A 115,343-nucleotide genomic window follows, 5' to 3' on the forward strand; every position below is an offset into this window, starting at 1 on the left:
ACCGATTCTATAATCTCAGTTTCGTTACCAATGGTTTCAATAAAGGCATTGATTTTATCTGCGTTACCCGTTAATTGAATCGTGTAAATTTGCTTACCTATATCAATAATTGAGCCTCTAAAAATATCAGTAATACGCTTAACTTCAGTGCGTGACTTATCATTCATGGCAAGCACTTTAATTAACACTAATTCACGTTCAACATGTTGACGATCGGTGAGATCAGTTACTTTTATTACATCAATAAGTTTATTTACTTGCTTAAGAATTTGCTCAAGAACTCTATCGTCGCCACGTGTTGCTATTGTGATACGCGATAGGGTGTTATCTTCAGTAGGCGCAACCGTTAAGCTTTCAATGTTAAAGGCACGTTGTGAAAATAGACCAACAATTCGTGATAATGAACCTGGTTCGTTTTCTAATAATATTGCTAGGATACGACGCATTATGCTTTAACTCCTTTTTTCAGCCACATGTCATCAACGGCACCGGTTTTAATTTGCATTGGGTAAACATGCTCATGTTCATCAACCAATACGTCTACAAATACTAATCTGTTTTTAATGGCGAAAGCTTCTTCAAGTTTTGAATCAAGTTCACTTAACTCGTTAATTTCGATACCCACGTGTCCGTAAGCTTCAGCTATTTTAATAAAGTCAGGTAACGACTCCATGTAAGATGAAGAATGTCGTCCACCATAAATCATATCTTGCCATTGTCTTACCATGCCTAAAGAGCGGTTATTTAGCGTAACGATAACTACAGGTAAGTTGTATTGCAGACAAGTTGAAAGCTCTTGAATGTTCATTTGAATAGAACCATCGCCGGTAATACAAATAACGTGTTTGTCTGGAAAAGCTAATTTAACGCCCATAGCTGCAGGTAAGCCAAAGCCCATGGTGCCTAAGCCGCCAGAGTTGATCCATTGGCGAGGTTTAGCAAATGGGTAATATTGTGCAGCAAACATTTGATGCTGGCCTACATCAGAACATACATAAGCTTCACCATTAGTAATTTTGTACATAGATTCAACCACGTGTTGTGGTTTAATTTTAGCACCAGCTTCTTCTAGTACGTAACTAAAGCTTTTTTCTGCACGCCATGCGTTTATTTGTGCCCACCAAGCTTTTAACGCTTCTTTGTTAGGTTTGTAATTGGTTTCTTTTAATTCATCAAGAAGTTGCTGAATAACAATATCAACTAAACCAACAATAGGAACATGAGCGTTTATTGTTTTAGAGATCGAAGTCGGGTCAATATCAACATGAATGATTTTTGCGTTAGGGCAGAATTTTTTAACATTGTTGGTCACGCGATCATCAAAGCGTGCACCTAACGCTAAAATAACATCAGCATTAGCCATAGCTTTGTTGGCTTCTAAACTGCCATGCATACCTAACATACCAATAAAGTTGTCGTGTGTGCCTGATAAGCCACCTAAGCCCATTAAGGTATTAGTGGTTGGGGCATCTAAGGTTTCAACTAGTTCAGTCAGCAGTTCTGAGGCGTTGGCAATTACAATACCACCACCTGAGTAAACCACTAATCTTTTTGCTTCAGAAATGAGTTTAGCGGCTTTTTTAATTTGTTTAGGATGGCCTGTAACTGTTGGATTGTAAGAGCGCATTTCAACGTTAATATTGATTGCAAACTTGCCTTTCTTTTCTGGTATTAATAAATCTTTTGGTAATTCAACAACAACTGGGCCAGGGCGTCCAGAGTTAGCGATATAAAAGGCTTTAGCAATAATATTTGGAATATCTTCTAATTTTCGGCAACTAAAACTGTGTTTAACAATAGGGCGAGAACAGCCAATAATATCAGTTTCTTGAAACGCATCATCACCAATTAGCGTTGTAGCAACTTGGCCTGCTAGAACCACCATTGGAATTGAGTCCATATAAGCAGTAGCAATACCTGTAACACAGTTTGTTGCGCCAGGCCCTGAAGTTGCTAATACTACGCCTACTTCACCTGTTGCTCGTGTGTAACCGTCTGCCATATGTGTTGCGGCTTGTTCGTGGCGTACTAAAATATGTTCGAAGTCGTCTTGCTGAAAGATAGCATCGTAAATATCTAATACTGAACCGCCGGGATAACCAAATACATATTTAACATCAAGTGCAGATAGTGCTTTAACTACCATTTCAGCACCCGTATATAGCTCTGTTGTCATATTGTTGCCCTTTGTGTGAATAGTGAATATTTAAATAATAAAAAACCCTCGGTCTGAGTAAGAGCGAGGGTTAATAATAGCGTTGTTTATTCTTTTATTTTTTACACTAAAAATCCTCGCGATGGTTTGACAACCATAACGACGTTGAGGACTGCATTGTGTAAATTAGTTAATAACATAAGATTAATTTTTCATTTTGGCGTTTATTATTTTAAACGCTGATGTTTTGAATAAACTGAGACTGTATTTTTAAAGGGTTTGTACTAAAGTGTCAATAGTTAATTAAGAATTTAAGTCATTCTTCCTTAATTTTATCGGTATACCGATTATATTTTATGAGTAAAGCCACTCAATAGAGGAAATAAATTGAATATTAGACTTATATTATCGGGTGTTGTGTCGTTTATATTTTATTTTAGTTGGGCATATTGGGCTAATAGCGGGGATGCGATCCCTAAAGCAACTACGCTTCAAACAGCTTTGGTACAAGGTTTATACAGCGGTTTTGTGACTTTATTCTTTACTTTTATATTAGAAAAGGTTGTTAATAAGTACCGAGCTAATTGCATCTCGCTGGCATTTGTAACACCTATTTTATGTTTGTTTCATTCTAAGTCTCCTCAGAATATAGCTATACGTGAAAGTTTTAATAATGCAATTGAGTTGTCAGCTTCATATTTTAAAGAGAAAAAGATTGCAGCTGCTTTATTTGCTCCTATTATTCCGATTGCTGTGCAATCAACTTTAGTTATTATGGTTAATGTTATTAATGAAACCCCCAACTTATTTTTAACGGTAGCACCGAGTATTTTATTTACCGCACTTTACGCTTATCTTTATATGTTTTCTCTTTTGAAAAAATAGATGGGTAATAAGCGTTTCTTAAACAAAGACGCTCACGTAAAAGGAGGGAGCTAAGGCATTATTTATTTTGAGTAGATAATTTGTCAACGGTCGCTGAGCAGGCTTGTAAGAACATATCCATAAAGTATTTAACTTCTGGCATATTTTGTTGTAGCTCTTCTATTTTTTTACCTAAACGTTCTTCTACGTGATCAAATTCATGGTTTTGATGGTTTAATTCATCAAGTGCTTTTATATAAGCTACTAGAATGTCTGCCGCTTTTACTATGCTTTTGTATTCTGCTTCAACGTTGTCTTGCACAATAAGATCGGAGAAAATATCTTGAAACTCTTCAGGTAAAGACGCTAAGCATTCCTGCTCAGCAAGGTATTCTATTTTTTTAAATTCACGTGCAATTTCAGGGTTAGCATACTTTGTTGGACTAACAATATCGCCGTAACGCGTTTCGCTTGCTTCGTGATATAGCGCAACCGTTGCAACTCTGTCTTCATTGACCTTGCCGTTAAATTTTTTGTTCTTAATAACGGCAAGTAAATGAGCCACAATAGCAACTTGGTGAGAGTGTTCAGCTACGTTTTCAGGTTTAACACAAAACATGAGTGCCCACCTTTTAATCAGGGGCATTCTAAACATCCACGCTAAAAACGTACTTTGCATATTTATTTCTTCTTTATAATTGATAGTAAGTACTAAAAAAGTTTTTTAGTTTTTCCATTGCTGGAATAAGTTCATCACTATTTGGGAGAAAAACTAATCTGAAGTAATTTTTTTCAGGAATATTAAAAGCACTACCATGTACTAAAAGAATTTTTTCTTGTTTAAGTAAGTCTAAGACCATTTTTTCATCATTTGTAATGTTGAACTTTTCAGCATCTACTTTAACAAATAAATATAAAGCACCCATTGCAGGGTTACACGACAAGCCATCAATATCATTAATAAGTTTGTGAGCTAAATTACGTTGTTTGATCAAGCGACCATCACCCGTTATTAATTCATTAATACTTTGATAGCCACCTAATGCTGTTTGAATAGCATGTTGGCAAGGAACGTTGGCGCAAAGTCTCATTGAAGATAAAATATTTAAACCTTCTAAATAATCTTCAGCGTGTAGTTTAGGTCCTGTAATTACCATCCAGCCAGCTCTAAATCCTGCAATACGATAATTTTTAGATAAGCCACCCATTGTTATAATGAGTACGTCTTGCGTTAAACTTGCGGTAGGAATATGTACTGCTTCGTCGTATAAAATTTTGTCGTAAATTTCATCACTAAATACAATTAGGCTATATTTTTTAGCTAAGGCTAAAATGTCTAACAGTACTTCTTTTGAATACACAGCACCCGTTGGGTTATTTGGGTTAATTAATACAATAGCTTTGGTATTCTTATTAATTTTACTTTCCATATCCGCAATATCTGGAAACCATTGGTTTTCTTCATCGCATTTATAATGGATAGGTTCACCACCAGAGAGTGCTACAGCAGCAGTCCATAAAGGGTAATCAGGTGCAGGAATAAGCACTTCATCACCATTGTTTAATAAGCCCTGCATTGACATAACAATAAGTTCACTGACACCATTGCCAATATAAATATCTTCAATGTTTACGTCTTTAATATTGTTTTGTTGAAAATACTGCATAACAGCAACACGTGCTGAATATATACCTTTTGAATCACTATAGCCTTGGGCTGTAGGTAGGTTACGAATTACATCTTTCAATATATCATCAGGGGCTTCAAAACCAAATGGGGCGGGATTTCCTATGTTCAATTTTAGGATCTTATGCCCTTCGTCTTCTAAACGACGGGCTTCTGCCGCTATTTGTCCACGTATTTCGTAACAAACATTTTTTAGCTTTGATGATTTATTGATTTTTTTCATTAATACGATTCTTCTCGATATTTGATGTTATAGGTAAGTGAAATACATAAGTCTTCTACTTCAACTACTAGGGTTAAATTATAGAACTTTGAACACGTCTATTAAGTGTCTAAATACAGGTTTTGTTATATTAAACGCTTATATTAGATAATCTTATTATTCAAGCCGTTTGTACAGTAAAATTTGGAATAGTTTAATAAAGAAGGGAACAGCACGTAAATTTTGTTTTACGGCTGAAAATTATAAAGAAAATGATAGGTAAAGCTAAATTATTTTATTGCTAAGGGCGCAGGCTTCAATTGCTTTGATGAGTTTTTCTTTATCATGATAATGCTTAACTTCGTTACTTTCTAAATCATGATAATAAACAGATACTTTATCTGAAGTAATACCTTTGTCTTGACAGATAACACTGTCAATGGGTAAACAGCCTAGATTTTCTACAATCCAATCAAGTTTTTCATCAAGGGTTAACTGAGCAGACGGACTTTTTTCGGCAACAATGTTTTCTATAAATACACAATGACCTTTACGGTCTCTTAATGCGTTTGATATATCTCTAACGAGTAGAGGAGGGATGATACTTGTTAAGAAGCTACCCGGCCCTAAAATTATCAGATCTGCATTTTTTATTGCTTCTATACATGCAGGTAAAGACTTTACTAATGGTGCCAACATAAGGTTTTTTGGCATCATAGGCATTTTATCAACTGATAACTCACCTACACGGCATCTGCCTTCGGGATAAAAAGCGATTAAATCTGTGGGGGTTTCAGACATAGGTAAAACAGGTGTTTTTACGCGAAGTAAACGTCTTACTAACTTTATTGAGTCAACTGGGCGTGACTGAATTTGCCCTAAACCATATAAAATTAAATTACCAAGGTTATGACCACCTAATTCATCTTCACCACTAAATCTAAAATCAAATAATTGGCTACCAATAGAATCTTCTTCTACTAATTGTGTTAAACAGTTGCGCAGGTCCCCCCATGCTATTGAGCTACTACGCTTCCTTAAACGTCCAGTAGAACCGCCATTGTCTGTTGTGGCTACTATCCCTGTTAGTTGATTACCTAAAAAAGAAAGTGTTGAAAGTACTCGACCTAAGCCGTGTCCTCCACCAATAGCGACAACATTCAGTTTATTTAGCGACATAGAATATTTCTATAAATAAGGTTACAAAAATGTTACCTGTTAATAGCTTAAAAAGAAAGTACAAATGAGTTTAGGGGAGGGGAATTAAAGATAAGTAGTATATATGTATCAAATAAAGGGCAATTACAATTAATATACCCAACTATACCCGTTACCACTCAGGATGCGTATTTCAGAGTGCTTGAGCGATATCAATTCAAGGCAATGCTTTGTAATAATGGTCGTTCCCTTATAAAAAGCATTGTTGATGAAGTGATTTTGCTCAAGCGCTTCTTCGATGGGTCTAAAAACAATTTATGTTTCGTTATTAACTCTAGTCAGGTTCCTACATGGATGTAGGGCATTAGGGTAACGCAGGAGCAGTTACCGAGAATAACCATGACGTAAACTTAATGCCTTGCATACATGGATGTATGTACTTAGATTTCGTCTGGAACATGAAACCTGTGCCTAAATTGTTTTTAGTTCCCACTGAAACCTGCATCTTGAATGATAACGGGTATATATTCAAAATTTAAGCAAGTTGTTGGTTAAGTAAACACTTAAGCCAAATACTCATTAAAAACCGCTTTTTTACTAAAAAAAGGGTTGACACTATCGGGGCTGCTGCTTAGAATGCGCCTCGCTTTCAACAAGTAACTAACGTTCTTGTTTGATAGGTAAAGTTATAAGGTATTAGGCCACTTTTTAATTTTACAGAAGCGGGGCTATAGCTCAGCTGGGAGAGCGCTTCGCTGGCAGCGAAGAGGTCTGCGGTTCGATCCCGCATAGCTCCACCAAGAATTAGTTGTTTAGTTAATTAATGATTTTTAACTAAATGACAAAATAAAAAAGTTAGTGTCTTATGAGTTTACTCATAGCACTGAAATAATAAAGTAAAGTTATTTACTTTATTACCAAGTTTTAGTGTCCCTATCGTCTAGAGGCCTAGGACACCGCCCTTTCACGGCGGTAACAGGGGTTCGAATCCCCTTAGGGATGCCAACTTTTTTAAAGAAATGAGTATGTGTTTTTGACACTCACTTTAAATGTGTAAGTATGTTTTGCAACTCACTAGGCTAGAGTTTCTTTACAAATGTATTTACGTTAAGCGTTTTTAGTTACTGTGTCCCTATCGTCTAGAGGCCTAGGACACCGCCCTTTCACGGCGGTAACAGGGGTTCGAATCCCCTTAGGGATGCCACTCATTTTTATAGTTACAATACAAGTTTAATGGTTATTTTAGACACAAGTATTTAAGAACTAATGTTGTTGTTTAGCTCACTAGGCTAGAGCTAATGTAAATAATAATATTGTTAAGTTGTTTTATATGTTTTTATTGTGTCCCTATCGTCTAGAGGCCTAGGACACCGCCCTTTCACGGCGGTAACAGGGGTTCGAATCCCCTTAGGGATGCCACCATTAAATTGATACAGGTTTTCTTGTATTTGTAGAGTAATAGATAGTAACTGCTTGCTTTAATTAGTATTAGTTAACAAGTTTTAGTGTCCCTATCGTCTAGAGGCCTAGGACACCGCCCTTTCACGGCGGTAACAGGGGTTCGAATCCCCTTAGGGATGCCACTTATTCTGCTTTGCATGTAAGTGTTAAAAGTGAAATAAACAAACCGACTTATGTCGGTTTTTTTATGCCTGAAATTTAAGAAACTAATTTATACCATTCCATCTTAAGTTTTTCCCACCTTAATCCAATCTCTACTACACATTTTCATGACCCGCTTTGCATCACTTACAAATGAGTTCCATGCATCAGAGCAAGCATCGAGGATGTCATCATAGCCTTGAAAGCACCTATTCGCTAAATGATGTTGGCGCAACCAACTCCAAACTTGCTCTATTGGATTCAACTCGGGTGAATACGGTGGTAACTTAATGATCGTTAAGTTGTTAAATTTATCAGCAAGGTAAACTTGGTGCCATGCAGCACCATCGACAACGATCACTGCATGTCGTCCTTCTTGAGTTTTTTGAGAAATTAAAGCCAAATGTTGTTCCATTACATCCATGTTCATTACTGGAGAAATCAGTGCCTCAGTTGCGCCTGTTGATGGGCAAACAGCACCAAAAAGGTAAGCGTATTCAAACTGTTATTGCCTAACGGCTCTCGGTCTTGTTCCTTTCTCTGCCCAGAGCCTTGTCGTTGTATTTTGCTGTCCAAAACGTGCTTCGTCTTGGAACCACACATCTATCTCTTTAAGCCTCACATTCCATGGGAGCGTGCGGATCATTTCACTTTCGAATTTTTTTAAAATCTTCTTGTACTTCATCAGACTGTTTTGGGTGTCGTGAGCGACTTGTTATCCAGCTAAATCCCATTGATTTTAATAACTTATAAATGGCGTTGGGATGATAATCAACATCAAAATTAGCGTTGATATATAGTCGGATACACTCACCCGTTAGTCGTCCACCCATATCGGATTGGCATTGAGCCTTTATATATTGACTCAATATTTCTTTATCTTGCTCTGTAAGATAGCTAGGTCGCCCCGTAGGTTTTTTACTCTCAAGACCAAGTAAACCTTCGCTGATGTAGTTCGCAACCCAATCATTAACAATTCTTCTACTTATATTAAGTGTTCTAGCAACTTCTGATCTATTCTTACCCGATTTAAAGTGTGAAACGGCTAGCAAGCGCAGCCTCATTCGATGATCTTTTACTTTGTTGGAGAGTATTTTTAATTCTTGTGAGCTATGAGTGTTCAATGTCATTTATTATGAGTAAATAAATGACATTAGATCATATAATTAGACTAATTGGTATAATAGCATGAAAGATATAAATATTTGAAAGAGAAGGGCATAAATCATAGTGTTATACCCGTTACCACTCAAGATGCAGGTTTCAGTGGGAACTAAAAACAATTTAGGCAAGGCATTAAATTTCAGTAATGGTTATTTCCTTACTAAAGTTAATAAGCCCCATAAATTGTTTTTAGACCCATCGAAGAAGCGCTTGAGCAAAATCACTTCTTCGTTAATGCTTTTTATAAGGGAACAACCATTATTACAAAGCACTGCCTTGAACTGATATCGCTCAAGTGCTCTGAAATAGCCTCTTGAGTGGTAACGGGTATATACCCTCGTTAACTCATTAATTGGATTGAAATAACTTTTTTAAATCTTCTTTTACGAGTTCTGCAATAAGTGGTTGGGCTTTGGCATTTGGATGAATACCATCATCTTGCATTAACCCCGGTTTTGTTATTACAGCTTCAACAAAGAAAGGAATTAGCTTAATTTCTTTTTCTTTAGCTACATTTTTAAATACATCTTCAAACATTTTTGTGTATCTAGGGCCATAATTGGGGGGGATTTTAATTGAAAAGAGCGATACAGGAATGTTTTTACTTTGAGCTATATCGATCATTTGTAACAAATTATTTTTTATAAGTTTAGGGGGAAAGCCTCTTAAACCATCATTTCCTCCAAGTTCTATGAGCAAATGGTCAACTTTATTTTTATTTAATATGCTCTCTAGACGAGATAGACCACCAGTTGTGGTTTCTCCACTAATGCTGGCATTGATTATTTTATAAGGCGCATTTTGTTGCTCTAATTGGGTATTTAGTAAATGTACCCAGCCTTCATTTTGTTGCATTCCATAACTTGCACTAACACTATCACCTAAAAGTAAAATAGAATCTTTAGCATATGTTTTTGTAACAGTTAGTAGGTAACATAAAAATACTAACGTAAAAATTGGATGTTTTTTCATGAAGATAAATTCCGAATCTATATTAAAAGTCAGTGGTTTAACTAAGTCAGTTCAGTTAGAAGGTAAAACATTGTCATTATTACAACCCGTTGATCTGCAAGTTAATGCAGGAGAAACCCTAGCAATTGTTGGATCTTCTGGATCAGGTAAAACGACTTTGTTATCCATTCTAGCAGGACTAGATTTACCTACCACGGGTGAAGTCTATATTAAAAACCAACCATTACACCAATTTAATGAAGAACAACGTAGCCAAGTACGAGCTGATCATGTTGGTTTTATTTTTCAGCAATTTTTATTAATTAACAGTTTAACAGCACTTGAAAATGTTATGTTACCTGCAGAACTTGCTAATATTGATAAAGCCAAAGAGAAAGGTGTTGAATTACTTGGGCAGGTTGGTTTGTCTGATCGATTAGATCATTTTCCATCTCAGCTTTCAGGTGGCGAACAGCAACGTGTAGCCATTGCCAGAGCCTTTATCTCTCAACCCGATATTTTATTTGCTGATGAACCTACAGGAAATTTAGATACACAAACAGGCAAGTATATTGCAGATTTACTTTTTGATTTAAATACTCGGCTGGGTACGACTTTAGTTCTTGTTACGCATGATCCAAAACTTGCTGCTCGATGTAACCGCCAAGTAAAAATGGATAGTGGTGTACTCAGTGAAGTTAACAAAACAACTGAAAATCCAATAAGCAGCGAAAGTGAAAATAATAAAACTAAGTCAGCAGAGGTTGAGTTAGGCGAGGGACAAGTATGTCCAAATTAACAAAAGCGACTTGGTTTAAACAATCTATAAGACTATTACATCACGAGTTACGTAAAGGTGAGCTAACTATTGTCTTTTTAGCCATAGTATTAGCTGTGGCTACGGTATTTTCTCTAACGGGCTTTTCTGATCAAGTTAAGCAAGCATTAACCACAAATAGCGTAAACACTTTAGCGGCTGACCGTGTATTAAAAACAAGTACCGTTATTACTGATGAGATTTTAGCTGAAACTAAACGTTATGGTTTTAATTTTGCTAAAAAAGTACAGTTGAAGTCTATGGTGTTTTCAACAGACAACATGTTGTTAACAGACCTAGATATTGTGACTAGTGATTATCCCTTAAGAGGGGATTTACTCGTATCAAAAACAAGTGATTTAAAAAACGCTATAGCGGTTAAATCTCCTGATGTTGGAGAAGTATGGGTAGATCAAGGTGTTTTAGGCCGAATGGAAATAGGCGTAGGTGATCAAGTTGATATAGGCGTTGCTTCATTTACCATCGCTGGCGTTATTGTCAATATACCAGATAGGTCGTTCGCCAGTGTATTTTCTAATCCCACCATCATAATGAATATTGATGATTTAGATAAAACTGAATTAATCCAACCGGGTAGTCGGGTATCTTATCGGTATTTATTTGCAGGTGATAATGACGATTTAATAGCGTTTGGTGAATGGATTAAACCTAAATTAAATGAAGCGCAAGATTGGATTGATGTTAAATCAAGCCAAAGTCGAATAGGGCGTACCTTAGACACCGCTGAGAAGTTTTTATCGTTAGCGAGTATGTTAGGTATTGTTTTAGCTGCAATTGCTGTAGCTGTTGCAAGTAGACGATACGGACAACGCCATAAACCTACTGTTGCCGTGTTTAAGGCACTAGGAGCAACAAATAAGCACATCCAAAAGGTTTACGTACTACATTGGTCACTATTAAGTGTTATCAGTATTTTAACGGGTTTAGTTGTAGGCTACGGTTTATTGCAATTAGGCGCTTATGGCATTGATAAATATTTATCGTTATCATCAAGTACGTTAACATTACGTCCTTTTACTATCGCTGTAGTTACGGGCTTAATTTGTGCCGTTGCTTTTGCTATTCACCCCATCTCTAAATTAATAGCAACATCACCTATTGCTGTTATTAAAGGCTTTGAAGAAAAATCATCAAGTAAACTTAATATTTATCAAGCGATTCCCTTAGTAGCCTTATTTTTATTACTTTATATTTTTAGTCGTGATTTAGTTATGAGTGCCTCTTTACTCTTTGGTGGCCTTGTAGTTTCTGTTGTTTTATTGTTTGTTGGTAAATTTTTAATGGGGCTAGGCAGAAAGGCTGGTACAAAAGCGGGTAAGTCACTTCATCTTGCTTTTGCTAATCTAAAAAGAAGAGCTAATGAAAACAGTGTTCAGTTAGTCAGTTTTACTTTAGCGATTAAATTATTGTTACTTATTACGGTAATGAAAAGCTCTATTTTCTCTGAATGGCAACAACAAATGCCTGAAGGTACGCCAAATCATTACTTAATTAATATAACTAATGACGAAGTTCCAAAAATAGCTAAGTTTGCTGAAGAAAATGACATTGTCACTGAAGGTTTTTTCCAAGTGTTTAGAGGCCGTTTATCAGCCATTAATGGTGAAGCTACCGTTAAAGTAGATGAAAAGTCTGATAACGACGATGAACAAGAAACTCAAGGTCGTAGAGGTATAGGTAGAGAATTAAGCTTAACTTGGCAAGAAGAACTGGCACCACTAACTGAAGTTGTTCAAGGGAAATGGTGGGACGTAGGTGACACGACACAGCAAGTTTCTGTTGAAGCAGATATAGCAGAAAGGTTAGATATTAAACTTGGCGATCAGCTTACCTTTACTATTGGTTCTGACGAATTTACCGTGCCTGTAACCAGCATACGTGATGTTAACTGGCAAAGTAGGCAACTTAATTTTTATATGATATTTAATAAGTCGACTTTTAGTGAAATAGACAGCACGTCGATTTCGGCTTGGCGAGTGGCTGAAGAAATTAAACCGTTAATGTTCGACTTTTTGTCTCAGTACCCTAGTATTTCAATTATTGATATTGATGCCATTATGAAGCAATTAACCAACATGATTGATCAAATGTCGATAGCGATAGAGCTTATTTTAGTACTTGTTGTACTTGCTGGTAGTTTAGTGCTTGTTGCTCAGGTACAGGCTAGCATGGAAGAGCGAGAACGTGAACTTGCTATATTAAGAACATTAGGTGCTAAAGGCTCGTTATTACGCAACAGTGTTTTATTTGAATTTGTTGCTTTAGGCGCTATTGCGGGTTTAATGGCGAGTATTGCCATGGAAATAGCCGTATTCTTTTTACAAACTCAAGTATTTGATATGGATTTCAACCTTCATTTAGAGTTTTGGCTTATTGGTATTACTGCTGGTGCTGCTTTTGTTGGCGTTATTGGTATGCTAAGTTGTTGGCGCTTATTAAGTTTATCGAGTGTTACCTTAATACGCCGTACAATGTAATCGTTATTTATAGCAATATATACAAGGTTCTTTATGAGTTTATTGGAAAAAACAGAAAAGTTGCAATCGTCAGGAGTGGTAAAAGCCTTACTTGTTACTGCTGCACTATTCGTAGTACTTGCAGGGCTAAAAATAGCAACTAATATTGTTGTACCTTTTTTACTATCCGTTTTTATTGCGATTATTTGTAACCCACTGATAGTCAAAGCTTCTAAATATAAAATACCTAAACCAATCGCGATTATTGCCATTATTGCGATTATTTTGTTGTTGGTTTTATTGCTTGGTGGTCTTGTTGGGCAATCGGCACGTGATCTGTCTGACTTATTACCCCAATATAAAGCTCAACTTAACGAGCAGTTTGTTTGGTTAACGGCAAAGTTAGCCGAATACAATATTCAAATATCATCTGATTTATTGGTGGAATATTTTGATCCAAGCGCTGCTATGGGGTTAGCGGCTAGTATGTTAAGTGGTCTTGGCGGTGTAATGGCTAATCTATTATTGATCATTATTACTGTGATTTTTATGCTATTTGAAGCGCCATCGTTACCTCGTAAAATTCATCATGCATTAGATGATCCTGACATGAAGATGAATCAAATAGACCGATTTTTAGAATCAGTTAATAATTATCTTGCCATTAAAACATTAGTAAGTATTGCTACTGGTATTTGTGTTTCACTCATGCTTTGGTTATTTGGGCTAGAGTTTTATTTATTGTGGGGCGTATTGGCCTTTTTACTTAACTATATTCCTAATATTGGTTCAATGATTGCTGCTGTTCCAGCGGTTTCTTTAGCTATTTTACAATTAGGTATAGGTTCTGCTGGAGCTATTGGTTTAGGTTACATTACAATTAATATGATCATGGGCAATGTTATTGAGCCAAGATATTTAGGTAAGGGATTAGGCTTATCAACATTAGTTGTATTTTTATCGTTGATTTTTTGGGGATGGCTTTTTGGTACGGTAGGTATGCTGTTGTCTGTTCCTTTAACTATGATCATTAAAATAGCTCTAGAAGAGTCTAAAGAAGGGCGCTGGTTTTCCGTTTTACTTTCAAGCGATGAGTAAGTTAATAAAATTGATAGAAATTACACTTTTTAACAATTATCAACATTTTACCCACTGAAATTATAGTATTGTAAGCCGATAATACGCTCACTTGTTTAACTTGTGAGCTTGTTATTATGCCTCTACAATCTAAATCTTCTAAAAATAAACCTTTCTCTGCTGGACGTGCTTCTTTCCCCTCAATAGAGTTTCGTATAATTTTTATTATCTGTTTCTTTATATTTATTTTTATCAGCCATAGCGCACAAGCAAAGAAGGAAGCTCGTCAGTCAATATATATAATGAATGAACAAAATGGACATGATTATATTAGAGGATTTGGTGTTTCTGCTTTACATAAATATAGATCCAGTGATATTGGTTTTGAAGTGGATATGTCGTTATCAAAAGCCGAAATTGATACAGGAAAGTATTCAAGTCAAGAATATATAGCATGGGAATTAGGCGGAAAAATCGGATATTTTTCAGATATATTTTTTTATGGTGAGTTTGGTTTTGATTTTGGTGAATTAGCTTTTCAAGATAGAGATGAAGAAGTGTACGATGTTCATTATTGTGATAACGAAGCGCTATTTTGCAATAATTTTAATTCTAGCTACCGTCGCGATCGTTATGACGATTCTAATGATATCGATGTTTACTTAGGTTTAGGGGGTGGGATAGACTTTGGTCCAATTCAGTTAACTGCCTATTCACGTTATAGGCAGGTTGATGGAGAATATTGGACTTCACAAGGGCGTTTATTCTCTGGTGTTAAGTTAGCACTGTCTTTTTAAAGAAGACATATCGTTAGGCACTTTTAACAATTAGGCCTTTAGCTTTTTGAAAGAATGTAGAGATAATGCTTTTACTAGGTTTTGCCTCCATATACTCGTAAGGTGTATTTAACAAGGTTAAACGTAGTGATAAGGTAGAGCCATGACCCCATGGCCATAAAAGCGCAACAACAGATTTTTCATTATTTTGGGGCGAACAAGTAAAAATGCGTTGATCTTTAATTAATTTAGCGTAATTACCAAGCTCATTTTTAATTGAGCTAGGCGCTTTTTTAATTGATTTTCTGTCCCACTCATGTGGATATTGTTTGAGTAAGATGTCTACAACTTGATCTGTTTTACCACTGGCAAATTCGGCTAATAAAACGTTTTTTTCTTCCTCCCATCGCCAAGTGAGTAACTCACCAAATGATTCAACTAAATCATCTGAAGCTGTTCTAATTTCTTGTTCTGTGTATGTCATCTTTTTCACTTTTCTAACGTTTTTAGTTATTAAATCGGTCAATACACCATTGTTTAACTTCATCTGAAGATAAAAAGCTCCAAGCTATAAAACGACTTGTTTTTTGACCTTGTTCCATTTTTATTATTTTTACATTGAAGCATTTTACTTTTTTTAATGCTAATTGTAGTGGTCGGATGTTCTCTTTTTTAGAAACTAAACAGGTAAACCATAAAACTTGCGATGAAAACAATAGGCTTTCTTTTATCATTTTTTTTATAAAAGCTATTTCGCCGCCTTCGCACCATAGCTCATTACTGGTGCCACCAAAATTTAACAGGTTATTATGAGTAGGTTCACCATTTTTATTTTTGTTCAGATTATTCCATTTGCGCAGTGAACCCTTGCAGGCTTCTTCTTCAGATGAATGAAAAGGAGGATTACATAGCGTTAAATCGTACTTTTCATGCTCTTTTATTATGCCTGTAAAAATTAAATGCGGGGAGAGCTGCTTTCTTATTTCTACTTTGTTGATAAGAGAGTTATTTTGCTGAACAATTTTTTTTGCTGATATAATTGAGGCATCATTAACATCGGTACCCACAAACTCCCACTGATACTGGCAAGTCCCAATAATAGGGTAAATACAATTTGCTCCAGTACCAATATCTAAAACATTTATTACTTCTTTATGAGGGATTTTATTTTGGTTAGTTTCTTTTAATAAATCTGCTAAGTAGTGAATGTAATCAGCTCTGCCTGGAATAGGGGGACATAAACTCCCCTCGGGAATATCCCAAAATGAAATATTATAATTGGTGATTAATAAGCTTTTGTTGAGGAGGAAAACAGCTTCACTATTCGAAAAATCAATCGTTTCATTATTATGAATATTAGTAAAAACGAATGGTTTTAATTCAGGTGTTAGGGAGCATAACAGGTTAAAATCATAGTTACTCTTATGTTTGTTTCTCGGGTGCAGCTTATTTTTAGTTTTAGAGGCTGTTGGTTTAGTAGAGTTATCTATTAAGTTATTGATACAATTCTATCCTTTTGAACCAATTTTAAAGGTGCCATTTGACAAAAATTGCACTGTTTCTTTTCTTTTCTTACCGATTAAAATTGTACCGTCATCCATAAATAAAAAATTTTTCCAACAACGTTTAAAAGTAGCCCATGTGGTTTCTATTATATTATTTCTTGTGCTGCAAAAATAAACTACGGTGTTGTTGTCCCAAGTAATATGGTTTTGTATTAATTCGGGTAACTCTGCTTTGTCACTGTCCCAATCACGTTCCCAGTTTGCGGAATCGATCCAACTTTCCGGATTAAATGCCCAATCGCCTTTTTTAAAAAAGTCGGGATGGTCTACTTGCTTACTAATAAACGTATCCCAAAGTGTATTCGCTCGAGTCGCTTGCATCGGTTTAATTTTATTTAAGTCATTAAGGCTAATTGGCAAGCTTTTATGTTTAAAGATCCAAGCATTTTTTAATTCTTCAAGGGGAATGTAGTTCATAAAATTTTATATTTAGGTAAATTCAACGTAATTATACAGAGAATAGCCAAGTCTGTTAATGATTATCAGGATCGATTTTTTATTAAAAATTAATCCTTTGAAGGAAAAGCCTAATTAACCTGAGTTCGGTTTAAGATATAGTTAACTCATTGAAAAATAGTCACTAAAAATTCGGTTCGCTTCTAGTTTGATAGTTTTACTTAATTCAAGGTAAATTTACGCGTCACTAGCTGGGCTATTGCAAGTGAATTTAACGCAGAAGTGAGAAAATAACTGTTAGAAGAACATTTATTAAGCCGAACTCAGGTTAATTAATAATTTTTTAATGATAATGAGTCAATTACTAAATTGTAGAGAGTGATAATTAACAGCGTTTGGGGTTATTATTATCCGATATGATTATATTGTCAGCTTTTTTTACAGTTTAATAATTGAACGATTTTAACGTTGTCTTAACATTATGTAACTTAGTCCTTTTTTATATTTGGTACATCTTATGCTTTGATCTTGGTAGTTATTGGAGTTGTATTGTTGATATGGATATTGTTAGAAAACTTACTAATCACATAGGATAGGACACTATTATGAATAAACTATTATTAGCTTCACTAATTACAGGTACGTCATTTGCTGCTACTGCTGATGTAGTTACCTTTAATGACTCATCTTTTAACGGAACACCAGGTTCTGAGGTAATATTTGATTTTATCGATTATGATCCTGATATCGCAACAGTCACACAAACAGATACTGATTTGAGTGGTGATATTACCGGTATAGATGCATTTTCTGAATTTGGAACAACAGACATTGTCAATTTTAAACTAGGTACAACCAATTTAGCTGTGGATCCTGCATATGAAGTTTTCTTTGATTATTCTTTTGACGGAATGGCTGCTACTGTTGTTGGCGATGAAATAGTTGTAACTTTTTCTTCTGTAGGCGCATCGACAGGACTTTATGTAGACACTACTGTTAATGGAACATATGATGGTGGAACACAAATCGCATCATTTGGTTTGAATGCGGGTGGTTGTTCAATTGTTATAGCACCTGGTCCATTACTAAATAAAGGTTTTTGTTCGCTTGATTTAAGCCTAAATTTTATGGCAGGGTATTTCTTTAATTCATCTGGTGACGATTTATCTACCACCCCTGGTAGTAAATCTGCGGAGCTTATTGTAACAGTACAAGATATTATTGGGCTGCTTCCTTTATATCCAGGCGGGGCTGGAAGTTCGCAAACATTTGAAATTCAACATGATGGTAATATGACAATGACAGTGCCAGAACCAGCTACTGTAGCCATTTTAGGTTTAAGTTTACTTGGTTTTGCAGGTATGAGACGTCGTAAATTATAATTATTACTATTTATAAAAATATCGAAGATCAAAAAAGCCGAATTCTTATTCGGCTTTTTATTTTATATACCGAATATAAAATTAAACGTTAAATCTAAAGTGAACTACGTCACCATCTTTAACTTTGTATTCTTTACCTTCTAAGCGCCATTTACCCGCTTCTTTAGCACCTGATTCGCCATTAAATTCAATAAAATCGTCATAAGCAATAACTTCTGCACGAATAAAACCTTTTTCAAAATCTGTGTGTATAACACCTGCTGCCTGTGGCGCTGTTGCATTTTGTTTAACAGTCCAAGCTCTTACTTCTTTAACACCGGCAGTAAAGTAGGTTTGTAGGTGTAATAAACCATAGCCTGAGTTAATTACTCGGTTAAGCCCTGGTTCTTCTAAGCCCATTTCAGCCATAAATTCAACGCGATCTTCATCATCCATTTCAGATAATTCGCCTTCAATTTCAGCACATACTGCAACAACTACAGCATTTTCTTTATCTGCGATTGCTTGTACAACATCTAAGTAAGGGTTGTTTTCAAAACCGTCATCGTTAACGTTTGCAATGTACATGGTTGGTTTTATAGTTAAAAAGTTTAAGTAAGCTACTGCGGCTTTTTCTTCTTTAGATAAATCTAAAGAGCGGATCATGTTCCCATCTTCTACATGTTTTAATATTTTTTCTAAAACAGGGATTTCAAATTTAGCATCTGCGTCGCCACCTTTGGCACGCTTAGCTTGACGTTGAATAGCTCGCTCTGCAGTATCCATATCTGATAATGCGAGCTCAGTGTTAATAACATCAATATCGTCAGCCGGATCAATTTTATTCGCAACATGAATTATGTTGTCGTTATCAAAACAACGAACCACATGGCCAATAGCATCTGTTTCACGAATGTTAGCTAAAAATTTGTTACCTAAGCCTTCACCTTTTGATGCACCAGCCACAAGGCCTGCAATATCAACAAATTCCATTGTAGTTGCTAGTACACGCTCTGGTTTTACGATTGTAGCAAGTGCATCTAAACGAGGATCAGGTACAGGAACAACACCCGTGTTTGGCTCTATGGTACAAAAAGGGAAATTGGCTGCTTCGATACCAGCTTTGGTTAAAGCATTGAAAAGGGTAGACTTACCTACGTTTGGTAAACCAACTATGCCACATTTAAATCCCATGAGATTATTCCTATTAAAGTTTGAATGCTATTTTATATTTATTCTATGACTGATTATTTACAGCTATATAGAGCAAATATTAATTATTGTGCTTTGAATGAGTGTAGACGATTTTGTGCTTTTTTAAGGTCGTCTTTTTGCCATATTTCAAAACAACGACTTGCTTCGTCAACACATTGGTCGATTAAGCTTTGTTCGTTTGCTGGCGCTTTGCCAAGTACATGTCCGGTTACGCGATCTCTATGACCTGGGTGGCCAATACCAAGACGTAAACGGTAAAATTCTTTGTTATTAGCCATACAAGAAATTATATCTCGTAAGCCATTATGACCACCATGGCCACCGCCTTTCTTAATTTTACAAGCTCCAGGTTCCATGTCTAATTCATCGTGTGCAACAAGAATGTCTTCTACGGGGATACGATAAAAATTTGCAAGGGGAGCAACTGCCTGACCACTTCTGTTCATAAAAGTAGTGGGTATAAGTAAATGAACAAGTTGTTCACCTATATAACCTTTGCCGTAATGGCCAAAGTATTTTTTTTCAGGTCTTAAAGATATGTTGTAACGAGATGCAAGTTCTTCTACAAACCAAACACCTGCATTATGGCGGGTTTTTGTGTATTCGGGGCCTGGATTTCCCAGGCCCACTACTAACTGAATAGTCATCTAAGGATAAGTCCTAAGAATTGTTATTCAGCAGCTGCTTCTTCAGATGCTTCAGCTTCGTCTTCATCAGATGAACCTTTAGGAGCATTAGATGTAACAACAGCTTGGTCATGGCTTTCGCCTTTAGCTAACTCATCAGAAGTAACACCTTTTGGAAGTGTAATGTCTGATAAATGTAACGTTTGACCAACTTCAAGTGAAGCAAGATCTACTTCAATGAATTCTGGTAAATCAGCAGGTAAACAAGTTACTGCGATTTCATTTACGTGATGAGCTACTATGCCACCTTTTTTAACAGCAGCATCTTCATTAATGAAGTGAATAGGTGCGTTAGTTTGAACAGGGTGAGTTGCATCAATGCGTAAAAAATCTAAATGCATGATAACTTGTTTGAATGGGTGACGTTGCATGTCTTTGATTAAACACTCAACAGGCTTTCCATCAATGTTCAATGTTAAAACTTGTGTGTAGAATGCTTCTTCTTGCTGTGCACGAAAAACATTTTTGTGTTCTAAAGTTAAAGAAATTGGATCTTTACCTTCACCATATAAAATTGCAGGAACTTTGTTCGCGTGACGTAGGCGGCGGCTCGCACCTTTCCCTAAATCTGTACGTACTTCAGCTTCTAACGTAAATAAATCAGTCATATTATACTCTTTATAAAATTAGTTAATTGTGTGTTACTTTTTGCGACCAAAAGTAACGATATTCCTTTTATGTTTAGCTGATGAGTAATCACCACCTAAAAAAGGCGCCGAATAATAACATTCGAGCTAAGTATTGCCAAGTTTAATAGTCGTTAATCATTAAACTTTTTGTGGTTTTGAATATAACCGTTATTTTGGAGTGAATTAGTGATGTTATTTTATGGAGCTAGTTTACATTGATAAACCATAATGCTGGGCTATATTTTGATATTGCTCCGTTTCTTTTAATTTTTTAATACATCTATCCATATTGGTTAAAAATAGTTTAGGGTTGTGAATGTTTTTAGAAAACTTAGAGACAGTAACATAGTAAATTTTTTCTTGAATTGTTAAGTTGTGAATTTTAACTTGTTCTGTAATATTGAGTTGTTTAGCTCTCCATTTTAGGGTTTCTTTAGAATTAGCCATTATTTGAAAACGTTGTGGTGTAGCTAATAATTGCTTGAACATTGCATCAATATCATAACCTTTTGAAACTTCACCTCTTGCTTGTTTTACTTCTAAAATATCTTGTATTTCTTTTGTGTGGGTTAAACCATCTAAATGACCAAATATATAAGGTTTAATATCATTGAGTTTTTCGATTTTTATATTGTCTGATCTTTTTGTGACTAAACCATATTGTGAGGTAAATATGGGTTCATTACCGTAATATACAAAACCTTTTCTCTTCTCGTTATAAGAATAAACACTAATGTCAATATCTCCTGATTTCATATAATAATGAGTACGTTTGATTGGAAGATATTTTAGGTGTACTTCGTAATTAAGTTCATTGATACAGGTCGTTAATATTTCTTTTCCTAATCCCATTTTTCCTTTTTCGTGGTTTGAAAAAAAGAAGGGAGGCCATTTTACATCATTTAAATTAATTGGAGAGGTTTTAGCTTGTATTGTTAGGGAAAGAAGAGTTAAGAGCACGAGTAAAAAGGTGAGATATGTTTTATTCATGTATTCATCTTAATTGAGTAGTTAAAGGGACTCTTATTAAATTAAATATAGCTGAATTTTATGATTTAAAATCAATAAGGCATAAAAAAACGCCAAGAAGGCGCTTTTTTAGGGATTAGAAAATTATTCTTACTTAATCGTCGAACATGGCTGAAATTGATTCTTCGTTACATACACGTCGAATAGCTTCTGAAAGCATGCCACTTAATGTAAGTTGACGAACAATACCAATCGCTTTAATTTCATCAGTTAATGGAATTGAATCGGTTACAACCACTTCGTCTAATACTGAATTTCTCAGATTTTCTGCTGCGTTACCTGATAATACAGGGTGAGTTGCATAAGCAATTACACGTTTCGCGCCGTGCTCTTTTAACGCTTCAGCAGCCTTAGCTAGTGTTCCACCAGTATCTATCATATCGTCAACTATAATACAGTCACGACCGGCAACATCACCAATAATATGCATAACTTGAGCAACATTAGCTTTTGGTCTACGTTTGTCGATAATAGCTAAATCTGCATCATTTAATAGTTTTGCAACAGCACGAGCTCTTACAACACCACCAATATCGGGAGATACAACTATAGGGTTGTCTAGTTCACGATCTCTCATATCTTCCAATAATATAGGTGTACCAAATACGTTATCTACTGGTACATCAAAGAAGCCTTGAATTTGTTCAGCATGAAGGTCTACTGTTAAAACACGGTCAACACCTACACTTGAAAGAAAGTCAGCAACAACTTTCGCTGTGATAGGTACACGTGCACTTCGTACACGTCTATCTTGGCGAGCATAACCAAAGTAAGGTATAACAGCAGTAATACGACCTGCAGAAGCTCTGCGTAAAGCATCAATCATAACGATAAGTTCCATTAAGTTATCGTTAGTTGGAGCACAAGTTGATTGAATTATGAATACATCCGCACCGCGAACATTTTCAGTAATTTCTACACTAATCTCACCATCACTAAAACTTCCAATTTTTGCTTCGCCAAGAGTTATGTATAGGCGGTTAGCTATTTGTTTGGCCAGTTCAGGGGTGGCGTTACCCGCAAATATCTTCATGTCAGGCACAGTCATTTCCTTAGAAATCTTTGACATTAAAATTACAACGCTGCATTTGTATAAATGCTAGCAAATTATTTGTTCAACCAGAAATAATGGTTAAAGCATTAAAACATATGGTTATTTATTAGCTAAATTTTTTATAGCATTAACAAGTGGAGATTGATTAATGCCTTTAGCTACAAACGATTCAATACCTTCAGGAAGTGTAGATTGTACTTTTGTCGCCTCGTGTTCTGAGTTAAATCGCGAAAAAATACAAGCCCCTGTACCAGTCATTCTCGACGGCGCGTATTCTATCAACCAAGCCAGTAGCTTGGCAACCTTAGGATAGTTTTTTATTACGATAGTTTCGCAATCGTTATGGCATGCCTCTATATGCAAATCTATGTCTGTAGTGTTAGTTATATTATTTACCAATAATTTAGGTGTGTTTCTAACCAAATTAGGTGAACTAAAAACATCTTGGGTCGAAATGCTACAAGAAGGTTTAGACACTAAATACCAAAACTCAGTAGGATTTACAGGTGTTAATACTTCTCCTATACCTTGTGCAAAAGCAGCGTAGCCCTTAACAAATATAGGTACATCAGCGCCTAAAGATAAACCTAACTCGGCCAGTTGGTTAACGGGGAGATTTATATTCCAGAGTGTATTTAATGCTAATAAAATAGTGGCCGCGTTAGATGAACCGCCCCCCAATCCTCCGCCCATAGGTAATACTTTGTGTATTTTTATTTGTACACCAGCATTATGTTCGATTTGATCTTGTAATAATTTAGCCGCTTTATAAATGAGATTGTCGGAATTCTTTACACCTTCAATAGGCGTTAAAATTTCAATTTTATTACTGTTATTCACACATAATTCAATAGAGTCGCCATAGTCTAAAAATTGAAATACGGTTTCTAATTCGTGATAGCCATTTGAACGTTGCCCAACAACATGAAGAAATAAATTAAGTTTAGCGGGAGATGGAAATGAAACAAAATTTTCTGTGGTCACAATTTATTGTCCTATATGAAACCGTTTATATGGTCCAATTATTTATTGCAATATTAATGGTTAAATCTGCCGAGGTTACTTTAATTTTATTAGGTAAAGTAACTTTTAACTTACCTTGTTGAACACTTTGATAAGATGAGTATTGAATAATCCAGACATGACCATTGTAATGACTGGTTAGCGTTAAGGGTAATTTTGAGTTCGGATCAAAAGTAAAAGTGTCTTTTTCATTGTAGGATATTGCTTTTATCCAATAAGAGAGTGCTTCTGTTGGAAATGTAATATCAGTTAAGGATTCAATCAAACGGTCTAAATTATTACTTTGATATTCTTCACCATCAACTTCAATGGTATGAAAATTTTCATTTGAGGTTAACTTTAAGACACTAATGCCAAGGTAAGTTGTTAAATTAAGTTGTTGTTTGTTTTTTGATTTTTTCCAATAAAGGGAAGCGCTTTTACGTTCAGTACTGTTTATAAAGGCTATTTTACCTTTTACTTCCCACATTTTTAATTTAGCTAAGCTCGCTTCTCTTTTTTTATATCACTTGAAAAGCCTTTATCAATATCGTTAATAGGTTGTGTGGATATACAGCCTGTTAATAATACGATAAAAAACATCAATATAAGTGATTGATTGATTGAAGGGCGCATGGCAACTCTACATGACAATTTGTTCATTATATTTGACCACAGATAGGGACATGCTTTCAATCAATCTCTCTATTTCACAAAATTAATTACATGATTTTTGCGAAATATCACTAAAAATATGACACAAGTTTGATATCGATTAGGTTATAATAAACAGATTATCTATATCATGGTTATATTAAATACTCTTAATGTAACGTTTAAAAAGGCTTAATTTATAGCATTATGTCTATTATTGCTGTTGGAATAAATCATAAAACTGCCCCCGTATCGGTAAGAGAAAAAATTTCTTTTAACCCCGACGCATTATCAACAGCGCTTCAAAGCATGCTTGATTCTGTTCAATGCAAAGAAGCTGCTATTTTATCAACCTGTAATCGTACAGAGTTGTATCTAGTACAAGATGAAACTATTGATAAAACTCAAGAACGCCTTATTAATTGGCTTGAGCAATACCATAATGTTCCAGCTTCTACCATTTTACCTAGTTTATATATTCATCAAGGCCAACAAGCTGTTAATCATATGATGCGAGTAGCTTGTGGTTTAGATTCTTTAGTTTTAGGTGAACCTCAAATATTAGGGCAAATGAAACAAGCTTATAGTCAAGCTAAAGCCGCTGGTTCAATGGCTTTAGTTATGGATCGGTTGTTTCAACGAACTTTTGGTGTAGCCAAGCAGGTAAGAACCGAAACTGAAATAGGCTCTAGTGCTGTTTCTGTCGCATTTGCTTCAGTTAATTTAGCTAAACACATATTTGCTAAATTAGAAAAAGTACGAGTATTACTTGTTGGAGCAGGTGAAACGATTGAGTTAGTTGCTAAGCATCTTTATGAAAATAATGTGGGAAAAATAACAGTAGCAAATAGAACGCTTGCTAAAGCTGAAGTTATGGCTGATAAATTTGGTGCTGAAGTGATCACATTGGCACAAATACCAGAACGTATGAGTGAATCAGATATTGTGATCAGCTCAACAGGGAGTACTTTACCTATAATAGGGAAGGGGATGGTAGAGCATGCTTTGTCTAAGCGTAAACACCAACCTATTTTTATGGTTGATTTAGCTGTTCCTCGTGATATTGAAGAGCAAGTTGCCGACTTAGAAGATGTATTTTTATATACCGTTGATGATCTCCAAAGTATTATTGCTCAAAATATGGAGAACCGTAGAAAAGCCGCTGTAGAAGCTGAAAGTATTGTAAATACTCAATCGAATAGTTTTATGTCATGGTTACGAGGTTTAAATACACAAGATACAGTTGTAAGCTACCGTAAACAATGTTTGGAAAGCCGTGACCAATTACTTGAAAAAGCACTTATTCAGCTTAAGGGAGATAAAAAACCTGAAGCGGTATTAGCCGAGTTAGCAACAAAACTAACCAATAAGTTTATGCATGCTCCGACCAGTGCTTTACAGTCAGCCGCCCAAGGTGGTGAATTAGACAAACTTATTTATTTAAGAGATATTTTTGATATAGATAAAAAATCATAAATTTTATCTTTCAGTCTGCAAACCTCCTTGTTGTATGAAAAAAACACAATTCATCATGCATTTACTATTTATCGCGATAATAAATTTACTGTCGGTTTGATAAGCACTAGAATAGTGCGACTTTAGTTCGACTAAAATTTTCCTAATAAAAGAATAAATTAATGAAAAACTCAGTTTATCAAAAGCTTGAAATCATTTCTGAACGTTTCGAAGAAGTTCAAGCGTTACTTTCTGATCCTGATACTATTTCAGATCAAGATAAGTTTAGAGACTTATCTAAAGAATTTTCACAATTAGAAGTTATAACAAACGCATTTAATGCTTATAAAGAAGCCGTTAATGATTTTGAAACAGCGGAAGAAATGCTAAAGGATGATGATCCTGATATGCGTGAAATGGCACAAGACGAATTTAAAAGTGCTAAAAAAGCCGTTGAAGAAAAAACGGACGAGTTACAAATACTCTTATTACCTAGAGATCCAAAAGACGATAACAACTGTTTTGTAGAAATACGAGCAGGTGCAGGTGGTGACGAAGCTGCTATTTTTGCTGGCGATTTATATCGTATGTATACACGCTATGCTGAAAAGAAAGGCTGGAAAATAGAGTTAATGAACTCTAATGAAAGTGAGCAAGGTGGCTTTAAAGAAGTTATCATGAAAGTTAATGGTGACGGTGTTTACGGGCACATGAAGTTTGAGTCTGGTGGACATCGTGTGCAACGTGTTCCTGAAACAGAATCACAAGGTCGTGTACATACATCAGCTTGTACTGTTGTTGTTATGCCTGAAATCCCTGAGTCTGAAGCGATTGAAATTAATAAAGCTGATTTAAAAGTGGATACGTTTAGAGCATCAGGTGCGGGTGGTCAGCATGTAAACAAAACCGATTCAGCTATTCGTATTACGCACATACCAACAGGTGTAGTGGTTGAATGTCAGGATCAACGTTCACAGCATAAAAACAGAGCGCAAGCGATGTCGGTTCTTCAAGCTAGGTTACAACAAGCGGAAGATGAAAAACGTAGAAGTGAAGAAGAATCCTCTCGTCGTAACTTAGTGGCAAGTGGTGATCGTTCTGAACGTATTCGTACGTATAATTTCCCTCAAGGCCGTATGAGTGACCACCGAATTAACTTAACACTTTATCGTTTAGGTGAAATTATGGAAGGTAATTTACAGCTGATCATGGAACCTATTATGCAAGAAAACCAAGCTGATCTATTAGCTGAAATTTCTGATTAATACTTCTAAAATTAAGTGCTAATACATGCTAACTGAAAAAAATAGCATAAAAAATCAAATAGACTTTGGTGCTTCACTACTTGAAAAAGTATCTGATAGCGCCAAGCTTGATTCACAGGTACTTTTAAGTCTTATTTTAGGTAAAGAAATTAATTACTTATATACTTGGCCTGAAAAAAAATTATCTGTAAGTGAGCTATCGTCATTTAATTCTCTTATCCAAGAACGCTTATCAGGTAAGCCTATTGCTTATATTACGGGTGTTAAAGAGTTTTGGTCTTTACCGTTTTATTGTAATGCTTCAACGTTGATTCCTCGTCCTGATACTGAAGTATTAATAGAACAAGTTTTATCGGAAGCCGAGCAACACTTAGCGGGTAAAATAAACTGTATTGATTTAGGTACTGGCACAGGAGCAATTGCACTTTCGTTAGCATCAGAAAAACCTGAGTGGAACATTGAAGCGATTGATTATAGTGACGATGCTATAACGCTAGCGAAAAAAAATGCGCAACATTTGAATATTCATAATGTGCACATTTATCAAAGCGACTGGTTTTCTAATGTTCCATTAGAAAAGCGTTTCGACATTATTATAAGTAACCCTCCTTATATAGATGAAAACGATATTCATTTATCGCAAGGTGATGTTCGTTTCGAACCTTTAAGTGCACTAGTTGCGAAAGATAAAGGCTTAGCGGATATTGAAAAAATTGCAAAAGCGTCTAAGCAGTATATAAAGAAAGGTGGTTATCTATTTTTTGAACATGGATATAATCAAGGTGAAGAGGTCAGAAAAATAATGTCTGTCTTGCAATTTAGTCATATTAAAACTGTTCAAGATTACTCAGGGAACGATAGGATAACTTTCGGAACAGCTTAAAATAATTCAATAATTTATTTAAATTAATCACTTACACAAAATAATAAAAATTATAGGAAATACCATGAAACATTTACATATGACTTTAGCATTACTCAGTGTTGGCTTATTTACTTTACGTTTTGCTTGGTTATTAATGAACTCTGCTCAACTTGATAAAAAATGGGTGAAAATAGCTCCACATATAATAGATACACTTTTACTTGTTATTGGTGTCGTCATGGCCGTTAAATTATCTATTAACCCGATGGAACAACTTTGGTTAGGCGAAAAAATATTGGCAGTATTCGCATATATATTTACTGGTTACTATACATTGAAACTTGCTAAAAATAACATGATGAGAGTTATAGGTTATTTAGGGGCTTTAGGTTGGATAATGCTAATTGTAAGACTGGCTATGACTAAGCAAGGTGTTTTCTTTTAACACCCACTTTAAATATTGGCGTTTTACCCCATATAGCATGGTATTAGCACATACAGGAAACATAGAATTATTTTGAAGAACGAATTATTGTTATCTGAACTCCAATCAGACGAAAAAGGCATATTGCATTTATTTTTGTTAATCGAAGAGTTTGTTTTTGGTCGAAATAATACATCGATGCAAGGTATTGAAAATATTATTGAAAGTTGCCAATTGGTAATAGACGATATTGACAACCCTTTAGAGCGAGTAGAAGTATTAATTAACGAATTGTTTGTAGAGCAAATGTTTATTGATAATCCGAAAGCGTTTTGGCCTGTTATTTCTTTTCAAATAGAAACAGGCATTGGTTACAGAGTATTAGCGCCCACGGTTAAAGCAGTAATTTTACAGCATATTATAGAAGCGTGTTACTTTGAAGCTGACATAGTGTTTGTGCCTGATAATGTTATGGTAAGAATAAGCTGTGATGATAGCTATGCTATTATTTTTGATCCTGTAAATGGTGAATCTATAGATTGGCAACAACTTGATCATCGTATGGAGGACGTAGAAGGTGATCCAAGTAATTTAGAATTACATTCAATGGAAAAAACAGCCTTAATTATTGAACACCTAACAGCACTTAAAAATTCTTTAATTAGAGAACTCGCTTTTGACCAAGCGTTAAAGTGTGTTGATTTATTAATTGAACTACGCCCTGAAGATCCATTTGAAAGAAGAGACCGTGGGTTTTTATTACATCAACTAGATTGTTTTAAAGTCGCATACGACGATTATCAGTACTTTGTTGAGCAGTGTCCTAAAGATCCAGCGGCGCAATTGTTAAAAATGCAGTTAGAAAAAATAACCGTTGTTGATAATGTATTGCACTAATACTCAATCAACACGATAAATTAATTGAAATATCAGAAGGAATCATCATGGCGTTATCGTCTATTCAACTAAATAATATCAATATCTCTAACGATCAACCGTTTACACTCTTTGGTGGAATGAACGTGCTTGAATCAAGAGATTTAGCCATGACAATAGCTGAGCATTATGTAGAAGTTACTCAAAAGCTGAACATACCTTATGTATTTAAAGCCTCTTTTGATAAAGCCAATAGATCATCTATAAACTCTTACCGTGGACCAGGCTTAGATGAAGGTTTAAAAATATTTGAAGAAATTAAATCAACCTTCAATGTACCTGTAATTACCGACGTGCATGAACCCTATCAAGCGCAACCGGTAGCAGAGGTTGTAGACATTATTCAACTACCTGCTTTTTTAGCACGTCAAACGGATCTTGTTGTTGCTATGGCAAAAACTAACGCCATTATTAACATCAAAAAACCTCAGTTTTTAGCAGCACATGAAATGCGTCATATCATTACTAAATTTGCCGAAGCAGGTAACGAAAAAATGATTTTATGTGAGCGTGGTAGCTGTTATGGCTATAACAACTTAGTTGTAGATATGCTTGCTATGGACGAAATGAAAGGCTATGCACCGGTAATATTTGATGCCACGCACGCTCTACAAAAACCGGGCGGTAGAAGTGAATCTGCTGACGGAAGAAGAGCACAAGCGGCTCAGTTAGCCAGAAGTGGGATGGCCATTGGTATTGCTGGTTTGTTTATAGAAGCTCACCCTGATCCTACACAAGCTAAGTGTGACGGACCATGTGCATTACCCTTAGATAAATTACAACCTTATTTAGAGCAAATGAAAGCGATTGATGATGTGGTTAAAAGCTTCGATCCTTTAATTACTGGATAGTGTTAACCTCTTTAAAAGTAAAGGGATGTAGATATTGTGGATGAAATGAAAACTAAATTAGCTAATTTCTGTAAAGAGGTTTGCGAAACTAACCGTTTTTTTTATTCAGATGACGTTAATGACTTTTTAGAGGAACTCTATCAATATTGTGTTAGCAGTAGAGATGACTCTCGTGGTAATCGTATTAAATTAATCTCTGAAGGTTCCAAATACTACCGTGCTCGAGCGCATAGCTTTCAAAATACAACTAATGAATATGTAAAGAAGAGTTATGATGTAAAGGATATGAAGCCTGTTCCTAATATGAGATCAAGTGGCAGACTTAATGCGTATAATGTTAATGCTCTTTATTTGGCTGAGGATAAAAATATAGCCGTTTCTGAAGTCAGGGCATCTGCTAATGCACCTATTAGTGTTGCTAAATTTGAAATTATTCAAAACCTTAAAGTATTAAAATTTGATTACGTATCCGATAGTTTTGATTGGTTAAGTTACTCGTCACCTGATGTTACATATAGTTTAGCAACTATGTTTTCAATGCCGTTAGATAATGCTGAACATCAAAATAGGGAATACATTCCTACACAAATAATTGCAGAATTCTTTAAAAGTAAAGGGATTGATGGAATAGAATATCCTTCTCAATTTATTGCTATGTCTGAAAATGAGTTTAAAAATCAAGATCTAGCTCAGTTACGCGGGATAACTAAATTCAATTTATGCCTCTTTGATATTAATTCTGCTGATTGTATTCCTGAGAGTATTGAAGTATTAAAGCTTAAAAATAGAATCAATATAGTTGGTTAATATTATTTGGTATAAAAATAAAAGGGTGATAGAAATTTCTATCACCTTTTTTAGTTTTTAACCCGAACTTGAGTTATGTAATGTAAGCGTAGAATAATTATGCTTTTACACTGTTTTTACGACGCTTAAAACCCGCTAGAGCAAACATACCCATAGCAAATAATCCTGCACTTGCTGGAACCGGTACTTGGCTTACTGTAATACGTGCTACTTCAAAACCACGTGCTGTAAAGTCAGCCGCTACTGCATCAATAGAATAACCCGCTGGTGTATTACCACCAAAAATAGATAACCCGCCTGCAAGCACTGTTAAACCAGAATGTTGGCCAACATCACCATTTTCATCTTGTCTAGGTTGTGCGTTAGCTCCAGCTAAAAATGGAGAGCCATAACCTGTGTTTAATTCAGTACCAGAGTCCCACACATTATTACCTAATATTAGAATATCTAAACCAACAAAATTATCGTTAATATCAAATAACGAATAAGCCATAGCATTATCGTTACCAATAAAAGCATCGTTGGTAGGAATTAACATAGATAAGAAACTAAAATAGCCGCTGTCAGTTGAGTTTATGTTAAAAGTAGCTGATGTCGCTGATTCACCAGGTTCAAACACTGGTGCGCCTGCAAAACCTGCAGGTGCAGTTAAAACACCTTGTTGGCCACTTGCATTACTTACTGAGAAATCAGAAACAATACCAGAAACATCGCCACCTTCTGCTAAAGCTTGTAAAGATGCTGACGCGGTAGTACCTGCATCAAAAGAGTCAAAAGAACCATCATGAAAACCTAACCAAACTGGTGTTAGTGCTAAACCACCAGCATCAAATAAATTACTGACTTCCACTTCAACAAGTGCCGCATTTGCAGCACCAGACAATAAAGCTGTGCCTGCAATAGTTGTTAATATCGCTTTTTTGAACATGTTCATAATAAGTTTTCCCAATATGTTTTTATTAATAATTAATGTGAGTAACAATCAATTAACATAATAAGCAACAACTATCACAAAATTATCACAGAGGAATAACAAAAGATTAAAAGTGTAAATAATAGGCAAAGAGAAGAGATGTTTTATTGTGAAAGAGGTGTATATACCCATTATCATTCAAGCGCTCTGAAATAGCCTCTTGAGTGGTAACGGGGATATATACCAAGTTGAATAATAACTTAATCAACTTGGTGCTATAAAATACTAATATTTTAAGTGGTTAATGAAATTTAAGAAAATAATTTACCTAGCAAGACGGCTTAGTTCTTTAATTCTATCTTTACTGGTTAATATGTAGCATTCTTTATAGGTTGGCGCAGAGGCATTTGACGGTAATTGGGCTAAAAACTGCCATTTACAATTGTTATCTCTAAAGGTAACAAAGTTTTTTTGTGAACGTTTAAACATGTCGTATGCTGATTTTCTACCTGTTGTTCTCGCAATTTCTTCGAGAATAAATAATTGATTATTTACCCATGTTTCGAGTTCTCTATCTATTTTTATTTTTACCGTATCTAAACATTGGGAGTATTTGATTTTATCTTCTTTTTTAGATGTACATTTGGCAAAAACAGGATCCATTGATTCAGCAAACACTAAAGTCGAAGAGAATAAAAAAGGAGTAGCGATAGCAATTAAAAATTTTATCATAAATGTTTTTATTCTCTTTATATATCAGGTAGGTAATACTTTTTTATATGGTTTAACAGTTACCTTTTTATAAACGCCTGCTGCAATATAAGGATCTACATCAGCCCATGCTTGTGCTGTTTCTAAATTATTAAATTCAGCAATAACTAATGAACCAGTAAAACCAGCATCTCCTGGGTTTTCGCTATCAATCGCAGGGCAAGGTCCAGCAACCAATAAACGACCTTCATTCTGTAAGCTTTTAAGGCGCTCAAGATGTTGTTCTCTAACACTCATGCGTAGGGCTAAACTGTTTTCTACATCTTCACTATAGATTAAATAATACATTGTTGACTCTTTTATTGAATTAATAAGAAATATTATTACTGTTTTTCAGATTCTTCTTTAGGTAAGTATTTATATAAGGCAAAAATTGAAGATATTGAAAACACAATCATTAAGCCCGTTAAGCCAAATACTTTAAAGTTAACCCAAACTTCTTGTTCAAAATTAAAGGCGATATACCAATTAAGTGCCCCACAAAAGGCAAAAAATAACGCCCAGCTTAAGTTGAGTTTATTCCAAATGTTTTCAGGTAATGAAAGTGACTCGCCTAAAAATTGTTTAATGATATTTTTCTTAAATACATATTGGCTGACGATAAGGGCTGCTGCAAAAACACCATTAATAATGGTTACTTTCCATTTTAAGAACGTATCGTCATGCATAAATATAGTTAACCCTCCAAAAACAGTGATCAAACCAAAAAATATCCACGTTTTTGTTGGAACTGTTTTACCGCGCACAATATAAAATAATACCTGAAGCGCAGACATCGCTATTAATGCGCCAGTTGCCCAATAAATATCAGCTAACTTCCACACAACATAAAAAATTATAAGAGGTAAAAATTCAAAAAAGGCTTGCATATAAATCCGTAGATTTTAAAAATAAATAGTACCTCAATTCTAACGAATGATGGGGAGTAGGCCAACTGATTAAGTGCTTTTTACGTAAATATTTATAATACATTTAAATTTCCATCCTTCCTCATACAAAATTGATGCTTTTTAATTAATCTTATTTTTACTATTTTTTGTAAAAACTTGCAGTCTTATTTATTTGTTCTAAGTTTTAATTAACCCCAATATTCTATGAACTAAAGAAATCTTATGTTTACGTTGCCATCTCAATTAACTGTTGCTCAGGTATATACATGTCAGGTTGATTTCCTAGAGTTCATTGATATTAACGACACAATCACTTTGAATTCAGATGATGTAGAAAAAATAGATACCTTAGGTATTCAATTTCTTTTGGCGGCAGTTACTTACATTTTATCTCAAAATAAAGAGCTTATATGGGAATGTAATTCTTCTGTTATTCAAAACACAGTCAAGCAATTAGGGCTTAATGAAGCGCTATTAACTCAATTTACAAATGTTTAGGCTTTCTTGTTTAAGTATTAATTTATTAGGAAAATAATATGACAAAAATACTGATTGTTGATGACTCTAATTCAATCCGAGACATGGTGAGTTTTACTTTGAAAAGTGCGGGATATGACACTGTTGAAGCAAAAGATGGGCAAGATGGTCTTAATAAAGCTAAAACTGCGTCATTCGATTTAGTTATCACGGATGTCAATATGCCCATTATGGATGGAATAACCTTATGTCAGGAGTTACGTAAATTATCCAGCTTTAAATTTACGCCTATTTTAATGTTAACCACTGAAAGTTCGGGTGATATGAAACAAAGAGGTAAAGCCGCAGGGGCTACAGGTTGGTTGGTTAAGCCTTTTAATCCAGAAAAACTCATAGCAACGATTAAGCGCGTTGTTTAGGTAACTCATCATGAGCATTGATCTTTCCCAATTTATTCCTAGCTTTTTAGAAGAAAGCTTTGAAGGCTTGGCGTTAATGGAATCTAGTTTGCTTAATTTAGAGCAAGGAGATACTGAAACTATTAACTCTATTTTTAGAGCAGCACATTCTATAAAAGGAGGAGCAGGAACATTTGGTTTCGATCATGTTACAGAATTCACTCATTTAGTTGAAACCTTGTTAGATGAGATGAGAGATGGTCGCAGAGAAATTGCCCAAAGTGATGTTGAAATATTACTAGACTCTGTTGATTGTATTAAATTATTAATAGAAGCTATTCAAAATGAAACCACCTGCAATGACGAAAAAATAACACTCACATCAGAGCAATTAACATTAACACTGAATGAAAATATTTCTGAAACACAAGCATCAGCCGAAACTACCAGTCAGTCAAATGAGGCTGAAAACCAAGATAACGTTATTTGGGAAATAGAATTTGTTCCTGAGCATCATTTAGTTAAAACCGGTAATGATCCCATGTTTTTATTCAATGCTTTATCTGAATTGGGTGAAATGACCATTAAAGCAAATGCAAAAGAACTGCCTGCTTTAAATGACATGGATACAGAAGAGCTCTATTTAAGTTGGGAAATTACATTAGTTACCGCCGCAAATATAGAAATACAAGAAATAGAAGAAATATTTGAATGGGTAGAGGATGAATGTAAATTAACGATTACTAAAAATTGTGCTGTTGAAGCAAGTAAAGATAATATTTTAGAACAAGAAAATGTTCAGCAAAACACGCAAGATAATCAACAAGTAGATAACTCCAATAATACGATAGAAGACTTAACTGATAACTCCCCATTAGAAGAAACTCCTAAAGTACAAATTGTTAAACCAGTAACTAAACCACCAGAAGTTAAAGTAAAAGGAAAAACTGATGTTGGTTCAATTCGCGTCGGGGTAGATAAAGTAGACAGTTTGATCAATTTAATGGGGGAGTTAGTTATTACTCAATCGATGTTATCTGAATTAGGGAATGATTTTGACTTGTCTAAAGTTGAACGACTGAATACAGGATTAGAGCAACTATTACAAAATACTAAAGAGCTACAAGAAAGTGTTATGCGTATACGTATGCTTCCTATTAGTTTTGCTTTTAATCGTTTCCCTCGCTTAATTCATGACTTATCTAAAAAAACGGGCAAACAAATAGAGCTTATTTTAAAAGGTGAGCAAACAGAGCTTGATAAAACTGTAATGGAACAAATAGGTGACCCTTTAGTTCATCTTGTAAGAAATGCAGTTGACCATGGTATTGAATCTACAGAAGTTAGAGTTGCTAACGGTAAGCCTGAACTCGGCACTATTATTCTCAATGCTTATCATCAAGGTGGCAGTATTGTTATTGAAATCAGTGATGATGGAGGAGGAATAAAGCGACAAGCTGTTTTAGATAAAGCAATAGAAAAAGGCATTATTGATGAATATGCATCGTTAACTGATGCACAAGTATTCGACCTGATTTTAGAGCCAGGGTTTTCAACTGCAAAAGAGTTGAGTGATATTTCAGGGCGAGGTGTTGGTATGGATGTGGTTAAAAAGAACATTCAATCACTAGGTGGCCGCATACAAATAGAATCTGTTGAAGGTAAAGGAAGTACTTTTAAAGTTCACTTACCACTGACACTGGCTATTTTAGATGGTCAACTCGTTAGGGTAGGTAGTGAGATTTATATTATTCCTTTAATTACCATTGTTGAATCATTACAAGCGCAAAGCGAGTTAATTAATCGTGTATCTGGAGATATGGTGCTCTACCGATTACGTGAAGACAATGTCCCTGTACTACCTATTTATCAGTTATTTAATATTGAAGCTGAAACAAAAGAAGTGGATAAATCGTTATTGGTTGTTGTTGAAGCTGAAGATCAAAAAATAGGCTTGATGGTTGATGACTTACTTGCTCAACAACAAGTGGTGATTAAAAGTTTAAGTGTAAACTATCAACAAGTTGAAGGCATTTCAGGGGCTACAATTTTAGGTGATGGTTCGGTAGCTATGATTCTGGATATACCAGGTATTATTCATATGGCTCAAAAAAATGCACAAAAAAACTTCAATCATAATGTTCAACATTCTACACATTCTGAAGAGGTATCTTTTTAATGGATATTCAATCTTTAGCTGCTGAAATCCCCGTAGAAGGAGAGTACTCGTTAGAAGGGATCGATTTTATAACGAGTGGTGAACAATATCTTACTTTTCTACTTGGAACAGAACAATACGCTGTAAATATCTTGTGTGTTGAAGAAATCAGGATATGGGAACAACCGACCAAAATTCCGAATTCTCCTAGCGATGTTAAAGGCGTTATTAATGTACGAGGCATTATTGTTCCTATTATTGATTTACGTCTTAAATTTAATATGGGTGAAGCCAATTATTCAGAAGTAACCGTAGTTATCGTATTAAAGGTCGAACTTGACCATTCTACACGAACAATAGGTTTCGTTGTAGATGCCGTTTCTGAAGTATTAAACGCTGATGATAATGAAATTAAAAAATCACCCGCATTTGGTGGGTGTGTACCACAACATTATATTGATGGCTTAGTTAATGTAGGTGACAACGTGGTTACTTTACTTAACGTACACGCCCTTCAAACCATAAAACCTCACGAATAATATAAGAGAGATACCATGGAACATGAACAAGAATATCTAACTTTTGTATTAAATGGTGAAGAATTTGGCGTAGATATATTATGTGTGCAAGAAATTAGAGTATGGAGTTCGGTCACAGAGCTACCAAATAAACCTGATTATATTAAAGGCGTTATAAATTTGCGTGGCGTTATTATACCTATTGTAGATCTGAGACAGCGCTTTGGTTTAGCGCCATTAGAATACAACGAGCAAACGGTCACTATTATTTTACGTACTCAAAAAACACAAAAACCTATGGTAGTAGGAATTGTTGTTGATTCAGTATCAGAAGTTTATAAATTTAATAAAAACTCTATTCGTAAAGCACCTGAATTTGGTAATCAAATAGATAGTTGCTTTTTAAGAGGGTTAGCCTCAGTCGAAGATAAACTTATCATTTTGTTAGAAACACAAACGTTATTAAACCAAGACGAATTGTATAGTTTTAATCAAAGTGAACCTTCATTAGAAGCAGAAATTTAAAACAATACTTAAACTAGAACTTGGGTTTACGGGAGTAATTATGACCCCAAAACAAATAGAGTTAGTACAAGGGAGTTGGCAAAAACTTAAACCTTCAGTTACGGAGGTTATTGAATATTATTATAAAAACCTATTTGAAATTAGCCCTTTTTTAAAGACTAGTTTAGTCAATTGTACTACAGAACATAGTAACAAATTAATCACAACGCTTGATGCATCAATAAAGCTACTTGATGAACCTGAAAAATTACAAGCAACTATTGATAAGCTGAACGTTAAGCGCGCGAATAATCCATTGGATGAAGCTCATTTAGATAGTATCGAGAATGCTTTTTTAGGAGCGTTGGAAGAACACCAAGGTGCTAACTTTACCGCCACATTAAAAAAAGCATGGGGTTCTGCTAATAAACAATTTTTAAGTAATGTTCTTGTTAATACGTTTATAGATACACCTATTGTAAACGACAACGCTCAAATGAAAGGGAATATAAATAAAATGAATCAAGTTAAAAAAACATCAACCGAACAAGTTAAAGAAGCTGAATATCGAGAAATGGTAGCTAAAATGGAAGCCATAGGTAAATCTCAAGCGGTGATTGAATTTAATATGGACGGTACTATTGTTACAGCAAATGATAATTTTTTGAATGCTGTGGGTTATACACTAGAAGAAGTTCAAGGCCAACATCATAGTATGTTTGTTGAGCCTGATTACAAAGAAAGTCAGGAATATAAGACTTTTTGGGAAAACCTAAATAAAGGTGAATATGACAGCAATGAATACAAGCGATTAGGTAAAGGAGGAAAAGAAATTTGGATACAAGCCTCTTATAACCCTATTTTAGATTTAGATGGCACACCTATTAAAGTTGTAAAATACGCGACGGATATTACCGAGCAGAAGTTACGTAATGCCGATTATTCAGGTCAAATTAGTGCGATAGGAAAATCTCAAGCGGTAATCGAATTTAATATGGACGGCACTATAATTACGGCAAATGAGAATTTTTTAAACACAGTTGGCTATACCCTAGAAGAAGTTCAAGGACAGCACCATAGTATGTTTGTAGAAGCAGACTATAAAGTAAGCCACGAATATAAAGCTTTTTGGGAAAGCCTAAATCGTGGTGAATATGACAGTAATGAATACAAGCGAATAGCGAAAGGTGGTAAAGAAGTTTGGATACAAGCTTCTTATAATCCTATTCTAGATTTAAATGGCAAACCTTTTAAAGTAGTTAAGTACGCATCAGACGTAACCGAACAAAAATTAAATAATGCTGATTTCTCAGGTCAAATCAGTGCTATAGGTAAATCACAAGCGGTTATCGAATTTAATATGGACGGTACTATTATTACAGCAAATGATAACTTTTTAAATGCTCTTGGTTATTCACTCGATGAAATAAAAGGTCAGCATCACAGCTTATTTGTTGAGCCAGATTATAAGGTAAGCCATGAATATAGAGCTTTCTGGGAAGGCTTAAATCGAGGCGATTACGACAGTAACGAATACAAGCGTATTGGTAAAGGTGGTAAAGAAATATGGATACAAGCTTCTTATAATCCTATTTTAGATCTCAATGGTAAACCGTTCAAAGTTGTTAAATATGCTACGGATATAACCGCTAGAAAACGTGCTATTGCACAAATAAAAGAAACTCTAATTACTATGTCTAAAGGCGACTTATCGCAAGGCATAGAAACAGAATTAGTCGGTGAGTTCAGTATTATCGGTAATGCAATTAACGAGGTACTTGATGTACTTAACTCCATGGTTGATGAAATACGTAAAGCATCAACTAATGTATTCGATTCAGCGAGAGAAATAGCAGAAGGGAATAACGAACTTAGCCATAGAACAGAGTCTCAAGCTTCAAGTCTTGAAGAAACAGCCTCTGCGATGGAAGAACTAACCAGTACAGTTCAACAAAATGCAGAAAATGCCACAGAAGCTAGTAAGTTATCTTCATCCGTTATGGTTAAAGCAAGTAATGGCGGAGAAGTGGTGAAAAGTGCTATTACAGCCATGAGCGATATTAATAAATCGAGTAAAAAAATTGCCGATATTATTAGTGTTATTGATGAAATTGCATTCCAAACAAACTTACTTGCATTAAATGCAGCGGTAGAAGCCGCAAGAGCGGGTGAACAAGGACGAGGTTTTGCAGTAGTAGCAGCTGAAGTTAGAAATTTAGCACAACGTTCTGCGGGAGCAGCAAAAGAAATTAAAGGACTTATCAACGATAGTGTAGAAGCAGTAGGGCAAGGCACTAAGCTAGTTGATGAAACGGGACAAACATTTTCTGAACTTGTGAGTGCAATTGAAGATGTAAGTAAAATGATCAGCGATATTGATAGTGCAGGTAAAGAACAATCTGCAGGTATTGGAGAAGTAAGTGCTGCAGTGAGTCAAATGGATGAAATGACTCAACAAAATGCTGCTCTTGTTGAAGAAGCAGCAGCTTCAAGTAAATCGATGGAAGAACAATCACAATCGTTACTTGATCAGGTTGCCTTCTTTAATACCAGTAATAACAATCAGCCAGAAACAAATAGACATCAAGTCGTTAAGTTACAACCCAATAGAAGTAGCCATGCTCAAAGACCGAGCAGAGATAGAACAGTTTCAAATAGCAGAGTAAATACACCTCGTGTAAGTACGCCGTCAGATCAAGAGTGGGAAGAGTTTTAGGTATCTATTATGGCAGACTCTAGAGATAATCGGCAAAAACTGAGTGACGCCGATTTTGACTTTGTTTGTCGTTATATTTATGACAAATCAGGCATTGTGCTTAACAGTAGTAAGCGAGAAATGGTTTATCGACGATTCACTCGTATTATAAGAGATAGGCATCTTGAGTCATTTTCAGATTACTGTCAGTTACTTAAAACTAACTCTGATGAAGAGCAAAGCTATTTTATTAATGCATTAACAACCAATTTAACCAGTTTTTTTCGTGAAGAACATCATTTTGAGTATTTAAGAGGTCATGAATTTCCACGATTAATGAAGCAAAAAAGCAAGCGTTTAAGAATTTGGTGTAGTGCCAGCTCAACAGGAGAAGAACCTTACAGTATTGCTATAACGGTTAAAGAATCTTTCAAAACCTTACTCAATACTTGGGATGTAAAGATTTTAGCTACAGATATAGACAGCAATGTACTTAACACTGGAAAGCAGGGGATATATGACGCTAAACGCATTGAAGATATCCCCGATAATTTAAAAAGAAAGTACTTTTCTCGAGGTACCGGTATTAATAGTTCTAAAGTAAGGGTAACGCCTGAATTACAGCAGCTTATTACATTTAAAGAACTCAACTTGATGAATGGTTGGCCAATGAAAGGGCCATTTGATGTTATTTTTTGTCGAAATGTCATTATCTATTTTGACAAAAAAACTCAAAGGCAATTATTTGAAAGGTATCATCAATTATTGGCATCCAATGGATTATTAATACTGGGTCACAGCGAGAACTTAGGGGCTTTTCAAGAATATTTTAAAAGTGTTGGTCGTACTATTTTTAGAAAGTTGGACTAGGGTATTTTGCAGGAATGTTGCGTTATGAATATATATAGAACAAATACTCAAGTAGATGAGTGTAAAAAGCGCTGCTTACCTGAGTTTAGGCATATTAATCACTATTGGGATAAAGATAGAGAAATTGTTGTAGCCAAAATCTTACCTGGAGAATTTTACATAACACGAGAGCAAGTAGGAATTGCTACTACGTTAGGCTCGTGTGTATCAGCATGTATTTGGGATAATCGTTCAGGTATCGGGGGAATGAATCATTTTATGCTTCCTTTAACATCAAAAGAAGCTCATGAAGTTGATTGGGGAAAAAGAGGATTAACATCAGATGCTACGCGTTATGGTAACTTTGCTATGGAACATTTAATTAATCTTATTTTAAAAAATGGAGGACGACGATTTAATTTACGAGCAAAAGTATTTGGTGGAGGTAAAGTTTTAAAGGGTATGTCTGATGTGGGAGAGCGAAATATAGAGTTTGTTTTGTCGTACTTAGCAACAGAAAATATTGTAATTGAAAGCTCAGATTTAGGAGACTTTCATCCACGTAAAGTGATGTTTTTTCCTGATACAGGACGTGCTTTTGTTAAACCGATAGACAACTTAAACAACGATACCATTGTAAATCGTGAAACAGAATATAGTAGTAGTCTCAATCAAAGTGATGTTTCTGGTGATGTAGAGTTATTTTAATTCAATTACAAGGGAAAAAGTTTGGATAAAATAAAAGTACTTATTGTTGACGATTCTTCAGTAATTCGCAGTATTGTAAAAGAGGTACTTCGAGATGAACCTGAGATAGAAGTAATAGGCGAAGCAAAAGATCCTTATGTTGCTCGAGATTTAATTAAAAAGCTAAATCCAGACGTACTTACCTTAGATGTTGAAATGCCAAAAATGGACGGTATTACATTTTTAGGTAACTTAATGCGCTTAAGGCCTATGCCAGTATTAATGCTATCGACCTTAACAACCCAAGGAGCAGAGGTTACGTTAAAGGCACTTGAGTTAGGTGCAATTGATTTTATAGCTAAGCCTAGTTTTAAAGAACTATTATCTTTAAAAGAAAACTTTAAAGAAACGCTTGTAGATAAAATTAAATTTGCAGCAAATATTGAACATAAAGTTACAGCAAAGGCTGTATCTCATGCTAACGCTTTTTTAGGCTGTAAAAGAAAGAATCACTTAGTGGCTATTGGAGCTTCTACTGGAGGTACTGAGGCGATTAAACATGTGTTATTAGGTTTACCTGAAAATAGCCCTCCAATTGTTATTACACTTCATATACCTAAAGTTTTTAGTGCCCATTTTGCTATTCGAATGGATAAATACTGTTGTATGAAAGTACAAGAAGCTAAGCATGGACAAAAAATAAAAGAAGGTAATGTTTATATTGCTCCAGGAGATCAACACCTTAAAGTTGAAAGTAAAGGAGGAGCGCTTTTTTGTATATTAGAAGACTCAGAAGAAGTTAACAGACATAAACCATCGGTTGATGTTCTCTTTAATTCTTTACTCCCAATAGCAGACAATACTCAAGCTATTTTATTGACGGGCATGGGACAAGACGGAGCCAAGGGGTTATTAGCGCTTAAAAATAACAGAGCAATGACTATTATTCAAAGCGAAGAAAGTAGTCTTATTTGGGGAATGCCTGGGGCTGCTTTCAAATTAAATGCTCATAGAAAACAAACTGACTTGTTAAGCATAGCTCCTGAATTATTGACCTACGCGTCATTAGATAAAACTGAAATGAAGGTGATTAAAAGTGAAAAATAAACTTATATATCCTATTTTTATTGGAGGGGCTATTTCTGCTTATCAATTAGTTAATGTACTTTTTATTGACTTTAATAATATCGATTTAGTACTCAATGTTTCTTTAGTTGGGATTTTTGGTTATTTAATATTTATCACTAAAAAAACGACTATAATTAATGACAAGTCTGTTAGTAGCGTTAGTAATACACATGACAACAATAATAAACTTTTAAAATCAACACTTGAACAATTGAGTTCTTTAGTAGGGCAACAAGTGTCTGTTATAGATACCGAACTCGATAGAACCAACATACTCGTGAGAGAAGCTGCAGAAGGTTTATCACAAAGCTTTAAGTCTTTACAAAGTTTAAGTGGTGAGCAGCACGAAATGATGAATAAAGTGATTAATAATCATATGAACATAGGAGATGAAAAAGGTACAACCCTTGAAGAGTTTGTTCATGATTCAAGTAAAACATTAGAAGAATTTGTTGGCGTTATTATAACAACGAGTAAACAGAGCTTACAGGCAATGTCTTTTACTAATGATATGTCTAAACAATTAGATGGAATTTTTGGCTTATTGGCAGAAGTAGAAAATCTTGCAAGCCAAACTAATTTATTAGCGCTAAATGCGGCAATTGAAGCTGCAAGAGCTGGCGAAGCAGGAAGAGGTTTTGCTGTGGTAGCATCCGAAGTACGTGCTTTATCTGTTAACTCCACAGATTTAAATAATGATATTCGAAAAGAAATTTTTACAGCACAACACATGATTAAAAACCTAAGGGAAGCTGTTGAAACTATGGCGTCAGCTGATATGACATCAACTTTAGAATCAAAAGAGTATGTGAGTAATATGGTTGTTCATGTTGCGAAAGTTAACAGGGACAGTGGTGATATCATTAATAGCTTAGCTTCATTAACGCCTCAAATAGATAACACCGTAGCGCTAGGAGTCAGATCGCTGCAATTTGAAGACTTAACTAATCAAACACTGACATCAGTTAAATGTAATTTAGACACGTTAGCTTTGCTAAGTAATATGCTCTTAACGATTAACATAGAGGATGAACGTGCTTCTAATACGCTCCAAGATATTCTATTAAAATGTAAAGACGCTTTCGATAAAACGAATAAAGTAAATGAAAATCGCTCAGTATCACAATCATCTATGGATGAAGGTGAAGTTGATTTATTTTGATAAATTTTGAATCTATGAGGAAGTTATAATGGGGATTAAAGTTCAAGTTTTACGAGAAAAGAATCAACTTATTATTGGAATATCAGAACGTTTTGATTTTTCCTTGCACCAGATATTTAGAGATTCTTATATTGATGTAGAGTCAAATAATACTGAATACATATTAGATCTTTCTTTAACTTCTTATATGGACAGTTCTGCATTAGGTATGATCTTATTATTGAAAGACCATGCAGAAAGTAATTCTGGCAGCGTTATTATTAGAAAACCTAGTGAAACCGTAAATAAAATATTAGAAATAGCTCAATTTCATAAATTAATGAAAATAGAGAGCTAAAAATGAATAAACCCTTAAGTAATCAATATGGGAAATTAGCGCTGGTTGTTGATGACTCTAAAGTGCAGTGCAAGATGCTAAGTATTCTTTTAGAAGAAGAAAAGTATCGTGTGATCATGGCGCATAATGGTGCTGAAGGGATTGAAAAATATATAAAATATCAACCAGATCTTGTCTTGATGGATATAAATATGCCTATTATGAATGGGTATTCAGCCACTCGAAAAATAAAAAGCCTCTCCCAAAATAGCCTATGTCCCTTAATTTTTATTACCAGTAATGATACAGAGGAAGCTTATATTGATAGTGTAGATGCTGGTGGTGATGGTATTTTAGTTAGGCCTTTTTCTCCAAAAGTATTTAAATCTAAAATTAAATCACTTCAACGTATTAGTGATTTATACGGTCAGGTTAAATCATTGCAACAAGAGCAACAAAAAGATGCTGAATTAGCTGAACGATTAATGTCTGGCGTTATAGAAGCGAGGAATTTCGCATTAGATAAAATTGGTATAGTAAAACAAGCTGCTGCGCTATTTAGTGGCGATATTCAATTAACCGCCTTATCTCCAAATGGCAACCTAAATGTAATGTTAGGAGACTTTACTGGCCATGGACTTAGGTCTTCTATTGGTGCGATTCCTTTAGCTGAAACCTTTAGAACCATGACTCGTAAAGGCTTTGCGTTATTTGACATTATTACTCAAATTAATAAACAGTTATATGCTTTATTACCCCCTGATTTATTTTTAGGCGCTGCTTTTGTGAGTATTTCTGAGCATGATAAGTCAGCTTATATTTTTAATGCTGGTTTACCTGATGTTTATATCATGTCAAATAAAGGCGATATAAAACACAAAATTGCATCTTCTCATCCTCCTTTGGGGGTTTTACCACAACTTATTGTTGAAACTCATTTAACTGTGTTATCTGTAGACTATACTGACAGAATAGAATTAATTAGCGATGGTATTGTTGAAGCCAGAAACGACCAAGGAAAAATGTTTGAATTTGAGCGTTTTGAGCGATCATTAAAAAAAGGTATTATTGCTAAGAATGTGAGTGCTACGGTATTAAAAGATATGATGATTTTCTGTCAAAATATGCCTCAAGAAGATGATATATCATTAATAGATATACCTTGTAGTGGTTGGTTATCATCTAAAGATAGCGAAGAATCCACTGTAATAAAAAATGAAAATAAAAAAGTTGTTTATCATGATGGTGGTTTATCGTGTGCTTGGAGATGGCAACTTAAATTATCAGGTTCAAGATTAGCTAAAATAAATCCCATTCCTATGGCATTAAATCAGATAACCGAAATAGAAGGTGACTCTGATCATTGGCAAAATCTATACACTATATTAACAGAGCTTTTTATTAATGCATTAGACCATGGTGTTTTGGAGCTAGGATCTGATTTGAAAAGTACTGCGGAAGGGTTCGTGTTATATTTTAATGAACGTGAAACTCGCTTGGCTAAATTAAATACGGGATTTGTTGATATAAAATTAAGTTATTACCCTATTGATGACGGAGGGCGAATTAAAATTTATATCAGTGATAGTGGAAAAGGTTTTGATATTAATAAGCAAAATAGAGATCAAGAAATAAATACGCGACTTTATGGGCGAGGTATCATGATGCTAGAGCAATTATGTGAATCTTTAGTTTATAAAAATAATGGAAGTATAGTTGAGGCGTCTTATGCTTGGACTGCTTAGATGATTCTTCATTTTTTAAATTATCTATTTTTCAATGAATGGAAAAACAGGTTTTATAAAACACTTTATGTATTAAGGGGATAAGGATTGAATAATCGCGATATAGATAGGTGTAAAATGCAATTGCCCGGTATTGATTATGAAATTGGTGTAGGTAATGTGTTAGGTGATGATGAGATATATAAAGAAATTATACTCATGTTTTATGAAGATCATGCTCAAGACGATGACAATATTCAAAAAGCGATATTAGGGGATGATCCTGATAACTGTAAACGTTTAGTGCATACTTTAAAAGGAGTGGCTTGTTCTATTGGGGCTATGACGTTATTTGAACAAGTAAAGTTATTAGATATTGCGATTAATGAGAGAAGAGATAGTGACTATCAGGGGCTATTAGACGCTTTAAAACCGGAGTTTACTAAAGTAATGGAGGGAATAGAGCTAGTATTATTAAATAAAAGCTGATGAGTAAAATTTGAAGTTATTAAGTCGAATTTACCACTGCCGGTGTAAGTTAATTGCTTTAAATTAAAGTGATATCAATATCACTTTTGGGTTTACAACAACATGGCAGAATTTCGTTTTGTCCAACGTAGGCTAAAGGCTCACCTTTAAAGTAATTTATCTCGCCACAGTTTAAGGTTATACGACAAGCACCACAATACCCATCTCTACAATGATAATGTATTTCATAGTGTTCACCCTCTAAAAATTCTAGCAGTGTTTTTTCTGAATCTTTATAGAGAACAGTTGTGCCTTCAATTGAAATTTTTATAGGGTTATCTGCTGAGGTCGAAGGAGGACTAGCATTAGCATCTTTCATTTTGTAAACACCTATAAATCAGCATGCTAATGCTTTGTTCAATATTAATAAAATTATAAATCGAAGTCGTCGAAATCATCAGAAGATACAGACGAATCCACTTGTCCCACAAGGTAGCTAGATATTTCAGTTTCTTGTGGCGCTACTTGAACATTATCGCTTGATAAATAGGCGTTTATCCATGGAAGCGGGTTTGTTTTTATATCAAAAGGCGCATCTAAGCCTATAGCTGTCATTCTTTGATTACTGATATATTCAATATATTGTTTTAAAATTTCAGCATTTACACCAATCATTGAACCATCTTTAAAAAGGTACTCTGCCCACTCTTTTTCTTGATCAACAACATCTAAGAAAACTTGACGACCTTGATCTTTCAATGTTTTACAGATTTCTTGCATTTCAGGATCATCTTGCCCATTACTCCATAAATTGAGAATGGTTTGTGTGCCTGTTAAATGTAAAGCCTCATCACGAGCAATTAACTTAATAATTTTAGCGTTACCTTCTAACAGCTCACGCTCTGCAAAGGCAAAAGAACAAGCAAAACTTACATAAAAACGAATAGCTTCTAAGGCGTTAACAGAACATATAGCAAGGTATAAGCGTTCCTTTAATTTACGCATTGATACTTCAATGGTTTCACCATTAACTTCGTAACTACCTTCTCCTTGAGATTGTAGTAATTGAGTTGTTAGTATTACGTCATCAAAGTATTTAGCTATACTTGCTGCTCTTTTTAAAATAGCGGGGTTGACGACAATATCATCGAATACTTCGCTAGGGTCTGAGAATAAATTTCTTAAAATATGGGTATAAGAACGAGAGTGAATGGTTTCACTAAACGCCCATGTTTCAACCCAGGTTTCAAGTTCAGGCAATGATACTAAAGGAAGTAATACTGCATTAACTGAACGAGCAGCCATGCTATCAAGTAATGTTTGGTACTTGAGATTTGAAATAAAAATGTGTTTTTCTGAATCCGTAAGACTCTGCCAATCTGAACGATCTTTAGAAACATCTACTTCTTCAGGTCGCCAAAAAAATGATAATTGTTTTTCTATTAATCGTTCGAAATTTACAAACTTCTGTTGATCGTAACGGCTTACATTAACACTTTGTCCGAAAAACATAGGCTCTAATAAAGCATTATTAGCCGACTGATTAAACGTTGTATACGTCATTTATTTTCCCTGAAAATATCAAACATAAGTTTGATATAAATATTTTACTAATACAGATTGTTATTATTATATTAATTACAATGTTTGATTAAATGAATACTTACAGTATTTAGATTTTACAGGCGCCGCCGGCACAGTCATCGTCTTCAACTTCTACCTGACTGTCGTCAGCACCATCTCTAGTATTGTGATAATACATTGTTTTTATACCTAACTTATAAGCCGTTAATATGTCTTTCAACACTTGTTTAATAGGTACTTTTCTACCTTCAAAACGTGACGGATCATAGTTAGTATTAGCTGAGATGGTTTGATCGATAAATTTCTGCATAATACCGACTAGCTCTAAATAACCTTGGTTACTTGGAATATTCCAAAGTAATTCATAGTTATCTTTTAAATTAGCGTAATCAGGTACAACTTGTTTTAATATGCCATCTTTACTTGCTTTAACACTTATAAGACCACGAGGTGGTTCGATACCATTGGTTGCATTAGATATTTGTGATGATGTTTCTGAAGGCATTAATGCCGAAACTGTAGAGTTTCTTACACCAAATTCCATAATATCAGCACGTAAACTATCCCAGTCTAAGTGGAGTGGTTCGCTAACAATTTTATCAATCTCTTTTTTGTAAGTATCTATAGGTAAGATACCTTTTGATAATCGAGTTTCATTGAATTTAGGACAAGCACCCATTTCTTTAGCTAGGTTGTTACTGGCTTTTAATAAATAATACTGTATTGCTTCAAATGTTTTATGAGTGAGGTTATTTGCACTTCCATTCGAATAATACAAGCCATTTTTAGCTAAATAATAAGCGTAGTTAATAACACCAATACCTAATGTACGTCTACCAACCGTCGCATTTTTAGCAGCCGGCATTGGGTAGTCTTGATAATCTAGTAAACTATCTAGAGCACGAACAGCTAAGTCAGCTAAATGGTCAAGCTCATCTAAGCTTTCAATAGCACCTAAGTTAAAGGCTGAAAGTGTACATAAAGCAATTTCACCATTAGGATCATTAATGTCGTTCATTGGCTTGGTTGGTAGTGCTATTTCTAAACACAGGTTACTTTGCCTAATAGGTGCTTGTTTTGGATCAAATGGACTATGCGTATTACAGTGATCTACGTTTTGCAAATAGATACGACCTGTACTTGCACGCTCTTGTGCAAACAAGGTAAATAACTCAATCGCTTTTATACATTTTTTACGAATGGATGGATCAGCTTCATATTTTGTATATAAGGCTTCAAACTCGTCTTGATCTTCAAAAAACGCATCATATAAACCGGGTACATCGCTTGGACTAAATAAGGTAATAGACTCACCTTTAATTAAGCGTTGATACATTACTTTATTAAACTGAACACCGTAATCTAAATGACGAACACGGTTTTCTTCAACACCACGGTTATTTTTTAAAACCAGTAAACTTTCAACTTCTAAGTGCCACAATGGGTAGAATAAGGTAGCAGCGCCGCCGCGAACACCACCTTGAGAACAACTTTTAACGGCTGTTTGAAAGTGTTTGAAAAATGGAATACAACCGGTGTGAAACGCTTCACCATTTCTAATTGAGCTACCTAAAGCTCTAATACGACCTGCATTAATACCAATACCTGCACGTTGTGAAACGTATTTCACAATTGAGCTAGATGCCGCATTAATCGAATCTAAACTATCGCCACACTCAATAAGTACACAAGAAGAGAATTGACGAGTAGGAGTTCTTACACCTGCCATAATGGGCGTAGGTAAAGAAATTTTAAAGGTAGATATAGCGTTGTAAAAACCTTCAACATATTTTAAACGTGTTTCTTTTGGATATTTTGCAAATAAACACGCAGCAACAAGTATGTATAAGAACTGGGCACTTTCGTAAATTTCACCACTTACACGGTTTTGAACAAGGTATTTACCTTCTAACTGTTTTACAGCCGCGTAGCTAAAATTTAAGTCTCGGCGATGGTCTAAAAACTGCTCCATTGCTTCAAATTCATCTTGCGTGTAATCCGTTATTAAGTGTTGGTCATATTTACCAGATGCAACTAAAGAAATTACATGTTCATATAACTTAGGCGGTTCGAATTTACCGTATGCTTTTTTTCGTAGATGAAAAATAGCTAAACGAGCAGACAAAAACTGATAGTCAGGTGTTTCTTCTGATATTAAATCAGCGGCTGATTTAATAATGGTTTCATGAATATCTGCTGTTTTAATTCCATCATAAAATTGTATATGTGATTTTAATTCAACTTGAGATACGGAAACATTATTTAATCCCTCCGCGGCCCAATCAATAACTTGATGGATTTTTTCTAAATCAATGGGTTCTTTTTTGCCGTTACGCTTAGTAACAAAAAGGTTGTTATTCATGAAAGACCTGTAATTAATTTATAGTTCTGCTTGTTCGTATGTGAACATTTATAATAATTAAACCCCACCTAGTGCTTGTGGATAATAAATACACTACATGTTGGGGTTTTATAAAAACTGATCACAAGATAGTGAGGTTTTAGGGCTATTGCAAGTGTTAAAATTTAATGTATTTAAGGTCATGCTCTACTATAAAAATTCAGTTAGTAACAACTAACTTAGTAAGGCGTTTTATTTTTGATTTATGAGAAACGCAATGCTTTTTTTAGGTTAATTATTTTCTGTTATTTATTTTAAATAAATAACAGGTGTACATAAAATGTACGTTTGTTTTTTAGTCGTTAATGTTTGAATTTTCATCAAATAAATTACAAATTGAACACTTGTTTATTTTATCGTCGCCATTATGTCTAGTGGGTTTAAAGTCATAGCGTCAGCTTGCCACTGTTCACATTCATTAATATCTAAAATATATCCCCATTGCGCTATTATTGTGTACATGTTTGCGCTATTGCCAGCCTCAATATCTCTAAGGGCATCGCCAACATATATGCATTTTTTGGGATCGCTATTCATTTGTTCGCATGCAAATAAAATAGGAGCAGGGTGTGGTTTACGCTGAGGCAGGGTATCTCCAGCTATTAATGTTTTACATTGATCGAATTGCGGAAATTTGGGCACTAAAATTTTAGATAAGTATTCAGGTTTGTTCGTTACAATTCCCCAAGGAATATTCATTTCATTCAATGAGAATAATAATTTTTCTATATTAGGGTATAACTTAGTATGAACAGCAATATTTTGTTCATAGTAATTTAAAAATTCAATGCGCAGCGCATTAAAATTAAATTCCGAAAGTCGTTCTCCAAACCCTAACTCTAATAAACCCTTCGCACCGTCAGAGGCAATTGGTCTGTACTTTTCTCTGTCGACAGGCTCAAGACCTTTATTTTTTAATACATAATTTAATGCTTCGCCTAGATCATTTGCGGTATCTAATAAAGTACCATCTAAATCGAATAATACTGCAGTATGCTTATTCATTCTTTTTCCTATGCTTGTTTTTGGAAACATAAAATATAGTTAACATCTAATTTTGATGTTAATTTATGATTTTCTGTTAATGGGTTGTAGTGAATTCCTACTGCATCAATACATTTTAAATTTTGATCTTCAGCCCATGAAATTAAGGTTGAGGGTTTGATAAACGAATCGTGGTTATGGGTACCATTAGGAACAAGTTTAAGTACTTTTTCTGCAGCGACTATGGCTAACAAATAAGACATGATGGTTTTATTTAAGGTGGAGAAAAACACAAAACCATTAGGTTTCACCATATCAGCACATGCAGAAATGATTGAAGAAGGGTCTGGAACATGCTCAAGCATTTCCATACAAGTTACAATGTCAAAGGCTTCAGGGCTTTGTTTGGCTTTCTCCTCTGCTGTTATTTTTTCATAATCTAACTTAACGTTAGATTCTAATGCATGAAGCTTTGCTATATTTAGAGGTTCTTCTCCCATATCAATACCCGTAACATTAGCGCCTAACTTGGCTAAGCTTTCGCTCAGTATGCCTCCGCCACATCCTACATCTAGTATGTTTTTATCAAAGAGATTATGTACATGTTGAATAATAAACTGACAACGAAGTGGGTTGATTTGATGGAGTGGTTTAAAATCACCAGTAAGATCCCACCATTGACTGGCGACTTTTTCGAATTTTTCAATTTCATCAAAATTTACGTTAATGTTTTTAGACATTTTATAGACTCATTGCAGAATGTTTTCATTGTTAATGATTCTAAATGAAAATGTGATTCAAACCTAGTAGCTTAAAAGTATATCCAGAGTAAAATTTAGCTTTTATTCTTCATTTGTAGTTATTTTTAGGTGAATTAAATTAATGGTTTAAAAAGTAGTCAAATCATCCTGTTTTTTACTGTTGTTCAAATATTAAACGTTTTGATGTTTTCTGTTTTAATTAATTAAAACAAGGCTTTATAAGTATTCATTCGATAAAAGTATATGAATATAATCGAGAGCCATAAAGCAGTATTGTCTTGTGAAATTTTATGTTAGTATGCCGTGTTAATTATAACTATAATTTCGAAAATTCTGATTTTGTTCTAAGTTAAGGGATACCATCGATTTATGACCGATCTGGCTAACAATATTTCTCCAATAAATATTGAAGATGAATTAAAAAACTCCTATTTAGATTACGCGATGAGCGTAATAGTAGGGCGAGCATTACCTGATGTTCGTGATGGATTAAAACCAGTGCATCGTCGCGTTTTATTCGCTATGAATGTACTAGGTAATGACTTCAATAAACCTTATAAAAAATCAGCACGTGTTGTTGGTGATGTTATCGGTAAATATCACCCGCATGGTGATACTGCTGTATACGATACTATTGTTCGTATGGCGCAGCCGTTTTCTTTAAGGTACATGTTGGTTGATGGGCAAGGTAACTTCGGTTCAGTCGATGGTGACTCCGCTGCTGCTATGCGTTACACCGAAATTAGAATGGCAAAAATTGCACATTCTATTTTGGCCGATTTAGATAAAGAAACGGTTGATTTTGTTCCTAACTATGATGGAACTGAGCATATTCCTGCTGTAATGCCTACACGCATACCTAATTTATTGGTTAACGGTACTTCAGGTATTGCTGTTGGTATGGCAACAAATATTCCACCGCATAACTTAACGGAAGTGATTAATGCTTGTTTGGCGCTTATAGAAAATAGTGAGCTGTCAATTGAAGAGTTAATTGAACATATTCCGGGTCCTGATTTTCCTACTGCGGCTATTATTAGCGGCCGTGCAGGTATTCAAGAAGCTTATAGAACAGGCCGTGGTAAAATTAAGATCCGCGCTCGTGCTTCTATAGAAGTTGATGACAATTCAGGTAAAGAAACTATTGTTGTTCATGAGCTACCTTACCAAGTTAACAAAGCACGCTTAATTGAAAAAATGGCTGAGCTTGTTAAAGAAAAACGTTTAGAAGGTATTTCTGCCTTACGTGATGAGTCTGATAAAGACGGTATGCGTATGGTTATTGAAGTAAAACGTGGTGAAGTAGGCGAAGTTGTATTAAACAATCTTTACAAATTAACTCAAATGCAAGTGTCGTTTGGTTTAAATATGGTGGCTTTAACAAATGGCCAACCTAAGTTGTTTAATCTGAAAGAAATGCTTGAAGCATTTATATTACATCGTCGTGAAGTTGTAACTCGTCGTACAATATTTGAACTTCGTAAAGCTCGTGAAAGAGCACATCTTCTTGAAGGTCTATCAATCGCATTAGCGAATATAGATCCGATCATTCAATTGATCAAAACTTCTCCAACACCAAGTGAAGCTAAAGAAAAGCTTACTTCTCAAGGTTGGGAGTTAGGTAATGTTGCTGAAATGCTTTCAGCAGCCGGTTACGATGCTGCTCGACCTGAATGGGTAGAGCCAGAATTTGGTATTCGAGACAATAAATATTACTTAACAGCACAACAAGCTCAAGCAATATTAGACTTACGTTTACATAAATTAACGGGTCTAGAGCATGAGAAAATATTAAACGAATACAAAGAGCTTCTTGATCTTATTGCTGAGTTGTTACACATATTAGCGACTCCTGCGCGTTTAATGGAAGTTATTCGTGAAGAACTTGAAGACATTCGTACTGAATTCGGTGATGAACGTAGAACAGAAATTAGCTCTGCGTCCCATGATTTATCGATGGAAGATTTAATTTGTGAAGAAGATGTGGTTGTTACACTTTCTCATGAAGGTTACGTTAAATATCAAGTTCTAGCCGATTACGATGCTCAGCGTCGAGGCGGTAAAGGTAAAGCTGCAACTAAAATGAAAGAAGAAGACTTTATTGAAAGACTTCTTGTCGCGAATACTCACGATACTATTCTTTGTTTCTCTGATAGAGGAAGAATGTATTGGCTTAAAGTTTTCCAATTACCTCTAGCAAGTAGAACAGCGAGAGGGCGTCCAATTGTTAATATTCTTCCATTAGAAGCTGATGAAAGAATTACGGCTATTCTACCAGTACGTGAATACGAAGAAGATAAATTTATCTTTATGGCTACAGCCTCTGGTACTGTTAAGAAAACTCGCTTAACTGAGTACTCTCGTCCAAGAGCAAATGGTATTATTGCGATTAATTTACGTGAAGACGATACGCTAATTGGTGTAGATATCACTGAAGGTGATAACGACATTATGCTGTTTTCTGATGCAGGTAAAGTTGTACGCTTTACTGAAGGTAAGAAAAACCCTGATGATGCTAACTTTGTTGTGAAACCTGTAGGTCGTAACGCAACAGGTGTTCGTGGTATGAAGTTAGAAAACGACGAAAAAGTTGTGTCTCTTATCGTTCCTCATAATGATGGACCTATATTAACCATTACTGAAAATGGTTTTGGTAAGCGTACTTCATTAGAAGAATACCCTGCGAAGAGTCGTGCTACTAAAGGTGTTGTTTCTATTAAAGTCAGTGAGCGTAATGGTAAAGTTGTTGGTGCTGTTCAGGTAGAAGAACAAGACGAAATCATGTTGATCACCGATAATGGAACATTAGTACGAACTCGTGTAAACGAAGTGAGTGTTATCGGACGAAATACACAAGGTGTTCGTATAATCCGTACTTCTGAAACGGAATTAGTTGTTGCTCTTCAACGTATTGATGAAATTCAATCAGATGATGCCGATGAAGATAACGATGGAAGTGGTGTAGATGAGTCATCATCACCAGAAGTCAATGCTGAAACACCTGCAGAGTCAACTCCTAGTGAGTCATCCGACGAAGCTGGTGAAGATATAGAATAGCAACGGCCACACAATAAAAATAAAAGGGCGGTTTAACCGCTCTTTTTTATGTTTAAGTTGGTATTAATAAATAATACCAATCGCAATAACCCATTGAGCATTTATACTCGTTTAAATGGCCAATTACATCATTATTTATTTAATAATTAGAACACTGCTTATTAAAATAAATGCCTCGCCTACAGGACGTAGGTGCTTAGGTTCAGTTTGGAACGATGAACCTGTGTATTTGACCATTTATTCTTTGTATAAAAATAGGTTAATTCATTAATGCGTTTGGTATAAAAGTGAATAAGTCAGTTTGATTTGCTTCTAAGTAAATTAGCATGCTTATTAATATAACAAAATTTCAAAAGGTTAATTTAAAAATGTCTGGTGTTTATAATTTTTGTGCTGGCCCTGCAATGTTACCCGTTGATGTAATGAAAAAAGCGCAGCAAGAGTTTATTAATTGGGAAAATATGGGGAGTTCTATAATGGAATTGAGTCATAGAAGCCCTGAGTTTATGGCTGTAGCAGCCAATGCAGAAGCAACACTTCGTACATTAATGGATATTCCTAAGAATTATAAAGTGCTGTTTTGTCATGGCGGTGGCAGAGGGCAATTCTCTGCAGTTCCTCTAAATTTATTACCTGAAGGTAAGAAAGCTGATTATATTGTATCGGGTTCTTGGTCCAAAGCAGCAGCAGCAGAAGCGGCTAATTTTGGTGAAGTGAATGTTATTGATATAACGCGTGAAACTGAAAGCTCAAAATCTATTATCCCTTTAAATGAATGGCCTTTATCGGCTGATGCTGCTTATGTACATTACTGTCCAAATGAAACGGTTGATGGCTTAGAAATTTTTGAGTTACCAGAAACAAATGGTATTCCCTTAGTTGCTGATTTATCGTCAACCATCCTTTCAAGAAAATTTGATGTTTCAAAGTTTGGGCTTATCTATGCCGGCGCTCAAAAAAATATTGGACCATCGGGTTTAACTATAGTTATTGTGAGAGACGATCTTATTGGTCATGCTGCTAAAGCAACTCCTTGTATCATGAATTATAAAACATTAGCTGATAACGACTCTATGTATAATACGCCTCCTAGTTATGCATGGTATTTAGCTGGACTTGTTTTTGATTGGTTAGCTGATCTAGGTGGTGTTGAAGCAATTGAAAAAGTTAATGCTAAAAAAGCTCAACTTCTTTACAGCTATATTGATGACAGTCGTTTTTATAAAAATAACATAGCAAAAGAATTTCGTAGTTTAATGAATATACCATTCTGGTTAGTTAATGAAGAATTAAATAAATCGTTTTTAGCTGAAGCAGCAAATGAAGGGCTTACAGCGCTTAAAGGCCATCGTATTGTCGGTGGTATGCGAGCAAGTATATACAATGCAATGCCTTATGAAGGTGTAGAAGCATTAGTCGCGTTTATGAAAAAATTTGAACAGGAGAATGGATAAAATGGAACAGTTAACATTAAATCCTATTAAAAAAATTAATGGTGAAATTTTTTTACCGGGTTCAAAGAGCTTATCGAATCGCGCATTGTTAATCGCCGCGTTAGCTAATGGTGTTACTAAAATTACTAACTTACTTGTTAGTGAAGACATTGAACATATGCTTAATGCTTTAGCAACGCTTGGTGTAAAGTATACTTTAAGTGATTGCGGTACTGAGTGTACAGTGGTAGGAAATAACGGTTTTTTTAATACGGATAAACCTTTAGAACTCTACTTAGGAAATGCTGGTACAGCTATGCGCCCTTTATGTGCAGCATTGGCTGCTAGTGAAGGTGAATTCGTATTAACAGGTGAACCAAGAATGAAAGAGCGACCTATTGGTCACTTGGTTGACGCACTAGCACAACTTGATGCTGATATTGAATATCTGGAAAATAAAGACTATCCGCCAGTAAAAATAACCGGTAAAGCGTTAACTGGTAATACTGTTACTATTGATGGTTCAATTTCTAGCCAGTTTTTAACCGCTATACTTATGATTGCTCCCTTGTTAAAAACCAATACTAATATAGAGATTAAAGGTGAATTAGTCTCAAAACCGTATATTGATATTACTCTTGATATTATGTCTAGGTTTGGCATTAAAGTGCAAAACAATGACTATCAATCATTTACTGTACAAGGTAATCAATCTTACCAGTCCGTTGATCGTTACATGGTTGAAGGTGATGCTTCTTCAGCGTCATACTTTTTAGCTGCCGGTGCAATTAAAGGTGGTGAAATTACGGTGCACGGTGTTGGTAAATTAAGTGTGCAGGGCGACAAGCACTTTGCTGATGTACTTGAGAAAATGGGGGCAGAGGTTAAGTGGAATGATGAGTCAATTACTGTTATAGGCAAACCGCTTATAGGTATTGATATGGACATGAATCACATACCTGATGCTGCTATGACTATAGCAACAACAGCACTTTTTGCTAAAGGTACGACAACGATTAGAAACATATATAACTGGCGCGTAAAAGAAACAGATCGATTAACGGCAATGGCAACTGAACTTAGAAAAGTAGGGGCAGAAGTGATCGAAGGCGAAGACTTTATCACAATAACACCACCAGCTTTATTAAAGCATGCTGAAATAGATACTTACAATGATCATCGCGTAGCTATGTGTTTCTCTCTAATAGCATTGAGTGATACGCCTGTAACGATTAATGATCCAAAATGTACAGCGAAAACGTTTCCAGACTATTTTGATAAGTTAGCACAAGTTTCTTGCTAAAAATCTTACAAAAAAAACTTTTACGCGATTTGATAGGTTAAATCCCGTATAATTTCGCCGATTTTCGATATTAGGAGAAAGATGTATGCAGCAAAACGTTCCAGTAATCACTATTGACGGACCTAGTGGCGCTGGTAAAGGTACTGTGGCTCGTATAGTTGCAGAAAAGCTTGGATGGCATTTACTTGACAGTGGTGCTATTTACCGCGTTTTGGCTTTAGCGACTCATTATCATCAAGTTGATGTTAATGAAGAAGAGCCATTAATACCAATGGCTGCTCATTTAGATGTTCAGTTTGAAATCAGTAGCGAAGGAGACAGTAAAATCGTTCTCGAAGGAGAAGATGTTACTGATACTATTCGTACTGAAGAAATAGGTAAATTAGCCTCTCAAGTGGCAGCATTTCCCAGAGTAAGGGAAGCCTTATTAAGAAGACAACGCGCATTTAAAGTGTCACCTGGCTTAGTTGCTGATGGTAGAGACATGGGAACAGTTGTTTTTTCAGATGCACCAATTAAAGTATTTTTAACAGCAAGCGCGGAAGAAAGAGCGCAACGTCGATTTAAACAGTTGAAAGAAAAGGGGCTTGATGTTAAAATCGGGCGCCTTTTGGATGACATACGTCAACGAGATGAGCGAGATCAGAATAGAGATGTCGCACCGTTGATCGCAGCTGAAGGGGCGTTAGTTATTGATTCTACGGATGTTTCTGTCGATGATGTTGTTGAAAAAATACTATCTTTTTCATCAAAAATACTATCATAACTTAAGAAAATATTATTTGAAGCCTAACTGTACGGATACGCTAGGCATTATTAACAACCCCATGAAACATGTATGTTGATTGGATTATAAGCTGAGTTCATAAAAACATTATGACTGAAAATTTTGCACAACTTTTTGAAGAAAGTTTAAAAGAAATCGAAACACGTCCTGGTTCAATCATTAAAGGGACTGTAGTAGCAATCAACAAAGACAACGTTTTAGTTGATGCTGGATTAAAATCTGAAAGCGTTATCTCAATCGACCAATTCAAAAACACTTCTGGTGAGCTTGAAATTAGTGTTGGTGATGAGATCGACGTAGCTTTAGATGCTACTGATGATGGTTTCGGTGAAACAATTCTTTCTCGTGAAAAAGCAAAACGTCACGAAGCATGGCAAGTGCTTGAAAAAGCATATGAAGAAAAAGAAACTGTTATCGGTGTTATCAACGGTAAAGTTAAAGGTGGTTTCACAGTTGAAGTTAGCAATATTCGTGCTTTCTTACCTGGTTCATTAGTAGATGTTCGCCCAATTCGCGACACTGCTCACCTTGAAGGTAAAGATTTAGAATTCAAAGTTATTAAGCTTGATCAAAAGCGTAATAACGTTGTTGTATCTCGTCGTGCTGTTATTGAATCTGAAAGTAGTGTTGAACGTGATGCATTATTAGAGTCATTAGCTGAAGGCTTAGAAGTTAAAGGTATCGTTAAAAACCTTACAGACTACGGTGCATTCGTAGATTTAGGTGGTATTGACGGTTTACTACACATTACAGATATGGCTTGGAAGCGTGTTAAACACCCTGGCGAAATCGTAAATGTTGGTGACGAAATTCAAGTTAAAGTACTTAAATTTGACCGTGAACGTACACGTGTTTCATTAGGTATGAAGCAGTTAGGCGAAGATCCATGGGTAGCTATTGCTAAGCGTTACCCTGAAGGTGCTAAACTTTCTGGTCGCGTAACTAACTTAACTGACTACGGTTGTTTTGTTGAAATACAAGAAGGCGTTGAAGGTTTAGTTCACGTTTCTGAAATGGATTGGACTAACAAAAACATTCACCCATCTAAAGTTGTTAACTTAGGTGATACTGTTGAAGTAATGGTATTAGAAATTGACGAAGAACGTCGTCGTATTTCTCTAGGTCTTAAGCAATGTATCCCGAACCCATGGGAAGAGTTTGCTAAGAACTTCAACAAAGGTGATAAAGTATCAGGTAAGATCAAGTCAATCACTGACTTTGGTATCTTTATTGGTCTTGACGGCGGAATTGATGGTTTAGTTCACTTATCTGATATTTCATGGGCTGGCGGTGAAGAAGCTGTTCGTGAATACAAGAAAGGTGATGAAATCTCAGCTGTTGTACTACAAGTAGACCCTGAGCGTGAGCGTATTTCTTTAGGCGTTAAGCAAACTGAAGACGATCCGTTTAACCAGTATCTGACAGACACCAAAAAAGGTGCTATTGTTAATGGTAAGGTTGTTGAAGTAGACGCTAAAGGCGCTAAAATTGAGTTAGCTGAAGGTGTTGAAGGTTATTTACGTGTTGCTGATATTTCACGTGAACGTATTGAAGACGCTACAACTGAATTATCTGTAGGTGATAGTGTTGAAACTAAGTTTGTTGGTGTAGATCGTAAGAACCGCACAATCAGCTTATCAATCAAAGCTAAAGACCAAGCAGATGAACGCGAAGCAATGGACTCTCTAAACCAAACTGAAGAAGATTCTGGTTTAAGTGCTATGGCTGAAGCGTTTAAAAACGCTAAAGTTTAATAGCTAACTAAGTAATAAAGGGAAGTGAAAGCTTTCCTTTATTTTGAATCCATTTACGCGTAAGTTAAATCATCACTGGAGGTTTAAATGACCAAATCTGAACTGATTGAAAAGTTAACTGATAAGTTAAGTCACTTGTCTGCTAAAGATGTAGAGCAATCAATTAAAGAAATTCTTGAAATGATGGCGCAAACTCTGTCTAAGGGTGACCGTATTGAAATTAGAGGTTTCGGTAGTTTTTCACTACATTATCGTGCTCCGCGTATTGGACGTAACCCTAAAACAGGTCAATCTGTAGAGCTTGAGGGTAAGTATGTACCTCACTTTAAGCCTGGTAAAGAGTTACGTGAAAGAGTTAATCTTTCTATTGCTTAAGTAGTTATAAGAGTTTATTAAGCTCTATGCTTTCAAATGAAATGGCATGCTATATAGCGTGCCATTTTTTTATATTACACTTTATTAAAATATAAGAGTTTATTGTGCGTTTATACTTAACGGTTATTTTATTTCTTATTTTTTTGGCTATAGCTTTCGTGTTTGGTAGCCAAAATGACCAAATGCTGACACTTAACTATTTAATTGCAAGAGTCGATATTTCGGTTGCTGCAACAGTGAGTCTTTTTACTATTATTGGTTTCATTCTAGGTTTATTATTTTGCCTATTATGGAAGTTAATCAATGTAGTTTCCCCTCGAAAATCATCAAAAAATAATTCTTAGGACTTTTATATGGAATGGCTTTTTTTATTGTTACCTGTAGCTGTAGCATATGGTTGGTTCATGAGAGGTAATAGCCTCAAACAAAATGTTTACACAGAAAAAGAAGAATTATCAAAAAAGTATTCTACAGGTCTAAATTATCTATTTTCAAATCAACAAGATAAAGCGATTGATTACTTACTTGAAGCATTAAAAGTTGAAGACGATTCAGTTGAAGCTCATTTTGCAATGGCAAACTTGTTTAGAAAACGCGGTGAGCTTGATCGCGCATTAAAAGTACATGAACATTTGGTTAAACAAAAACATCTTCCAACGAATGCGCAACAACAGGCGGTTTTTGAATTAGGAAAAGATTTTTTAAGTGCCGGTTTATATGATCGTGCTGAAAATATGTTTAATCAATTATTAAAATCTAAAGTATACGGGCTAAAGTCATTAAGTTTTTTGATGCAGATTTATCAGTCAACAAAAGATTGGCATCAAGGTATAAAGTTAAAAAAATCTATTCTTAAAACTAAAGATAAAAAGCTTAAACATAATTTAGCTAATTTTTACTGTGAATTAGCAACCACTGCTTTAGCAAAGGATGAGTTTATTGAAGTTATAGAGCTGTTAGAGAATGCCTTAGCTTTAGATCCTGATTCATGCCGTGCTAATTGGTTAATGGCTAAAATATACGAAAATCATCAACAATATGATGAAGCTAGCCAATGTTATCGTGATATTTATAAACAAGACAAAGAGTTTTTTCCTGATGTTATAACTAAAATGCAACATTGTTATAGTGAATTGGGTGAAGAAGAAGAATTTTATAAATTTATAAGACAAGTTTATGAAGAAACAGGAAGCTCAAGTGCTTTGATAACTTATCTTGAATACCTTGAAAAAACATACACATTAAATAAAGCGAAAGAGTTTATCTTACTAGCTTTAAAAAGAAGACCAACTATTCGTGGTTTTAAGCACTTTGTTAAAATGCAAATGACAGAGTCAGAACAAGAAAGCGCTACCGAACACTTAGATGTTATTAAAGAACTCATCTCTGAATATTTAAAGCTTAAACATAGATATAGCTGTAGAACGTGTGGCTTTAACAGTAGTACACATTATTGGTCTTGTCCGTCATGTCATGATTGGGAGCAGCTTAAACCAGTTAGAGGCCTCGAAGGCGAATAATTACTCCTTTTCTGTGTTTTAAAGTTCAACAGCTGCATCGAAAGTACCCATTGACTAACGTCAACTCAGTGTTTTCTCTTTGCTCTAGAACTTTAATACTTTGAAAAGTGTAATTATGATTTTTATATTTTTTGAATGTACGCTTGATTAAAGAATTAAAGAATTAAAGAATTAAAGAATAGGGAACTCCATGTTTGATCCAAAAGTTGTTGTTGCATTAGATTTCGATAAAAAAGCAGATGCATTATCATTTGTTGATAAAGTTCAGCCGAGTGATTGTCGCTTAAAAGTAGGCAAAGAAATGTTTACTTATTTTGGTCCTGAGTTTGTAAAAACATTAACGAATAAAGGCTTTGATGTTTTTTTAGATTTAAAATTTCACGACATTCCTAATACCGTAGCAAAAGCGGTTAAAGCTTCTGCTGATTTAGGCGTATGGATGGTTAATGTTCATGCCAGTGGTGGTAGTAAAATGATGATTGCAGCTAAAGAAGCGTTAGTTTCTTATAAGCAAGATGCGCCATTGTTAATTGGTGTTACGGTATTAACAAGTATGGGACAAGATGATTTATTAGGTTTAGGTATTACTAAAACGCCTGCAGAGCAAGTTATGGCATTGGCTACGTTAGCGAACCAAAGTGGTTTAGACGGTGTTGTATGTTCGGCTTGGGAAGCTGAAGCATTAAAACAATCTCAAGGTAAAGAGTTTAAGTTAGTAACCCCAGGTATTAGGCCTGCCGGTTCGTCTGCTGATGATCAAAAAAGAATTATGACGCCAAGAGAGGCTATTGATGTTGGAGTCGACTATTTAGTTATCGGTCGTCCAATAACAAAAGCAATTGATCCTCATAGTGTTTTACAAAGTATTAACGCTTCGCTTATATTTTGATCTCCATGATAAAATGAATAATAAACTTAAAAATGGATTAATTAGGTTCGCTAATTAATCCATTTTTGTCATTAAATTAAATAATCCAAATCGCCGCTAATATAAAAGTAGCAATCCAAATTGTTTCAACCATCATTAATACTATAGGTTTAAAACCAACACATTTAAGTTTGGCAAAATTTGATTTCATTCCTATGGCGGTTATTGAAACAACCAAAGCAAAGCGTGAAAAATTCGTCGCCGGCTCTAAAATAATTTCAGGTATAGTAATAAAAGAATTAATGAGCATTAGTATGATAAAGGCGATTAAAAATCCTGGAACTTTAGCTGCTTTAGCATTGCTATTATTTGTATTTCTATTTAATTTAATAATAAATAACATAGCAAGTACAACCGGCATTAAAAAGCTTACTCGTACCAATTTAACAAGTGTTGACATATCACCGGTTTCTTCAGAAATAGAATAACCAGCCCCTACAACTTGTGCTACATCGTGTATCGTTCCACCTAAGAAAAATCCAGAGTCTATATCGTTTAACCCTAAATAAGTCACTATAATAGGGTATACAACCATGGCAATTGTCGATAAAGACGTAACACCAATGATCGTGACTAATGTGTCTCTTTCTTTGTCTTTATGCTCTGGTAGTATCGCTGTAATGGCCATTGCTGCAGAAGCACCACATATAGCAACTGATCCCCCTGTAAGAGCACCAAAGCTTTTACTTAACTTAAACTGTTTTGATAATATAACACCTAGGCAAATGGTACTTGCGATGGCTAATACCAAGATAACAATAGCTTCCCAACCCAAAGATACAAGGTCGTTTAGGGCTATCCTTAAACCTAATAAAGCAACACCCACCCTTAAAATAAAAGTCGCAGCAAATTCAATTCCTTTTTTACAAGGTGAATCTTCGTAAAGAAAGGACATTGCTATGCCTAATAATAACGCAAATAACATGGCTGGAGCACCGTAGTGCTCACTTAAAAAAAGAGCGGCTAACCCAGTAATGGTAGTAATACCAATACCGGGTAATAGAGCCTTTATATTCATAGCTATACCTTATTTTTGGCCTAATACAACAAGTACTTTACGTTTCGTGTTGCCTGAATATGGTCGCCTTCCATGCATCGCCAAATTGTTATCAACAAGTGCAACATCACCATTTTGCCAATCAATATCAAAAGACAATGATTCAGATATCGAAACCACTTTGTCTAAATATTCTTTACTAAATAGCGTATCATCACCAAAGCATAAGGCGACAGAAGGATCTTCCTTAACACCATTCCAACCTTGATATGCAGCTATAACTTGATTGAAAAATACTTTTCTATTATTTTTTAATGTTCTAATTGCGGGTAAGGCTGCTGTTTGAGCTTTTAAAGAGCCGTCTTCTAGCCATTGCCATGAATAACCTAACTCTTTTAGTTTATCTTCGGCTTCTTCAACATTAGAAACGCTTAACGTACTTCGCCAGCTTCTTCCTTGACCCGATTCCGGTTTATCTTCACTCGGCATGAATGTAGTATATTTGATGCCTACTTGTTCAAGTTTATTTGTTGTTTCAGCATCATACTTTATTAATTGATTATACATTTCGTCTGAACGACAAACTACTGTTGCACCACCTTGATCGGCAGCTTCTTCACAAAAAAGTGATATTCTTCCTGGGTAAATAGGTGTTTGAGCCATTTCATTATGCAAATATATTTCTACATCTTTAGGAGCTTCATTTGCGGTAAATACATATTCGGTATAATTAATCCGTACCGCGTTAGATAGAGATTCTTTATATGTAAAGTTAGGGTATTTAAAAGCAGAAAAAAAGTCGTCGTATGTTTGCGCATCTTTAACGGGAAAACCTCTAAATAACAATGCACCGGTATAGCTGAGCTCTGTTTCTAGTGCCGTTAGGTTTTCTGATATCCATGTTGTTGCTTCTTCAATTGTTTTAATTGAACCGTCGTTTACGATAATAGCAGGAAATTCATCTGCTGAGTTTCTTAGGTTTTCAATCATATTACTTATATAAGCCATAAATATTCCTTAATCGTAAATAGGGTAAAATTTATTGAAAGCTGCTTCGCAGAAATCACCTGGATCATTAAAGCGTTTATTTGCATTTAATTGTGAAATACTGTTCATTTCGTCTTCAGTTAAACTAAAGTCGAAAATACTAATATTTTCTTTTAAGCGATTGAGGTTGCTACTTTTAGGAATGATTGAGCAACCACGTTGAACCCCCCAACGTAAGACTATTTGTGCTGGTGTTTTATTTAATCGTTCAGCCGCTTTAATCACGACAGCTTGTTGTAGTACTGATTCACTTTGGTTTGCCATATCTAATTCAACATAAGAAAGGGCACCTAAAGGAGAAAATGCCGTTACACTTAAATTATAACTTTTGGCTAATCTTATTAATCTTTCTTGAGTAAGATAAGGGTGAGACTCTATTTGAAGTTGAGAAGGCTTTATTTTAGCGTAAGCCATTAAGTCGTTGAGTAATCCTGATGTATAGTTACAAACGCCAATCTCTTTTACTAAGCCTTTTTCAGTAAGTGCTTCCATAGCCTGCCATGTTTCTTGTAATGAAACGGGCTCTATTAACATTTCAGGTGTTTCAGCTTTAGGGTCGAATATCCACTCAGGTGGATAACGAGTTTCAAATGGAACAAAAGGTTGAGCTATTGGGAAATGTATTAGATATGAATCTAAGTAAGTTAATCCTAAGTCTGATAATGTTTTCTCTAATGCAGGTTGTACATGCTCTTTTGCATGGTAGGTGTTCCATAACTTAGAGGTTATTTTTAAATCTTCACGAGTACAAATACCTTCACTAATTGCACGGGCTATACCTTGACCTACTTCAATTTCATTACCGTAGTCACAAGCACTATCTAAATGCCTATAACCTATTTTTATGGCATTATATACAATGTCTGCGCATTCAGACTGTGGAAGTTTCCATAAACCTAAGCCAACTTTATAAATATCTTTGCTGTTCATTGATACACCTTTGTCTTATAAAATAACTGATATTATATATCTTATATAAGACTGGTTTTTTGTCAAACGCTATTTATATAAATAATCGTTAAATTAGTCATAATACCCATTGCAATAATGAAATGGTGGTAATAGGGGGATGACTGCTTACATAAGGTCAACTAAGTAGTGATATTTATCAGAACGACAACGCGTTATTCTATATTCAATGAGCTTACCTTCAAGAGAATATGCTAAACGAGTAAAAGCAAGTAGTGGATCGTTTATTGAAATATTGAGTTGCTCGGCATCGCTTTTATTAGCAAGAATAGCTTTAATTCTATCTGCTATCTTCTGAACGGTATGACTGTAGTTAGTTTGATAAAAATGATAAAGCGTGTGAGGGATTTCAACTTCGTCTATCAAACCTTTAAAGTATTTTTTCGGTAGGTAAATATCTTCTAATATACAGAGTTCATCATCAATTTTTCGTTTACGTGATAATACAATAACTTCTTCATCGGGCTGTAAGTTTAAGTTATGAGCTATTTCACCTGAAGCAAGTATTATCTTACGTGAGATAGTTTCTGACATGGGTAACTCAGGTTTTTTACCGTCCGCTACAATAGGAAAAAATTTATATAATGCATTTTGACTAGTACGTTCAGATACAAAAGTACCAACCCCTTGTTTTCTTTCTAAAATTTGATTCGTTGTTAACGTGTTTAAAGCTTTTCTCACTGTTCCTTGACTGACTTTAAACTCATCAGCAAGTTGAAATTCATTTGGAAGCATTTCTCCTGGCTTCCAACGTTGCTCAACAATAAGCTGGGTAACGTATTCTTCAACTTGTTTATAAAGCGGTTGGTAAGAAGGGCCATTAGAGCTAAGCTTGCTTTCAAATTTATTTTTTTTCATTGGTTTATAACAATTAGTCTTTAGGATGAATGTAGTTACATAAATTAGATTGATTATATAAGTAAATACCATGAAACAATACAATTAACAAAATATATTATTATCAGTATCTGGCTTGCTAAAAGAAATATTGACATACGTGTTGTAAAATTAGTATCTTTTTAGTCTTATATAAGATATCTTTTTATGAATTGATCTAATAGTTGGAGTTTAACTATGTCCGAATTTTACGTAAACAGTCCTCAATGGAATGATATGAAACAGCTTACTATTATAGGTAAAGCTAAAATCAAAAATAATGTAATAGAGCTAGTGTCAAATGAAGGATTAATCCGCATTTCTTTACTGAATGTTGGTGTACGTTTTCAAATAGGGGTAGAGAGAACTTATGATTATGAAATGATCAAAAACCAGCCTGAAATTGTTGAAACAACCCTAGAAAGTTTTGATGATAAATCAATTATTGCAGGTGGTGACTATAAACTTGTTATCGAACATTCACCTTTTACCTTCGTACTAAGCCAGTTTGATAAAGTGATCCAGTCAACACCTAAAGATGGTCACTTTGTTAGACAATACAGACTACCACCATTAGCTAAAGTTGAAGACAAGTGGTTCATGTCGTTTGAATTAGGCTCAAGTGAACCTATATACGGCTTAGGTGAAAAGTGGGGGAAGTTAGATAAAAGAGGGCAGTTAATTCGTTCGTTTAATCATGATGCATTAGGCGTTAATGCTGAAATATCTTATAAAAATGTTCCTTTTGCTTGGAGTCCAGCAGGCTGGGGATTATTCGTTCACACACCATCTCCCGTTACCCATGGCGTAGGGTATGCTCCATGGTCACAGCGTTCTTACGGATTGCTTGTAGAAGATAATTACGCAGATATATTCTTATTACATGCTGACTCCAGTGTGAATATGCTTGATATATATACCAATATAACAGGTAAAGCGCCAACGCCTCCAGATTGGAGTTTAGGCGTTATTTTATCTAAAGCTTATTATAAAGATGTACCTGAATTAATGAGCACAGCAAAAGCTGTACGCGAGCATAAAATGCCATGTGATGTTATTACTCTTGATGGTAGAGCATGGCAAGATACAGACACACGTTTTGCTTTTGAATGGGATAAATCTAGATACGATAACCCAGCTAAAGTGATCAGTGATTTAAAAGCGATGAACTTTAAAGTGTGTATTTGGGAATACCCAATGATTTCAGTTGAAAACGACTTATTTGATACATTAGATAAGAAAGGTTGGCTGATTAAAGATAAACGTACAGGAAAGTCGTTTCAGTATGATTGGGATATGAGTGCATTTGGCGAAGTACTTACACCTTTACCTAAATCAGGCATATTAGACTTTACTCATACTGAAGCTTATGAGTTTTGGTGTGCAAGCCATAAACCGCTATTTGATCTTGGTATTGATATGATCAAAGCCGATTTTGGCGAGCAAATAGAAGACGACAATATGTTGGCTCATAATGGTGAATCAGGCCAAGCTTTACATAATATATATACTTTGTTGTATAACCGATGTGTTTATGAAGCTGCTCAACGTTATAGCAAAAATGGACCTTTTCTCTTTAGTCGTTCAGCATGGATTGGCTCGCAAAATTACCCAAGTCAGTGGGGAGGAGATCCTCAAGCAGATTGGGGTGGGTTAGCTGCCAGTTTACGTGGCGGAATTTCTTGGGGCCTTTCGGGTTCTCCTTTTTATGCAACAGACGTTGGCGGTTTCTATAAAGATACTCGTGACGCAGAGCTTTTTGTTCGCTGGATACAAGCGAGTGTATTTTCAGCTCATATGCGTTTACACGGTATTGGACAAAGAGAACCTTGGACATACGGCGTTGAGGCTGAAAGCGCTGCAAATCAAGCTTTAAAGCTAAGATACAAATTATTACCTTATATTAAAAATACGATGCAACAAGCAACAGAAACGGGCTTACCAGTACAAAGAGCTATGGTGTTGTCTTTTCCAAATGATAAAGCGTCTTGGCACTTTGAAGATCAATATATGTTTGGTGATGATTTACTTATTGTTCCTTGTTTACAACCGGGTGGTGAGGTTGAATTTTACTTACCTGAAGGTGAATGGAAAATGATGGATGATGTTCAAAAACGTTCATTTACCGGTGGTAAAGTACATAATTTAACATTGGAATTATCAGAGATTGCGGTGTTTGCTCTATCAGGAAAAAATATTCCATTAGGTGATGAAATACAACATACAGATGAAGTCGACTCAATTAGCTGTGTTACTTCTTATTGGGCTGTTTAAAGCTTAAAACCAAAAATAAACATAAAAGGTTATTCGTTTTTAAGTAATCAACCTGAGTTATTACGTAATAATTCAGGTTATTAGTTATGATTTTAACAATGTGTTAATCAGCGCTTTATTTGCGTGGTTGGCTCTATTTTGTGTAATTAATAACTAGACGTTACTTAAAAATAATAACTATATAAACTTGGAATTATTCAAACATGTCATCAATACAAATATTCTCAACGCTTGCATCATGTCTTTTCTTTATGGGAGTTGTAGCGTGGATTTCTTACCAAAAAACGAAAGGTGAAACTGACTCAAAAGATGGTTATTTTCTTGCTGGTAGGGGATTAACAGGCGTTTTTATTGCGGGTTCCATGTTATTAACTAACTTATCAGCAGAGCAATTAATTGGGTTAAATGGCTCTGCTTATATGTATAACTTAAGTGCTATGGCATGGGAAGTTACAGCTGGGTTTGCCACCATAGTCATGGCATTAGTTTTCCTACCTAAATATCTAGCAGGCGCTTTTACAACACTACCTGAATTTTTAAAAACTCGTTTTGATGACTCAGTAAGACGTATGACAGTCGTTTTATTTATGGTGGGTTATGGACTTATCACTATTCCATCTGTTTTATATGCTGGCTCTGTTGCTGTATTAAGATTGTTTGATATACCAGAGTTACTCAATTTAAGTTATGAATTAAGCTTAGTACTTACGATAGTTGTTGTAGGTAGCGTAGGGGCATTATATGCCATATTTGGCGGCTTAAAAGCGGTTGCAGTATCAGATACCTTAAATGGTGTCGGTTTACTTATTATTGGTATTTTAGTCCCTATACTCGGTTTATCTTTATTGGGTGGTGGCGATATTAGTGCGGGTGTTCACACTATTTTAAATGACCATACTGAAAAGTTAAATGCGATAGGTGGAGAAAACGATCCTGTTCCTTTTGGTACTATTTTTACAGGGATGATCTTCGCTAATTTATTTTACTGGTGTACTAATCAATATGTTATTCAGCGAACATTAGGAGCTAAAAATTTAGCAGAAGGACAAAAAGGGGTCTTGCTATCAGGTTATTTTAAACTTCTTGTTCCTTTTCTAATGATGCTTCCGGGAATTATAGCGTTTCATTTATATCAAGGTGAGCAGCTTCAGTCATTCGATTTGGCATATCCTCAATTAGTTAAAGATGTGTTACCTAATTATATGTCAGGCTTCTTTTTAGCTGTATTGTTAGGCACTGTATTTAGCTCATTTAACTCTTTATTAAATAGTGCAGCAACGCTTTTTTGTTTAGATGTCTATGCGCCATTCAAAAAAGATAAGGTAACAGACAAGCAACTTATTAAAGTAGCTAAAATCGCCAGTGTCGTTATTGCTTTATTCTCTTTTATTGTTGCTCCATTATTGATGTTTGCGCCAGAAGGTTTGTGGCAAATAATACGTATATTTACAGGTTTTTATAATATACCTGTGATCAGTATTGTTTTAGTTGGTTTTTTTACTGCAAAAGTTCCTGCTATTGCGGCCAAAATTGTAATAATTTTTCATGTGATCACCTACGGGGTTTTAAAGTTTATTATCGATATCGATATCAATTTTATTCACATTTATGCCATTTTATTCGTTGTTGAAGTGAGTATGATGCTGATTATTGGGCATTTATATCCAAGAAAAGGCAGTATTATCTTTAACACGATAGGCACAGTTAATTTAGTGCCTTGGAAATATGCGCAGCCAGTTGCTATCACATTAGCAGCCCTTATTGTGCAATTATATTTACTTTTTTCACCTATAGGCTTGGTTAATGGAATGAGTGTTTATTACCTGCCTTCTAGTTTGAGTCTGTTACTGCTTAACATTATTTTATGTAGTATCGTGATCCATAAATGGAACGTTAAATATTCTAAAAACAGGGATGTATCTAACAATTAAAAATATTTAAAATGTTACATTTTTAACTGTTTACAAGCGTTAATTGTTGATATTTAAGTATTTTATTTGATTTGTGTCTTATATAAGATATTAGTTGTTTTATCTTTGTTAAGGGTGTAGTCTAAAATTAGAATATTCATAGTTAACTAAAATAAGTTGCTAAAAAAAATAATAAAAGCACTGAATAATGAATATCAATTAAAAAAATTAAACAACAAGTAAAAACGGGGAACTATTATGACGAATAAAAAAAACAAGCTTTCTTTAGCTATTCTGTCGGCATTAGCCATAACAAATGTGGCAATGCCAGTATATGCAGAAGAAAGTAAAAAAGACGAAGGACTGGAAACTATCACAGTAACGTCGCAAAAACGTGTTGAACGAGTTTCAGAAATTCCAGTAGCGGTTTCAGTTCTGAGTAGCGATCAAATAGACTCATCTTTTTCAAGTAGCTTTGAAGGGCTTCAAAACTTAGTACCTTCAGTAAGCTTTAAAAAAGGTACAACAAGTCGAAATTCAGCCATTACTGTTCGTGGTATTGGTACCATTTCATTTAGTGTTGCAGCAGAACCTAGTGTATCTACGGTAGTAGATGGCGTAGTTTTAGGCCGTTCTGGACAAGCTTTTACTGATTTATATGACTTAGAACGTATTGAAGTTTTAAGAGGTCCACAAGGTACTTTATTTGGTAAAAATGCTTCTGCTGGCGTTGTAAATATTACCACAAAACGTCCTTCTGGCGAAACTGAAGGTATGATTGAAGCTACTATGTTTCAAGGTAATGAATATAAAATTAAAGGTAAAATTCAAGGTGAGATAAACGATAGTGCCGCAGCAAGTATTGTTGTTACTAAGTCGGGCTACGACGGCAATATTTATAACGTTTATAACAACGAATATATAAATGGTTACGACAAGCAAGGCTTTCGAGCTATGCTTGATATGGAATTATCGTCAGATACTAAAGCACTCTTTATTTTTGAAAGTGCAGAATCAAATGACGATTGTTGTGCTGATATAGAAGGTTTGCCGAGTGGACGTAATCCAAGTTCAAAAGCGGCACCTAACAGTAATGGTATTGTAAATGGTGTGGCAGATCTTGATCTTAATCAACGTCAAGTTGATCATGATTTTGAATCACGCACTATTGACAACACTACCGCATTTTCTGTCCAAATTGATAAAGATTTAGGTGATTATACTTTAACATCAATTACAGCATACAGAGAGTGGGAGAACATTGAATATCGAGAAGGTGACTTTACTTCAATTGCGGGTGACTCAACAGATCTCGTCACTTTTGATAATACGCCTCCTTTTCAACTTCATGATGTAGGGCCACAAACATGGCGTCAGTTTTCACAAGAAGTTCGTATAGCATCACCTCTTGGAGAGAAATTAGATTGGCAAGCAGGTGCATTCTTCTGGAAAATGGACTCGGAACGTAATTTCACACGTGATGCAAGTTGTCAAAATAACGGTGGTCAACTAAATGAAGCAATCTCAAATTATTTATCAACCACGCAAGGTATTAATTCTCCTACAGAAACTGAAGTGTCTGACTTTATTTCAGCAGAAGGAATTACTTGTAATGCTAATGATATAGTTAGTGCTACAGCTTATATGCATACAGAGTTTGTTAACTGGGCATTATTTGGTGACGGTAAATACCATTTTTCTGATGACTTTAGATTATTATTTGGTGCACGTTATACACATGATGAAATTGATTTTACTCATACCCGAATTAGCAATGATTTATATGGCCGACGTGGTGTTGGTGTAAAACCGGCAACGGAAAATACTGATTTTGCTGGAGGTACTGATAATACAAATACCTCGTTTAAATTAGGCGCTCAATACGATATTAATGATGACAGTATGATATATACAACTTGGTCTCAAGGTTATAAAGGACCTGGTTTTAACGTTTTCTATAATATGCAAGAACAAGATACAGCGCCAATTGCCGAAGAAACTAACGATGCATATGAAATTGGTTATAAATATGCTTCACACGATTTTATGTTTAATGCCGCAATATTTAAAACTGAAATAGAAGGCTTTCAAGCAAATAACTTTGATAACTCAAGTGGTGTAACATTAACGCGTTTAACTAATGCTGGTAATGTATCAACACAAGGCTTTGAATTTGATTTTGTTTGGCAGGCAACGGACAATTTAACACTTTCTGGTGGCGCTGCAAAAGTTGATGCAGAAATTGATGATTTTTTCTGTCCAATAGGTGAAAGCTGTACTGACCGTTCTGGTTTAGATGTTCCATTTTCACCAGATTTAAAATATTCATTAGCGGCTGAGTACGTTAACGAACTTGATGGTATGAATATTATCTGGAATGCATCGTACGTTTATACCGATGAACAAGTGGCTACTTTACCTAGTAATATTGGGGAGTTTGGTCCTGAAGTCATATTACCTGATTATGCTTTATTAAATGCAAGTGTTGCTTTTTCGTTTAATGACGATAAGTACCGTTTTACATTAATAGGTAAAAACTTAACTGACGAGCAATTCTTTACTAGTTACAGTGGTGACGGTTTTAGATATCAAGTACCACGTGACGCTGATAGATACTTTGGTGTTCAATTTAGAGCGAGCTTTTAATTATATCTTTACTGTAGTAACAAGTTGATCAATTTATTATTCAAATTGATATAAGTTATAAATATAACTAGCCTGCGTAAGCAGGCTTTTTTATTTCCATACATCGAGTTGAGGTAATACCAATTCCATTAAGTTTGTTCTCAACTCAGAGCTACATTAGCGAGCTTAGAACAAGCAAAATTATTTAGACATAGTTATTCTATATTTCATTAATTTTGTGCCGTAATAAGTTTGCTATGAGCTCCCAAGGGCGAGTTTAAAAGGCTTATATGCGGCGTTATTGATTTTGACAAGGTTCCTACACGGCTGTAAGACATTAGGGTAAGGCAGGTGCAGTTACCGAGAATAACCATTCTCTTCAATTAATGCCTTACCTTTAAGTCTTTTAACTCTCGCTGAGAGGAAAAAAACTTAATGGACTTGGTATTATTTAGTGTCAGCCTGATTTGCAGGAATAAACTCGCCATAAAAGTTGTCAGGCAGTTTTCCGTTAACTTGCTCTGAGAGCCACTTTAAATAGGCTTGTATAGGTAATGCTTCAGAATAGTAATATCCTTGGCCAATATCACATCCGAATGCCGTTAGTGTTAATTCATCTTCTTTCGTTGTAATACCCTCTGCAACAACTTCTAGGCCAACACCTTTTGCCATTTTTACGGTTGTTTCTGTAATGACTTTTCGTTTATTGTCGTTATGAATATTCTCAATGAATTGTTTATCTATTTTAAGCTCTTGGAATGGGAGCTTGTCTAGATTAGCTAGTGAAGAATAGCCCGTACCAAAGTCATCAATACTCACGGTTACACCAAAGTTTGTGAACTTTTCTATGACTTGTACTGCGTGCTCATTTTTTGCGATATTAGCAGATTCGGTGATCTCAAAAATAATCTTATCAGCAGGTATAGGAAAAAGATTTAAGATATCAACCATTTGCTGATAGAAGTCTTTAGAAATGAGATCTATGCCGCTAATGTTAATAGACACCATATGATTTTTATAGTCTTCCATAATTACACTATGTTGTGCTAACGATTGTTTAATCACCCAAAGGGTAATTTTATTAATGAGCCCCATATCTTCAGCAACAGGAATAAATACCGTAGGAGAAATAAAGCCTTGAGTAGGGTGATTCCAACGTATCAAACATTCGCTCCCGCACACTTTACTCGTTTTAAGATCTATTTGAGGTTGGTGATACATTTCAAATTCATTATTTTGCAATGCGAACTGAATGTCTGATGCGAGCTCTAATAAAAAAGTTGATTTATCAGGCGTATGAGTTTGATAAAAAGCCCATTTTTCAGGAGTCGTTTCTGCTTGTCGAATAGCGAGCACGGCATTTTTAACTAAATCTTTACTGGTTAATCCATGAACAGGATAGTGGGCTAGTCCAATAACACCCGTTAACGATAAATTCAGATCTTTAATGATGTAAGTTTCACTGATCACTTGCTGAACTGATTGTACAAAAACTTCAGGCGATGTATTTAGCGCGTCTATGTTAATAATGAAGCCTAAGCACTTACCATGGATATAACATAATTTTTCATTGTTTAAAGTGAGTGGGATTACCGCATTATTATTTTTAAATAATAGGCTTAAGTTATTGTTAAGACGTTTAAATAAAGAAAATACCGTAGAGTCATCTACGTAGTGTTTTATTTTTTCTATATGTTCAGGTTGAACAACAACAACGCAAAAACTTTGTTTATTTGAGAAGGATTGACTTAAATGTTTAATGGTTTTAACTAAATTTAATTGTCTTGGTAAACCTGATTGAGCGTGATGACTTAAATAATGTAATTTATCTTGTTCATTTTTTCTCATTCTTTCAGCTAAGGCTAAAGTGATAAAACCAATTTGAGCCATAACGCCTAACATAAAAGCATTTTTACTTAAAAAAGAAGGAGCTATACATCCTATAGATAACATATGTTGGATTATAGAACCTATAAGAAAAGGTAACCAAGAAACATAATAAAATTTAGCCCATACGAGCTTTTTATGCAGGTTTTTTAACACAATAATTAAACAAAGTGCACACAGGAAAGATTGCACGGCTAATGTGATATTAGTTTTGTTGAAAGACAGAAGGTGGCTTCCTAAAACCAAAAAAACAATGATGATAAAGCAAAAAGTTAAATGGGCTCTATATTGTTTTCTATGAATCATATTATCTTGCAAAAAATACAAAGAAAATATAATAAAAAAGATGTTTAGCGAATACTGAAAATACAAATTATGTTGATTTAACCATAGCTGAGTATCATTTGAAAATATAAAGTAACCATAGGTATTCATGGTTGAAAAAACTAAAAAAGTAGAGAGCAAATAAGCGATAAACGTAAAATACACTTTATCTTTAGTGGACAAGAAAAGAACCATATTATGTACAGACATAAGTAAAACAATGCCGATAAAAGCGCCAAATATAGCAATAGAATAGTGTATGCGTTTATTAAAACGTTCAGCATTAAAAACCTTAGCAGGAGATAATTTTCCTGTGCTAGTTTTAAGCTGTAGTAAAAATGTTGCGGATTCTTGTGGCTTTATAGAAAAAATAATATGTGGGAATACTTGCTGAAACACTGAACGGTTTCTTGTTATTTCTGTTGTTGCTTCAATATTTGTTGCGACTTGATAGCTTGAAATAATATCTTCTGGCAGCGCGTCAATTTGTAAAACACGTGTTAGTACTTCTGACGTTGTATTATTAACCGTGAGCTTTAACCAATAAAAGCTATTACTTTTAATATTTACGTCAACAATTTCTTTTTTATTGAATAACTCTTGATGGTTAAGTGCGTATTTTACGCTGACTTGCTTATTATTAATTAAATAAAGAGACTCAACCGATATCTCTGGTGAATGTATATTCGTGGAATGATCTAATTTCCATAAGTTTTGCGCTAAAAACCAAACGACTAATGACACTGAGAAAATAAAAAAGAAAAGGATAAACGTTTTAAACGTTCGGCAAAGTTGTTCTAAAAAAGAAATTATACGCATGAGAAAAAGAAAGCCTAAATACTAAGAAGTCATTTTATGTACCTTCCTTAGTATTTTTACGATTTCTAATATTAACGTTTTAAGTCGATTATTGCACGGTGAATCAGCATTTAATTGAATGGTAATGGGTATAATACTTCCCCATAGCTTACTCGATTAATAATAAGTTATGGGGAGGAGCTGTCAGGTTAATTACTAAGCCACTGCATACCTGTCGCGAATCTATCTTCAAAACCTTTCCAAGGTTCGAAAGTCTTGCCGTCAGCTGTTTTTTGATTCGAACTTTCAGATAAATTAAGAAATTCACATCTATCTGTTTTTTGTTTTACATGGCAATCCATTAAAGCTAAAGCAAAGTGCTTATTTATATTGTTTAACTTAATTGTACTCCATGAGCCTTCTAGATAGTGTCCCATATCAATACTATCAGCGTAAGATACTGATGGAGCAGGGTGAGGGGCTATATTATGTCGAGCGTTTTCGTAAGTTAATAAGTATTTATTTTGTGAACCTGTTTGGTTATATAAGGCTTTGATGCTGGTGTAATCAGAAATATCATCTAAGTTGCCTGCTAAATACATAATAGGAGTTTTAATAGATTTAACGCTTTCAGGATTGAACAAACCATATTGACTTCCCCAAGGAGCAAAAGCCATTGCTGCTTTCCACTTTGTGCTCACAACAGTATTAGTATATTGGCCTCCAGCACAGCTGTTCAGTACAGGGATGATTTTTTTTATTTGTTCAGGATCTTTAATTCCAGTGAACATAGAGGCTGTTTTTTCATTAAAATTATAACATCCGCCTATCGTATTTACTGCGCCGTAACCGCCCATAGAATATCCAATTAGACCAACATTTTCTGTATCAATAACGTTAGATAGAAAATTGTCACTTGTGGTGAAGTAGTTTGATGTAAATTGTTGATCACGAGAGCGATTAAGTAATGTACTTACAAAGCCTGCATAGGGGGCTTTTTTCACATCTATTTCAGCTGTAGTTGAGTCTGTGTGGTCAATTGAAGCTACAATGTAGCCATGAGACGCTAAATGTTCACCTAGATAAAACATTAGTGTTCTATAGCCTGTATAGCCATGAGATAAAACAATGAGTGGATATTTTTCAGTTTCAGTTGAGTTAACTTCAACATCTCGGTAAGCATTGGCTTTGAGTGAAAATGGCAGGCCTAATTTTGTTTGGTTTTTGTAAACGGTTTTAGGTGCGTTTTGTACAAAGGATTTATCACTTGGATACCAAACTTCTATTTTAAGTTCTCGGTCTTTTAGTGTTTGGCTAACAGGATCTAATTGTCCTGGATTTACAATGGTAAGAGTTTTTACGCCAACAGGGTAATCACCTTTAACAGATAACTCTGGAGCAATACTTGCGCTTACTTGAGGATAAAGTTGCTCAGCGTTAGTATAAGTGTCAGCATTTGCTACCTCTTTTGGTAATGCGTTACTTTCGGTGTTGTTTTTTACTAAGTTTTGACTACATCCTGCAATAACTAAGCTAGCAGACAATAAGCTAAAACTTAGTAGTACATTTTTAATAAGCATGAGTTTTCCTTAATTGATTTTTAATTAGATAAATAACGTTAATCTTCTTTGTAAACGAGTCCCCATTGTTCCCTCAAAGTATCCATCGTTTGAATTATCGCGAGAGAGTCAGACAAAGGGAGTGTAGGACTTTGCGTTAAATTAGCCGAAATACATTTATTTGCATGTTCAATTTCATAAACAAAGTTTTCATCTTCAGAACGAGGAAAGTTAATAACACGTGTATTCTGCTCGGGAAGGTGTATATGTATTTCTCTTGCACCTAAAAAATGAGGAACTCGAATATAACCTTTAGAGCCGCAAATAATTGCTTCAGTAGGAGAGTGATCTTTCATTGACGAAGAAAGTACCGCTCGTTGGCCATTTTTATATTCAAATAAGTAAAAAGAACTTTCATCTATACCTGTTTCACCAATAACAGCAGAGCTTTTAATTTTTTCAGGATGCTTACCAAATACAAGGTGTGCAAACGTGATGGGATATATACCTAAATCAAGTAAAGCCCCACCCGCTAAATCTTTATTCATTAATCGATGAGAAGGCGCAAAATTCCCTGTAATACTAAAGTGAGCTTTTAGTGTATCGATCTCACCAATAATCCCTTCAGTTATTAACGATTGTAATTTTTCAATCGCGGGTAAAAATCGTGTCCAAACGGCTTCCATTAAAAATACATTTTTAGCTTTAGCTAGTTCAGTTAATTTAAGTAATTGCTTAGCATTTATTGTGATAGGTTTTTCACATAAAACATGTTTATTATGCGCAATACACAGTTTAGTGTTTTCGTAATGAAAATTGTGAGGCGTTGCAATGTAAATAGCATCAATGTTTTTATCATTCACTAAATCGTCGTAGTTTGAATAGTATTTATCCGTACCATACTGTTTTGCAAACGTTTTAGCTTTGTTAGGTGTATTAGACGCTACCGCACATAAAGTACCAGAGTTTATTTTAGCTAAACTTTTTGCAAACTGGTTTGCTATGTTGCCACAACCTATAATTCCCCATTTTACTTGACGCATTTTTATTCCTTGCTTAAAAACGTTAAAAATATATACCCGTTACCACTCAAGCGCTTCTTCGAGGGGTCTAAAAACAATTTATGCCGCGTTATTAACTTTAGTCAAGTTCCTACATGGATGTAGACCTTAGATTTCGTCTGGAACATGAAATCTGTGCCTATTTAGTTCCCACTGAAACCTGAATCTTGAATGATAACGGGTATATTTCTAGGATAACGATTTAATAGCATTATGTATAATGAAAGAGGTTAACTCAAAATAAAGAAAACATTGTTGCAGTTTAATGAATTTATAAAAAACGCTTTCATTAAAGAGTAATCGAATGAATATTCTTTAATGAAAGCGTTTAACGCTATTACAATAATTAGATATTATTCAAATTGCTATTACGCTGAGCGGGCAATAACACTTGGATGATTTTCCATATACTTGCTTATACTTTCTATTTCTTCAGCACTTAAATACAAACCGCGTTTAGTGCGTCGCCAAATAACATCTTCCACCGTTAATGCCCATTCATTTTCTATTAAATAATCAACTTCTTTCGCGTATAGATCTTTACCAAAACATTCTCCGAGTGCTGCTTCGTTTTCTGCATCGTTTAGTAGAAGATGGCTATACGAGCCATAACTTCTAACATAGCGGATAATTAAAGAATTTGATAACCATGGGTACTTGTTTCCTAACTCAGTTTCAAGGGTGCTTTTATTATCAAAATCTCCACCAGGTAAGGCTTTAAACTTAGTCCATGCAGGACCTATATTTGGAAAATATCGAGATACTTTGTTTACAGCAGCTTCAGATAGCTTTCTATAGGTGGTAATTTTTCCGCCAAAAATAGATAAAATAGGTGTGTGCTTATCTTTATCACTTAGTTCTAAGGTATAATCCCGAGTTACGGCTTGTGCTGAGTCTGATTCATCATCGAGTAAAGGTCTCACACCAGAATAGGTGGTAACAATATCCTCTCGAGATGTTTTTTTGTTAAAATATTCATTAGTAATATTAATAAGATAATTAATCTCTTCATCAGAAATTCTTACAGCACTTGGGTCACCTTTATGTTCGATGTCGGTGGTACCAATTAATGAGAACTCATCTTCAAAAGGTATTACAAATACAATACGTTGATCAGAATTTTGTAACATATAAGCTTGTTTTTCATCATGGATGCGTGGAACAACAATATGGCTCCCTTTCACTAAACGAATATTTTGTGGTGATTTTATCGGTAAGGCATCATCAAATAACTTTGCTACCCAAGGACCAGATGCATTAACAATAGCTTTGGTTTTAACTTGAGTTTCTTTTCCTGTTAATACATCTTTCAGAGTAACAACCCAAAGGTCGTTATCTCTAATCGCGTGAACACATTGTGTTCTCGTTAGAATAGTAGCATTATTTTCTTTAGCTGAAACTGCATTAAGTACCACTAAACGAGCATCATCAACCCAACCATCTGAGTATTCAAAGCCTTTTTTTATTGAAGGAATAAGTACGCTATCTTCTAAAAACTTTATTCCTTTTGAAGAAGGTAAAGTGACACGTTTAGCTAAATTGTCATATAAAAATAAGCCAGCTCTTATCATCCAAGAAGGCCTAAGATGACGTTGATGAGGTAATCTAAACGTTAATGGTTTAATAATATGAGGAGCATTTTTTATTAACACTTCGCGCTCTGCTAGTGCTTCTTTTACTAAACGAAATTCATAATGTTCTAAATAACGTAAACCACCATGAATTAACTTGCTACTGTTTGATGAAGTGGCAGAAGCTAAGTCATTTTGCTCACATAAAAGAACATTAAGGCCTCTACCTGCCGCATCTGCAGCAATACCTGTTCCGTTTATACCACCGCCAATTACAACGATATCAAACGTATCACTCATTTAGTTTACTCACTTTTTAACAATTTTTTACTATTAAATTCGAATGTCGAATTTTCGTTATTGAGTATAATAGTGTTCGTTAATGTTCATATGCAAGTAAAAATGAAAATTAAATGAAAAAAATAAATTTTAGTTATAAAAAAATGTAGATAAACTACATTTTTAAATAAGAATGAATGGTTTTTTAACTCTATTGTTTAGATAACATGTGTTATTACATTATGTGCTTCTAAAAGTTCGCTTAGTTCGCCCGGTGGAATTTCGTCAGTAAATAAATGATCTATCTGAGATATACTGCCTTGTTTAACCATAGCGTTTCGGCCAAATTTTGAATGATCAGTTGCTAAAATAACCGTGGTTGAGTTTTCAATAATGGCTTGTGCGACTTTTACTTCTCTAAAGTCAAAGTCTAATAACGAGCCGTCAGCGCTTATGCCGCTAATACCTATAATACCGAAGTCCATATGAAATTGACTGATAAAATCGCAGGTTGCTTCACCTATAATGCCACCATCTTTATGACGAACCTCTCCGGCTGCAATAATAACGGTAAAATCTTCTTTCACCGATAAAATCGTTGCCACATGAATATTGTTTGTCACTATGTTGAGGTTAGAATGGTTAAGTAGCTCTTTAGCAATAGTTTCTGTTGTTGTACCAATATTAATAAAGATAGAAGCACCATTAGGAATAATGCTTGCTACTTGTTTAGCTATTTGTTCTTTTGCATCTAAATTCATTATTTTTCGAGATTGATATGAAGCATTTGCACTGCTTGAAGTTGCTTCAGCTCCTCCATGATGCCTAATAAGAGCACCATCTTCAGCAAGTTTATTTAAATCTCTTCTGATGGTTTGTGGTGTAACATTAAAATGTTGTACTAGTGTGTCTATATTAACAAAACCATTTTTATGAACAAACTCAACTAACTCTGTTTGCCGTTGATTTAAACTCATGAATAATAACCCTATCATCTACTATAGCTAAAAAATATATCGGTAAAGATTTACACGTTTTTAATTTTTATCAACTACGCTTCATTGAACTTAGCTTAATTATCTCACATAAATCATAGTTATCCAAAGTAATCGTATATTCGTAAAAGTACAAAGTGTGTTCGTATTTGAAAATAAATGTTGCTTTAATTTTTTGTTATGTGCATTATCGAATAAATTGATTAGTGTGATTGGAATAATAAATATTACAATGTCCAAATATATTTTATCTATAGATCAGGGGACAACAAGCTCTAGAGCTATACTGTTTACAGAGAAAGGTTTCGTTTTTGCTGTTGCTCAGGCCGAATTTGATCAACATTTCCCTCAAGATGGTTGGGTTGAACATAATCCTAATGATATCTGGGAAAGTGTATTAGATGTATGCAAACGCGTTTTAAACGAAAATAATGTTTCTGCCAGTCAAATCATCGCAATTGGTGTTACAAACCAGCGTGAAACTACATTAGTTTGGGATAGAAAAACCGGTAAAACCTTATATAACGCTATTGTATGGCAGGATAGAAGAACTGCTAAGTATTGTGAATCAATCGCGACAGAACAAACTTCTGAGCTTATTAATAGTAAAACAGGCCTTTTACTTGATCCTTATTTTTCGGCAACGAAAATCAAATGGATTTTAGATAATGTTGAAGGCGCTAGAGAACAAGCCAACAAAGGTGAGTTAGCTTTTGGTACGGTTGATAGCTTTATTCTATGGCATTTAACTCAAGGTGAAGTACATAGAACTGATGCAACTAATGCTTCGCGTACTATGATTTTTAATATTCATACCCAAGAGTGGGATCAAGAGCTTCTTTCACTTTTCGATATTCCTCATTCAATGTTACCTGAAGTTATGGACTCATCCTGTGAGTTTGGTATTTGTGCGCCTGAACTATTAGGTGCGCCTATTCCTATTTTGGGTGTAGCAGGTGATCAGCAAGCCGCCTTATTTGGTCAAGCATGTTTTAAAGAAGGAATGGCTAAAAGTACCTACGGTACAGGTTGTTTCTTAATGCTAAATACGGGTGATAAAGCTTTAAAATCTAAAAATAAATTATTAACAACCGTTGCATATCGCTTAAACGGTAAACCTACCTATGCTATTGAAGGTAGTATTTTTATGGCAGGGGCAACCATTCAATGGATACGTGACGGGCTAAAACTTATTAGTAACGCCAGCGAAACAGAAAGTATTGTTGCAGGTATGCCTTATGACCACGGTGTTATGTTAGTACCTGCGTTTACAGGGTTAGGTGCACCGTATTGGGATCCTAATGCTCGTGGTGCAATCCTTGGTTTAACACGTGATTCTGGCATTAAAGAAATAGTTACTGCGGCGTTACAGTCGGTTTGCTATCAAACAAAAGATCTGCAAAAAGCGATGGAAAGTGATGGCTTAAGACCTACAAAATTAAGAGTTGATGGCGGTATGGTGGCCAATAATTGGGTACTGTCTTTTCTTTCAAATATCTTAGGGGCTGAAGTAGAACGCCCTAAAATTATAGAAACAACGGCATTAGGTGTTGCATATTTAGCTGGTTTGCAAGCAGGTGTTTTTTCATCTACAGATGAGTTAGCTAAAATGTGGCATTGCGATCGAAAGTTTAAGCCTAATATGCCTACCGAACAAAGAAATAACCTATATAGCCAGTGGACAGCCGCAATAGATAAAGTGCGAAGCTAGTTACAGACTAACAGATAAAAATAATTAAATAACAAAGCATAAAGTTTGCGTGGGTAAGAGGTAATTTATTCTGCGCAATTTTATATAAGATTAACTATATAAAATCTCTTATATAAGAATACTTACGTAAGAGTATAAGTTAACAACAAGTCGTCAAACATAACACAACAAAGGGGAAGATAATGTCTACTAAATATGTATCTACATTTGGTAAGCGTACGAGTATTGCGTTAGCTGTAGCAACTGCACTAAGTAGTACTACGGTAATTGCTGCTGATGCAGCAACAGAAAAAGAAGTCGAAGTTATTACCGTAACAGGTATGTTAAGCAGCTTAAAAGCTTCAATGCTAGAAAAGAAAGAAGGTAATACCGTATCAGACAGTATTACAGCAGAAGATTTAGGGAAATTTCCTGATCAAAACGTAGCAGAATCACTTCAGCGTATAACCGGTGTAGCTATCGATCGTAACGGTGGCGAAGGTCAGTTCATAACTGTTCGAGGTTTTGGTCCTCAATTTAACCTAGTTACAGTTAATGGTCGTCAAATGGCGTCTGAAACTTCTGGTCGTGAATTTAGTTTTGATACTTTACCTGCGGAGCTCATTTCTGGCGCTGATGTATATAAAAGCTCCAATGCGGGTAATCAAGATGGCGGTATTGGTTCATACATTAATTTACAAACAGCGAAACCATTACAAATAGGTGAGTTTAAAGCTATTGGTAATGCCAAAATGACTTATGATACTTTATCAGAAGAGTCGTCACCTGCAATATCTGGTTTAATTAGTAACACCTTCAATGACGGTACTTTAGGTATTTTAGCGTCATTATCTATTCAAGAACGTGAAGCGCAGATTAACCAAGCCGATACTCGTGGTTATTATCGTGTTGATCGTATTCAAACCAATGATTTTGATGCTGTAGCTGGTACAGGTAAAGAAGCATTTAACGTTTGGGTTCCACGTAATCTTGATTTAACGTCTAATGCTGAAGATAGAACACGTACTAGTGGTACATTGGTTGTTCAATATGCACCTACAACAGAATTAACCTTGACGTTTGATGGTTTGTATTCAAAATTTGAAGTTGAATCACAAGTAAGTAACTATGCTAACTGGTTTACACCGGGGAATTTTAGAGATTTTGATGTAGATGAAACAACAAATACAGTCAATTATTGGTCACATAATTCATTTGATGATCCTAATGGTGGTGGTTCGGGTGCTACTGACTTTGTTCAACAAGGTTTTGATCGTAATATTAAAGTACAAAACTTAGGTTTTAATGCTGATTGGGACTTAACGGATCAGTTTAATGTAAATATTGATGTATCTACTTCAAAAGCTGAAGATTTAAGTGGTGATCAAAGTCGTGTGTTTACCGTTATGGGATACGCAAATGGTTACACATATGACTTTAGAAATGGTGGCGATATCCCAGGCTTACAATCAGATGGAATTGATGGACCATTTACTCAAGCAGATGCAAGTAAACTTAGAGCACATTATGTAGAGCGCGGTGGTGATGAGCGTGAAGATGAAATTACTGAATTACGTGCTGATTTTACTTACACACCAAATAGCGACACATTCACTAAACTTAAATTTGGATTATATTCACAAGACAGAACCAAGTCTTCTAAAGTATTTCAATCACCATCACTTCCTAACTGTTTTTACTGTGGTTATGGTACTGATGTTCCAGATGAATTAGGTGAATTAGTTACTCCTAATGATTGGTTTGATGGTATTCCTTCTTCTTTCTTTGGCTACAATGTTGATGATTATTTAGCTTACCTTGAAACACCAGAAGCAATTACAGCGCAATCTCTTATTCGCAATGAAAACCCTGCAGATAACATAGCTGCATTCCAATCGCTTAATGGTTATACACCTGTAGAATTAGGTACAAGTTTCGAAATTGATGAAGAAATAACCGCAGCTTACATTGACTTCCTATTTGAAGGTGACCTTGGTGATATGCCATGGACAATAAATTTAGGTTTTAGATATAGCGAAACTACAACCACAGCAGCAGGTAAGCAAGCAACGTTATTAGATATTATTCAAAACCCGCAAGATGCAACCATTTTAGATCAGTTTTATAATGTTGATACTGATGGACAACGTATTTCATCAGATATTGCAATTAAAAACTCATATTCAAACTTATTACCAAGCTTGAATGTGAAGTTTGAAATTGAAGAAGATATGGTACTTCGTGCCGCTTATTCTGAAACTATTACAAGACCTACTATGTCTGATATGGCGCCAGTAACTAATATTGGTACAACACGACCAGATTTATTGTTAGCGAGTGGTGGTAATCCAAGTTTAGAACCATTCTTATCAACCAACTGGGATATTTCTTATGAATGGTATTATGGTGACACTAGTGCAGTATCGGTTGGTTTATTTAGTAAAGAAGTTGAAGGCTTTATTACTACTGTACGTGCACCAGAGCAGTTCTCACTAGCTAGTGGAAGTTATGAATTTCAAGTTTCACGTCCGCGTAATGGTGAAACGGCTAAAGTTGATGGTTTAGAACTTGCTTGGACTCATACATGGGAAAGTGGTTTTGGTTTCCAAATGAATGCGACAATAGTAAATAGTGATGCTGAAGTTGACACTAGCAATAGTAGCCAAACATTCGCTCTTGAAGGTTTAGGAGATTCACAAAATATTATCGCATTTTATGAAAATAATGGATTTCAAGCTCGCTTAGCTTATAACAACCGTGAAGCATTCTTACAAACATTGAGTAATGCTGATACTGGTGAACCTGAGTTTGTAGATACTTACGGCCAATGGGATGTAAGTGCAAGCTATGACATTAACGATAACTTAACGGTATTGTTTGAAGGGATTAATTTGACTGACGAATACACAAATAAATTTGGTCGTATTAGTAGTCATTTTACTGAGCAAGTTCGTTCAGGATCTCGTTACTCTATTGGGCTTAGAGGCTCATTTTAATAGTAGTAAGTATAAAATAAGCTTTTAGGTATATGATAAAGTACATGAATTATTGACCGTTTATTCATGTACTTTTTATATCAGTTTTATTCTTGAAGCTGGTATTACATATCCAATCTTATTCATCACTATCAAAGGTAATCATGTGTCTTCTAACATTAAAAATGTCTTAGTATTGGGAGGAGGTGTTGCAGGTTGGATTACTGCGGGGTTACTTATTAAAAAACACACCCATAACATTAACGTTACACTTATCGAGTCACCAGACATATCATCTATTGGAGTAGGTGAAGGAACATGGCCAACGATGCGTCAAACTTTGGCAAAATTAGGTATTTCAGAAAATACATTTATTAAGCGTTGTTCAGCCACCTTTAAACAAGGTAGTAAATTTGTTAACTGGATTTCAGAAACGAATAACGTGTATTACCATCCTTTTACAGAACCTCAGTCTTTCAATAAATTTGATTTAGCGCCTTACTGGCAAAAATCTTTATCGGCTACTCAATCTTTTGCTGAATCAGTCAATTTTCAGCAATATCTATGTGAAAAAGGCTTAGCACCTAAATCTATTGCGAATAAAGAATATGAAGTTGTGGCTAATTATGGCTATCATTTAGATGCCACTCAATTTATTGAATTGTTGCGTGAACATTGTTGTGAGCAACTAGGTGTTAATCATATTTCAGATACCGTACAAACAATAAAACAAGCAAAAAATGGAGATGTTGAGTCAGTTTTTACTGAAAATAATGGTGAAATACAGGCTGATTTATTTATTGATTGTACCGGCATGAAAAGCCTTTTATTAGGTGAAACACTCAAGGTGCCACTTGTTCCTTGTGATAATGTGTTCCTTGCGGATACTGCGGTCGCGGTTCAAATTGAGTATGACTCACCAAATAGTCCTATTGCTAGCCAAACAATATCTACTGCTCAAGAGGCTGGTTGGATATGGGATATTGGCCTTCAAACTAGGCGAGGCGTGGGTTATGTTTATTCGAGTAAATATAGTACTGAAGAACAGGCTAAACAGGTACTTGCAACTTATATTGGCAAAAAATCATTACCTCACACAGCTAAAGTTATTTCTTTTACACCGGGGCATAGGCAATTATTTTGGAAAAACAATTGTGTTGCTGTTGGTTTATCTGCGGGGTTTTTAGAGCCGCTAGAAGCTTCAGCCATTATGTTGATTGAAACATCAGCTAACTTTATTACTGAGCAATTACCTAACAACAAAGACCAAATGCATATTGTATCTAAAAGATTTAATCGCCTGATGACAATGAAGTGGCGAGGCGTGATCGACTTTTTAAAATTACACTATGTATTGGGTGAAAGAACAGAACCATTTTGGATTGATAATCGGCACAAGTCATCTGTTCCAGAATCTTTAAGTGAACTTCTGTTACTTTGGCAGTATAGAGCACCCAAAGAGTATGACTTTACAGATCGAGATGAAGCATTCACTGCGGCTAGCTATCAATATATTCTCTATGGTGCGGGCTTTAAAACTGACTTTAAACAAAGCGAACACTTGTACCAAAGAGATGATATTGCGCAAAGACAGTTTTCCATTAATAAAATACAAATTGAACAATTACAGTATTCATTACCATTACATCGTGAATTATTAGAAAAAGTTAAAGATATTGGTTTTTCAAAAATTTAACAAAAAACATTAGAGAATTAAAATGACAAAATATGTTTTGCTAGATCCCAACCAACACAAAAATATAAAAATTTTGCCACATAAAAATTTCAAACAAAGTGAGCATCAACATTTAACACCGCTATCTGTAAATGAATTTGCGCAAGCAAGTACAAGTTTTCCCATTGTTTACATGAAAGATGCAGAACAAGGGAAATTTAGAGCTATATCGATGTTAGGTTTATTAGCGGGGAAAAATTTATTTTTTACAGAAAATGAATGGTTAGGTACTTATGTACCGTCTACTTTTTTAAGAACTCCGTTTGATTTAGGTCCAGATCCTAAAGCTGAAAAAACGCTTACACTCTATATCGATCAAGATAGTGACTATTTAAGTCAAACAGAAGGGGAAGCACTATTTAATGAAAACGAGCCAAGTCAGTTTTTGTTAAGTATTCAACAAAATATATCCGCCTATTATCAAAGTGAAATGATGACACATCAATTTACTGAGTTACTTCTCAAGCATGATTTATTGGTTGAAATTGAACTTGCTACGCAATATGAAAGTATGGAACAAAATAAAATTAAAGGACTATATACCATTAATGAAACTTCATTGAATGGTTTATCTCAAGAGGTTCTATTTGAGTTTCATCAACTGAATTTTCTTATGCCAATCTATGCAATGTTAGCTTCTTTAACGCAAATAAATAGATTAATGACGCTTCATAACAAAACACAAAATCGTAAAATTACAGGTATAAAAATGAACATAAATAAAGGTGATGAACTATGAGCCAGAACATGATCCAAATTTCTGTATTTATATTAGTGACTGCTTTTATTGCTCTTCTTACCTATTTGAAATGTAGAGGCCACGGTAGAGGAAAAGGCAAAGATCAACAAAATAAAGAATACTTTTTAGCTGGCGGTGGTTTAGCTTGGTATTTTGTTGCAGGTTCAATCACTCTTACCAATTTGAGTACCGATCAGCTTGTAGGTTCAAATGGTAATCAAATGGCATTGCTCGCGTGGTGGGAATTTGCTGCCGTACTTGGCTTGTTTCTTCTTGCTAAAGTATTCCTTCCTGTTTATTACAAATATAACTGTACTACCACGACTGAATTATTAGAAAAGCGTTATAACAATAAACATATTAGAGCGGTTATAGGCACAATGTTCTTTTTGAGTAGTGCGCTTATTTTTTGTCCTGCTGTTATTTACAGTGGCGCATTATTTATGCAAACCATGTTTCAGGTAGATATTCCCATTATGTATATTGCTACAGCATTTGCTGCTGTAGGTGCTATGTATGCCATCTTTGGTGGTCTTCGCGCTGTTGCTGTGTCTGATACTTACTCAGGCGTTTTATTACTGGGGATGGCTATTACCGTTGTGTTTTTATCGTTAAACGCGATTGATTATGATTTTTCAGGTATACCGGCTGATCGTTTAACCTTTATTGGTGCAGACGATTCACCTATTCCTTGGCATACCTTACTTACCGGTATGATCTTTATACAAATGTTTTACTGGGGCACAAACCAAGTTATTACTCAACGTGCTATGGCTGCGCCTAACTTAAAAGAAGCACAAAAAGGTGTTTTTGCAGCGATAGGTATTCGTATTATTATTGTGCCGGCAATTATTGTTATACCGGGCATTATTTCATACAAACTTTATGGCGATATTGGTGATGCGGCCTACGGACAAATAGTGGGCGATTTATTACCCGCATGGTTATCAGGTATCTTTGCCGCAGCAATGGCGGCAGCGGTACTGTCTACTTATAACAGTAACTTAAACTCTGCAACTGCACTGTATGTGTGTGATATTCACGAACCTTATATTAACGACGATATTAATGTACCTAAGTTAAGTGCTTGGATCACCGTAGCGCTAACCTTTATATCTCTTGCGCTTGTGCCGTTATATCAACAAGCGGATAGTATTCTTAACCTACTTCAACAGTTGTGGGGCTTATTTAGTATGCCGATACTTTCAATTTTTATAGTGGGTCTTTTGTTTAGAGGCGTTCATGCAAATGCAGGTATTGCAGCTGTGTTCTTTGGTGTAATTTTATATGGTTCAATATCTTTTGAGTTCTCACCATTTCACGCACCTTTTGGTCTACATTATATCCACCTTATGTTTTTCACTTTAATTGCCTGTGTAGCATTTGCATTATTAGTGAACAAATTTATATTTGGTGGTACTGCACGTTTTTCATCTAAAAATGATGAGCTTATAACGAGTTAATTATTAAAACGTATTGTACAAAGGAGCTTTTTAGCTCCTTTTTTTTGTCTGAAATATAGACGGATCATTATATTCGCGCAATGAAAAAATACTAACTATAGTTAAGCCAGTTTTAATACATAAGGTATAAGGTTTATGCGGTACTTATAACGATGAATGGTCGATATTGCATATCAACAAAATATTCATAAGTATCAAATTTACTCTGCAATTTCCGGTTTCACGGTTGTTGGTCCTTTGCTTAACCTTTTTTATCTCTCCGCTGATATTTCATATAGCCAATTAAGTTTAATTGAAACTGCATCTTTAATTACCTTGGTAATATTAGAAGTTCCTACTGGGATTATTTCTGACTTGCTCGGTCGAAAAGTTAGCATATTTTTAGGTTGTATTTTAATGGGCTGCGAGTTTGTTTTGATTGCTGCAGGTTTTACACTACCTGTTTTTGTATTAGCCGCTTTGATAGGTGGAATTGGTATCAGTTTAGAGTCAGGCGCGGATCAATCCTTATTATATGACTCGTTAAAAAAGCTTAAGAGAGAAAATGAATTTAAAAAATATTTAGGGCGAAGTGGTGCTATTTTCAAAATATCTGCAGCTTTTGCTGGAATACTCTGGGGCTACATTTACCAATACGACCAGTCACTTGTTTTTTATTTAACAGGTAGTACTTTTATTTTATTGGGCTTTTTTAGCTTAACTATGAAAGAAACCGTTTATCGAAATACTAAAAAATATCAAGTTTCTCTTATCATCAAAACGACTGTCTTCGATAAATTTATTTCAGCAAAAGAGCATTACCATAAAGCAATTAAACAAATTTGTGTACGTAGTTATTGCACCGTAAGAAACAACAAAAAACTCTTATGGATGTTGCTATTTACAAGTTTAGTTGGCACCACAATACGTGCTCATTCAGCTATTATTAGAGGACCCATGTTAGATGGTTTACTACCTAATGCAGGTTATCTTGGAATTATTCTTGCGGTAGGTATGGGGCTAAGTAGTATAGTGAGTTGGTATGCTGATAAGCTTATTGCTGTAACAAAGAGTCAGTATATTCTTATCGCTTTCCCTGTTGTTGCAGGATTTGTTTATATTTTTTGTGGTTTATTGAATAACTTATTTATTGTCGCTTTGTTTTTTCTTATTTATATTTTAACCGCATACAAAGCCGTATTTTTAAGTGATTACTGGCACCGTCATTTTAGTTCAAAACAGCGGGGCACTTTACTTTCATTTATAGGGGCGTCAGAGTCGTTTGTTGGTGTTTTTTCATTACTAGGAATAGGTTTACTCACAGACGCTTTAGGCTTAAATAATAGTTCTATCATTATAGGATTATTAGTTTTAAGTTTTGGTTTTTTACTTACTTTTGTCAGTGTAAATATACCCGTTACCATTAAAAAAAACTGTTATTAATAGAAACTGAATAATTCAAATACCGGTTTACGTTTCAAGTATTTATGTATATTGAGGTGGCAGGGGATCTTTTAAAATTAATTTTTAATTAACACCAACGACGAAATAATAGTGTTATTGTGTGGGTCTACTACGTAGCGCTTATTGACAGGTTAAAAATTTACCTGTTGTAGTCAGTAATTCTCTATAATAAAAAAGGAATACCTATGCTCAGTTATGTAACGATTGGTGTAACCGATTTAGAAAAATCAGAAGCTTTTTATAATGAACTTTTAGCTCCTCTTGGCGCAAAAACTTTAATAAAACATGAACGTATTATATTTTTTGGTAAGAGTATGGAAGAGTTACTACTTGCCATTTGTATCCCACATAATGAAAAAGCGCAAAACTGCGGTAATGGCAACATGCTTGCTATTGCACCAGGTTCAAAAGAAAAATGTGACGAAATGTACCATAAAGCTATCGCTTTAGGTGCAACATGCGATGGCGCGCCGGGTCAACGTATTCCAGATGTTTTTTATGGTGCTTACTTTCGTGATTTCGATGGTAATAAAATTGTTTTTAACCACTTCGGTTAACATTAAAATTCAAGCATAACCTCTTGTTATGCTTGAATTCACCTCCTAAACATATTTTTTGAAAATACTTTAATCACCTAAAAACTATAAGTACCTGTAATTGTGTACGTACGCGGTGGGTCAATAGACACCCAATAAGCAAATGCATTACCAGGTAAATCTTGAGAAGTACGTATAACTTGTTCATCGGTTATATTTTTCGCTAAAAAGGCGACACTCCATTTACCATCAGCTGAATCACTTAAGCCAAGTCGAAAATTTAGTTTGGCAAACGAGTCTTGCTTAGACTGTTCATCGAGGTCTGAAGCGGTGTAAAATTCGGATGAGTAATTAACGAATAAGTTACTCGATAACAATATCGCCTGTGATAATTCATCTTCGTAATTTATTGATAAACTTGCGGTAACTTCTGGTGCATAAACGCCACGTTTACCTGTTAAGTCTTGTCCTCTTAATCCTTCTATCTTATCTTGCCATACCGTAGCTACGCCGTTTTTAAAGCTGTCGTATTCAAAGTCTAAATAAGCTGCACCGCCTGATAAGAACCAATAGTCATTCAAAATAAAGGTAAAGTCTGTTTCAAGTCCTTGTACAATCGACTTGGCTGCATTATCAACAATATAACTTTGTCCGTCCCACGCGGATACTTGCATGTTTTCAAACTTGGTGTGGTAATAAGCGATATTGATACGTCCTTTACCATCTAAAATGTCAGACTTAAGGCCTATTTCAAACGCTGTGGCTTTCTCATCTTCATATTCAAAAGAATCAGAAGGTGTTACCGCAGGGTTAAAGTGGTTATAAGCATCACCACTCGCGGAACTTGTGCCCATAATTCCCGTGTTATTTAATAAGGTTCCGTCGAATCCTCCACCTTTATTACCAACGGTTGCGCTGGCGTAATACATTAGTTTTTTGTTTTCTTGGTAACTCATTTTTAAACTAGGGGATAAGTGAGTCTCATCGCGATCTTCATTAAGTAAATGATTACCTGCACCAAATGCAGCTAAAATTTGATCAGCTAAACCTAAGGCATTCGCTTCAGGTATACCAAAATCGGCAGTATAGGTTTTTTGTAACGAGGTAACGGTTTTGTTTTCTTTATCAAAACGTACTCCTAAATCAAATTTTAGCTTTTCATTTACTTGCCAGCCTACTGAAGTAAAAGCGGCGATACTCCATTCGTCCATTGCAAAATCAGAAAATAATCCATACCGACTATCAGGAATAGGTACTGATGGAAACTGATACATATCAGCATTTTGCTTAAGGTCTAAATTTTGTTGGGTATAGTACACACCCACAATGTAGTCTAACTCACCGACTTGTGCCTCGGGAGTGACAAAGCGTAATTCTTGAGTGAGCTGATCAAAGTTTTCTGTTCTATCAAGAGCCACCCAGTTTTGGGCCGAATAGGTTGGGTCATAGGCGTTATTCCATGTGTAATCTTGATACGTGGTAATTGAGGTTAAGGCGTTATTGTTAAGGTTGTACTCAAGGGTTAATACCGCGGTGTCGCTTTCAAGGTTGTCATTAAAAGGAGATTGATCGCCTGCGGTGTCATCAAACTCCACTCTTTTATCTATTATTGCTTTTGGATCTAATAAAGCGGTAAGCCCCGCTGAGTGGCCTTTATCTATAGCCGCCGCTAATGCGCTGTTGTCTACATAATATTGTCTTGAGCTCAGTTCGAAGTCAGATTCTGAATGTTCAACCTTGATACCAACGGATAGGCCGTTATCAAGTTCACCTTGTAGCGATAGTCTTACGCCTGAATTTTCCTGCCCGTCTATATGATCTACGCCTCTAATTTGATTGTTATCAAGATTGTTTTTGGTAAAACCATTGGTTGTTTTGATAACGCCCGCGATCCTCGCAGACCAATTATCGCTTATTGCGGTATTAAACATACCTTCAATATTCAGGGTTGAATATGAGCCGTAACTTGCACTAAACATACCTTCTGTATCGTTAATTGCGTTTTTAGTCATGGTTGAAATAACACCGGCAGTAGCGTTTTTTCCAAACATAATACTTTGTGCACCTTTGAGCACTTCAACTCTCTCTATATCAAAAACAGGTGCTCTAGCCATAATAGCTCGGCCTATATAAATATTATCTCTAAACTGAGCTACCGATTGTTCAAAACCGTAATTAATGCCAGCACCTATACCACGCATATATATTTGAGGCATTGAGCTGGTGCTTGATATTTCTACATTGGGCATCATTTCTGACGCGTCAACCAAACTGGTCACATGATTTTTTGTTAGCTGCTCACCGGTAAATGCGCTCACTGAAACAGGGACTTCTTGAATATTTTGCGTTCGCTTTTGGGCTGTTATTTCTATACGTTCAAGGTTCGTCGTGTCTTGTGCATAGATATGGGTAGATATAAGGGTAATTATAGCGCTAGACAAAGCTTTTAATTGAAAGTTTCTTGTTTTCATGTGACTAACTTCCCAGTTGGTTATGTAAACAGACTTTACTGTCATATGTTTTAATCATAGTACATTTATTAATATTGCCATGGCTTTTTGGCGTGATAATGTTAAATATTTGAATAAAAAGTAGACAGTCAAAGGTTTGTTGTTTTTTTGTGTTGTTGAAACTTAGGCATGAGTTTTATTAACAGCTAAGCTATAACTATCTAATTAGAACAATTCATTAGCCATTGAAGGTAAAAATGAAAACATATAAAAATACATTAATAGCAGCGTTAACTGTGGCTACATCTATTAGCCTAAGCACCGTAAGCTTTGCTGATAACTATGATTTAGTGATTAAAAATGGTCGTGTAATCGATCCTGAAACCGATTTAGATGCAAAACGATGGATAGGCATTTCAGCAGGAAAAATCACTAAAATATCAACAACATCTATAACAGGTAAAAAAACGATTGATGCGACAGGTTTAGTGGTATCTCCTGGTTTTATTGATTTACATGCTCACGGGCAATTATTACCCAACGCACGTTTACAAGCATTTGACGGCGTAACAACCGCATTAGAATTAGAAGCTGGCGTGCTCGAAGTTGATAAGTTTTATAGCAATATAGCCAAAGAAGGACGACCGATTAACTATGGCGCTTCAGCTAATTGGTCTATGGCTCGCGCTATGGTGTTAGATAACGCGACTTTTAATGGCATACCGGGCGAAGCATTACGGGTTTTTTCTTTACCTAACTGGAGTAGAAACCTAGCGACAAAAGCACAGCAAACTGAAATTATTAACGTAGTTGAAAAAGCCATAAATGCTGGCGCACTAGGGGTAGGTATTCTGGCAGGGTATAGCCCAAATTCGAATAGAAAAGAATATTACCAACTACATAAATTAGCCGCTAAATATAACGTTTCTACCTTTAATCATATACGTTTCGCTAGTACACAAGAACCTAAAAGTGCCTTTGAAGCTTACCAAGAATTAATTTCTGCTGCGGCAAGTACGGGGGCTCATGCACATATTTCTCATTTAAATAGTACCAGCGCTCGCGATATAGAAGACGTAGCCGAACTTGTACTTAATGCACAAAAACAAGGAGTAAAAATTTCAGTTGAAGCTTATCCTTATTCAGCAGCAAGTACCGCGATTGGTGGGCAAATGTTTCGTGGTGAACATTGGAAAGAGCGCTTAGGTAATGCGAACGAAACAGACTTCTCGTTTAATGGTAAACAGCTAACCCCAACCAGTTTTAAAGAGCTACAAGATAACAGTCCTCGATCTATCATCATCTTCAATTATTTAGATCCAGAGCATTCGGCATCGGATCAACACCTATATGAAATTTCTCAGTTATTTCCTAATGGAGCGGTAGCCTCAGACGGAATGCCGATAATGGATGCAACAACCCATAGAATGATTTCTGGTGATGTTTGGCCATTACCTGAAAACGCTCAAACTCACCCAAGATCTGCAGGTAGTTATTCTCGATTTATTCGTCAGTTTGTTAAAGAAAGTAAAAAAATATCGTTAAGTGAAGCCATCAGAAAAATGTCGTTAATACCGGCACAAATACTAGAAACAAGTGTTGAGCAAATGAAGTTTAAAGGCCGTATTCAAGAGGGCGCAGATGCCGATATTGTTATTTTCGATTTTGCTGAACTTACCGACAGAGCGACCTTTGCAAAGCCAATATTAACCTCTAAAGGAATGAAAACTGTTATTGTTAACGGCACACCTATTATTGAAAATGGACAATTAATTAGAAGTGCCATGCCGGGTAAAGCCATTAGAAGACAAGTAAAAAATTAAGCTACCCATAGTGATATTAATAATTTACTCGTTACCTAACATCAAAAAAACAAAGGATATGAAATGAAAAAATTATCAATAGCTATAAGCCTAATTACACTTTTATTTACACCACATCTTTATGCTGGTTCAAAAGCTAACGTTGAGTTTTTAAACTCAGGCAGTGTGTTTGCTAAGTCGTTAGATATGCCATTTTCAGAAGCTGTTCGGGTAGACAATACCTTGTATATTTCAGGGCAACTGGGCATCACACTCGGCACACTTTCATTAGTTGATGGTGGTATAAAAGCCGAAGCAAAACAAACCATGAACAACATTAAAACCATACTTGAAGCCCACAACCTAACCATGAAAAACGTTGTTAAATGCACCGTTATGCTGTCTGATATGGCCGACTGGCCAGCTTTTAACGAGGTTTATAAATCATTCTTCAGTAAGCCATACCCAGCCCGAAGTGCTTTTGGTACAAATGGTTTAGGCTTAGGTGCAAAAACTGAAGTGGAATGTATGGCAGTGTTTTATTGATTATTTTATTTAACTAATTGAGTATATTCTGCTTTCTGGTAGTTTATTCATTCATAAAGTGAGTGTTATTATTAAAACGTTTACATAATAAACAGAGAGTTTAGCCATGTGGGATAAAGAATACGACAGAGAAGAATATGTTTACGGAAAGTTACCGAATGACTTTCTTAAAAGTCATTACAACTCTATTCCCAAAGGAAACGTGTTATTACTTGCTGAAGGTGAAGGAAGGAATGCCGTTTTCTTAGCCAAATTAGGATATTCAGTTACAGCTGTAGACATATCTAGCGTAGGTCTAAAAAAAGCAGAAAAGCTTGCTAAAGAAAATAACGTAGTTATTGAAACTATTTGTGCTGATTTAGCAGTATTTGATCTTGGTGAACGTAAATGGGACGGGATCGTTTCTATCTACTGTCATTTACCAGAAACACTCAGACAAGATTTATATAAACGAATTGAATTAGCAATTAAGCCATCAGGCGTTCTTTTGTTAGAGGGTTATAGACCTGAGCAGTTAACATATAAAACGGGTGGTCCTCCATTAGCTTCTATGATGATTTCAAAAGAAACGTTAATCAAAGAGCTCCCTCATTTTTCATTTAGCCATCTTGAAGCACTTGACCGAGTAGTGAATGAAGGGATTAATCATCATGGTTTAGGAGCTGTAATTCAAGCCATTGGGTCACTAAAATAATTTTATATAAGCTAATAAAATAGAGAGTATGAATGGAAATCAACTTTAGCGTAGCAACAACTAAGGACTCTGAAATAATCGGCTCTTTAGTTGTTGCTCTTACTACTGAAATTTGTGAGTTAACAAAAGCTCAGCATTTTGATATTAATCTCAATGGTACTATTGAGCGTTGTCGAGAGTTAATTCGTGATGGTCACTATGCTGCAATTATTGGCGAATATAAAAATAAAACAATTGCCGTTGTTACATTTACCGAAACCTATGCTTTATACGCGGGTGGTAAAATTGGTGTCATTCAAGAATTTTATGTTTTACCTGAGTACAGATCTTCTGGCGTAGGTTCTATGCTTATAGAACAAGCTCAAAACTACGGAAAGCAACATGAGTGGTCATGTATTGAATTATGTACTCCTCCTTTACCTGAATTTGAAAGAACTTTAAATTTCTATCAACAAAATGGCTTACTCCCTGTTGGTGGTCGTAAAATGAGACAAGCATTGTGTAATTGCTAAGTGAATAATGTCAATAACCCTTGCGGCATCAATAAATATAGTGATAATCGTGCAAGGTTTTATTTTTATTGAGTTTACAAAGTGCAATTATTAGAAACAGAATGTTTAGGTAAAACATTACGTTTAGAAGGTTCAATGGCTGGGTGGCAACAACTGTTTTGGGATGACCAATGTGTATCGCAAATTGATGCCAATACCGACAGCAACTTTGAACATAAATTTCTTCTGCAAAACGAACAGGGTGAACTTCACGTAAAGCTTAATGGTTCATTACAATGGCAACCCTTTGATCTGCAATTTAAACTATGCATTAACGACGAACTTGTTGAAGAAAACACACTCAACGAAAAAGACATAGAACAACGCCAAAATAGCCAAAATAAAAAACAACCTTTTAAATTCAGTTTTGTAGGCATGGCAGGCCTTGGTTTAAAGCTATTAAAAAGCGCCAAGGTGGTAAAAGTATTATTTGCAGCAGGCAGTTTGGCTGCATACAGCTGGTTGTTTTCAATCGAATTCGCCATCGCTTTAATCCTTTGTTTAGTGTTTCACGAATATGGTCATATCAAAGCCATGAAATACTTTGGACTAAAAACCAAAGGCATTTACCTTATACCTTTTGTGGGCGGCTTAGCACTTAGCGACGACAAAATTAATACCCGCTGGCAAGACGTAGTTATATCCATCATGGGACCATTCTTTGGTTTAATCCTCTCGGTAGCCGCGTTAATTGGCTACTGGATAACCGACATAGAAATACTGGCAGGTATCGCTGTATTTAACGCGTTGCTTAACTTATTTAACTTACTGCCTGTATTGCCGTTAGATGGCGGACACGTACTAAAAAGCATCGCCTTTTCAATAAACTCACGCATTGGTTTAGTCGCTTGTATATTAGGTGCAGCACTCGGGATTTATCTCAGCTACCAGTTTGGTTTAGCGCTGCTAGGCTTTTTACTCGCGATTGGCTGCATTGAAATATTCTTTGAATACAAACGTCGACATTTAAGCGAACTTCTGCCCCTTAACCGTTACGCACAAATCGTTTCAGCCGTATGGTATGTATTAACCGTAGGTGGTTTAAGTGCCATTATTTGGTTAGTAGGGCAAACAGATAACGGAGCATTGTCGCTACCGCTTAAAATATTGAATAGTTAGTTTGTAATAATAATCGCTAATAAATACCCTTAAACATTTAATTTAAAAATATTAAAAGATAAACATGATGAAAAATTCAAACGAACTGTCAACTATTATAACTACACTGTCTACCTTTCAAGAAGGCTACCTACCTGAAGAAGAGCTAGAAAGTGCAGTACAGAACTGGCCACAACTATGGCCGCTAATTAAACAAAGCATGCTTAAATTTAATGAAGAGTCGTCTGCGTTTAGCGATCAAGAAAATACTTTTTTGTTCATGGGGATACTTTTAGCGGTGCAACAAAAAGAATACCAAGCCTATCCGTTATTATTAAACTTGTGTGACCGTGACGACGAATTCCAAGGCGCACTTGACGAATTACTGGGGGATTCTCTCACTGAATTATTACCAAGCTTTTTCTACATATTAAGCGAAAGTGATACCCAAGGTCTTGAAAAAATAATACTAAGCCCACGTTCAGGTAGCTTTGTAAAAGTAGCTGCGGCACATTGTTTATTTGCTAAATATGAAAATGACTTAATAACACGTCAGTATTTAGTTGAATTGCTCACGTTATGGATAGCGCACTTTGTTCCATTAGCCAACAACATCAGTGAACACTTTTTAGCGGCACTTGCTGTTTGTTGTATGGCGTATGAGTTGCAAGAGTTCCAAGCGCAATTTTTAGACCTAGCCAATAAATTTGAATTAGCACCTGACTATATAACTCCAGAAGAAATTGAAGAGTGGGACACTTCATTCAAAGAAGGTGTTTTATTAGGCTTTATACGTACAGAATTTAATGTTATTAACGAATTAAGAACCTGGTCGTCCTTTAAAACACCAGAGCAAAATGCAGCCGACACCAAAGCAATGAGAGAAGCATTAGCTGAATTAGAAGGTTTTGATTATCCCACAATAGAACCCTTTATTGCAGAACCTAAAGTTGGGCGCAATGATCCATGTCCATGTGGAAGTGGTAAAAAACATAAAAAATGCTGCTTATAACAAGGTTACTTCTTTCTTAATTGGCTGGCGTATTTGGTTAAAACAATAGCGTCAGCGGTTGATACATTTAACGAGCTACCCATACCAAACAGAGAATATGTATTAGCTGTTGGCTAAGTTGTAATGCCGTTTCACTTACACCTTTTCGTTCCCACTGAAACCTGTATCTTGAATGGTTACGGGCATAAATAATTAAAAATCATTACAGCGACAACAGCGACATATGATCTAACGGCTGATGATAGAGTTACTACAGCCATTTTACTCAAAATAGGGAGCTATAAATAAAGTGTATCTACCCCCCATAAAAGGCTTGTTTATAGCTGTTTAGCCGTTATCTTCTATCATCAGTGTTAACAATGCTACTTGCTCGGTTAATGCAACAACTTGTTGTTCTAACGCGGTAATTCTGAGGTGTAATGGCGTGTTTTCTTGTTTCTTCTCGTCGTGTTCAATGGAATATTTTTCGATATTAGTTCTCGTATCGTTTCCTGCATGAGTTCTGACATTACTTTCATAAGTGTTGTCTTCACAGCTTACTTCTTCCTCTGCACTTTGAGAATTAGGTGAAAGTAAATGTAAGTAACGACATTCACGTTTACCAGGCTCTCGGGCAAGTTTTTTCACTAGTACTTGGCCGTTTAAGTTTTGCAGTTGGGCTAACGTGGCTTCTACCTCAGTAACATTAGCAAAATCAGCCAAACGATTCGTGCGCGTACGAAGTTCGCCTGGTGTTTGTGGTCCACGTAAAAGTAATACGCAAATAATTGCTCTTTGCTGCGGCGTAAACTGTAAATCGCCAAACTCGGTATTACAAAAACGATGAATATATTTATTCACGCGGCCCGATGCTTGGTGATCAACCATTAATAAGTTGGCTTGTTGTAGCGCGTCTATTTCGTTTTGTACATCACTTTCAGACAAAGACATTACGGGTTCACGGCTACTTTTTTGATTACAGCCAATGCTAAGGCTGTTTAAAGACAGTGGATATTGCTCTGGAGTTGTTGTTTCTTTTTCTAACATAACACCAATAATGCGGCATTGTATGGCAGTGAGAGTGAGCATGTCGAAGACCCTTTATAAAATTATTTTTGTTGTTATAAGCAGTTATACCAATAAATATGGCGATTTAGCTACCTAATAATAAGCAACATTGCGAATAATAAAATAAAGTCACGACTTAGTTTGTTATTTAGCCGTTATGTAACAAGTACCGATATCGGCGCAAATAATGGGGTAATATACCCAGTATAAACATTTATATTTTTTTATCTTTACGGCCTTGGTATTACAACGATGACAAACAAACAGCCACAGAAAAACTCTTCGACTATATCGACGCTCAACGATCTTGCAAAGTTGGCAAACTACTCCCTCATGGACACGCTCAACTGTGACCCTGATGCAACAGAAAACGGTGCTGATCACGAACCACGACAAGTCTTTACTGGTCATTATGTTCCTGTTAATCCAACGCCAATTAAAGAACCTGAATATATAGCGCACAGCAAAACCTTCTTTAGTGAACTTGGTTTTGCCGACAGTATGGCGCTGTCTCCCGATTTTATTCGACTGTTCTCAGGTGATATGACTGATGTGCCAAAGCCAATGCGAAAAATTGGTTGGGCGACGGGCTACGCACTTTCTATTTATGGTCAAGAATACATTCAGCAGTGTCCGTTTCAAACAGGTAACGGCTATGGCGACGGTCGTGCAATTTCTGTACTTGAAGCCGTTATAAACGATCAACGCTGGGAAATGCAGCTAAAAGGTGGAGGCCAAACGCCATATTGCAGAGGCGCAGACGGTCGCGCGGTGTTGCGTTCAAGTATTCGCGAATTCTTGGCGCAAGAGCACATGCACGCACTAGGTGTACCCACATCACGGTCTTTAAGTTTGTATGTTTCAAAAACTGAGCAGGTTCAACGACCTTGGTATTCGCCGGGTTCGCGTTCGCAAAATCCCGATAGATATATTGATGAACCCATCGCAATATCAACACGTGTTGCACCGTCGTTCATGCGTGTTGGTCAACTCGAACTTTTCGCTCGTCGCGTTAGGTTCAACCAACACCCAACAGCGATGGAAGAACTTGAAAAAATTGTACTACATGTGATTGATCGTGAATACGCTAGCGTAATTGAACCTCAGCTGCCTATGCCCGAAAAAGTGGTACAGCTGGCGCGCGAATTTCAAGGCCGCCTTACATCACTAGTGGCGAATTGGATCCGCGTTGGTTTCTGCCAAGGTAACTTCAACAGCGACAACTGCGCAGTAGGGGGCTTTACACTTGACTATGGTCCATTCGGTTTTTGCGATGTGTTTAAACCGTATTATCAACCTTGGACCGGCGGCGGTCATCATTTCTCGTTTATGAACCAACCAAACGCAGCGCAAAAAAACTTTGACATGTTTTGTTCGGCATTACGACCGTTACTCATTCCTGATAAAGAGTCTAATCAAGACTATTTACTAGCGCTCGACGACATTCAAGGTGACTTTTCGAAGGTAATGCGCACACAAATGAAAAAAATGTGGGCTGCCAAGCTAGGCCTTAGCACCTTGGTTATTGATTCTGACGATACGGGTGATTTTGACGGTACTGACGATACAAACGCCGACGAAGCATCTTTCAACGCAGTGCTTAGCGAGTTAGAAATACTCATGAAACAAACACCTGTTGATTACACTATTTTATTTCGCGAACTCTCGTCGATACCCAACGACATTAGCTCGCTAAAGAAAAGCTTTTACCATAACATACCAAATCACGTATCGAATAACGCTGCTGATGCTACCGATGATACAAAAGATGCAGAAATGGACAAACGCTGGGCACAGTGGCTAGAAAAATGGAAAACACTACTCTTTAGCGCGAGTAACACGAATGTGGCTTCGCCTCGAACAAGCGAGGAAATATCGAAGCAGATGAAACGTGTTAACCCAAAATACATTTTGCGCGAGTGGTTTCTTGTGCCAGCTTATCAGCAAGCAGCGTTGGGAGATTATACGCTAATTCAAGAGCTACAAACGGTGATGACACAACCTTATGCCGAGCAATCTAAGCTCGTGGAAGATAAATACTATTGCTTGAAACCGGCTGAGTTCTTTGAAGTGGGGGGCTTGTCACATCTTAGTTGCTCGTCTTAGTTGCTCTTCGTGATTATGCAGACTTAAATATAAAAGTTTGGGACAGCCATGAATTTAAAAGTATAAATTTATGGTTGTCTTAATCTTTGCTAACCAACGGCTCAACGAGCAAAGTGACGAAAACATACTAGAAGCATTATTTACTAACAATGAACTTAGTGAATTAGAAGACTTTAATTACCCTACAACAAAACCCTTTATTGCAGAACTTAAAGTGGGCCGCAACGACCCATGCTCATGTGGAAGCGGTAAAAAAACATAAAAAAATGCTGCTTATAACAAAGTTACTTCTTTCTTAATTGGCTGGCGCATTTGGCTAAAACAATAGCGTCAGCGGTTGATACATTTAACGAGTTACCCATACCAAACATGGAATATTATTTTAATTTTTGGATATGAATATTTTGTTATTTTTCAATATCTCAGCTAATTTTTTTGAGCCAGACTCTATTTCTATTTCGTAAGATCTAATACGGTGATGACATGTTAGTACTCTGTCATCTTTTCTATTCCAGCCACACTCAATTAATTCACTTACTATATATATATATTCAAACAGATCAGTGAAAAAAGATTGAAATTGAAAGCATAACTCTGGAGACAAGTGCCTATCTATCGAGCCATGAACAAAATAATTTCGACATTTAACACCATATTTTATAACTATTTCAAAATCAACAGTGTCAAGTGTACTGCCAACAAGTTGAGGTTTTATGATGTACATACGCCCTAACACTTTTTCTTTAAGAGATTTTTTTTCTAAGAAACTAATAGATTGAAGTAAAGAACTTTTTATTTCGGGAAATGGCTTAAAGTTTAACTTAATTTGTGATTTTAAGTCTTTAATTTGTGATTTTTCTTCTGAACTAAGTTGTTTTTCTAAGCTTTCAGATTTATGAGGGAATATGTCGAACATATTAGCTGCACCAATAAGTCTGCTTGATGAGTATAAATCTGAAAAAAAAGTATTATAAAAGCAAAGCCTAACATTTTCTCTGTCATCTTTCTCAAACCAATTCTTGAGTATACTACCAAAATTATCGTTAACTACATTGATCAAAGGATCTGAGTGATAGCTGTCTTTACTCTCTTCTTGGCCCCAATTACGGTAGTCATGATGCACATTGTATTCATGAAGTTTATCACCCAACTTTCTTACTTGGATATTTTTAAAATGTAATCCTTGACTAGCAATGAATCTCAAAAACAAAGCTAATAAGTTGGCTTTTTTGAAGGCTACTTCTAATTTGCACGGAACCGTAAAGTCGATAGTTATAAAAACTTTATTTTTTAGTTGAGCACCTTCTACACTTCCCCTAAGTCTCATACTGTGTGCGTGGGTTGCAGTAATAGTTCCTAATTTTGTACATTGACTAAAAATTTCAGAATCACCATTGAAATATGCAATACGTGGGTTATTTTCAATATTAAAGTGAGGAGTATACTTTTCTTCATTAAGTGCCTCTATTAATGCTTCTTTTGGAGAATGTATATACCCAAATGAATCAATGTCTTGAAATAATTTAAGAGGGTTCTCAACTGTTAACGATATAGAGTCAAAAAGATCTGTTTCAGGAAAAACATGTTCATTTCCTAATATCATCGTATGTGAAAATAAAGAGCAAGAGCTGCCAACCGAATATTGAGTGTATTTACGAAAAATACAATTTAGTAGAGTTACTGGTTGTCCTGTATGTGTTTTACCATATATATTTGAGTGTGGGTTAAGGGGTATAAGTTCAGAAGACCAACATTTAAATTCTTTAGAGGTCGGGGCTAGCACTCCTGATACATTCTTGTTATTCCCTATTTCAAAGTTTGCATTAATTGATTCTTCCATATATTCCCTACACAACCATATTCTGATATTAAGCTGACAATAACATAAAGAATTTTATTGTATCAATTTATTCTATGGCAGCTCCTTTCGCCAACATCAGTTTATTAAGTTTCCTGCTGGCGGAACTATTGGGCAGTATGTTCCTTTTAATTTTTGTCCTCGTTCAGTTATGCTTTTTGTTATTCATAAAGGGCATGATGATTTCCAAGGTGGGCAAGAAAGAATACTGCACTTTATAAGTGATATTGATACAATTAGATTAACTAATCAAAATTGCTTCTTCACAGATATTCATGCTGATTTAGATTATGCTGAGCAAATTGATGATTTTATACGTATTAGTGAATTAGATCTTAATAGAATAATCAATGAACGATATTGGCAAGATTTTAAAGAAGAAAAACAAGCTGAGTTTTTAGTTTTTGAATCAGTTCAATGGCAAAGTATTCAACAAATAGGTGTTAAAACTCAAGCAATAGCAGATGAGGTGACCGTTTTACTACAAGGTGTTGTACATAAACCAGAAGTTATTGTGCGACCAGAGTGGTATTACTAGAGACTAATATGATTACATATCAAAAAGGTAATATTTTACACGATCAATCTGATGCCATTATTAATACGGTTAATACTGTAGGAGTTATGGGAAAGGGCTTGGCGTTACAATTTAAAAAAGCATTTCCTGAAAACTTTAAAGAATATAAAAAAGCTTGTGATGATCATTCTATGATTACAGGCAAGGTATTATCAGTTTCTTTGAATTCAATGAGCCCCCCATTTTTTATAATAAACTTTCCAACTAAAGCCCACTGGAAAGGAAAATCTAAACTTGAATATATTGAACAGGGTCTAGATAGTTTAAAAGCTGAAGTTAAACGGTTAAACCTTAAGTCAGTTGCTATTCCTGCATTAGGCAGTGGTTTAGGTGGACTGCCTTGGCAAGATGTAGAACAATTAATACAAAGTTCATTAGCTGAATTTCCTGAAGTTAATTGGCTATTATATCCGCCTCAAGAGGCACCCAAAGCAGACGTTATGCTTAATAATACTAAGCGCCCTAAAATGACGATTGGTCGTGCTGCTGTTATAGGTTTGATTGATCGGTATGTATCAACAGGTTTTAACTATCGTTTATCTTTATTAGAAGTGCAGAAACTTGTTTATTTTCTAACTGCTGTGGGTGAGCCTTTAAATAAAGTGGTTTTTCAAAAGCATCACTTTGGCCCTTATGCTGATGTATTACGTCATGTTTTAGATAAAATGGAAGGGCATTTCATTAGTGGCTATGCTGATGGTTTAAATAAACCAGAAACTCCAATTGAATTAAAAAAAGATGCAGCGCAAGAAGCATTAGCTTATTTAGATAAACACAAAGACACTAAAGAAAGATTTGGTAGAGTTGCTAAACTTATTGAAGGTTTTGAATCTCAAAATGGTATGGAGTTACTTTCTACTGTTCATTGGGTTTTAACACAAGAGTCAGACGGGAATGACGTAACGAGTGAGAGCTTAGTTAAACAAGTTCATAACTGGAGTCGACGTAAAGCTCAAATGAAGCCTGCTCATATTATTGCTGCGTGGGATCGATTAAAAGAACAAAACTGGCTAGAGAATAAAGCACCGACAATGCTATAAAATTAAAGTTCAGACATAAAAAAACGCAATTCTTATTTTATAAGATATTGCGTTTTTTAGGTTCTAAGAACCTGAATATGGTGCTCGCTACTGGACTCGAACCAGTGACACCTTGCATGTCATGCAAGTACTCTAACCAACTGAGCTAAGCGAGCTTTTTGTTTAAACGGCTAAGTATGTAAATTTATTAGCGTGTTCGAACGAGGCGATATGTTAGCGATCTGTTTTAACAGTTGCAAGCTGTTTGTTGCTTTACAATTAAAATACAGTATTGAATGATTATTTAAACATCAATTTGCGTTAATGCTATGCATATTCGTATCTTCTTTGTACTATTTTTAAGCGCCAAGCTAAAAATACGGCTGCGGTAGTTAGCCCAACGATAAAGCCAATCCAAAAGCCTTTAGCGCCCATATTTGGCACTATCCAATCGGTTAAGCCAAGTATTAAGCCAACACTTAAACCTACTATCCAGTATGAACAAAAAGTAATGTATAAAATAGCTTGGGTGTCTTTGTAGCCTCTTAGTGCTCCTGCAGATATTACTTGAATAGCGTCTGAAAACTGAAATAGGGCGGCTACAAACATTAAGCTAACAGCTAGGTCGATAACTTGCTGGTCAATGGTATAAATTGCGGCTATTTGATTACGGAATACGAGTGATAATGTTGCGGTTAATAGGGCGATTATTACGCCAAAAATAACCGAGTAGCTGCAAATGTCTTTGGCTTCATCGTGCTTGTTTTTACCTACGGCAAAGCCAACTCTAATGGTAACCGCCATAGATAAAGATAATGGCACCATAAATACTAGCCCTGAAAAGCTTAAGGCTATTTGATGGCTTGCCACTATTTCAGCACCGAAAGGGGCAAGTATAATCGCCACTACTGAAAATAAGCTGACTTCAAACAATAACGATAATGAAATAGGGATACCAATTGTCAAAATTCCTTTTATTTGCGACCAATTCGGCGGATGAAACTTGGTTAATAATGGCGCATGCGATAATGCTTTTGCGAAGTAGGTGTAACCTAATGTGCTTAAAAACATAACCCAATACACTATGGCGGTAGCAATACCACAACCTGCGCCACCTAAGGCGGGTGCTCCAAATTCACCATAAATAAAGATGTAATTGGCTGGAACATTAACAATTAAGCCAATGAGGCTGATGATCATTGTGGGTTTGGTATGAGATAAGCCTTCTGAGTAGTTTCTTAATACTAGGTATAAGAAAAAACCCGGAGCGCCCCAAATGATGTAGGTTAGGTAGTCAAACATCAGTTGTTTTAAAACGAGGTCTAACGATACGTTTTCAAAAATAAAAGGGGCTATGGCAAAATACAGGGCAATAAAAAGTAAGCCGATAACAAGGGCAATCCATGCGGTTTGCTGGGTTGCTTTGGCTACTTGGTCAAATTTGTTAGCGCCTGCAAATTGCGAAACAATACTGGCTAACGCCATGATTAAACCAGCAACAGATAATATAAGAGGTAACCAAATACTGCTGGCTATTGCTACTGCTGCCATGTCGGTGGCACTTACTCGGCCAGCCATTACTGTATCGGCAAACCCCATTAGATTTTGTACGAGTTGCGCTATTAATATGGGGTAAGCGAGTTTCATTAAGCTTTTTGTGTTGGTTGTAAATTTGTGCCAATGCATTGGATCTTTTCTTCCGAATGTTGCTGTATAAATTATTTGTTTATTTTAGTTATTTACGTTGTTTGATATTATGAGGAATAACTGGAATATCATGGATCATATATGTTTACGGGTATAGTGCAATCGCAAGCTGAAGTTATTTCTATTACAACTGAAAATCAATTAAGTCGTTTAGTTATTGGTGTATCTCCTGAACTGGTTTATAAATTAGAAATTGGCGCAAGTATCGCAATAAATGGCGTTTGTTTAACGGTGGTTGAATATAATAAACAAGCGGATAACAGTTATACAATCGCTTTTGATATTATAGATGAATCGTTACGTGTTACTACGTTGGGTAACTTATCTGTATATGATTGGGTAAATGTTGAGCGTTCTTTAAAGGTAGGCGATGAAATTGGCGGGCATATTGTGAGTGGACACGTTCAATATAAGTCTACTTTAGTACGTAAAAACGTAACAGAAACCAATACTGCGCTATATTTTACATGCGAGTCACCTTGGTTAAAGTATATTTTTGAAAAGGGCTTTATTACGGTAAATGGTACAAGCCTTACGATAGGTGTAATTAAAGACAATACTTTTAGTGTGCATTTAATTCCTGAAACGTTAACAAGAACAAATTTAGGTAAACTGAATGTGAATGATGAAGTGAACCTTGAATTTGATCAGCAAACTATCACGATTGTAAAAACAATCGAACGATTAAATTTAAGCGAGCTAACTCAAGCTAAATAATTTAGGTGATGTTTTGCTATCACGTTATTCATCGTCGCTGTTTACAGCTAGCTGAATTTTTTGATGGTATTCATCAATATGTAAATTAAAGTGAATTTCTCGGCAACATGACGGGCATTCATCGTAGTAGTCTTGATCGCCTGATGATATGTCTAAAGTTACATGTAGATGATGTCCGCAATGAGGACAAGTGATACGCTTATTTGTTATATCTTGGGGCATGTTGCCTCCTAGATTTTGGTTTACACCAATATGGGTTAGTAATTCCTTAAGTGTTATCGTCCGTAACTGTAATTGCTGATTAGGGGGTGTTGAACTTTCAGGTATTCGAAAGATCAACAGGCCCTATACAAGTATGGTGTAATTTTTATAAAATGCACTAGACAAAATGGGCTGTTTAACTAAACCATTAAACAGTAAGGGAATTAATATTATTGGCTATCAATAATGAGGTGTTCAATTTTATTGGGTACGCCGTCCCATTCTTTTGCATCTGTTGGTGGGGCTTTTACTTCGGTTATTCTAGGCCATACTTGCGACAGCTCAGCATTTAATTCAATAAATTCTTTTTGATCTTCGGGTACTTCGTCTTCTTGAAATATTGCACCCGCAGGGCATTCAACTGGGCATAAGTCACAATCTATACAATCATCAGGGTTAATAGCTAAAAAATTAGGCCCTTCATAAAAAGCATCAGCCGGACATACGGCTACACAATCAGTGTATTTACATTTTATACAATTATCGGTAACAACAAACGCCACGTTTTTTCCTTTTATTTGATGAAATATTTTGCAGGCGATCATACCTTGAACATAAACAAATTCAATTACTGATTTCATTAATTAAATTGGTATCACCATGCTCTTGGGGTAAAATAAAGGCATTAGTTGTTATTTTACCCTACGGGGTACGCTGTTTTGGATATTTTATGCTTCGCTTGACCAACCTAAAGTTAGATCTTAATCACCAACATGAAGAATTAGAACAAGCCATTTTAGATAAACTGTCAATTAATGCTGATCAGTTAGTGAGTTTTAATGTGTTTAAACGTGGTTACGATGCACGTAGAAAAAATACCATTATTTTGATGTACACCATAGATGTTGAAACCACGATTAACGAGCAATTGCTTGAAAAGTTTGTTGATGACAATAATGTAAAAGCTAGCCCCGACACTCATTATTACTTTGTTGGCGAAGCACCAAAAACATTAGAACAAAGACCTGTAGTTATTGGCTTTGGCCCATGTGGATTATTTATTGGGTTAGTGTTAGCGCAAATGGGTTTTAAACCGATTATTTTAGAGCGTGGTAAAGAAGTACGCGAACGCACAAAAGATACATTTGGCTTTTGGCGTAAAAAAGTATTAAACACAGAATCAAATGTGCAATTTGGTGAAGGTGGAGCAGGTACTTTTTCAGACGGTAAACTTTATAGCCAAGTTAAAGACCCGAAGCATTACAGCCGTAAAGTATTACATGAGTTTGTTGAAGCTGGCGCACCAGAAGAAATTTTGTATGTAAGTAAGCCGCATATAGGTACATTTAAACTAGTCACCATGATTGAAAAAATGCGCGCCAAAATTATTGAATTAGGTGGTGAAATTCGTTTTAGTCAGCGTGTAGACGATATTTTATTTGAAGAAAACGAAGATAAACGCAAAGTTGTGGGTGTTAAATTAGCTACAGGTGAAGTTATAAATACCGAACATGTGGCGTTAGCGGTAGGGCATAGCGCACGCGATACCTTTAAAATGTTAAACGATAAAAATGTGTACATGGTGGCTAAGCCATTTTCGATTGGGTTTAGAATTGAGCATGAGCAATCGGTTATTGACGATGCTCGCTTTGGTAAAAACGCAGGTCATCCTATTTTAGGTTCTGCTGATTATAAACTGGTTCATCACTGTAAAAATGGTCGTTCTGTTTACAGCTTTTGTATGTGCCCAGGTGGAACCGTTGTAGCCGCAGCATCTGAAGAAGGGCGTTTGGTAACGAATGGTATGAGTCAGTATTCACGCCATGAACGTAACGCAAATAGTGCGATTGTTGTAGGGATCGATCCTAAAGATTTCTCTTATGGTAGCGATAGTGACGAAACCGAAAATGTTTTAGCGGGTGTTGAATTACAAAGACGACTAGAAGAGTTTGCCTATAAACTTGGTGGCGAAAACTATGATGCACCTGTGCAATTGGTTGGCGACTTTTTAGCTGGCAGAAAATCAGGCGAGCATGGTAGTGTTGAACCGTCTTACAAGCCCGGTGTTACCTACTGCGATTTAAGTGAAACATTACCGCCTTATGCAATTGAAGCCATTAGAGAAGCATTACCGGCTTTTGAAAAGAAAATAAAAGGTTTTGCTATGGAGCACGCAACGCTTACTGCAGTTGAAACGCGTACTTCTTCACCTATTCAAATTACACGTGATAAAGAAACCTACCAAAGCTTAAACGTTGATGGTTTATATCCTGCGGGTGAAGGTGCTGGTTATGCTGGCGGTATTTTATCTGCGGGTATTGATGGTATTAAAGTCGCTGAAGCGATAGCGCTTGATATACTTAAAAGGCAGTAACTTATAAAGTTAGATAAGAACATCAAAATTATTTCTTTTGATGTTCTTTTATATTAGATAGTGAATGCTTTTGCCAAGGTGACAAGGGCAGTTGCTTTTGCATATTGTTCATGGTTTTCCATAAACTATTTAGCGATATGCGTTTAGTTAACCAAAATGGAATAGCGCCTTTAGGGTCCGCAATAATCGTATATACAATATTAATATTTTGACTATTAACCGGTGTAATCTTCCAATGCGCCTTTATTACTTCTATTTGAATCATCTCGTTATTTACATATTCACTCTCTTCCACATTATGTACTTCAATTTCAAGCGATAGATCTTCATTTTGCCAATATCGAGAATTCACCACCATGTACCTTTCAGTTATTGGCCAATAACTTTTGAATGAGGTAATAAATATATTTTCTTGAGGCGATATCTGTTTTAGTACGTTACTAGAATGCGCGTTATCAAGCCATTGCGTAATGTTATCTGTGTCTTGTATAAAAAAAAGAAATCCAGCAAGGCTAGATTGAATAGCCGCCTGTGCTTTTATCTCAATTAAGTCGCTGCCTTTAATTTGTTGATAATTTACTTTGATGTTTTTATTTTCTTTCCATGTTTTCCAAGATGAATCATTTAAAGGCTCTGTTGCAAAATTTGATGTCGTATTTTGCGCAAAACTTTGCGAAGAGAAAAATAAACTGATCATGAGAGGTAAAATAGTTAAAAAACATAAAAGGGTGTAATTGTTTTTTACTTTATTTTTATGAAGAAGATAGATAACAAAAACCTTATATTTATTGCAATTAGCGCCATATTACACTATATTTCCGTGCTCATTTATTCCCTCGCTGGAATAAAATAAAAAATTAAGCAAGATATGGTTTTATTTAATAGATTTTATTCAATAAATACGGTGTCTACAAATATTAACATTGATAAAAATAAAGCAAGCGGCACTTAGTGTGTGTCGCCACTGTACAAAGGACATTTCATGCCAGTAATAACTCTTCCTGACGGCTCTCAACGCTCATTCGATAACGCAGTATCTATTATGGATGTTGCTCTTGATATCGGCCCAGGTTTAGCCAAAGCAACTATCGCAGGTCGTATAGACGGAAAACTTGTTGATGCGTGCGAATTAATTGAAAACGATGCATCATTACAACTTATTACCAGTAAAGACAGTGAAGGGCTTGAAATTATTCGCCATTCTTGTGCGCATTTATTAGGCCATGCAATTAAGCAATTATGGCCAAATACTAAAATGGCTATTGGTCCTACTATTGATAATGGCTTTTATTACGATGTTGATTTAGAAGAATCTATTACTGAAGACGATTTAGTTAAGCTTGAAAAACGCATGACTGAATTAGCAAGAACAGGTTATGAAGTTATTAAGAAGACCGGTTCTTGGCAAGATGCTTACGATGCGTTTACTGAGCGTGGCGAAACATACAAGTTAGAAATTTTAGACGAAAACATTGATAAGTCAGACACACCAGCTTTATATCATCACCTTGAATATATCGATATGTGTCGTGGTCCTCATGTACCAAGCATGCGTCATTGTCATCATTTTAAATTAATGAAAGTTGCTGGCGCTTATTGGCGTGGTAATTCAGACAACAAAATGTTGCAACGTATTTACGGAACAGCATGGGCTGATAAAAAACAGCTTAAAGCTTATATTCAACGTTTAGCTGAAGCTGAAAAGCGTGATCACCGTAAAATTGGTAAAACATTAGATTTATTCCATTGGCAAGAAGAAGCGCCAGGAATGGTGTTTTGGCACAACGATGGTTGGACTATCTATACAGAATTAGAAAAATTTATTCGTGAAAAACTTCATGAATATGATTACGACGAAGTTAAAGGTCCGTTAATGATGGATCGCGTGCTTTGGGAAAAATCAGGACATTGGGACAAGTACGCTGAAAACATGTTCACAACGACTTCTGAGAAGCGTGAATATGCGATAAAACCAATGAACTGTCCTGGTCATGTTCAAATATTTAACCAAGGTTTGAAATCTTACCGCGATTTGCCATTACGCATGGCTGAGTTTGGTTGTTGTCATCGTAACGAACCATCTGGCTCATTACACGGCTTAATGCGCGTTCGTGGTTTTACACAAGACGATGCACACATATTCTGTACTGAAGACCAAGTTC

At 35.4% G+C, this 115,343-nt stretch carries 100 protein-coding genes, 6 tRNA genes and 1 pseudogene (2 of these 107 only partly in view); 63 read left to right on the plus strand and 44 right to left on the minus strand.

What is annotated here, in order from left to right; all coding sequences use genetic code 11:
• Positions 1-446 carry the 5' portion of an acetolactate synthase small subunit gene (gene ilvN, locus ACM9HF_RS00915; protein WP_076417977.1) on the minus strand. Its footprint begins 52 nt before the window's first position, so the window shows 446 of its 498 coding nt (coding positions 1-446); it begins with the start codon at positions 444-446; the stop codon falls past the left edge of the window.
• Positions 446-2,176, minus strand: coding sequence for an acetolactate synthase 3 large subunit (locus ACM9HF_RS00920; RefSeq protein ID WP_473613658.1), 1,731 nt, complete (start codon positions 2,174-2,176; stop codon positions 446-448). Before ACM9HF_RS00920 ends, ilvN begins: the two co-directional genes overlap by 1 nt.
• Before the next feature lie 366 nt (positions 2,177-2,542).
• On the opposite strand from ACM9HF_RS00920, the gene ACM9HF_RS00925 reads away from it, so the two are divergent.
• Positions 2,543-3,040, plus strand: a complete 498-nt coding sequence (locus ACM9HF_RS00925; protein ID WP_473613660.1) for a hypothetical protein — start codon at positions 2,543-2,545, stop codon at positions 3,038-3,040.
• Positions 3,041-3,098: 58 nt separating this feature from the next.
• On the opposite strand, the gene yfbR is transcribed toward ACM9HF_RS00925, so the two are convergent.
• From yfbR to ACM9HF_RS00940, 3 genes are all read right to left on the minus strand, one after another.
• Entirely contained in the window at positions 3,099-3,698 is a 600-nt protein-coding gene (gene yfbR, locus ACM9HF_RS00930) for a 5'-deoxynucleotidase (RefSeq protein WP_473613663.1), read from the minus strand.
• A 13-nt stretch (positions 3,699-3,711) separates the two neighbouring features.
• The gene (locus ACM9HF_RS00935; RefSeq protein WP_473613664.1) at positions 3,712-4,929 is read right to left on the minus strand and encodes a pyridoxal phosphate-dependent aminotransferase; all 1,218 of its coding nucleotides are present in this window, start codon (positions 4,927-4,929) and stop codon (positions 3,712-3,714) included.
• Positions 4,930-5,193: 264 nt separating this feature from the next.
• Positions 5,194-6,087, minus strand: a complete 894-nt coding sequence (locus ACM9HF_RS00940; protein ID WP_473613666.1) for a gluconeogenesis factor YvcK family protein — start codon at positions 6,085-6,087, stop codon at positions 5,194-5,196.
• Positions 6,088-6,790: 703 nt separating this feature from the next.
• Here ACM9HF_RS00940 and ACM9HF_RS00945 point away from each other — a divergent pair.
• The 5 genes from ACM9HF_RS00945 to ACM9HF_RS00965 all read left to right on the plus strand — a co-directional run bounded on the left by ACM9HF_RS00945 (position 6,791) and on the right by ACM9HF_RS00965 (position 7,649).
• Positions 6,791-6,866: transfer RNA gene (locus tag ACM9HF_RS00945), tRNA-Ala, on the plus strand.
• A 129-nt stretch (positions 6,867-6,995) separates the two neighbouring features.
• A tRNA-Glu gene (locus ACM9HF_RS00950) sits at positions 6,996-7,071 on the plus strand.
• A 123-nt stretch (positions 7,072-7,194) separates the two neighbouring features.
• A tRNA-Glu gene (locus ACM9HF_RS00955) sits at positions 7,195-7,270 on the plus strand.
• A 139-nt stretch (positions 7,271-7,409) separates the two neighbouring features.
• Positions 7,410-7,485: transfer RNA gene (locus ACM9HF_RS00960), tRNA-Glu, on the plus strand.
• Between the two features lie 88 nt (positions 7,486-7,573).
• A tRNA-Glu gene (locus ACM9HF_RS00965) sits at positions 7,574-7,649 on the plus strand.
• 104 nt (positions 7,650-7,753) lie between these two features.
• Here the strand turns inward: ACM9HF_RS00965 and ACM9HF_RS00970 are convergent.
• Positions 7,754-8,798: pseudogene (locus ACM9HF_RS00970) on the minus strand (IS630 family transposase).
• A 382-nt stretch (positions 8,799-9,180) separates the two neighbouring features.
• Entirely contained in the window at positions 9,181-9,804 is a 624-nt protein-coding gene (locus ACM9HF_RS00975; protein ID WP_473613667.1) for an arylesterase, read from the minus strand.
• Here ACM9HF_RS00975 and ACM9HF_RS00980 point away from each other — a divergent pair.
• The 4 genes from ACM9HF_RS00980 to ACM9HF_RS00995 all read left to right on the plus strand — a co-directional run bounded on the left by ACM9HF_RS00980 (position 9,803) and on the right by ACM9HF_RS00995 (position 14,951).
• Positions 9,803-10,582, plus strand: coding sequence for an ABC transporter ATP-binding protein (locus tag ACM9HF_RS00980; RefSeq protein WP_473613668.1), 780 nt, complete (start codon positions 9,803-9,805; stop codon positions 10,580-10,582). The genes ACM9HF_RS00975 and ACM9HF_RS00980 overlap by 2 nt on opposite strands.
• The gene (locus tag ACM9HF_RS00985) at positions 10,570-13,098 is read left to right on the plus strand and encodes an ABC transporter permease (protein WP_473613671.1); all 2,529 of its coding nucleotides are present in this window, start codon (positions 10,570-10,572) and stop codon (positions 13,096-13,098) included. The genes ACM9HF_RS00980 and ACM9HF_RS00985 overlap by 13 nt, the downstream gene beginning before the upstream one ends.
• A gap of 33 nt (positions 13,099-13,131) precedes the next feature.
• Positions 13,132-14,175 (plus strand): AI-2E family transporter, encoded by a 1,044-nt coding sequence (locus ACM9HF_RS00990; protein WP_473613674.1) that lies wholly within the window; start codon positions 13,132-13,134, stop codon positions 14,173-14,175.
• A 116-nt stretch (positions 14,176-14,291) separates the two neighbouring features.
• Entirely contained in the window at positions 14,292-14,951 is a 660-nt protein-coding gene (locus tag ACM9HF_RS00995; RefSeq protein ID WP_473613676.1) for a hypothetical protein, read from the plus strand.
• Between the two features lie 13 nt (positions 14,952-14,964).
• Here ACM9HF_RS00995 and ACM9HF_RS01000 read toward each other — a convergent pair whose 3' ends face one another.
• From ACM9HF_RS01000 to ACM9HF_RS01010, 3 genes are read right to left on the minus strand one after another with little or no spacing between them, the layout of a single operon-like run.
• Positions 14,965-15,414, minus strand: coding sequence for a hypothetical protein (locus ACM9HF_RS01000; RefSeq protein WP_473613677.1), 450 nt, complete (start codon positions 15,412-15,414; stop codon positions 14,965-14,967).
• Between the two features lie 22 nt (positions 15,415-15,436).
• A complete protein-coding gene (gene rlmF, locus ACM9HF_RS01005; protein ID WP_473618243.1) occupies positions 15,437-16,432 on the minus strand; it encodes a 23S rRNA (adenine(1618)-N(6))-methyltransferase RlmF in 996 nt (331 codons plus the stop codon).
• A gap of 6 nt (positions 16,433-16,438) precedes the next feature.
• Positions 16,439-16,912, minus strand: coding sequence for a DUF2947 domain-containing protein (locus ACM9HF_RS01010; protein ID WP_473613679.1), 474 nt, complete (start codon positions 16,910-16,912; stop codon positions 16,439-16,441).
• A 584-nt stretch (positions 16,913-17,496) separates the two neighbouring features.
• On the opposite strand from ACM9HF_RS01010, the gene pepA reads away from it, so the two are divergent.
• Positions 17,497-18,273, plus strand: a complete 777-nt coding sequence (gene pepA, locus ACM9HF_RS01015) for a flocculation-associated PEP-CTERM protein PepA (protein WP_473613681.1) — start codon at positions 17,497-17,499, stop codon at positions 18,271-18,273.
• An 81-nt stretch (positions 18,274-18,354) separates the two neighbouring features.
• Here the strand turns inward: pepA and ychF are convergent, their stop codons facing one another.
• The 8 genes from ychF to ACM9HF_RS01055 all read right to left on the minus strand — a co-directional run bounded on the left by ychF (position 18,355) and on the right by ACM9HF_RS01055 (position 24,530).
• The gene (ychF, locus tag ACM9HF_RS01020; protein WP_473613684.1) at positions 18,355-19,446 is read right to left on the minus strand and encodes a redox-regulated ATPase YchF; all 1,092 of its coding nucleotides are present in this window, start codon (positions 19,444-19,446) and stop codon (positions 18,355-18,357) included.
• 83 nt (positions 19,447-19,529) lie between these two features.
• Entirely contained in the window at positions 19,530-20,114 is a 585-nt protein-coding gene (pth, locus tag ACM9HF_RS01025; RefSeq protein ID WP_473613686.1) for an aminoacyl-tRNA hydrolase, read from the minus strand.
• Between the two features lie 23 nt (positions 20,115-20,137).
• Entirely contained in the window at positions 20,138-20,761 is a 624-nt protein-coding gene (locus ACM9HF_RS01030; protein WP_473613690.1) for a 50S ribosomal protein L25/general stress protein Ctc, read from the minus strand.
• A gap of 231 nt (positions 20,762-20,992) precedes the next feature.
• The gene (locus tag ACM9HF_RS01035) at positions 20,993-21,772 is read right to left on the minus strand and encodes a substrate-binding periplasmic protein (RefSeq protein WP_473613692.1); all 780 of its coding nucleotides are present in this window, start codon (positions 21,770-21,772) and stop codon (positions 20,993-20,995) included.
• 133 nt (positions 21,773-21,905) lie between these two features.
• A complete protein-coding gene (locus ACM9HF_RS01040) occupies positions 21,906-22,853 on the minus strand; it encodes a ribose-phosphate pyrophosphokinase (protein ID WP_473613693.1) in 948 nt (315 codons plus the stop codon).
• A gap of 111 nt (positions 22,854-22,964) precedes the next feature.
• Positions 22,965-23,849 (minus strand): 4-(cytidine 5'-diphospho)-2-C-methyl-D-erythritol kinase, encoded by an 885-nt coding sequence (gene ispE, locus ACM9HF_RS01045; protein ID WP_473613694.1) that lies wholly within the window; start codon positions 23,847-23,849, stop codon positions 22,965-22,967.
• Positions 23,850-23,874: 25 nt separating this feature from the next.
• Entirely contained in the window at positions 23,875-24,357 is a 483-nt protein-coding gene (gene lolB / locus ACM9HF_RS01050; RefSeq protein ID WP_473613696.1) for a lipoprotein insertase outer membrane protein LolB, read from the minus strand.
• 11 nt (positions 24,358-24,368) lie between these two features.
• Positions 24,369-24,530 carry a hypothetical protein gene (locus tag ACM9HF_RS01055; RefSeq protein WP_473613698.1) on the minus strand — a complete coding sequence of 54 codons (162 nt, stop codon included), beginning with the start codon at positions 24,528-24,530 and terminating at the stop codon, positions 24,369-24,371.
• Between the two features lie 198 nt (positions 24,531-24,728).
• Here ACM9HF_RS01055 and hemA point away from each other — a divergent pair, with 198 nt between their 5' ends.
• From hemA to ACM9HF_RS01090, 7 genes are all read left to right on the plus strand, one after another.
• Entirely contained in the window at positions 24,729-25,997 is a 1,269-nt protein-coding gene (hemA, locus tag ACM9HF_RS01060) for a glutamyl-tRNA reductase (RefSeq protein ID WP_473613700.1), read from the plus strand.
• Between the two features lie 161 nt (positions 25,998-26,158).
• Positions 26,159-27,241, plus strand: coding sequence for a peptide chain release factor 1 (gene prfA, locus ACM9HF_RS01065; protein ID WP_473613702.1), 1,083 nt, complete (start codon positions 26,159-26,161; stop codon positions 27,239-27,241).
• A gap of 25 nt (positions 27,242-27,266) precedes the next feature.
• The gene (gene prmC / locus ACM9HF_RS01070) at positions 27,267-28,124 is read left to right on the plus strand and encodes a peptide chain release factor N(5)-glutamine methyltransferase (protein WP_473613703.1); all 858 of its coding nucleotides are present in this window, start codon (positions 27,267-27,269) and stop codon (positions 28,122-28,124) included.
• Positions 28,125-28,188: 64 nt separating this feature from the next.
• Positions 28,189-28,551: a SirB2 family protein gene (locus tag ACM9HF_RS01075; RefSeq protein WP_473613706.1), complete on the plus strand. Its 363-nt coding sequence runs from the start codon at positions 28,189-28,191 to the stop codon at positions 28,549-28,551.
• Between the two features lie 72 nt (positions 28,552-28,623).
• Complete coding sequence (locus tag ACM9HF_RS01080) at positions 28,624-29,427, plus strand: tetratricopeptide repeat protein (protein WP_473613708.1); 804 nt, start codon at positions 28,624-28,626, stop codon at positions 29,425-29,427.
• 47 nt (positions 29,428-29,474) lie between these two features.
• The gene (kdsA, locus tag ACM9HF_RS01085; RefSeq protein ID WP_473613711.1) at positions 29,475-30,317 is read left to right on the plus strand and encodes a 3-deoxy-8-phosphooctulonate synthase; all 843 of its coding nucleotides are present in this window, start codon (positions 29,475-29,477) and stop codon (positions 30,315-30,317) included.
• 45 nt (positions 30,318-30,362) lie between these two features.
• Positions 30,363-31,124, plus strand: coding sequence for an RES family NAD+ phosphorylase (locus ACM9HF_RS01090; RefSeq protein ID WP_473613712.1), 762 nt, complete (start codon positions 30,363-30,365; stop codon positions 31,122-31,124).
• A 97-nt stretch (positions 31,125-31,221) separates the two neighbouring features.
• Here ACM9HF_RS01090 and ACM9HF_RS01095 read toward each other — a convergent pair whose 3' ends face one another.
• From ACM9HF_RS01095 to ACM9HF_RS01110, 4 genes are all read right to left on the minus strand, one after another.
• Positions 31,222-32,058 (minus strand): spondin domain-containing protein, encoded by an 837-nt coding sequence (locus tag ACM9HF_RS01095; RefSeq protein WP_473613714.1) that lies wholly within the window; start codon positions 32,056-32,058, stop codon positions 31,222-31,224.
• A 303-nt stretch (positions 32,059-32,361) separates the two neighbouring features.
• The gene (locus tag ACM9HF_RS01100; protein ID WP_473613717.1) at positions 32,362-32,769 is read right to left on the minus strand and encodes a lysozyme inhibitor LprI family protein; all 408 of its coding nucleotides are present in this window, start codon (positions 32,767-32,769) and stop codon (positions 32,362-32,364) included.
• Positions 32,770-32,793: 24 nt separating this feature from the next.
• Entirely contained in the window at positions 32,794-33,096 is a 303-nt protein-coding gene (locus ACM9HF_RS01105; RefSeq protein WP_473613719.1) for a YciI family protein, read from the minus strand.
• Between the two features lie 35 nt (positions 33,097-33,131).
• Positions 33,132-33,677 carry a septation protein A gene (locus ACM9HF_RS01110; RefSeq protein WP_473613722.1) on the minus strand — a complete coding sequence of 182 codons (546 nt, stop codon included), beginning with the start codon at positions 33,675-33,677 and terminating at the stop codon, positions 33,132-33,134.
• Positions 33,678-33,920: 243 nt separating this feature from the next.
• Between ACM9HF_RS01110 and ACM9HF_RS01115 the strand changes: the two genes are divergently transcribed.
• The 13 genes from ACM9HF_RS01115 (at position 33,921) to ACM9HF_RS01175 (ending at position 46,803) form a co-directional block, all read left to right on the plus strand.
• Positions 33,921-34,196, plus strand: coding sequence for an STAS domain-containing protein (locus ACM9HF_RS01115; RefSeq protein WP_473613724.1), 276 nt, complete (start codon positions 33,921-33,923; stop codon positions 34,194-34,196).
• Positions 34,197-34,234: 38 nt separating this feature from the next.
• The gene (locus ACM9HF_RS01120) at positions 34,235-34,594 is read left to right on the plus strand and encodes a response regulator (RefSeq protein ID WP_473613726.1); all 360 of its coding nucleotides are present in this window, start codon (positions 34,235-34,237) and stop codon (positions 34,592-34,594) included.
• A gap of 10 nt (positions 34,595-34,604) precedes the next feature.
• The gene (locus ACM9HF_RS01125; RefSeq protein WP_473613729.1) at positions 34,605-36,752 is read left to right on the plus strand and encodes a chemotaxis protein CheA; all 2,148 of its coding nucleotides are present in this window, start codon (positions 34,605-34,607) and stop codon (positions 36,750-36,752) included.
• On the plus strand, positions 36,752-37,270 hold the full coding sequence (locus ACM9HF_RS01130; RefSeq protein ID WP_473613730.1) for a chemotaxis protein CheW: 519 nt from the start codon (positions 36,752-36,754) through the stop codon (positions 37,268-37,270). Before ACM9HF_RS01125 ends, ACM9HF_RS01130 begins: the two co-directional genes overlap by 1 nt.
• A 15-nt stretch (positions 37,271-37,285) precedes the next feature.
• Positions 37,286-37,774, plus strand: a complete 489-nt coding sequence (locus ACM9HF_RS01135) for a chemotaxis protein CheW (protein ID WP_473613732.1) — start codon at positions 37,286-37,288, stop codon at positions 37,772-37,774.
• Between the two features lie 40 nt (positions 37,775-37,814).
• Positions 37,815-40,469, plus strand: a complete 2,655-nt coding sequence (locus ACM9HF_RS01140) for a methyl-accepting chemotaxis protein (RefSeq protein WP_473613734.1) — start codon at positions 37,815-37,817, stop codon at positions 40,467-40,469.
• Positions 40,470-40,478: 9 nt separating this feature from the next.
• Entirely contained in the window at positions 40,479-41,318 is an 840-nt protein-coding gene (locus ACM9HF_RS01145; RefSeq protein ID WP_473613736.1) for a CheR family methyltransferase, read from the plus strand.
• 24 nt (positions 41,319-41,342) lie between these two features.
• On the plus strand, positions 41,343-42,005 hold the full coding sequence (gene cheD, locus ACM9HF_RS01150; protein WP_473613739.1) for a chemoreceptor glutamine deamidase CheD: 663 nt from the start codon (positions 41,343-41,345) through the stop codon (positions 42,003-42,005).
• Positions 42,006-42,026: 21 nt separating this feature from the next.
• Positions 42,027-43,091 carry a protein-glutamate methylesterase/protein-glutamine glutaminase gene (locus ACM9HF_RS01155; RefSeq protein ID WP_473613742.1) on the plus strand — a complete coding sequence of 355 codons (1,065 nt, stop codon included), beginning with the start codon at positions 42,027-42,029 and terminating at the stop codon, positions 43,089-43,091.
• Positions 43,081-44,274: a methyl-accepting chemotaxis protein gene (locus tag ACM9HF_RS01160; RefSeq protein WP_473613745.1), complete on the plus strand. Its 1,194-nt coding sequence runs from the start codon at positions 43,081-43,083 to the stop codon at positions 44,272-44,274. Before ACM9HF_RS01155 ends, ACM9HF_RS01160 begins: the two co-directional genes overlap by 11 nt.
• Positions 44,275-44,302: 28 nt before the next feature.
• Positions 44,303-44,611: an STAS domain-containing protein gene (locus tag ACM9HF_RS01165; protein ID WP_473613746.1), complete on the plus strand. Its 309-nt coding sequence runs from the start codon at positions 44,303-44,305 to the stop codon at positions 44,609-44,611.
• Between the two features lie 2 nt (positions 44,612-44,613).
• On the plus strand, positions 44,614-46,335 hold the full coding sequence (locus tag ACM9HF_RS01170) for a SpoIIE family protein phosphatase (protein WP_473613748.1): 1,722 nt from the start codon (positions 44,614-44,616) through the stop codon (positions 46,333-46,335).
• Positions 46,336-46,422: 87 nt separating this feature from the next.
• Positions 46,423-46,803: an Hpt domain-containing protein gene (locus ACM9HF_RS01175; RefSeq protein WP_473613751.1), complete on the plus strand. Its 381-nt coding sequence runs from the start codon at positions 46,423-46,425 to the stop codon at positions 46,801-46,803.
• A gap of 58 nt (positions 46,804-46,861) precedes the next feature.
• Here the strand turns inward: ACM9HF_RS01175 and yfaE are convergent, their stop codons facing one another.
• From yfaE to ubiG, 5 genes are all read right to left on the minus strand, one after another.
• Positions 46,862-47,161, minus strand: coding sequence for a class I ribonucleotide reductase maintenance protein YfaE (yfaE, locus tag ACM9HF_RS01180; protein WP_473613754.1), 300 nt, complete (start codon positions 47,159-47,161; stop codon positions 46,862-46,864).
• A 53-nt stretch (positions 47,162-47,214) separates the two neighbouring features.
• Positions 47,215-48,345 carry a class Ia ribonucleoside-diphosphate reductase subunit beta gene (gene nrdB / locus ACM9HF_RS01185; RefSeq protein ID WP_473613756.1) on the minus strand — a complete coding sequence of 377 codons (1,131 nt, stop codon included), beginning with the start codon at positions 48,343-48,345 and terminating at the stop codon, positions 47,215-47,217.
• Positions 48,346-48,454: 109 nt separating this feature from the next.
• A complete protein-coding gene (gene nrdA / locus ACM9HF_RS01190; RefSeq protein WP_473613758.1) occupies positions 48,455-50,728 on the minus strand; it encodes a class 1a ribonucleoside-diphosphate reductase subunit alpha in 2,274 nt (757 codons plus the stop codon).
• A 387-nt stretch (positions 50,729-51,115) separates the two neighbouring features.
• The gene (locus ACM9HF_RS01195) at positions 51,116-51,772 is read right to left on the minus strand and encodes an HAD-IA family hydrolase (RefSeq protein ID WP_473613760.1); all 657 of its coding nucleotides are present in this window, start codon (positions 51,770-51,772) and stop codon (positions 51,116-51,118) included.
• Positions 51,773-51,780: 8 nt separating this feature from the next.
• Positions 51,781-52,491 (minus strand): bifunctional 2-polyprenyl-6-hydroxyphenol methylase/3-demethylubiquinol 3-O-methyltransferase UbiG, encoded by a 711-nt coding sequence (gene ubiG, locus ACM9HF_RS01200; RefSeq protein ID WP_473613763.1) that lies wholly within the window; start codon positions 52,489-52,491, stop codon positions 51,781-51,783.
• A 390-nt stretch (positions 52,492-52,881) separates the two neighbouring features.
• Here ubiG and gyrA point away from each other — a divergent pair, with 390 nt between their 5' ends.
• The 9 genes from gyrA to pyrF all read left to right on the plus strand — a co-directional run bounded on the left by gyrA (position 52,882) and on the right by pyrF (position 63,630).
• Positions 52,882-55,569, plus strand: a complete 2,688-nt coding sequence (gyrA, locus tag ACM9HF_RS01205) for a DNA topoisomerase (ATP-hydrolyzing) subunit A (RefSeq protein WP_473613765.1) — start codon at positions 52,882-52,884, stop codon at positions 55,567-55,569.
• A 368-nt stretch (positions 55,570-55,937) separates the two neighbouring features.
• Positions 55,938-57,023 (plus strand): 3-phosphoserine/phosphohydroxythreonine transaminase, encoded by a 1,086-nt coding sequence (gene serC / locus ACM9HF_RS01210; RefSeq protein WP_473613768.1) that lies wholly within the window; start codon positions 55,938-55,940, stop codon positions 57,021-57,023.
• Position 57,024: 1 nt separating this feature from the next.
• Entirely contained in the window at positions 57,025-58,305 is a 1,281-nt protein-coding gene (aroA, locus tag ACM9HF_RS01215; protein WP_473613771.1) for a 3-phosphoshikimate 1-carboxyvinyltransferase, read from the plus strand.
• Positions 58,306-58,390: 85 nt separating this feature from the next.
• A complete protein-coding gene (gene cmk, locus ACM9HF_RS01220) occupies positions 58,391-59,071 on the plus strand; it encodes a (d)CMP kinase (RefSeq protein ID WP_473613773.1) in 681 nt (226 codons plus the stop codon).
• A 110-nt stretch (positions 59,072-59,181) separates the two neighbouring features.
• Positions 59,182-60,846, plus strand: coding sequence for a 30S ribosomal protein S1 (gene rpsA / locus ACM9HF_RS01225; protein ID WP_473613776.1), 1,665 nt, complete (start codon positions 59,182-59,184; stop codon positions 60,844-60,846).
• An 87-nt stretch (positions 60,847-60,933) separates the two neighbouring features.
• Entirely contained in the window at positions 60,934-61,221 is a 288-nt protein-coding gene (gene ihfB, locus ACM9HF_RS01230; protein ID WP_076419052.1) for an integration host factor subunit beta, read from the plus strand.
• 182 nt (positions 61,222-61,403) lie between these two features.
• On the plus strand, positions 61,404-61,565 hold the full coding sequence (locus tag ACM9HF_RS01235; protein ID WP_473618244.1) for a hypothetical protein: 162 nt from the start codon (positions 61,404-61,406) through the stop codon (positions 61,563-61,565).
• 9 nt (positions 61,566-61,574) lie between these two features.
• Positions 61,575-62,741, plus strand: a complete 1,167-nt coding sequence (lapB, locus tag ACM9HF_RS01240; protein WP_473613778.1) for a lipopolysaccharide assembly protein LapB — start codon at positions 61,575-61,577, stop codon at positions 62,739-62,741.
• 190 nt (positions 62,742-62,931) lie between these two features.
• On the plus strand, positions 62,932-63,630 hold the full coding sequence (gene pyrF / locus ACM9HF_RS01245; RefSeq protein ID WP_473613782.1) for an orotidine-5'-phosphate decarboxylase: 699 nt from the start codon (positions 62,932-62,934) through the stop codon (positions 63,628-63,630).
• A gap of 76 nt (positions 63,631-63,706) precedes the next feature.
• On the opposite strand, the gene ACM9HF_RS01250 is transcribed toward pyrF, so the two are convergent.
• From ACM9HF_RS01250 to ACM9HF_RS01265, 4 genes are all read right to left on the minus strand, one after another.
• Positions 63,707-64,687, minus strand: coding sequence for a YeiH family protein (locus tag ACM9HF_RS01250; protein WP_473613785.1), 981 nt, complete (start codon positions 64,685-64,687; stop codon positions 63,707-63,709).
• A gap of 9 nt (positions 64,688-64,696) precedes the next feature.
• Positions 64,697-65,674, minus strand: a complete 978-nt coding sequence (locus tag ACM9HF_RS01255; RefSeq protein WP_473613788.1) for a TauD/TfdA family dioxygenase — start codon at positions 65,672-65,674, stop codon at positions 64,697-64,699.
• Between the two features lie 9 nt (positions 65,675-65,683).
• On the minus strand, positions 65,684-66,643 hold the full coding sequence (locus ACM9HF_RS01260; RefSeq protein WP_473613794.1) for an aldo/keto reductase: 960 nt from the start codon (positions 66,641-66,643) through the stop codon (positions 65,684-65,686).
• Positions 66,644-66,790: 147 nt separating this feature from the next.
• On the minus strand, positions 66,791-67,540 hold the full coding sequence (locus tag ACM9HF_RS01265) for a GntR family transcriptional regulator (RefSeq protein ID WP_473613797.1): 750 nt from the start codon (positions 67,538-67,540) through the stop codon (positions 66,791-66,793).
• A gap of 216 nt (positions 67,541-67,756) precedes the next feature.
• Between ACM9HF_RS01265 and ACM9HF_RS01270 the strand changes: the two genes are divergently transcribed.
• The 3 genes from ACM9HF_RS01270 (at position 67,757) to ACM9HF_RS01280 (ending at position 74,388) form a co-directional block, all read left to right on the plus strand.
• Positions 67,757-69,832 (plus strand): glycoside hydrolase family 31 protein, encoded by a 2,076-nt coding sequence (locus ACM9HF_RS01270; protein WP_473613801.1) that lies wholly within the window; start codon positions 67,757-67,759, stop codon positions 69,830-69,832.
• Positions 69,833-70,035: 203 nt separating this feature from the next.
• Positions 70,036-71,763, plus strand: a complete 1,728-nt coding sequence (locus ACM9HF_RS01275; protein WP_473613805.1) for a solute:sodium symporter family transporter — start codon at positions 70,036-70,038, stop codon at positions 71,761-71,763.
• Positions 71,764-72,000: 237 nt separating this feature from the next.
• Complete coding sequence (locus tag ACM9HF_RS01280; protein WP_473613809.1) at positions 72,001-74,388, plus strand: TonB-dependent receptor; 2,388 nt, start codon at positions 72,001-72,003, stop codon at positions 74,386-74,388.
• Positions 74,389-74,814: 426 nt separating this feature from the next.
• On the opposite strand, the gene ACM9HF_RS01285 is transcribed toward ACM9HF_RS01280, so the two are convergent.
• The 5 genes from ACM9HF_RS01285 to ACM9HF_RS01305 all read right to left on the minus strand — a co-directional run bounded on the left by ACM9HF_RS01285 (position 74,815) and on the right by ACM9HF_RS01305 (position 82,823).
• Entirely contained in the window at positions 74,815-77,397 is a 2,583-nt protein-coding gene (locus tag ACM9HF_RS01285; protein ID WP_473613813.1) for an EAL domain-containing protein, read from the minus strand.
• Between the two features lie 188 nt (positions 77,398-77,585).
• Positions 77,586-78,956, minus strand: coding sequence for an alpha/beta hydrolase family protein (locus ACM9HF_RS01290; protein ID WP_473613817.1), 1,371 nt, complete (start codon positions 78,954-78,956; stop codon positions 77,586-77,588).
• A gap of 38 nt (positions 78,957-78,994) precedes the next feature.
• Positions 78,995-79,978 carry a Gfo/Idh/MocA family protein gene (locus ACM9HF_RS01295; protein ID WP_473613821.1) on the minus strand — a complete coding sequence of 328 codons (984 nt, stop codon included), beginning with the start codon at positions 79,976-79,978 and terminating at the stop codon, positions 78,995-78,997.
• A 386-nt stretch (positions 79,979-80,364) separates the two neighbouring features.
• Entirely contained in the window at positions 80,365-81,867 is a 1,503-nt protein-coding gene (gene glpD, locus ACM9HF_RS01300) for a glycerol-3-phosphate dehydrogenase (protein ID WP_473613823.1), read from the minus strand.
• 197 nt (positions 81,868-82,064) lie between these two features.
• On the minus strand, positions 82,065-82,823 hold the full coding sequence (locus ACM9HF_RS01305) for a DeoR/GlpR family transcriptional regulator (RefSeq protein ID WP_473613827.1): 759 nt from the start codon (positions 82,821-82,823) through the stop codon (positions 82,065-82,067).
• A gap of 250 nt (positions 82,824-83,073) precedes the next feature.
• Between ACM9HF_RS01305 and glpK the strand changes: the two genes are divergently transcribed.
• The 7 genes from glpK to ACM9HF_RS01340 all read left to right on the plus strand — a co-directional run bounded on the left by glpK (position 83,074) and on the right by ACM9HF_RS01340 (position 93,443).
• Positions 83,074-84,552, plus strand: coding sequence for a glycerol kinase GlpK (gene glpK / locus ACM9HF_RS01310; RefSeq protein WP_473613831.1), 1,479 nt, complete (start codon positions 83,074-83,076; stop codon positions 84,550-84,552).
• Between the two features lie 182 nt (positions 84,553-84,734).
• On the plus strand, positions 84,735-87,527 hold the full coding sequence (locus ACM9HF_RS01315) for a TonB-dependent receptor (RefSeq protein WP_473613835.1): 2,793 nt from the start codon (positions 84,735-84,737) through the stop codon (positions 87,525-87,527).
• Positions 87,528-87,672: 145 nt separating this feature from the next.
• Positions 87,673-89,202, plus strand: coding sequence for a tryptophan halogenase family protein (locus ACM9HF_RS01320; protein ID WP_473613840.1), 1,530 nt, complete (start codon positions 87,673-87,675; stop codon positions 89,200-89,202).
• A gap of 22 nt (positions 89,203-89,224) precedes the next feature.
• On the plus strand, positions 89,225-89,980 hold the full coding sequence (locus ACM9HF_RS01325; protein ID WP_473613844.1) for a SapC family protein: 756 nt from the start codon (positions 89,225-89,227) through the stop codon (positions 89,978-89,980).
• Positions 89,977-91,443 carry an SLC5 family protein gene (locus ACM9HF_RS01330; RefSeq protein ID WP_473613848.1) on the plus strand — a complete coding sequence of 489 codons (1,467 nt, stop codon included), beginning with the start codon at positions 89,977-89,979 and terminating at the stop codon, positions 91,441-91,443. The genes ACM9HF_RS01325 and ACM9HF_RS01330 overlap by 4 nt, the downstream gene beginning before the upstream one ends.
• Positions 91,444-91,599: 156 nt before the next feature.
• Complete coding sequence (locus ACM9HF_RS01335; protein WP_473613852.1) at positions 91,600-92,865, plus strand: MFS transporter; 1,266 nt, start codon at positions 91,600-91,602, stop codon at positions 92,863-92,865.
• 206 nt (positions 92,866-93,071) lie between these two features.
• On the plus strand, positions 93,072-93,443 hold the full coding sequence (locus tag ACM9HF_RS01340) for a VOC family protein (protein ID WP_473613856.1): 372 nt from the start codon (positions 93,072-93,074) through the stop codon (positions 93,441-93,443).
• Positions 93,444-93,520: 77 nt separating this feature from the next.
• Here ACM9HF_RS01340 and ACM9HF_RS01345 read toward each other — a convergent pair whose 3' ends face one another.
• The gene (locus tag ACM9HF_RS01345) at positions 93,521-95,893 is read right to left on the minus strand and encodes a TonB-dependent receptor (protein WP_473613859.1); all 2,373 of its coding nucleotides are present in this window, start codon (positions 95,891-95,893) and stop codon (positions 93,521-93,523) included.
• A 236-nt stretch (positions 95,894-96,129) separates the two neighbouring features.
• Between ACM9HF_RS01345 and ACM9HF_RS01350 the strand changes: the two genes are divergently transcribed.
• The 6 genes from ACM9HF_RS01350 to ACM9HF_RS01375 all read left to right on the plus strand — a co-directional run bounded on the left by ACM9HF_RS01350 (position 96,130) and on the right by ACM9HF_RS01375 (position 101,575).
• Positions 96,130-97,695 carry an amidohydrolase family protein gene (locus ACM9HF_RS01350; protein WP_473613862.1) on the plus strand — a complete coding sequence of 522 codons (1,566 nt, stop codon included), beginning with the start codon at positions 96,130-96,132 and terminating at the stop codon, positions 97,693-97,695.
• A gap of 63 nt (positions 97,696-97,758) precedes the next feature.
• Entirely contained in the window at positions 97,759-98,220 is a 462-nt protein-coding gene (locus ACM9HF_RS01355) for a RidA family protein (RefSeq protein WP_473613866.1), read from the plus strand.
• 106 nt (positions 98,221-98,326) lie between these two features.
• Positions 98,327-98,914, plus strand: coding sequence for a class I SAM-dependent methyltransferase (locus tag ACM9HF_RS01360; protein WP_473613870.1), 588 nt, complete (start codon positions 98,327-98,329; stop codon positions 98,912-98,914).
• A 32-nt stretch (positions 98,915-98,946) separates the two neighbouring features.
• Positions 98,947-99,426 carry a GNAT family N-acetyltransferase gene (locus tag ACM9HF_RS01365; protein WP_473613874.1) on the plus strand — a complete coding sequence of 160 codons (480 nt, stop codon included), beginning with the start codon at positions 98,947-98,949 and terminating at the stop codon, positions 99,424-99,426.
• 81 nt (positions 99,427-99,507) lie between these two features.
• Positions 99,508-100,584, plus strand: coding sequence for a site-2 protease family protein (locus ACM9HF_RS01370; protein ID WP_473613878.1), 1,077 nt, complete (start codon positions 99,508-99,510; stop codon positions 100,582-100,584).
• A gap of 64 nt (positions 100,585-100,648) precedes the next feature.
• On the plus strand, positions 100,649-101,575 hold the full coding sequence (locus tag ACM9HF_RS01375) for a DUF1186 domain-containing protein (RefSeq protein ID WP_473613882.1): 927 nt from the start codon (positions 100,649-100,651) through the stop codon (positions 101,573-101,575).
• Positions 101,576-101,902: 327 nt separating this feature from the next.
• On the opposite strand, the gene ACM9HF_RS01380 is transcribed toward ACM9HF_RS01375, so the two are convergent.
• Positions 101,903-102,643, minus strand: coding sequence for a YceH family protein (locus tag ACM9HF_RS01380; protein WP_473613885.1), 741 nt, complete (start codon positions 102,641-102,643; stop codon positions 101,903-101,905).
• 231 nt (positions 102,644-102,874) lie between these two features.
• Here ACM9HF_RS01380 and ACM9HF_RS01385 point away from each other — a divergent pair, with 231 nt between their 5' ends.
• Both ACM9HF_RS01385 and ACM9HF_RS01390 read left to right on the plus strand, forming a co-directional pair.
• Positions 102,875-104,728, plus strand: a complete 1,854-nt coding sequence (locus ACM9HF_RS01385) for a protein adenylyltransferase SelO (RefSeq protein ID WP_473613889.1) — start codon at positions 102,875-102,877, stop codon at positions 104,726-104,728.
• A 70-nt stretch (positions 104,729-104,798) separates the two neighbouring features.
• A complete protein-coding gene (locus ACM9HF_RS01390) occupies positions 104,799-104,990 on the plus strand; it encodes an SEC-C metal-binding domain-containing protein (protein WP_473613893.1) in 192 nt (63 codons plus the stop codon).
• A gap of 120 nt (positions 104,991-105,110) precedes the next feature.
• Here the strand turns inward: ACM9HF_RS01390 and ACM9HF_RS01395 are convergent, their stop codons facing one another.
• Positions 105,111-106,568, minus strand: a complete 1,458-nt coding sequence (locus ACM9HF_RS01395) for an ApeA N-terminal domain 1-containing protein (protein ID WP_473613897.1) — start codon at positions 106,566-106,568, stop codon at positions 105,111-105,113.
• 61 nt (positions 106,569-106,629) lie between these two features.
• On the opposite strand from ACM9HF_RS01395, the gene darT reads away from it, so the two are divergent.
• Positions 106,630-107,124: a type II toxin-antitoxin system toxin DNA ADP-ribosyl transferase DarT gene (gene darT / locus ACM9HF_RS01400; protein WP_473618245.1), complete on the plus strand. Its 495-nt coding sequence runs from the start codon at positions 106,630-106,632 to the stop codon at positions 107,122-107,124.
• Between the two features lie 8 nt (positions 107,125-107,132).
• The gene (gene darG, locus ACM9HF_RS01405) at positions 107,133-108,203 is read left to right on the plus strand and encodes a type II toxin-antitoxin system antitoxin DNA ADP-ribosyl glycohydrolase DarG (protein WP_473613901.1); all 1,071 of its coding nucleotides are present in this window, start codon (positions 107,133-107,135) and stop codon (positions 108,201-108,203) included.
• 78 nt (positions 108,204-108,281) lie between these two features.
• On the opposite strand, the gene ACM9HF_RS01410 is transcribed toward darG, so the two are convergent.
• A tRNA-Val gene (locus ACM9HF_RS01410) sits at positions 108,282-108,358 on the minus strand.
• Positions 108,359-108,509: 151 nt separating this feature from the next.
• Positions 108,510-109,868 carry an MATE family efflux transporter gene (locus tag ACM9HF_RS01415; protein WP_473613905.1) on the minus strand — a complete coding sequence of 453 codons (1,359 nt, stop codon included), beginning with the start codon at positions 109,866-109,868 and terminating at the stop codon, positions 108,510-108,512.
• Positions 109,869-109,970: 102 nt separating this feature from the next.
• Here ACM9HF_RS01415 and ACM9HF_RS01420 point away from each other — a divergent pair, with 102 nt between their 5' ends.
• Positions 109,971-110,606: a riboflavin synthase subunit alpha gene (locus tag ACM9HF_RS01420; RefSeq protein WP_473613909.1), complete on the plus strand. Its 636-nt coding sequence runs from the start codon at positions 109,971-109,973 to the stop codon at positions 110,604-110,606.
• A gap of 24 nt (positions 110,607-110,630) precedes the next feature.
• Here ACM9HF_RS01420 and ACM9HF_RS01425 read toward each other — a convergent pair whose 3' ends face one another.
• Together ACM9HF_RS01425 and fdxA are read right to left on the minus strand one after the other, a co-directional pair.
• Positions 110,631-110,828, minus strand: coding sequence for a CPXCG motif-containing cysteine-rich protein (locus ACM9HF_RS01425; RefSeq protein ID WP_473613913.1), 198 nt, complete (start codon positions 110,826-110,828; stop codon positions 110,631-110,633).
• A 209-nt stretch (positions 110,829-111,037) separates the two neighbouring features.
• Positions 111,038-111,370: a ferredoxin FdxA gene (gene fdxA, locus ACM9HF_RS01430; protein ID WP_473618246.1), complete on the minus strand. Its 333-nt coding sequence runs from the start codon at positions 111,368-111,370 to the stop codon at positions 111,038-111,040.
• 167 nt (positions 111,371-111,537) lie between these two features.
• Between fdxA and ACM9HF_RS01435 the strand changes: the two genes are divergently transcribed.
• Positions 111,538-113,181 carry an NAD(P)/FAD-dependent oxidoreductase gene (locus tag ACM9HF_RS01435; RefSeq protein ID WP_473613917.1) on the plus strand — a complete coding sequence of 548 codons (1,644 nt, stop codon included), beginning with the start codon at positions 111,538-111,540 and terminating at the stop codon, positions 113,179-113,181.
• A gap of 28 nt (positions 113,182-113,209) precedes the next feature.
• Here the strand turns inward: ACM9HF_RS01435 and ACM9HF_RS01440 are convergent, their stop codons facing one another.
• On the minus strand, positions 113,210-113,878 hold the full coding sequence (locus tag ACM9HF_RS01440; protein ID WP_473613921.1) for an START domain-containing protein: 669 nt from the start codon (positions 113,876-113,878) through the stop codon (positions 113,210-113,212).
• A gap of 285 nt (positions 113,879-114,163) precedes the next feature.
• Here ACM9HF_RS01440 and thrS point away from each other — a divergent pair, with 285 nt between their 5' ends.
• Positions 114,164-115,343, plus strand: the 5' portion of a protein-coding gene (gene thrS, locus ACM9HF_RS01445; RefSeq protein ID WP_473613925.1) for a threonine--tRNA ligase. It continues 731 nt past the right edge of the window; 1,180 of the gene's 1,911 nt are visible here — the first part of the coding sequence; the start codon lies at positions 114,164-114,166; its stop codon lies beyond the right edge, outside the window.

The organism is Colwellia sp. RE-S-Sl-9, from assembly GCF_048296855.1.
GTDB lineage: Bacteria > Pseudomonadota > Gammaproteobacteria > Enterobacterales > Alteromonadaceae > Pseudocolwellia.

Coding starts and splice junctions, on each gene's coding strand:
- ACM9HF_RS01365 (WP_473613874.1), top strand. CDS start 98,947: ATGGAAATCAACTTTAGCGTAGCAACAACTAAGGACTCTGAAATAATC.
- ACM9HF_RS01295 (WP_473613821.1), bottom strand. CDS start 79,978: ATGCGTCAAGTAAAATGGGGAATTATAGGTTGTGGCAACATAGCAAAC.
- ACM9HF_RS01335 (WP_473613852.1), top strand. CDS start 91,600: ATGGTCGATATTGCATATCAACAAAATATTCATAAGTATCAAATTTAC.
- ACM9HF_RS01355 (WP_473613866.1), top strand. CDS start 97,759: ATGAAAAAATTATCAATAGCTATAAGCCTAATTACACTTTTATTTACA.
- ACM9HF_RS01330 (WP_473613848.1), top strand. CDS start 89,977: ATGAGCCAGAACATGATCCAAATTTCTGTATTTATATTAGTGACTGCT.
- ACM9HF_RS01340 (WP_473613856.1), top strand. CDS start 93,072: ATGCTCAGTTATGTAACGATTGGTGTAACCGATTTAGAAAAATCAGAA.
- ACM9HF_RS01120 (WP_473613726.1), top strand. CDS start 34,235: ATGACAAAAATACTGATTGTTGATGACTCTAATTCAATCCGAGACATG.
- ACM9HF_RS01145 (WP_473613736.1), top strand. CDS start 40,479: ATGGCAGACTCTAGAGATAATCGGCAAAAACTGAGTGACGCCGATTTT.
- ACM9HF_RS01255 (WP_473613788.1), bottom strand. CDS start 65,674: ATGGCTTATATAAGTAATATGATTGAAAACCTAAGAAACTCAGCAGAT.
- ACM9HF_RS01265 (WP_473613797.1), bottom strand. CDS start 67,540: ATGAAAAAAAATAAATTTGAAAGCAAGCTTAGCTCTAATGGCCCTTCT.
- prfA (WP_473613702.1), top strand. CDS start 26,159: ATGAAAAACTCAGTTTATCAAAAGCTTGAAATCATTTCTGAACGTTTC.
- ACM9HF_RS01420 (WP_473613909.1), top strand. CDS start 109,971: ATGTTTACGGGTATAGTGCAATCGCAAGCTGAAGTTATTTCTATTACA.
- cmk (WP_473613773.1), top strand. CDS start 58,391: ATGCAGCAAAACGTTCCAGTAATCACTATTGACGGACCTAGTGGCGCT.
- ACM9HF_RS01325 (WP_473613844.1), top strand. CDS start 89,225: ATGACAAAATATGTTTTGCTAGATCCCAACCAACACAAAAATATAAAA.
- ACM9HF_RS01260 (WP_473613794.1), bottom strand. CDS start 66,643: ATGAACAGCAAAGATATTTATAAAGTTGGCTTAGGTTTATGGAAACTT.
- ACM9HF_RS00990 (WP_473613674.1), top strand. CDS start 13,132: ATGAGTTTATTGGAAAAAACAGAAAAGTTGCAATCGTCAGGAGTGGTA.
- ACM9HF_RS01235 (WP_473618244.1), top strand. CDS start 61,404: ATGCTGACACTTAACTATTTAATTGCAAGAGTCGATATTTCGGTTGCT.
- ACM9HF_RS01000 (WP_473613677.1), bottom strand. CDS start 15,414: ATGACATACACAGAACAAGAAATTAGAACAGCTTCAGATGATTTAGTT.
- aroA (WP_473613771.1), top strand. CDS start 57,025: ATGGAACAGTTAACATTAAATCCTATTAAAAAAATTAATGGTGAAATT.
- glpD (WP_473613823.1), bottom strand. CDS start 81,867: ATGAGTGATACGTTTGATATCGTTGTAATTGGCGGTGGTATAAACGGA.
- ACM9HF_RS00920 (WP_473613658.1), bottom strand. CDS start 2,176: ATGACAACAGAGCTATATACGGGTGCTGAAATGGTAGTTAAAGCACTA.
- ACM9HF_RS01380 (WP_473613885.1), bottom strand. CDS start 102,643: ATGCTCACTCTCACTGCCATACAATGCCGCATTATTGGTGTTATGTTA.
- ACM9HF_RS01115 (WP_473613724.1), top strand. CDS start 33,921: ATGTTTACGTTGCCATCTCAATTAACTGTTGCTCAGGTATATACATGT.
- ACM9HF_RS01100 (WP_473613717.1), bottom strand. CDS start 32,769: ATGATAAAATTTTTAATTGCTATCGCTACTCCTTTTTTATTCTCTTCG.
- nrdB (WP_473613756.1), bottom strand. CDS start 48,345: ATGACGTATACAACGTTTAATCAGTCGGCTAATAATGCTTTATTAGAG.
- ACM9HF_RS01075 (WP_473613706.1), top strand. CDS start 28,189: ATGAAACATTTACATATGACTTTAGCATTACTCAGTGTTGGCTTATTT.
- hemA (WP_473613700.1), top strand. CDS start 24,729: ATGTCTATTATTGCTGTTGGAATAAATCATAAAACTGCCCCCGTATCG.
- ACM9HF_RS01290 (WP_473613817.1), bottom strand. CDS start 78,956: ATGCTTATTAAAAATGTACTACTAAGTTTTAGCTTATTGTCTGCTAGC.
- yfbR (WP_473613663.1), bottom strand. CDS start 3,698: ATGCAAAGTACGTTTTTAGCGTGGATGTTTAGAATGCCCCTGATTAAA.
- ACM9HF_RS01095 (WP_473613714.1), bottom strand. CDS start 32,058: ATGAACATGTTCAAAAAAGCGATATTAACAACTATTGCAGGCACAGCT.
- serC (WP_473613768.1), top strand. CDS start 55,938: ATGTCTGGTGTTTATAATTTTTGTGCTGGCCCTGCAATGTTACCCGTT.
- ACM9HF_RS01055 (WP_473613698.1), bottom strand. CDS start 24,530: ATGAACAAATTGTCATGTAGAGTTGCCATGCGCCCTTCAATCAATCAA.
- nrdA (WP_473613758.1), bottom strand. CDS start 50,728: ATGAATAACAACCTTTTTGTTACTAAGCGTAACGGCAAAAAAGAACCC.
- ACM9HF_RS01280 (WP_473613809.1), top strand. CDS start 72,001: ATGACGAATAAAAAAAACAAGCTTTCTTTAGCTATTCTGTCGGCATTA.
- ubiG (WP_473613763.1), bottom strand. CDS start 52,491: ATGTCTAAAAACATTAACGTAAATTTTGATGAAATTGAAAAATTCGAA.
- prmC (WP_473613703.1), top strand. CDS start 27,267: ATGCTAACTGAAAAAAATAGCATAAAAAATCAAATAGACTTTGGTGCT.
- ACM9HF_RS01305 (WP_473613827.1), bottom strand. CDS start 82,823: ATGAGTTTAAATCAACGGCAAACAGAGTTAGTTGAGTTTGTTCATAAA.
- ACM9HF_RS01195 (WP_473613760.1), bottom strand. CDS start 51,772: ATGAATAAGCATACTGCAGTATTATTCGATTTAGATGGTACTTTATTA.
- ACM9HF_RS01270 (WP_473613801.1), top strand. CDS start 67,757: ATGTCCGAATTTTACGTAAACAGTCCTCAATGGAATGATATGAAACAG.
- ACM9HF_RS01395 (WP_473613897.1), bottom strand. CDS start 106,568: ATGGAAGAATCAATTAATGCAAACTTTGAAATAGGGAATAACAAGAAT.
- ACM9HF_RS01385 (WP_473613889.1), top strand. CDS start 102,875: ATGACAAACAAACAGCCACAGAAAAACTCTTCGACTATATCGACGCTC.
- ACM9HF_RS01030 (WP_473613690.1), bottom strand. CDS start 20,761: ATGACTGATTTATTTACGTTAGAAGCTGAAGTACGTACAGATTTAGGG.
- ACM9HF_RS01105 (WP_473613719.1), bottom strand. CDS start 33,096: ATGTATTATTTAATCTATAGTGAAGATGTAGAAAACAGTTTAGCCCTA.
- ACM9HF_RS01390 (WP_473613893.1), top strand. CDS start 104,799: ATGGTTGTCTTAATCTTTGCTAACCAACGGCTCAACGAGCAAAGTGAC.
- ACM9HF_RS00975 (WP_473613667.1), bottom strand. CDS start 9,804: ATGAAAAAACATCCAATTTTTACGTTAGTATTTTTATGTTACCTACTA.
- rpsA (WP_473613776.1), top strand. CDS start 59,182: ATGACTGAAAATTTTGCACAACTTTTTGAAGAAAGTTTAAAAGAAATC.
- ACM9HF_RS01425 (WP_473613913.1), bottom strand. CDS start 110,828: ATGCCCCAAGATATAACAAATAAGCGTATCACTTGTCCTCATTGCGGA.
- ACM9HF_RS01165 (WP_473613746.1), top strand. CDS start 44,303: ATGGGGATTAAAGTTCAAGTTTTACGAGAAAAGAATCAACTTATTATT.
- ACM9HF_RS01250 (WP_473613785.1), bottom strand. CDS start 64,687: ATGAATATAAAGGCTCTATTACCCGGTATTGGTATTACTACCATTACT.
- ACM9HF_RS01035 (WP_473613692.1), bottom strand. CDS start 21,772: ATGAATAAAACATATCTCACCTTTTTACTCGTGCTCTTAACTCTTCTT.
- ACM9HF_RS01125 (WP_473613729.1), top strand. CDS start 34,605: ATGAGCATTGATCTTTCCCAATTTATTCCTAGCTTTTTAGAAGAAAGC.
- ACM9HF_RS01090 (WP_473613712.1), top strand. CDS start 30,363: ATGAAAACTAAATTAGCTAATTTCTGTAAAGAGGTTTGCGAAACTAAC.
- ACM9HF_RS00985 (WP_473613671.1), top strand. CDS start 10,570: ATGTCCAAATTAACAAAAGCGACTTGGTTTAAACAATCTATAAGACTA.
- ACM9HF_RS01350 (WP_473613862.1), top strand. CDS start 96,130: ATGAAAACATATAAAAATACATTAATAGCAGCGTTAACTGTGGCTACA.
- kdsA (WP_473613711.1), top strand. CDS start 29,475: ATGGCGTTATCGTCTATTCAACTAAATAATATCAATATCTCTAACGAT.
- ACM9HF_RS01360 (WP_473613870.1), top strand. CDS start 98,327: ATGTGGGATAAAGAATACGACAGAGAAGAATATGTTTACGGAAAGTTA.
- ACM9HF_RS01345 (WP_473613859.1), bottom strand. CDS start 95,893: ATGAAAACAAGAAACTTTCAATTAAAAGCTTTGTCTAGCGCTATAATT.
- ychF (WP_473613684.1), bottom strand. CDS start 19,446: ATGGGATTTAAATGTGGCATAGTTGGTTTACCAAACGTAGGTAAGTCT.
- cheD (WP_473613739.1), top strand. CDS start 41,343: ATGAATATATATAGAACAAATACTCAAGTAGATGAGTGTAAAAAGCGC.
- yfaE (WP_473613754.1), bottom strand. CDS start 47,161: ATGAAAGATGCTAATGCTAGTCCTCCTTCGACCTCAGCAGATAACCCT.
- ACM9HF_RS01170 (WP_473613748.1), top strand. CDS start 44,614: ATGAATAAACCCTTAAGTAATCAATATGGGAAATTAGCGCTGGTTGTT.
- ACM9HF_RS00980 (WP_473613668.1), top strand. CDS start 9,803: ATGAAGATAAATTCCGAATCTATATTAAAAGTCAGTGGTTTAACTAAG.
- ACM9HF_RS01010 (WP_473613679.1), bottom strand. CDS start 16,912: ATGAACTACATTCCCCTTGAAGAATTAAAAAATGCTTGGATCTTTAAA.
- ACM9HF_RS01140 (WP_473613734.1), top strand. CDS start 37,815: ATGACCCCAAAACAAATAGAGTTAGTACAAGGGAGTTGGCAAAAACTT.
- ACM9HF_RS01275 (WP_473613805.1), top strand. CDS start 70,036: ATGTCATCAATACAAATATTCTCAACGCTTGCATCATGTCTTTTCTTT.
- pyrF (WP_473613782.1), top strand. CDS start 62,932: ATGTTTGATCCAAAAGTTGTTGTTGCATTAGATTTCGATAAAAAAGCA.
- ACM9HF_RS01135 (WP_473613732.1), top strand. CDS start 37,286: ATGGAACATGAACAAGAATATCTAACTTTTGTATTAAATGGTGAAGAA.
- darG (WP_473613901.1), top strand. CDS start 107,133: ATGATTACATATCAAAAAGGTAATATTTTACACGATCAATCTGATGCC.
- ACM9HF_RS01375 (WP_473613882.1), top strand. CDS start 100,649: ATGATGAAAAATTCAAACGAACTGTCAACTATTATAACTACACTGTCT.
- pth (WP_473613686.1), bottom strand. CDS start 20,114: ATGACTATTCAGTTAGTAGTGGGCCTGGGAAATCCAGGCCCCGAATAC.
- pepA (WP_473613681.1), top strand. CDS start 17,497: ATGAATAAACTATTATTAGCTTCACTAATTACAGGTACGTCATTTGCT.
- ACM9HF_RS01315 (WP_473613835.1), top strand. CDS start 84,735: ATGTCTACTAAATATGTATCTACATTTGGTAAGCGTACGAGTATTGCG.
- gyrA (WP_473613765.1), top strand. CDS start 52,882: ATGACCGATCTGGCTAACAATATTTCTCCAATAAATATTGAAGATGAA.
- ACM9HF_RS00935 (WP_473613664.1), bottom strand. CDS start 4,929: ATGAAAAAAATCAATAAATCATCAAAGCTAAAAAATGTTTGTTACGAA.
- ACM9HF_RS01415 (WP_473613905.1), bottom strand. CDS start 109,868: ATGCATTGGCACAAATTTACAACCAACACAAAAAGCTTAATGAAACTC.
- ACM9HF_RS01435 (WP_473613917.1), top strand. CDS start 111,538: ATGCTTCGCTTGACCAACCTAAAGTTAGATCTTAATCACCAACATGAA.
- ACM9HF_RS00995 (WP_473613676.1), top strand. CDS start 14,292: ATGCCTCTACAATCTAAATCTTCTAAAAATAAACCTTTCTCTGCTGGA.
- ACM9HF_RS01285 (WP_473613813.1), bottom strand. CDS start 77,397: ATGCGTATAATTTCTTTTTTAGAACAACTTTGCCGAACGTTTAAAACG.
- ACM9HF_RS01130 (WP_473613730.1), top strand. CDS start 36,752: ATGGATATTCAATCTTTAGCTGCTGAAATCCCCGTAGAAGGAGAGTAC.
- ACM9HF_RS00940 (WP_473613666.1), bottom strand. CDS start 6,087: ATGTCGCTAAATAAACTGAATGTTGTCGCTATTGGTGGAGGACACGGC.
- glpK (WP_473613831.1), top strand. CDS start 83,074: ATGTCCAAATATATTTTATCTATAGATCAGGGGACAACAAGCTCTAGA.
- lolB (WP_473613696.1), bottom strand. CDS start 24,357: ATGTGGGAAGTAAAAGGTAAAATAGCCTTTATAAACAGTACTGAACGT.
- ACM9HF_RS01110 (WP_473613722.1), bottom strand. CDS start 33,677: ATGCAAGCCTTTTTTGAATTTTTACCTCTTATAATTTTTTATGTTGTG.
- ihfB (WP_076419052.1), top strand. CDS start 60,934: ATGACCAAATCTGAACTGATTGAAAAGTTAACTGATAAGTTAAGTCAC.
- lapB (WP_473613778.1), top strand. CDS start 61,575: ATGGAATGGCTTTTTTTATTGTTACCTGTAGCTGTAGCATATGGTTGG.
- ACM9HF_RS01440 (WP_473613921.1), bottom strand. CDS start 113,878: ATGATCAGTTTATTTTTCTCTTCGCAAAGTTTTGCGCAAAATACGACA.